115 protein-coding genes (2 of these 115 running past the window's edge) are annotated in these 112797 nt (G+C 61.9%); 64 read left to right on the top strand and 51 right to left on the bottom strand.

Features of this window, described 5'->3' with window-relative positions; translation table 11 throughout:
* Together FGD77_RS15940 and FGD77_RS15935 are read right to left on the bottom strand one after the other, a co-directional pair.
* Window positions 1–616, bottom strand: partial view of a quinone oxidoreductase gene (locus tag FGD77_RS15940; protein WP_255011144.1) — the 5' portion only. Its footprint begins 356 nt before the window's first position; the window shows 616 of its 972 coding nt (coding positions 1–616); it begins with the start codon at window positions 614–616; the stop codon falls past the left edge of the window.
* A gap of 144 nt (window positions 617–760) precedes the next feature.
* Entirely contained in the window at window positions 761–1456 is a 696-nt protein-coding gene (locus tag FGD77_RS15935; RefSeq protein WP_255011143.1) for a GntR family transcriptional regulator, read from the bottom strand.
* Between the two features lie 124 nt (window positions 1457–1580).
* Between FGD77_RS15935 and FGD77_RS15930 the strand changes: the two genes are divergently transcribed.
* Both FGD77_RS15930 and FGD77_RS15925 read left to right on the top strand, forming a co-directional pair.
* Window positions 1581–2930, top strand: coding sequence for a glutamine synthetase family protein (locus FGD77_RS15930; protein ID WP_255011142.1), 1350 nt, complete (start codon window positions 1581–1583; stop codon window positions 2928–2930).
* Window positions 2930–4237 (top strand): FAD-binding oxidoreductase, encoded by a 1308-nt coding sequence (locus FGD77_RS15925; protein WP_255011141.1) that lies wholly within the window; start codon window positions 2930–2932, stop codon window positions 4235–4237. Before FGD77_RS15930 ends, FGD77_RS15925 begins: the two co-directional genes overlap by 1 nt.
* Window positions 4238–4449: 212 nt before the next feature.
* On the opposite strand, the gene FGD77_RS15920 is transcribed toward FGD77_RS15925, so the two are convergent.
* Window positions 4450–4842: a cytochrome c family protein gene (locus FGD77_RS15920; protein WP_255011140.1), complete on the bottom strand. Its 393-nt coding sequence runs from the start codon at window positions 4840–4842 to the stop codon at window positions 4450–4452.
* A 392-nt stretch (window positions 4843–5234) separates the two neighbouring features.
* Between FGD77_RS15920 and FGD77_RS15915 the strand changes: the two genes are divergently transcribed.
* Window positions 5235–6269 (top strand): quinoprotein relay system zinc metallohydrolase 2, encoded by a 1035-nt coding sequence (locus FGD77_RS15915; protein WP_255011139.1) that lies wholly within the window; start codon window positions 5235–5237, stop codon window positions 6267–6269.
* Between the two features lie 70 nt (window positions 6270–6339).
* On the opposite strand, the gene FGD77_RS15910 is transcribed toward FGD77_RS15915, so the two are convergent.
* Window positions 6340–6954 carry a hypothetical protein gene (locus FGD77_RS15910; protein WP_255011138.1) on the bottom strand — a complete coding sequence of 205 codons (615 nt, stop codon included), beginning with the start codon at window positions 6952–6954 and terminating at the stop codon, window positions 6340–6342.
* Between the two features lie 198 nt (window positions 6955–7152).
* Between FGD77_RS15910 and fghA the strand changes: the two genes are divergently transcribed.
* The 5 genes from fghA to FGD77_RS15885 all read left to right on the top strand — a co-directional run bounded on the left by fghA (window position 7153) and on the right by FGD77_RS15885 (window position 11893).
* Window positions 7153–7998: an S-formylglutathione hydrolase gene (gene fghA / locus FGD77_RS15905; RefSeq protein WP_255011137.1), complete on the top strand. Its 846-nt coding sequence runs from the start codon at window positions 7153–7155 to the stop codon at window positions 7996–7998.
* 183 nt (window positions 7999–8181) lie between these two features.
* Window positions 8182–9933 (top strand): methanol/ethanol family PQQ-dependent dehydrogenase, encoded by a 1752-nt coding sequence (locus FGD77_RS15900; RefSeq protein ID WP_303626502.1) that lies wholly within the window; start codon window positions 8182–8184, stop codon window positions 9931–9933.
* A 79-nt stretch (window positions 9934–10012) separates the two neighbouring features.
* Complete coding sequence (locus FGD77_RS15895) at window positions 10013–10540, top strand: c-type cytochrome, methanol metabolism-related (RefSeq protein WP_255011135.1); 528 nt, start codon at window positions 10013–10015, stop codon at window positions 10538–10540.
* Window position 10541: 1 nt separating this feature from the next.
* Entirely contained in the window at window positions 10542–11360 is an 819-nt protein-coding gene (locus FGD77_RS15890; protein ID WP_255014275.1) for a substrate-binding domain-containing protein, read from the top strand.
* A complete protein-coding gene (locus FGD77_RS15885) occupies window positions 11357–11893 on the top strand; it encodes a PQQ-dependent catabolism-associated CXXCW motif protein (protein WP_255011134.1) in 537 nt (178 codons plus the stop codon). The genes FGD77_RS15890 and FGD77_RS15885 overlap by 4 nt, the downstream gene beginning before the upstream one ends.
* A gap of 4 nt (window positions 11894–11897) precedes the next feature.
* On the opposite strand, the gene FGD77_RS15880 is transcribed toward FGD77_RS15885, so the two are convergent.
* The gene (locus FGD77_RS15880; protein ID WP_255011133.1) at window positions 11898–12398 is read right to left on the bottom strand and encodes a DUF3280 domain-containing protein; all 501 of its coding nucleotides are present in this window, start codon (window positions 12396–12398) and stop codon (window positions 11898–11900) included.
* Between the two features lie 166 nt (window positions 12399–12564).
* On the opposite strand from FGD77_RS15880, the gene FGD77_RS15875 reads away from it, so the two are divergent.
* The 17 genes from FGD77_RS15875 to FGD77_RS15795 all read left to right on the top strand — a co-directional run bounded on the left by FGD77_RS15875 (window position 12565) and on the right by FGD77_RS15795 (window position 28150).
* Window positions 12565–13698, top strand: coding sequence for an ABC transporter substrate-binding protein (locus tag FGD77_RS15875; protein WP_255014272.1), 1134 nt, complete (start codon window positions 12565–12567; stop codon window positions 13696–13698).
* An 8-nt stretch (window positions 13699–13706) separates the two neighbouring features.
* Complete coding sequence (locus FGD77_RS15870; protein ID WP_255011132.1) at window positions 13707–14681, top strand: YVTN family beta-propeller repeat protein; 975 nt, start codon at window positions 13707–13709, stop codon at window positions 14679–14681.
* A gap of 18 nt (window positions 14682–14699) precedes the next feature.
* On the top strand, window positions 14700–15674 hold the full coding sequence (locus FGD77_RS15865; RefSeq protein WP_255011131.1) for an ABC transporter substrate-binding protein: 975 nt from the start codon (window positions 14700–14702) through the stop codon (window positions 15672–15674).
* 12 nt (window positions 15675–15686) lie between these two features.
* Window positions 15687–16439, top strand: a complete 753-nt coding sequence (locus tag FGD77_RS15860; RefSeq protein WP_255014269.1) for an ABC transporter permease — start codon at window positions 15687–15689, stop codon at window positions 16437–16439.
* Window positions 16436–17053, top strand: coding sequence for an ABC transporter ATP-binding protein (locus FGD77_RS15855; RefSeq protein ID WP_255011130.1), 618 nt, complete (start codon window positions 16436–16438; stop codon window positions 17051–17053). The genes FGD77_RS15860 and FGD77_RS15855 overlap by 4 nt, the downstream gene beginning before the upstream one ends.
* A complete protein-coding gene (locus FGD77_RS15850) occupies window positions 17050–17481 on the top strand; it encodes a hypothetical protein (RefSeq protein ID WP_255011129.1) in 432 nt (143 codons plus the stop codon). Before FGD77_RS15855 ends, FGD77_RS15850 begins: the two co-directional genes overlap by 4 nt.
* A gap of 6 nt (window positions 17482–17487) precedes the next feature.
* Window positions 17488–18210, top strand: coding sequence for an ABC transporter ATP-binding protein (locus FGD77_RS15845; protein WP_255011128.1), 723 nt, complete (start codon window positions 17488–17490; stop codon window positions 18208–18210).
* A complete protein-coding gene (locus tag FGD77_RS15840; protein WP_255011126.1) occupies window positions 18207–18992 on the top strand; it encodes an ABC transporter permease in 786 nt (261 codons plus the stop codon). Before FGD77_RS15845 ends, FGD77_RS15840 begins: the two co-directional genes overlap by 4 nt.
* 96 nt (window positions 18993–19088) lie before the next feature.
* Window positions 19089–20114, top strand: coding sequence for a LysR family transcriptional regulator (locus FGD77_RS15835; protein WP_255011124.1), 1026 nt, complete (start codon window positions 19089–19091; stop codon window positions 20112–20114).
* A gap of 97 nt (window positions 20115–20211) precedes the next feature.
* Complete coding sequence (pqqA, locus tag FGD77_RS15830; RefSeq protein ID WP_255014267.1) at window positions 20212–20292, top strand: pyrroloquinoline quinone precursor peptide PqqA; 81 nt, start codon at window positions 20212–20214, stop codon at window positions 20290–20292.
* A 41-nt stretch (window positions 20293–20333) separates the two neighbouring features.
* Window positions 20334–21254 carry a pyrroloquinoline quinone biosynthesis protein PqqB gene (pqqB, locus tag FGD77_RS15825; RefSeq protein ID WP_255011123.1) on the top strand — a complete coding sequence of 307 codons (921 nt, stop codon included), beginning with the start codon at window positions 20334–20336 and terminating at the stop codon, window positions 21252–21254.
* Between the two features lie 2 nt (window positions 21255–21256).
* On the top strand, window positions 21257–22018 hold the full coding sequence (gene pqqC / locus FGD77_RS15820; protein WP_255011121.1) for a pyrroloquinoline-quinone synthase PqqC: 762 nt from the start codon (window positions 21257–21259) through the stop codon (window positions 22016–22018).
* Window positions 22015–22323, top strand: a complete 309-nt coding sequence (gene pqqD, locus FGD77_RS15815; RefSeq protein ID WP_255011120.1) for a pyrroloquinoline quinone biosynthesis peptide chaperone PqqD — start codon at window positions 22015–22017, stop codon at window positions 22321–22323. The genes pqqC and pqqD overlap by 4 nt, the downstream gene beginning before the upstream one ends.
* Window positions 22320–23483, top strand: a complete 1164-nt coding sequence (pqqE, locus tag FGD77_RS15810) for a pyrroloquinoline quinone biosynthesis protein PqqE (protein WP_255011118.1) — start codon at window positions 22320–22322, stop codon at window positions 23481–23483. Before pqqD ends, pqqE begins: the two co-directional genes overlap by 4 nt.
* Window positions 23473–24444 carry a prolyl aminopeptidase gene (gene pip / locus FGD77_RS15805; RefSeq protein ID WP_255011117.1) on the top strand — a complete coding sequence of 324 codons (972 nt, stop codon included), beginning with the start codon at window positions 23473–23475 and terminating at the stop codon, window positions 24442–24444. Before pqqE ends, pip begins: the two co-directional genes overlap by 11 nt.
* The gene (locus FGD77_RS15800; protein WP_255011116.1) at window positions 24444–27254 is read left to right on the top strand and encodes an insulinase family protein; all 2811 of its coding nucleotides are present in this window, start codon (window positions 24444–24446) and stop codon (window positions 27252–27254) included. The genes pip and FGD77_RS15800 overlap by 1 nt, the downstream gene beginning before the upstream one ends.
* A 53-nt stretch (window positions 27255–27307) precedes the next feature.
* Entirely contained in the window at window positions 27308–28150 is an 843-nt protein-coding gene (locus FGD77_RS15795) for a quinoprotein dehydrogenase-associated SoxYZ-like carrier (protein WP_255011115.1), read from the top strand.
* Window positions 28151–28159: 9 nt separating this feature from the next.
* On the opposite strand, the gene FGD77_RS15790 is transcribed toward FGD77_RS15795, so the two are convergent.
* The 9 genes from FGD77_RS15790 to FGD77_RS15750 form a co-directional block, all read right to left on the bottom strand.
* Entirely contained in the window at window positions 28160–28510 is a 351-nt protein-coding gene (locus FGD77_RS15790) for a hypothetical protein (protein WP_255011114.1), read from the bottom strand.
* Window positions 28507–29157 (bottom strand): hypothetical protein, encoded by a 651-nt coding sequence (locus FGD77_RS15785; protein ID WP_255011113.1) that lies wholly within the window; start codon window positions 29155–29157, stop codon window positions 28507–28509. Before FGD77_RS15785 ends, FGD77_RS15790 begins: the two co-directional genes overlap by 4 nt.
* A 58-nt stretch (window positions 29158–29215) precedes the next feature.
* Window positions 29216–31477: a hybrid sensor histidine kinase/response regulator gene (locus FGD77_RS15780; protein WP_255011112.1), complete on the bottom strand. Its 2262-nt coding sequence runs from the start codon at window positions 31475–31477 to the stop codon at window positions 29216–29218.
* Window positions 31471–32640, bottom strand: a complete 1170-nt coding sequence (locus FGD77_RS15775) for an FIST N-terminal domain-containing protein (protein ID WP_255011111.1) — start codon at window positions 32638–32640, stop codon at window positions 31471–31473. The genes FGD77_RS15780 and FGD77_RS15775 overlap by 7 nt, the downstream gene beginning before the upstream one ends.
* Window positions 32641–32646: 6 nt before the next feature.
* On the bottom strand, window positions 32647–33369 hold the full coding sequence (locus FGD77_RS15770) for a response regulator transcription factor (protein ID WP_255011110.1): 723 nt from the start codon (window positions 33367–33369) through the stop codon (window positions 32647–32649).
* A gap of 192 nt (window positions 33370–33561) precedes the next feature.
* Window positions 33562–33807, bottom strand: coding sequence for a MoaD/ThiS family protein (locus tag FGD77_RS15765; protein ID WP_255011108.1), 246 nt, complete (start codon window positions 33805–33807; stop codon window positions 33562–33564).
* Window positions 33808–33811: 4 nt separating this feature from the next.
* Window positions 33812–36055, bottom strand: coding sequence for a xanthine dehydrogenase family protein molybdopterin-binding subunit (locus tag FGD77_RS15760; protein WP_255011106.1), 2244 nt, complete (start codon window positions 36053–36055; stop codon window positions 33812–33814).
* 1 nt (window position 36056) lies between these two features.
* Window positions 36057–36533, bottom strand: a complete 477-nt coding sequence (locus FGD77_RS15755) for a (2Fe-2S)-binding protein (RefSeq protein ID WP_255011105.1) — start codon at window positions 36531–36533, stop codon at window positions 36057–36059.
* The gene (locus FGD77_RS15750) at window positions 36530–37393 is read right to left on the bottom strand and encodes a xanthine dehydrogenase family protein subunit M (protein WP_255011104.1); all 864 of its coding nucleotides are present in this window, start codon (window positions 37391–37393) and stop codon (window positions 36530–36532) included. The genes FGD77_RS15755 and FGD77_RS15750 overlap by 4 nt, the downstream gene beginning before the upstream one ends.
* 282 nt (window positions 37394–37675) lie before the next feature.
* Here FGD77_RS15750 and FGD77_RS15745 point away from each other — a divergent pair, with 282 nt between their 5' ends.
* Genes FGD77_RS15745 through FGD77_RS15735 form a run of 3 tightly spaced genes read left to right on the top strand, consistent with a single transcriptional unit; the run spans window position 37676 to window position 39949 of the window.
* Window positions 37676–38380: an ABC transporter permease gene (locus FGD77_RS15745; RefSeq protein ID WP_255011102.1), complete on the top strand. Its 705-nt coding sequence runs from the start codon at window positions 37676–37678 to the stop codon at window positions 38378–38380.
* Window positions 38381–38394: 14 nt separating this feature from the next.
* Window positions 38395–39090 carry an ATP-binding cassette domain-containing protein gene (locus FGD77_RS15740; protein WP_255014263.1) on the top strand — a complete coding sequence of 232 codons (696 nt, stop codon included), beginning with the start codon at window positions 38395–38397 and terminating at the stop codon, window positions 39088–39090.
* Between the two features lie 34 nt (window positions 39091–39124).
* Entirely contained in the window at window positions 39125–39949 is an 825-nt protein-coding gene (locus FGD77_RS15735) for a substrate-binding domain-containing protein (protein ID WP_255011101.1), read from the top strand.
* Between the two features lie 64 nt (window positions 39950–40013).
* On the opposite strand, the gene FGD77_RS15730 is transcribed toward FGD77_RS15735, so the two are convergent.
* The 5 genes from FGD77_RS15730 to FGD77_RS15710 all read right to left on the bottom strand — a co-directional run bounded on the left by FGD77_RS15730 (window position 40014) and on the right by FGD77_RS15710 (window position 44432).
* Window positions 40014–40949, bottom strand: a complete 936-nt coding sequence (locus FGD77_RS15730; protein WP_255011099.1) for a 3-hydroxyacyl-CoA dehydrogenase NAD-binding domain-containing protein — start codon at window positions 40947–40949, stop codon at window positions 40014–40016.
* Window positions 40949–41695 carry an SDR family oxidoreductase gene (locus FGD77_RS15725; RefSeq protein WP_255011098.1) on the bottom strand — a complete coding sequence of 249 codons (747 nt, stop codon included), beginning with the start codon at window positions 41693–41695 and terminating at the stop codon, window positions 40949–40951. The genes FGD77_RS15730 and FGD77_RS15725 overlap by 1 nt, the downstream gene beginning before the upstream one ends.
* Complete coding sequence (locus FGD77_RS15720; protein WP_255011097.1) at window positions 41692–42483, bottom strand: SDR family NAD(P)-dependent oxidoreductase; 792 nt, start codon at window positions 42481–42483, stop codon at window positions 41692–41694. The genes FGD77_RS15725 and FGD77_RS15720 overlap by 4 nt, the downstream gene beginning before the upstream one ends.
* Entirely contained in the window at window positions 42480–43628 is a 1149-nt protein-coding gene (locus FGD77_RS15715) for an SRPBCC family protein (protein ID WP_255011096.1), read from the bottom strand. The genes FGD77_RS15720 and FGD77_RS15715 overlap by 4 nt, the downstream gene beginning before the upstream one ends.
* A 165-nt stretch (window positions 43629–43793) precedes the next feature.
* Entirely contained in the window at window positions 43794–44432 is a 639-nt protein-coding gene (locus FGD77_RS15710; protein WP_255011095.1) for a sulfotransferase family protein, read from the bottom strand.
* A 180-nt stretch (window positions 44433–44612) separates the two neighbouring features.
* Between FGD77_RS15710 and recA the strand changes: the two genes are divergently transcribed.
* The 3 genes from recA to FGD77_RS15695 all read left to right on the top strand — a co-directional run bounded on the left by recA (window position 44613) and on the right by FGD77_RS15695 (window position 48785).
* Complete coding sequence (gene recA / locus FGD77_RS15705; protein WP_255011094.1) at window positions 44613–45695, top strand: recombinase RecA; 1083 nt, start codon at window positions 44613–44615, stop codon at window positions 45693–45695.
* A gap of 135 nt (window positions 45696–45830) precedes the next feature.
* Complete coding sequence (gene alaS, locus FGD77_RS15700; RefSeq protein ID WP_255011092.1) at window positions 45831–48494, top strand: alanine--tRNA ligase; 2664 nt, start codon at window positions 45831–45833, stop codon at window positions 48492–48494.
* Window positions 48495–48497: 3 nt separating this feature from the next.
* Complete coding sequence (locus FGD77_RS15695; protein ID WP_255011091.1) at window positions 48498–48785, top strand: DUF1330 domain-containing protein; 288 nt, start codon at window positions 48498–48500, stop codon at window positions 48783–48785.
* Window positions 48786–49240: 455 nt separating this feature from the next.
* Here the strand turns inward: FGD77_RS15695 and typA are convergent, their stop codons facing one another.
* From typA to FGD77_RS15680, 3 genes are all read right to left on the bottom strand, one after another.
* Entirely contained in the window at window positions 49241–51061 is a 1821-nt protein-coding gene (typA, locus tag FGD77_RS15690; protein WP_255011089.1) for a translational GTPase TypA, read from the bottom strand.
* 97 nt (window positions 51062–51158) lie between these two features.
* Window positions 51159–52037, bottom strand: a complete 879-nt coding sequence (locus tag FGD77_RS15685; protein WP_255011088.1) for a GNAT family N-acetyltransferase — start codon at window positions 52035–52037, stop codon at window positions 51159–51161.
* Window positions 52038–52084: 47 nt separating this feature from the next.
* Window positions 52085–52594, bottom strand: coding sequence for a single-stranded DNA-binding protein (locus tag FGD77_RS15680; RefSeq protein WP_255011087.1), 510 nt, complete (start codon window positions 52592–52594; stop codon window positions 52085–52087).
* 188 nt (window positions 52595–52782) lie between these two features.
* On the opposite strand from FGD77_RS15680, the gene FGD77_RS15675 reads away from it, so the two are divergent.
* A complete protein-coding gene (locus tag FGD77_RS15675) occupies window positions 52783–53376 on the top strand; it encodes a lytic transglycosylase domain-containing protein (RefSeq protein WP_255011086.1) in 594 nt (197 codons plus the stop codon).
* Between the two features lie 7 nt (window positions 53377–53383).
* Here FGD77_RS15675 and FGD77_RS15670 read toward each other — a convergent pair whose 3' ends face one another.
* The gene (locus FGD77_RS15670) at window positions 53384–54172 is read right to left on the bottom strand and encodes a helix-turn-helix transcriptional regulator (protein ID WP_255011085.1); all 789 of its coding nucleotides are present in this window, start codon (window positions 54170–54172) and stop codon (window positions 53384–53386) included.
* A 93-nt stretch (window positions 54173–54265) separates the two neighbouring features.
* Window positions 54266–55141: a tRNA (adenosine(37)-N6)-dimethylallyltransferase MiaA gene (gene miaA / locus FGD77_RS15665; protein ID WP_255011084.1), complete on the bottom strand. Its 876-nt coding sequence runs from the start codon at window positions 55139–55141 to the stop codon at window positions 54266–54268.
* Between the two features lie 156 nt (window positions 55142–55297).
* Here miaA and pyrH point away from each other — a divergent pair, with 156 nt between their 5' ends.
* The 12 genes from pyrH to lpxB all read left to right on the top strand — a co-directional run bounded on the left by pyrH (window position 55298) and on the right by lpxB (window position 67438).
* Window positions 55298–56029, top strand: coding sequence for a UMP kinase (gene pyrH / locus FGD77_RS15660; protein WP_255011083.1), 732 nt, complete (start codon window positions 55298–55300; stop codon window positions 56027–56029).
* Window positions 56030–56080: 51 nt separating this feature from the next.
* Window positions 56081–56644 carry a ribosome recycling factor gene (gene frr / locus FGD77_RS15655; RefSeq protein WP_255011082.1) on the top strand — a complete coding sequence of 188 codons (564 nt, stop codon included), beginning with the start codon at window positions 56081–56083 and terminating at the stop codon, window positions 56642–56644.
* A gap of 1 nt (window position 56645) precedes the next feature.
* The gene (gene uppS, locus FGD77_RS15650; RefSeq protein ID WP_255011081.1) at window positions 56646–57407 is read left to right on the top strand and encodes a polyprenyl diphosphate synthase; all 762 of its coding nucleotides are present in this window, start codon (window positions 56646–56648) and stop codon (window positions 57405–57407) included.
* Entirely contained in the window at window positions 57404–58186 is a 783-nt protein-coding gene (locus FGD77_RS15645) for a phosphatidate cytidylyltransferase (protein ID WP_255011080.1), read from the top strand. Before uppS ends, FGD77_RS15645 begins: the two co-directional genes overlap by 4 nt.
* The gene (dxr, locus tag FGD77_RS15640; RefSeq protein ID WP_255011079.1) at window positions 58183–59340 is read left to right on the top strand and encodes a 1-deoxy-D-xylulose-5-phosphate reductoisomerase; all 1158 of its coding nucleotides are present in this window, start codon (window positions 58183–58185) and stop codon (window positions 59338–59340) included. Before FGD77_RS15645 ends, dxr begins: the two co-directional genes overlap by 4 nt.
* Before the next feature lie 41 nt (window positions 59341–59381).
* Window positions 59382–60728, top strand: a complete 1347-nt coding sequence (gene rseP / locus FGD77_RS15635) for an RIP metalloprotease RseP (protein ID WP_255011078.1) — start codon at window positions 59382–59384, stop codon at window positions 60726–60728.
* 428 nt (window positions 60729–61156) lie between these two features.
* Window positions 61157–63379 carry an outer membrane protein assembly factor BamA gene (gene bamA, locus FGD77_RS15630; RefSeq protein ID WP_255014261.1) on the top strand — a complete coding sequence of 741 codons (2223 nt, stop codon included), beginning with the start codon at window positions 61157–61159 and terminating at the stop codon, window positions 63377–63379.
* The gene (locus FGD77_RS15625; RefSeq protein WP_255011077.1) at window positions 63379–64077 is read left to right on the top strand and encodes an OmpH family outer membrane protein; all 699 of its coding nucleotides are present in this window, start codon (window positions 63379–63381) and stop codon (window positions 64075–64077) included. Before bamA ends, FGD77_RS15625 begins: the two co-directional genes overlap by 1 nt.
* Window positions 64078–64209: 132 nt before the next feature.
* Window positions 64210–64683 carry a 3-hydroxyacyl-ACP dehydratase FabZ gene (gene fabZ / locus FGD77_RS15620; protein WP_255011076.1) on the top strand — a complete coding sequence of 158 codons (474 nt, stop codon included), beginning with the start codon at window positions 64210–64212 and terminating at the stop codon, window positions 64681–64683.
* Window positions 64680–65474 (top strand): acyl-ACP--UDP-N-acetylglucosamine O-acyltransferase, encoded by a 795-nt coding sequence (gene lpxA / locus FGD77_RS15615; protein WP_255011075.1) that lies wholly within the window; start codon window positions 64680–64682, stop codon window positions 65472–65474. The genes fabZ and lpxA overlap by 4 nt, the downstream gene beginning before the upstream one ends.
* Before the next feature lie 3 nt (window positions 65475–65477).
* A complete protein-coding gene (locus FGD77_RS15610) occupies window positions 65478–66287 on the top strand; it encodes a UDP-2,3-diacylglucosamine diphosphatase LpxI (RefSeq protein ID WP_255011074.1) in 810 nt (269 codons plus the stop codon).
* Window positions 66284–67438, top strand: a complete 1155-nt coding sequence (lpxB, locus tag FGD77_RS15605; RefSeq protein ID WP_255011073.1) for a lipid-A-disaccharide synthase — start codon at window positions 66284–66286, stop codon at window positions 67436–67438. The genes FGD77_RS15610 and lpxB overlap by 4 nt, the downstream gene beginning before the upstream one ends.
* Before the next feature lie 8 nt (window positions 67439–67446).
* Here the strand turns inward: lpxB and mnmA are convergent, their stop codons facing one another.
* Window positions 67447–68592 (bottom strand): tRNA 2-thiouridine(34) synthase MnmA, encoded by a 1146-nt coding sequence (mnmA, locus tag FGD77_RS15600; RefSeq protein ID WP_255011072.1) that lies wholly within the window; start codon window positions 68590–68592, stop codon window positions 67447–67449.
* 159 nt (window positions 68593–68751) lie between these two features.
* Between mnmA and FGD77_RS15595 the strand changes: the two genes are divergently transcribed.
* The 5 genes from FGD77_RS15595 (at window position 68752) to FGD77_RS15575 (ending at window position 74598) form a co-directional block, all read left to right on the top strand.
* Window positions 68752–69030, top strand: a complete 279-nt coding sequence (locus tag FGD77_RS15595; protein ID WP_255014259.1) for a DUF1153 domain-containing protein — start codon at window positions 68752–68754, stop codon at window positions 69028–69030.
* A gap of 94 nt (window positions 69031–69124) precedes the next feature.
* Window positions 69125–69841, top strand: coding sequence for a response regulator transcription factor CtrA (gene ctrA, locus FGD77_RS15590; RefSeq protein WP_255011071.1), 717 nt, complete (start codon window positions 69125–69127; stop codon window positions 69839–69841).
* A 174-nt stretch (window positions 69842–70015) separates the two neighbouring features.
* Complete coding sequence (ligA, locus tag FGD77_RS15585; RefSeq protein ID WP_255011070.1) at window positions 70016–72265, top strand: NAD-dependent DNA ligase LigA; 2250 nt, start codon at window positions 70016–70018, stop codon at window positions 72263–72265.
* Entirely contained in the window at window positions 72262–74364 is a 2103-nt protein-coding gene (gene recG, locus FGD77_RS15580) for an ATP-dependent DNA helicase RecG (protein WP_255011069.1), read from the top strand. The genes ligA and recG overlap by 4 nt, the downstream gene beginning before the upstream one ends.
* Window positions 74365–74466: 102 nt before the next feature.
* Window positions 74467–74598 (top strand): hypothetical protein, encoded by a 132-nt coding sequence (locus FGD77_RS15575; RefSeq protein WP_255011068.1) that lies wholly within the window; start codon window positions 74467–74469, stop codon window positions 74596–74598.
* A gap of 214 nt (window positions 74599–74812) precedes the next feature.
* On the opposite strand, the gene FGD77_RS15570 is transcribed toward FGD77_RS15575, so the two are convergent.
* Window positions 74813–75250 carry an iron-sulfur cluster assembly scaffold protein gene (locus FGD77_RS15570; RefSeq protein ID WP_255011067.1) on the bottom strand — a complete coding sequence of 146 codons (438 nt, stop codon included), beginning with the start codon at window positions 75248–75250 and terminating at the stop codon, window positions 74813–74815.
* 67 nt (window positions 75251–75317) lie between these two features.
* Between FGD77_RS15570 and hisI the strand changes: the two genes are divergently transcribed.
* Entirely contained in the window at window positions 75318–75680 is a 363-nt protein-coding gene (gene hisI / locus FGD77_RS15565) for a phosphoribosyl-AMP cyclohydrolase (protein ID WP_255011066.1), read from the top strand.
* A 32-nt stretch (window positions 75681–75712) separates the two neighbouring features.
* Here hisI and gluQRS read toward each other — a convergent pair whose 3' ends face one another.
* Together gluQRS and trmFO are read right to left on the bottom strand one after the other, a co-directional pair.
* Window positions 75713–76591, bottom strand: coding sequence for a tRNA glutamyl-Q(34) synthetase GluQRS (gene gluQRS, locus FGD77_RS15560; RefSeq protein WP_255011065.1), 879 nt, complete (start codon window positions 76589–76591; stop codon window positions 75713–75715).
* A 40-nt stretch (window positions 76592–76631) separates the two neighbouring features.
* Window positions 76632–77978 carry a methylenetetrahydrofolate--tRNA-(uracil(54)-C(5))-methyltransferase (FADH(2)-oxidizing) TrmFO gene (gene trmFO, locus FGD77_RS15555; protein ID WP_255011064.1) on the bottom strand — a complete coding sequence of 449 codons (1347 nt, stop codon included), beginning with the start codon at window positions 77976–77978 and terminating at the stop codon, window positions 76632–76634.
* 172 nt (window positions 77979–78150) lie between these two features.
* Between trmFO and FGD77_RS15550 the strand changes: the two genes are divergently transcribed.
* From FGD77_RS15550 to FGD77_RS15535, 4 genes are all read left to right on the top strand, one after another.
* Window positions 78151–78579 (top strand): PaaI family thioesterase, encoded by a 429-nt coding sequence (locus FGD77_RS15550; RefSeq protein WP_255011063.1) that lies wholly within the window; start codon window positions 78151–78153, stop codon window positions 78577–78579.
* A 207-nt stretch (window positions 78580–78786) separates the two neighbouring features.
* Window positions 78787–79251: a 50S ribosomal protein L13 gene (gene rplM / locus FGD77_RS15545; protein ID WP_255011062.1), complete on the top strand. Its 465-nt coding sequence runs from the start codon at window positions 78787–78789 to the stop codon at window positions 79249–79251.
* Entirely contained in the window at window positions 79251–79736 is a 486-nt protein-coding gene (rpsI, locus tag FGD77_RS15540; protein WP_255011061.1) for a 30S ribosomal protein S9, read from the top strand. Before rplM ends, rpsI begins: the two co-directional genes overlap by 1 nt.
* Window positions 79737–79850: 114 nt before the next feature.
* Window positions 79851–81845 carry an acyltransferase family protein gene (locus FGD77_RS15535; RefSeq protein WP_255011060.1) on the top strand — a complete coding sequence of 665 codons (1995 nt, stop codon included), beginning with the start codon at window positions 79851–79853 and terminating at the stop codon, window positions 81843–81845.
* Here the strand turns inward: FGD77_RS15535 and FGD77_RS15530 are convergent, their stop codons facing one another.
* The 6 genes from FGD77_RS15530 to guaA form a co-directional block, all read right to left on the bottom strand.
* Window positions 81846–82463, bottom strand: a complete 618-nt coding sequence (locus FGD77_RS15530; protein WP_255011059.1) for a TetR/AcrR family transcriptional regulator — start codon at window positions 82461–82463, stop codon at window positions 81846–81848.
* Entirely contained in the window at window positions 82456–83343 is an 888-nt protein-coding gene (gene ppk2 / locus FGD77_RS15525; RefSeq protein WP_255011058.1) for a polyphosphate kinase 2, read from the bottom strand. Before ppk2 ends, FGD77_RS15530 begins: the two co-directional genes overlap by 8 nt.
* A 72-nt stretch (window positions 83344–83415) precedes the next feature.
* On the bottom strand, window positions 83416–84351 hold the full coding sequence (locus FGD77_RS15520; RefSeq protein WP_255011057.1) for an alpha/beta fold hydrolase: 936 nt from the start codon (window positions 84349–84351) through the stop codon (window positions 83416–83418).
* A gap of 16 nt (window positions 84352–84367) precedes the next feature.
* Complete coding sequence (gene metA, locus FGD77_RS15515; protein ID WP_255011056.1) at window positions 84368–85291, bottom strand: homoserine O-succinyltransferase; 924 nt, start codon at window positions 85289–85291, stop codon at window positions 84368–84370.
* Window positions 85292–85321: 30 nt separating this feature from the next.
* Window positions 85322–86194, bottom strand: coding sequence for an ATPase (locus tag FGD77_RS15510; protein ID WP_255011055.1), 873 nt, complete (start codon window positions 86192–86194; stop codon window positions 85322–85324).
* Window positions 86195–86253: 59 nt separating this feature from the next.
* Entirely contained in the window at window positions 86254–87816 is a 1563-nt protein-coding gene (gene guaA, locus FGD77_RS15505; RefSeq protein WP_255011054.1) for a glutamine-hydrolyzing GMP synthase, read from the bottom strand.
* 163 nt (window positions 87817–87979) lie between these two features.
* Between guaA and FGD77_RS15500 the strand changes: the two genes are divergently transcribed.
* The gene (locus FGD77_RS15500; protein ID WP_255011053.1) at window positions 87980–89524 is read left to right on the top strand and encodes a trimethylamine methyltransferase family protein; all 1545 of its coding nucleotides are present in this window, start codon (window positions 87980–87982) and stop codon (window positions 89522–89524) included.
* Between the two features lie 124 nt (window positions 89525–89648).
* Here the strand turns inward: FGD77_RS15500 and FGD77_RS15495 are convergent, their stop codons facing one another.
* On the bottom strand, window positions 89649–89939 hold the full coding sequence (locus FGD77_RS15495) for a DUF6477 family protein (RefSeq protein ID WP_255011052.1): 291 nt from the start codon (window positions 89937–89939) through the stop codon (window positions 89649–89651).
* A 534-nt stretch (window positions 89940–90473) separates the two neighbouring features.
* Here FGD77_RS15495 and FGD77_RS15490 point away from each other — a divergent pair.
* The 6 genes from FGD77_RS15490 to FGD77_RS15465 all read left to right on the top strand — a co-directional run bounded on the left by FGD77_RS15490 (window position 90474) and on the right by FGD77_RS15465 (window position 96276).
* Window positions 90474–91307: a DUF6456 domain-containing protein gene (locus FGD77_RS15490; RefSeq protein WP_369682728.1), complete on the top strand. Its 834-nt coding sequence runs from the start codon at window positions 90474–90476 to the stop codon at window positions 91305–91307.
* Between the two features lie 305 nt (window positions 91308–91612).
* Window positions 91613–91798, top strand: a complete 186-nt coding sequence (locus FGD77_RS15485; protein WP_255011050.1) for a hypothetical protein — start codon at window positions 91613–91615, stop codon at window positions 91796–91798.
* A gap of 222 nt (window positions 91799–92020) precedes the next feature.
* Window positions 92021–93148, top strand: coding sequence for an ABC transporter permease (locus FGD77_RS15480; RefSeq protein WP_255011049.1), 1128 nt, complete (start codon window positions 92021–92023; stop codon window positions 93146–93148).
* Window positions 93145–93945, top strand: a complete 801-nt coding sequence (locus tag FGD77_RS15475; RefSeq protein ID WP_255011048.1) for an ABC transporter ATP-binding protein — start codon at window positions 93145–93147, stop codon at window positions 93943–93945. Before FGD77_RS15480 ends, FGD77_RS15475 begins: the two co-directional genes overlap by 4 nt.
* Window positions 93945–95660 (top strand): MlaD family protein, encoded by a 1716-nt coding sequence (locus FGD77_RS15470; protein WP_255011047.1) that lies wholly within the window; start codon window positions 93945–93947, stop codon window positions 95658–95660. The genes FGD77_RS15475 and FGD77_RS15470 overlap by 1 nt, the downstream gene beginning before the upstream one ends.
* A 4-nt stretch (window positions 95661–95664) precedes the next feature.
* Window positions 95665–96276 (top strand): ABC-type transport auxiliary lipoprotein family protein, encoded by a 612-nt coding sequence (locus FGD77_RS15465; RefSeq protein WP_255011046.1) that lies wholly within the window; start codon window positions 95665–95667, stop codon window positions 96274–96276.
* A 12-nt stretch (window positions 96277–96288) separates the two neighbouring features.
* On the opposite strand, the gene FGD77_RS15460 is transcribed toward FGD77_RS15465, so the two are convergent.
* From FGD77_RS15460 to FGD77_RS15425, 8 genes are all read right to left on the bottom strand, one after another.
* Window positions 96289–97737, bottom strand: coding sequence for a cobyric acid synthase (locus FGD77_RS15460; RefSeq protein WP_255011045.1), 1449 nt, complete (start codon window positions 97735–97737; stop codon window positions 96289–96291).
* 4 nt (window positions 97738–97741) lie between these two features.
* The gene (gene cobO, locus FGD77_RS15455) at window positions 97742–98353 is read right to left on the bottom strand and encodes a cob(I)yrinic acid a,c-diamide adenosyltransferase (RefSeq protein ID WP_255011044.1); all 612 of its coding nucleotides are present in this window, start codon (window positions 98351–98353) and stop codon (window positions 97742–97744) included.
* 84 nt (window positions 98354–98437) lie between these two features.
* Window positions 98438–99304 carry a ferredoxin--NADP reductase gene (locus tag FGD77_RS15450; protein WP_255011043.1) on the bottom strand — a complete coding sequence of 289 codons (867 nt, stop codon included), beginning with the start codon at window positions 99302–99304 and terminating at the stop codon, window positions 98438–98440.
* 73 nt (window positions 99305–99377) lie between these two features.
* A complete protein-coding gene (locus FGD77_RS15445) occupies window positions 99378–99782 on the bottom strand; it encodes a DUF934 domain-containing protein (protein WP_255011042.1) in 405 nt (134 codons plus the stop codon).
* The gene (locus FGD77_RS15440) at window positions 99779–100543 is read right to left on the bottom strand and encodes a phosphoadenylyl-sulfate reductase (protein WP_255011041.1); all 765 of its coding nucleotides are present in this window, start codon (window positions 100541–100543) and stop codon (window positions 99779–99781) included. Before FGD77_RS15440 ends, FGD77_RS15445 begins: the two co-directional genes overlap by 4 nt.
* Entirely contained in the window at window positions 100530–102227 is a 1698-nt protein-coding gene (locus tag FGD77_RS15435; protein ID WP_255011040.1) for a nitrite/sulfite reductase, read from the bottom strand. Before FGD77_RS15435 ends, FGD77_RS15440 begins: the two co-directional genes overlap by 14 nt.
* Window positions 102227–102529, bottom strand: coding sequence for a DUF2849 domain-containing protein (locus tag FGD77_RS15430; RefSeq protein WP_255011039.1), 303 nt, complete (start codon window positions 102527–102529; stop codon window positions 102227–102229). Before FGD77_RS15430 ends, FGD77_RS15435 begins: the two co-directional genes overlap by 1 nt.
* Entirely contained in the window at window positions 102529–103515 is a 987-nt protein-coding gene (locus FGD77_RS15425) for an NAD(P)-dependent oxidoreductase (RefSeq protein WP_369682727.1), read from the bottom strand. Before FGD77_RS15425 ends, FGD77_RS15430 begins: the two co-directional genes overlap by 1 nt.
* Window positions 103516–103653: 138 nt before the next feature.
* On the opposite strand from FGD77_RS15425, the gene FGD77_RS15420 reads away from it, so the two are divergent.
* Window positions 103654–104115, top strand: coding sequence for an Lrp/AsnC family transcriptional regulator (locus FGD77_RS15420; RefSeq protein WP_255011038.1), 462 nt, complete (start codon window positions 103654–103656; stop codon window positions 104113–104115).
* Here FGD77_RS15420 and tpiA read toward each other — a convergent pair.
* The 8 genes from tpiA to FGD77_RS15380 form a co-directional block, all read right to left on the bottom strand.
* A complete protein-coding gene (gene tpiA, locus FGD77_RS15415; RefSeq protein ID WP_255011037.1) occupies window positions 104110–104871 on the bottom strand; it encodes a triose-phosphate isomerase in 762 nt (253 codons plus the stop codon). The two genes, FGD77_RS15420 and tpiA, sit on opposite strands and share 6 nt — an antisense overlap.
* A 128-nt stretch (window positions 104872–104999) precedes the next feature.
* Window positions 105000–105350, bottom strand: a complete 351-nt coding sequence (locus tag FGD77_RS15410; RefSeq protein ID WP_255011036.1) for an iron-sulfur cluster assembly accessory protein — start codon at window positions 105348–105350, stop codon at window positions 105000–105002.
* A 30-nt stretch (window positions 105351–105380) separates the two neighbouring features.
* Window positions 105381–106100: a DUF3307 domain-containing protein gene (locus tag FGD77_RS15405; protein ID WP_255011035.1), complete on the bottom strand. Its 720-nt coding sequence runs from the start codon at window positions 106098–106100 to the stop codon at window positions 105381–105383.
* A complete protein-coding gene (locus tag FGD77_RS15400; protein WP_255011034.1) occupies window positions 106097–106693 on the bottom strand; it encodes a MarR family transcriptional regulator in 597 nt (198 codons plus the stop codon). The genes FGD77_RS15405 and FGD77_RS15400 overlap by 4 nt, the downstream gene beginning before the upstream one ends.
* 77 nt (window positions 106694–106770) lie before the next feature.
* Window positions 106771–107133 (bottom strand): SUF system Fe-S cluster assembly protein, encoded by a 363-nt coding sequence (locus FGD77_RS15395; RefSeq protein ID WP_255011033.1) that lies wholly within the window; start codon window positions 107131–107133, stop codon window positions 106771–106773.
* Window positions 107134–107254: 121 nt separating this feature from the next.
* A complete protein-coding gene (gene rimK, locus FGD77_RS15390) occupies window positions 107255–108655 on the bottom strand; it encodes a 30S ribosomal protein S6--L-glutamate ligase (RefSeq protein ID WP_255011032.1) in 1401 nt (466 codons plus the stop codon).
* A gap of 134 nt (window positions 108656–108789) precedes the next feature.
* Window positions 108790–109077 carry an NfeD family protein gene (locus FGD77_RS15385; RefSeq protein WP_255014256.1) on the bottom strand — a complete coding sequence of 96 codons (288 nt, stop codon included), beginning with the start codon at window positions 109075–109077 and terminating at the stop codon, window positions 108790–108792.
* 5 nt (window positions 109078–109082) lie between these two features.
* Complete coding sequence (locus FGD77_RS15380; protein ID WP_255011031.1) at window positions 109083–109973, bottom strand: SPFH domain-containing protein; 891 nt, start codon at window positions 109971–109973, stop codon at window positions 109083–109085.
* Between the two features lie 102 nt (window positions 109974–110075).
* On the opposite strand from FGD77_RS15380, the gene tgt reads away from it, so the two are divergent.
* Window positions 110076–111206, top strand: a complete 1131-nt coding sequence (gene tgt, locus FGD77_RS15375; RefSeq protein ID WP_255011030.1) for a tRNA guanosine(34) transglycosylase Tgt — start codon at window positions 110076–110078, stop codon at window positions 111204–111206.
* 275 nt (window positions 111207–111481) lie between these two features.
* A protein-coding gene (gene lon / locus FGD77_RS15370; protein ID WP_255011029.1) for an endopeptidase La crosses the window boundary here: on the top strand, window positions 111482–112797 show its 5' portion. It continues 1096 nt past the right edge of the window; 1316 of the gene's 2412 nt are visible here — the first part of the coding sequence; it begins with the start codon at window positions 111482–111484; its stop codon lies off the right edge, out of view.

The raw sequence follows: 112797 nt of genomic DNA, 5'->3' as shown, positions 1-112797 counted from the left end.
TGCCATCCGTCAGCGCGCGGACCCGCTCTGCCACGTTTTCTTCGGTGTAATTTATCACCTCGTCACAGCCGAAGGATTTGGCCAGCGCGGCCTTTTCCGGTGAACTGGTCGTGCCGATGACGCGGGCGCCCAGATGTTTCGCCCACTGAACGGCAATCAGGCCAACGCCACCGGCAACCGCGTGCCACAGAATCGTATCGCCCGCTTTGACCTTGTAGGTTTCCCGCAACAAATAGCGCACCGTCATGCCCTTGAGCATCATGGCGGCCGCAGTTTCATCCGCGATTGTGTCCGGCATTTTGCTAAGCCTGTTCGCTGGCATGTTGCGCGCTTGCGAATAGGACCCCAGCGGCCCCGCGCCATAGGCAACCCTGTCGCCGTCTTTGAGATGTGTGACACCATCGCCAACTGCTTCGACAACGCCGGCTCCCTCAAAACCCAAACCGCTGGGCAAGGGCAGGGGATAGGCACCAGACCGATAATAGGTATCGAGGTAGTTGAGTCCGATGGCAGTATGGCGCAACCGTACCTGACCGGGCCCCGGAGCATCCAGGGTAACGTCTTCATATTGCATGACGTCCGGGCTGCCGGTTTTGTAAAACTTGATCGCCTTCATATGCTTGATTTCCCGACTGTGGCCATTGGTACTGCTTCCAAGAGAAACCGTATCACATTCACAAGTTAGTCCAAGTCGTCAATCGAACCTCTCATCTTTCAGATTACAAAGTGACCCATTACCCGATTTTTGCTTGCAAGCGCCTCATGCCGCGTCGGTCAAAGCAAGCAGATTTTGGCCGGATTGCAATACGCCATCCTTGATGTCGTTGGCGATGGCGTCGTGCAGAGCGGTTGCGTCGCGGGTCGTCAGCGCGGCCAGAATCTCCTTGTGGCGATCAATCTCGTAATATTCCGTGACCCGCGTGATGACCTGACGCTGGAACGGACCCAGCTGTAGCCAGATGCTTTCAATGATGGGCATCGAGGCTTGGGCCGGGTTGACCGTGTACAGCGTGCGGTGAAAGGCCTGGTTCAGCAAGGTCAGTTGGTCCAGATCTCTTTCGGACACGAACCTGTCCATTCTGTTATCAATCTCCGTCAGTTTTTCGATGATGATATCCGACACATAGGGCAGCGCGCGGTTGGCGGCATGGACCTCGACCGCGACGCGCAGCGCGACCAGTTCTTCAAAGCGATCAGGTGTCATCAAGGGCACCGTCATGCGGCGGTTATCCTTGATCTGGATCGCATGTTCCGAGCTGAGCCGCCGCACCGCCTCGCGAACCGGGGTCGGGCTAAGGCCCAGACGTTCGGCCAGCCCACGCATCGTCAGCGATGTGCCTGGCTCGATCGCACCCAGCATGATTGCGTTGCGCAGGCGCTCGTACACGTGTTCCTGTGTCGTCGCACCGGATGTTTCGGGGATATCCGGGATATTGAGTTCGCCGTTGCTGGTCATGAGGCTGCCCTTGGTAATGCCGAGTGTGGTTATATTCCGTAAAACGATTGACACAATGCGGTTAACGATATTACGAGCTATACAACGATATCACAATTTATCCAACAGTATCGAAAGGTGACGCATGTCTGACAACAAGGCCGAAGCGTGGCTGGCGCAGCACCCGGAGATTGATTCCATCTTTGCCTGCGTATGCGATCTGAACGGCACAATGCGGGGCAAGCGTGTTCCGGTCGATCAGGTTTCCAAGGTGGTGGAGGGTGGTCTACGGATGCCGCTCTCGATCGTTGGCATGGATGTCTGGGGCGAGGATGTTGAAAACAGCGAACTGGTCTTTGAGACGGGCGATTCCGATGGGTTGTGCGATTTCACCGGTCGCCCGTTGATGCCGATCACCTGGACCAGCCGCCCGACGGCGCTGGCGATGCTGTGGATGCGGCAAGAGAACGGCGCGCCGTTTCCGGGCGATCCGCGACGGGCCCTGGCGCGCGTGGCCGAGCAGTACAAGGAGCGCGGGCTGACGCCAGTGGTGGCGACCGAACTGGAATTCTATCTGGTCGATCCCACGGAGGATCACCCGCAAGCGCCACAATCACCGGTCACCGGAAAGCGTCTGGATTCCGACGGGGCGCTGTCGCTTGACGACTTGCAACATTTTGATGAATTTCTGAACGATGTTTACGACGCCTGCGAATTGCAGGGCATTCCGGCGGATGCGGCGATCTCGGAAAACGGGGCAGGGCAGTTCGAAATCAACATGAGGCATGTCGCCGATCCCTTGCGTGCCGCTGATGATGCGGTTCTGTTCAAGCGGCTGGTGCGCGGCATCGCCCGCAAACACGATTTTGCCGCGACCTTCATGGCCAAACCCTATGGCGATCTGTCGGGTAGCGGCTTTCACGTGCATTTCTCGCTGGTCGATGAAAATGGGGTGAACGTGTTCGACAATGGCGGCGATGAGGGAACCCCGCTGTTGCTGAACGCCGTGGCCGGATTGCTGGCGACGATGCAGCAAAATACCCTTACATTTGCGCCGCACGAAAATTCCTATCGCCGTCTGCTGCCCGGTGCCCATGCGCCCACCAACGTCGCGTGGGGCTATGAGAATCGCACCGCCGCGATCCGTATTCCCGGCGGAGATCCAAGGGCGCGTCGCATCGAACATCGCGTCGCCGGGGCCGATGCCAACCCCTATCTGGTGCTGGCCAGCATTCTGGGCGGGGCGCTGCTGGGCATCGAAAACGACATGCAGCCAACCGCACCGATTGCGGGCGACGCATATGCGATGAAGCTGGACAATCTGCCGCTGGACTGGGCGACAGCCATCGACGCCTTTCGCAAGGGCGGCGATGTGCCGACCATCTTCTCGCGGCGTTTGCAGACGATGCTGGTCGAATGCAAGATGCAGGAACTGCGTAAATTTGCCCGCCATGTGACCAATCTTGAATATGACAGCTATCTGGAGGTCGTGTGATGACGTTGCAGAAATCCTATGCCGGCGACGGCAGCCACACCGCCAGCTACTACGCGGCCTCGGCCAACCCCGCGCCGGAGCGGCCCGAACTGTCCGGCGATCATCAGATCGACATCTGTATCGTCGGCGCCGGATATAGCGGCCTCTCGACAGGTTTGCACCTTGCGGAAAAGGGCTACAAGGTCGCCATCATCGAGGGCGCACGGGTCGGCTGGGGTGCCTCGGGGCGCAATGGCGGGCAGATCGTCAACGGGCTGAACGCCAGCTTGCAGACGATCAGGAAACGCTATGGTCAGGATACGGCCACGTTCGTCGCCGGTCTGGTGCAGGAGGGCGGCGAGATCATTCGCGAGCGGATCAGCACCTATGACATCAAGTGCGATTTGAAGGAAAAGAACATCTTTACCGGCCTGACCAGCGCCCATATGGGCGAGCTGGAGGACCGGATGAAGCTGTGGGCCAGCTACGGCATCAAGAACCAAGAGATGCTGGACAAGACCGAGCTGCGCAAACACGTCAATTCCGACCTCTACGCGGGCGGGCTGATCGACCATTCCGGCGGCCATATGCACCCCTTGAATCTGGCTTTGGGCGAGGCGGCGGCGTTCGAGAAGAACGGCGGCACGATCTATGAAATGTCGCCGGTCATCGACGTGGATCACGCGGCGGCCCGACCCGTGGTCAGAACCGCCAAGGGGTCAATGACCTGCAAGACGCTGGTTCTGTGCGGCAATGCCTATCTGGGCCATGTGGTGCCGACGCTGACCGCGCGGGTGATGCCGGTCTCGACGCAGGTGATGGCGACCGAACCCTTGGGCGAGGCGCGCGCGCAGGAATTGCTGCCGACGGATACCTGCATCGAGGATATCCGCTATATTCTTGATTACTATCGTTTGTCCGGCGACAATCGCATGCTGTTTGGCGGCGGCACGGTTTACGGTGGTGCAGATCCCAGCGATATCAAAGCCAAGTTGCAGCGCAACATGGACAAGGTGTTCCCGCAACTGAAGGGCGTCAAAATCGACTACGCCTGGAGCGGTAATTTCGCCCTGTCGTTCAGCCGCGTGCCGCAGATGGGCCGTATCGGCGACAACACCTATTTCGCGCATGGCTACAGCGGCCATGGCGTTACCGGATCACACACCTTCGGACGCATCCTGTCAGAGGCGATTGACGGCGACCTGACAAGGTTCGACGTGTTCGCCAAGGTGCCGTGGTATCCATTCCCCGGCGGGCGCATGTTCCGCGTTCCCTATTCGGCGATGGGCTCGTGGTGGTATGGGCTGCGCGACAAATTCGGGATTTGATCAGGTTTTGATGCGGATACCGGCGTCACGCCAGTTCGGCAGATCCTTCTGGGCGCACCAGATGCGCGATCATGCCCGAAGTCAAATCGTCTGCAACTATGAACGCATTGCGTTCATAGTTGAGATGGCTCCAGATAAATGGCTCCAGATAAGAAGAGTCTCCGCTACCACCGCGTGGGGGTCAGCTAGACGATGCGCATGGATTTGGCGGCTTACTCTTCGTTGGCCGGAAAAGTTTCGAGATAGGCGATTACGTTCTCAATATCGTCTTCCTTGCGCAAACCGGGAAAGGTCATCTTGTTGCCAGGAATAAAATCCCGAGGCTTTTTGAGATATTCGGCGATGTTTTCATGGGTCCAGGTCAATCCATCTTCACCTGCCGCGACCATGGCAGTGGAATACTTGAAATCCTCGACAGCCGCCGCATGACGATCGACAACACCGTTCAGGATCGGCCCCACGCCGTTCTTGGCATCGTCGCCCACCTTATGGCAGGCCTTACATTTCTTGAATACTTTTTCGCCCTTCTCGGCGTCGCCAGCGGCAAACGCGGCAGTTGAAAGCATCGCGATCGCGGCGGCACTTGCGAAAATATGTTTGATCATTGTTCGCTCCTTGGGGTCAGATAAGTCAGTTACGGAATGGTTTGGCGGGTCAGGGTCCGAATATACTAGCTGATTGGTGACTAATTTCAGATAGATGATAGGTTTGAATATGACGTTGCGCAACATCAAACCACTCCCTGCTTGGCTCAGCGATAATCCACCAATCTCCAATAGATGGACTGTTATCTCAGTTGACTAATGGAACGCCGATAGATGGTACATGTCGCCCTGCGAGAGTGCACAGAGCACTCACATCAACCTCCAATTTCTACAGTATTCGCGCCACAATCACAAGGAAACTGGTATCATAGGCAAAGGGCTGCCGTTGACGGTCGCGCGGTTTGACCGTGCCGTTGGCAGGCCAATCGCGTTGCTGAAATGGAGGAAGATCCATGTTTGAGGCAGTGGTTACGCTGTGCCTGATCGGGACGCCGCAGATGTGCCGTGACGTTCTCTTGCCCGGTTTCGAAGCCAGCACCCCCGAGGCCTGCATGCAGGCACTGGCGACCGCCGATCTGCCGCAGTTCCCGGACCTTCGCGGCGCCGCGGCGGTGTGTCGGCCTCTGGGCGCCGGGGCCGCATTCACGCAGATCGCGCCGGGTGTGTTCGCCCATCGGGGGATCGTCAGCGATGCCGCGCAGGACAATCTGGGCGATGTGGCGAATATCGGGTTCGTGGTCGGGTCACGCGCGGTCGCGGTGATCGATACCGGCGGCTCGCGCATGGTGGGAGAGTCGGTCTATCGCTCGATCCGGCGCGAAACTGATCTGCCGATAAGACATGTGGTCCTGACGCATATGCATCCTGATCATGTGCTTGGGGCGTCGGTCTTTGCCGATGCGGGGGCCGAGATTGTCGGACATGCGCGGCTGGCCGACGCATTGAGAGACCGCGCGCCAAACTATCTGGACACGTTCGCCGAGAGGATCGGCAAAGCGGCGTTCATCGGCACCACGGTCGCCCTGCCGACAACCGAGTTCAGTGAGAGCCTGACGATCGACCTTGGCGGGCGCGCGCTGGAATTGCGCGCATGGCCGACGGCGCATTCGACCACGGATATCACGGTGCATGACAGCCACAGCGGCGTCCTGTTTACCGGGGATCTGGTGGTTGATGTGCAGACACCGTCGCTTGACGGATCGTTGACGGGTTGGCAGGCGGTCCTGGCAGAGATGGCCGCACTTGATCTGTCACAGATCGTACCGGGTCATGGCGGGCCGCTGCTGGACTGGCCCGAGGCGTCGGTTCCGATGCTGCGCTACCTCGATGTTCTGGGCGACGATACCCGTGCGGCCATCGCGGCGGGCAGCAGCCTTGGCGAAGCGGTTGAGACCATCGGGCAGAGCGAAGCGGCGAACTGGCAGTTGTTCGACCTTTTCAACCCGCGCAACGCGACCGTGGCGTTTACCGAATTGGAATGGGAATAGGCGCGGATAGCTTGTCTTCAAGCACCAGCCATATGTAACGCATTGCAATTCAAGACATACCCGAAGCGTTCTACTGCGGCACCTCGCTAAGCAGCAGCTGCGCAATGGCATACAGCCGCTGTTCCAACAGCACGGGCGTTTCACAGACATAGGTGAGCGAGCGGGATCGATCCTGAAAGACCCGCTCGTCCCACGCGATCTGCTGCTGCAAGCTGTTTATCGCGTCCCGATCGGGCGGGGTCGCCGCTGTCAGGTCGTTCATACTGATACGGGCCTCGTCGATCCGATCGGACAGTGCGATCTGTTTCTGTGCATATTTCCCGATACCCGCGATCAGCGCACGGCGGTCACGGTTGATCCTGTCGAAGATGTGCAGGAACATCTGCCCCATCTCGGCCTGCGTCACGTCGGGATGCTCGGTGACGAATTGCGCGATCAGGGTCTTTGCCTCGTCCAGATCGACGCGGCGCTGTTCCAATTTTGCCGCCAGATCCGCAGCGTCGGCTGCGATCGCCTCACGCAGCGGTGCCTCATTTATGGGATGGGGCCACATCAGACCCGGCGACAATGTTTCGACCTTGCGCTGGACGCAGGGCCAGGTCGGATCGCCGGGATTGGCGGCATAGGCCGGGGCAGGGGCGGTCAGGGCCACCAGACAGAGGCTGAAAATACGTGATCGGATCATCTCTGCAAACTCCTTTGACAGATGAGATCAGTTGACAGATGAGATCAGTGTTCCGTGATCATTCTTTGCGCCGACGCGCTGCGGGGAAACATACACCAAGGTCGCAATTGCGTGAAATCCGTCGGGATTTATAGTTTTGCACATGCAGGGGGTGAGCCTGCCGTCCATCTATGCGGTCGTGACCTACCGGGGAGCATGATGAAGATCGTTTCGCAGAACAAATGTTTCGGAGGTGAATTGACCGTGTTCCGGCACGACTCCGACAGTTGTGGAACCGAAATGAACTTTGGCATCTACCTGCCACCACAGGCGCAGTCCGGGCCGGTGCCGTTGCTGTGGTATCTGTCAGGGCTGACCTGCACCCACGAAAACGCCATGACGAAGGGCGGGATGCAACAGCATGCGGCGCACCACGGCATCGCGCTGATCTTTCCCGACACCTCGCCGCGCGGCGAGGGGGTGGCGGACGACGACTCGTACGATCTGGGGATGGGTGCGGGGTTTTACGTGAATGCGACGCAAGCGCCGTGGAAGGCGCATTTCCAGATGTATGACTACATCGTCAAGGATCTGCGTGCGGCGGTTCAGGCCGAGCTTCCGATCAGCGCAAACCACGGGATCACCGGGCACTCGATGGGCGGGCACGGGGCGCTGACGATCGCGATACGCAATCCGGATCTGTTCCAATCGGTGTCTGCGTTTGCGCCTATCGCGAACCCGACCCGATCCGATTGGGGAAGAAAGCAGTTGAGTTCCTATCTGGGCGACGACGAATCGACCTGGGCCGATTACGACGCGTCGATCCTGCTGCAAGAACGGGGCTGGCAAGGCGATATCCTGATCGATCAGGGCACCAATGACCAGTTTCTGGACCTGCTGTGTCCGCAGGCCCTTTCGGACGTGATCTCAAGGCGCCGTCAGCCTGCCGTGCTGCGGATGCAGGAGGGCTACGATCACAGCTATTTTTTCGTATCGACATTCGCCGCCGATCACGTCGCCTGGCACGCCGAGCGTCTGAATGGGGCGGCAAACGGGGGAGCATGACAAGACGACGCGCATAGATAGGTGGGGCGCGCACCGAGCATCAGAACGACCGATCTGCTGACAAACCTGCGGCGAAGTAACAAGCCGATTGTGGATCATCACGTTAAGATTTAACGAAATAGGGAGGTTAAAATGCATAAGTTTCTGACTTTGACGTCTGCAATCGCGTTGTGCTCGGCCGGGATGGCCAGCGCGAACGAGGAATTGCAAAATCTGATCGATGATCCCGGCCAGTGGGCCATCCAGACCGGAGATTACCAGAATCATCGGTATTCGGTGCTGGATCAGATCACCAAGGACAACGTGGGCGACCTTCAGGTGGACTGGACGTTCTCGACCGGGGTTCTGCGTGGGCACGAAGGGGCGCCGCTGGTGATTGGCGACGTGATGTATGTGCATACGCCGTTTCCAAACATCGTCTATGCGCTCGATCTCAAGGATGACGGGCGGATTATCTGGAAATACGAACCCAAGCAGGACCCTGCGGTCATTCCGGTAATGTGCTGTGACACGGTCAACCGCGGCGTCGCCTATGCCGACGGCAAGATCTTCCTGCATCAGGCTGATACCACACTGGTGGCGCTGAACGCCGAGACCGGAGAAGTCGACTGGAGCGTGCAGAACGGCGACGCGTCCATTGGCGAAACCAACACCGCGACGGTGATGCCGGTCAAGGACAAGGTGCTGGTCGGCATTTCGGGCGGTGAGTTCGGCGTGCGCGGGCACCTGACCGCGTACAACATCGCCGACGGGACGATGGCGTGGCGCGCCTATTCGCTGGGCCCTGACGAGGACATGCTGATCGATCCGGAAAACACCACGCATCTGGGCAAGCCGATCGGCGAGAATTCCTCGCTCGATAGCTGGGAGGGCGATCAGTGGAAGATCGGCGGCGGCACGACCTGGGGCTGGTACAGCTACGATCCCGAACTGGATCTGGTCTATTACGGCACCGCCAACCCCTCGACTTGGAACCCTGCACAGCGCCCCGGCGACAACAAGTGGACGATGACCATCATGGCACGCAATCCCGATGACGGGATGGCGAAATGGTTCTATCAGAAGACCCCGCATGATGAGTGGGATTATGACGGCGTGAACGAAAACATCCTCGTCGATCAGGAGATCGACGGTGAGATGCGCAAGCTGTTGGTTAACTTCGACCGCAACGGCTTTGGCTACACGCTGGACCGTGAAACGGGCGAGTTGCTGGTGGCGGAAAAGTTCGATCCCGCCGTCAATTGGGCGTCCGAAGTGGTGGTGGACAAGGAGTCGGACCAGCACGGTCGTCCTCAGGTCGTGGCCGAATTCTCGACCGAACAGAACGGCGAGGACGTGAACACGACCGGGATCTGTCCGGCGGCGCTGGGGTCCAAGGACCAGCAGCCGGCGGCATTCTCGCCCGAGACCGGGCTGTTCTACGTGCCGACCAACCATGTCTGCATGGATTACGAACCGTTCCGGGTCAACTACACCGCCGGGCAGCCTTATGTCGGGGCAACGCTGTCGATGTATCCGCCCAAGGAAAGCCATGGCGGCATGGGCAACTTCATCGCCTGGGACGCCACGAAAGGCGAGATCAAGTGGTCGCTGCCCGAGAAATTCTCGGTCTGGTCCGGCGCGCTTGCAACGGCGGGCAACGTGGTCTTCTACGGCACCCTCGAAGGCTATCTGAAAGCGGTCGATGCCGAGACCGGGGATGAACTGTACAAGTTCAAAACTCCGTCGGGCATCATCGGCAACGTCATGACTTACACGGTGGATGACAGGCAGTATGTCGCCGTCCTGTCAGGCGTGGGCGGCTGGGCCGGTATCGGCCTTGCCGCAGGTCTGACCAACCCGACCGATGGTCTGGGGGCGGTGGGGGGCTATGCCTCGCTCAGCGATTACACCGCGCTCGGAGGGCAGCTGACGGTCTTCTCCGTGCCGGAGTAACCTGTTTTGCCCAAACGTTCGGCCGACACGGAGTAACCTCGTGTCGGCCGCCACGATGACCTAACCGAGGACACTGTATATGCGACATCTTCAGTTTCTGCTGCTGTGCGGCATGGCATTCGCTCCGGGCCAGGCTGCCCTTGCACAGGACGACGCGGCGGCGAAGGCCAAAAATATCACCGTGGCCTATAGCGAGGACGGGCGCTATTTTACCGAAGACGACATCCCGACCTACAATATCGCCGAAGATGGTACGGTGGACTGGCAGACCTATTCCGGCTTTCGCCGTTACCATTCGGAATGTCACGTCTGTCACGGGCCGGATGGCGAAGGGTCAAGCTACGCGCCGGCCCTGAAAGACTCCGCCGTCGACATGGATTACTACGATTTCTACGATGTGGTCGTGAACGGCCGCGAGAAAGTTACCGCATCGGAAACCTCGGTCATGCCCGCCTTTGGCGAGAACCGCAATGTCATGTGCTATCTTGATGACATCTACGTCTATCTCAAGGCTCGCGGGACCGACGCAGTGGCGCGCGGGCGCCCGGCCAAGAAGGAAGCCAAAAGCGATGCCATTCGCGAAGAAGAAGACGCCTGCATGGGCTAAGATGATTTGCGCCTGCGCCACAGCCATTCTGTTTGGCGCAGGCGGCGCGGCGGCGCAGGTCTCGGATCTGGTGTCGAAAACCGCGTTGCGTGTCTGCGCTGACCCCGCCAATCTGCCGATGTCCGACCAAAGCGAGCAGGGGTTCGAGAACCGTCTGGCCGATTTCGTTGCCGAAAAGCTGGGGCTGCCGATTGAATATACCTGGTACCCGATGGCGACTGGTTTTATCCGCAACACGCTGCGGGCCAATCGCTGTGATGTGGTCATCGGCTATGCGCAGGGCCATGAACTGGTGCAGAACACAAATCACTACATGACATCGGCCTATTCGCTGATCACCAAGGCAGGCGGGCCGCTGGCAGATGTCGACCACCTCGCCGATCCCCGGCTGAAGGGGGCCGTGATCGGGGTTGTCGCCGGGTCGCCGCCGGCCAGCCATATGGCGCGCAATGGGCTTATGTCGAACGTGCATGGCTACGACCTTATGGTCGATCGTCGTTATGAATCGCCCGTCGACGACATGCTGGCCGATCTTGAGGCCGGGCGGCTGGACGCCGCCGCTGTCTGGGGGCCGATCGGCGGGCCGCTGGTCAAACAGGGCTTTCCCGATCTCAAAGTGACGCCGCTGCTGAAGGAAACCCTGCCGCCACGGCTGTTTTTTCGCATCACGATGGGCGTGCGCCTTGGCGAGAAAGTCTGGGAGCATGAGCTGAACGCGCTGATCCGGCGCAACCAGACTGAAATCAGCACGATCCTGAAAGACGCGGGCGTGCCGCTGATCAACGATATGGGCACCGCCGCACTGGAGGTTTCACCATGATCCGTGCGTTGCTATTTGCGCTGTTGATCCCGTTCGCCGCGTTCGCGCAGGAGGTTCCCGAGCCTGCGGATTACCGGATGGAAGCGTATCTCGCTCCGATCCCGTTGACCCTGAAAGGGGCCACCGCCGTCGATGCCAAGGCGGCATTCGCGCTGTGGAAAACGGATCGCGTCGCCTTTGTCGACGTGCTGCCGCGCCAGCCCAAGCCCAAAAACCTGCCCGAAGACACGCTGTGGCACGATCAACCGCGGATCTCGGTGCCCGGCGCGATCTGGCTGCCCAATGTCGGCTATGGTGCCATCGCGGCGGAAACGGCAGATTATTTCAAAGCCGGGCTGGACGAGGCGACGGGTGGCGACCCCGCCATGCCGATTGTGGTGTTCTGCCGCGACGATTGCTGGATGTCCTGGAACGCGGCCAAGCGGGTGCAGGAGTGGGGCTACAACCACGTTTTCTGGTTTCGCGGTGGCACTGACGATTGGGCGGCGCATGAATACCCGATGGAGGAGGTGGAGGCCAAACCCGAGCCGTGAGGCTTCACGGTTTGAAAAAGGCGGTTTTCAGGATGTAGCGTATGCCGCGCAGCCACGAGTCGTCCGTGTTCGAGCGGATTTCAACCACGCGATACGCGACGACTTCTTCGGTCTCGACATCGCGCATGACCAGATTCATAGCCAGAATGAGGTTGGACACTTTCTGCACGACGCCGACCAGAACGTAATCCGCGCCCAGTTCCCGCGCCATGCGGATCTCGCAGCCGTAACAGTTGGCAGGGTTCGTGGTGCTTTCCAGGTTCTCGGCAATCGGGGCGAGGTCGAGCAGCGTCAACCCGTGATCGGTGAACTGCGTGCGCACTTCGCCCTCTAGCAGAGCGAGGCGATCAGCCTCGTCTTGTCGCGGGCCGCTATAGGCCCCCTCGGTCGAAGTATCTAGAAATGTTATGCCCAGAAATGCAACGCTCGCGTCCTCGCGAATTTGACCCGTCGCTGCCGTGACGACAGCACATATCAGAGCAATTGAGACGAGCGCTGCTTTCATGCGGCATATGTTACCGTCTGCCGCCAATCTGGCAATCAGCCAAAGGTATAGGTTTCGTTTGCGCGCACTCCTGTCGCAAACTCGATTTTACCGTATCTTGGGAGGGGGTTACTTGAGGCTGATCACTGCAATTTGTGCTAGTGTTCTGGCGTGTCTTCTGGCCACTATGCCCCTGTCGGCGCTGGAAATCCGCACAGCGGTGTTGCGCGTCGATTACCCGAGCCTTGCGCCCATCTCGCGGTTTGACATGATTCCGGGCGACATGGGCTTTGCCGGTGCGATCCTTGGCAACGAGGATAACGCCACGACGGGGTCCTTTCTGGGGATGGAGTTCAGCGCCGAATATGTGGCGACACCGCCAGACATGGCGGGCGAGGCGCTGGAATTGCTGCTGGCCGACGGGATCAGGCTGATCGTGGTGCTGGCCGGCGATGATGATCTGCTGAAACTCGCGGATGCCGCCGGGGAGGATGCGCTGATCCTGAATGCCATGGCCCGTGGCACCGCGCTGCGCGATGATCAATGCCGCGCCAACGTTCTGCATGTCGCGCCCAGCCAGGCGATGATGGCCGATGCGGTGGCGCAGTTCGCCATGTGGAAGAAATGGCCGCGCTGGTTTCTGATCGAGGGGTCGAACGACGCTGATCGTGCCCTTGGCGAGGAATATCGCCGCGCTGCGCAGAAATTCGGTGCCAAGCTTGTCGAAGAGCGCACCTTCGAAGACACGGGTGGATCGCGCCGCGCCGATACCGGGCATGTCCTTGTGCAGCGCCAGATCCCGGTGTTCACCCAAGGCGCGCGAGAACATGATCTGGTAATTGCAGCAGATGCGTCGGACGTCTTTGCGCTCTACCTGCCGTTTCACACGTGGTCAGCGCGCCCGGTGATGGGCTCGGCGGGGCTGCGCCCTGTTACCTTCCATGCGGCCCATGAATCCTGGGGTGCGACGCAATTCCAAAACCGGTTTGAAAAGCTTGCGACGCGCTATGTCAGGGACGAGGATTATCAGGCCTGGCTGGCGGTGCGCGTGATCGGTGAGGCGGTGATCCGCACCAACAGCGCCGATCCGGCGACTCTAAGGGGCTATGCCTTGGGTGACAATTTCGAACTGGCGGCGTTCAAGGGGCAGGCGGTCACCTTTCGCAACTGGAACGGTCAACTGCGCCAGCCAATCCTGTTGACCGACAGCAAGGTGACGGTCAGCGTCTCGCCGCAAGAGGGCTATCTGCATCAGCGAACTGCGCTGGATACGCTGGGTCTGGACGCGCCGGAATCCGCCTGCACGGCTTTTGAAAAATGAGGTGCGCGATGAAATCTGTCTTTCTTTTGCTCGGCTGTCTGGGCGCGTTTGCCCCCCCTGCGTTTGCCAACAAGGTGTTCGTCAGCAATGAAAAGGGGAACAGCATCACCGTTCTGGACAGCGACACTTGGGAGGTGCTGACGGAGTTCGACGCCGGCAACCGCCCGCGCGGTATCGGGATCAGCCCGGACGGAAAGCACGTCTATGTCTGCGCATCCGACGACGATACCATCCGGGTCTTCGATGCCGACACCTACGAGGAACTTTGGACCCTGCCGTCCGGTCCCGACCCCGAGTTGTTCACCCTGCACCCCTCGGGCAATCCGATCTATGTTGCCAATGAGGATGACAACATCGTCACGGTGATCGACACGGAAAAGCGCAGGGTCATCGCCGAAATCCCCGTCGGGGTCGAACCCGAAGGCATGGCGATCAGCCCCGATGCAGCTTTTGTCGTTAACACATCCGAAACCACCAACATGGCGCATTTCATCGACACCGGTGATTATCAGATCAAGCACAACGTGCTGGTCGATCAGCGCCCCCGCTATGCGGTCTATACCGATGATGGCACCCGGCTGTTCGTCAGCGCCGAGATCGGCGGAACGGTCAGCGTGATCGACCCCAACGCCGAGGGCGGCCCGGAGCTGCTGAAGAAAATCGAGTTTGCCGTGCCCGGTGTCGAGCCGGAATGGCTGCAACCCGTGGGTATGAAAGTGACGTCCGATGGCCGCTGGCTGTTCGTGGCGCTTGGCCCCGCGAACCGGGTCGCGGTCGTCGATCTCAGCGCCGACGAGGTCGCCGACTACATCCTTGTGGGTCAGCGGGTCTGGCAACTGGCGTTCACGCCGGACCAGAAATACCTGATCACGACCAACGGCAATTCCAACGACGTGACGATCATTGACGTGGCGGCGCAAAAGGCGCTGAAATCGGTGCAGGTCGGGCAGCAGCCCTGGGGCGTCGTGGTCGCACCGGATTGAACCGGGAAGGAGTGTATCATGGCAAATGCATTTGGCCGGTTGGCTTTGACGCTGGTGGCAGCGCTCTGGTTAGGTCCGGCCAGCGCCGAGGATCTGCCGCGCATTCGCGCAGCGGTGCTCCAGATCGGCACGGTGAACTGGGAGCTTGATACGATCACACGTAACGGGTTTGACACCGATAACGGATTCGAACTGTTCATTCAGTCCTTTGCCGACAATGGCGCGACGCGCGTCGCACTTGAGGGGGGCGAGGCCGATATCGCCGTCATCGACTGGATCTGGGTCGCGCGGCAGCGCGCGGCGGGCAAGGAGTATGTCTTTATCCCCTACTCCAAGGCGGTCGGCGGCTTGGTCCTGCCAGACGGCAGCCCGGCGCAGAGCCTGAAGGACATGGCCGGCAAGAAGATCGGCATTGCTGGCGGTCCGCTGGACAAAAGCTGGCTGATCCTGCGGGGGTTCGCCGCGCAGGAATACGACATGGATCTGGCCGGTGAGACCGAGCAGGTCTTTGGCGCGCCGCCGCTGATCTACAAGACCGCACTTCAGGGCGAGACGGACGGCGCCATCAACTACTGGCATTTTCTGGCGAAAATGAAGGCAGGCGGCATGCGCGAGTTGATTTCGGTCAGCGACGCGGCGCATGCGCTGGGGCTTGACCCCGACGTCCCGATTCTGGGCTATGTGATGAAGGAAAGTTTCATTGCGCAGCATCCCGGCATCGCGCAGCAGCTTTATGATGCCTCCCGCGCGGCCAAGGATCTGCTGGCCAGCGACGACGCGGCGTGGGAGCCTTTGCGCGACCGGATGAACGCTGGCAGCGATGCGGAGTTCGAGCTGCTGCGGCAGGATTTCCGCGCCGGCATCCCGCCTGCCGGCCCGGTTGACAGCGACGCGGCCGACCGGTTCCTGCGCCTCATGGCCGAGCTTGGCGGCGAGGATCTGGTAGGCGCGGCACGCACGCTGCCGGACGGCCTGTTTGCGGACGTGAAGTAAGACGTGAAATGGCTGCACCTATCCCCTGTCACAATTCCGCTGCTCTCGCTTCTGCTGCTGCTGGGTGTGTGGGTCGCTGCCGCCGCGCTGACGGCCGACCCCGAGATCCTGCCGATGCCGGGCGCGTTGGCGCAGCCATTCTGGCGGGAGCTGACCTCGGGCGCGTTACCCTACCATCTGGCGCATACCGGGCTGCGGGTACTCTGGGCCTTTGCCCTTGCGATGACCATCGGGACGGTTTTGGGCCTTGTCATGGGCAGTTATCCGGCGGTGGATCGCTGGCTGGATCCGTGGCTGGTGGTGTTCCTGAACCTGCCGGCGCTGGTGCTGATCGTGCTGTGCTATCTGTGGATCGGGCTGAACGAAACGGCCGCCATCATCGCCGTGACGCTGAACAAGATCCCGAACGTCACCACCATCCTGCGCGAGGGCGCCCGCGCGCGCGACCCAAGCCTGCGCGCGATGGCACAGGTGTTCGGGATGCGCAAGGTGACCTATCTACGCCATGTGCTGATACCGCAGCTTGCGCCATTCATCGCGGGCGCCGCGCGTTCGGGCATCGCGGTGATCTGGAAAATCGTGCTGGTGGTCGAGTTTCTGGGCCGCTCCAACGGCGTCGGGTTTCAGATTCACCTCTATTTCCAGTTGTTCAACGTCGCGCTGGTGCTGGTCTATTCGCTGTCGTTCATCGCGGTCATGCTGCTGGTCGAGTGGCTGTTACTGCAACCAATCGAACGCCGCGTCCGCCGCTGGAGGGCGCCATGATCCGCGTAGATATCCGGCGCAAGGCGTTCGGTGAAATCGAGATCCTGCGCGATATTTCCTTCGCCGTGGCACCGGGGAAAACCGTGGCCGTGCTTGGCCCCTCTGGCATCGGGAAATCAACGCTTCTGAACCTGATCGCAGGCATTGATTCGGCGTTTACCGGTCAGATCACGCGGGCCGCGCGCATGGCTATCGTCTTTCAGGAGCCTGTGCTGTTACCATGGCGCAGCGTGTTGCAGAACATCACGCTGGTGCATGCGGATTTGGCGCGGGATGCGGCACTGGCTGCGTTGGCGCGTGTCGGGATTGCTGACAAGGCCGCGCTCTTTCCCGGCCAATTGTCGCTGGGTCAGCAGCGCCGGGTGGCGCTGGCGCGGGCCTTTGCGGGGCGTCCGCAACTTCTAATTATGGACGAGCCCTTCGCCTCGCTCGATCCGGCCACCTCCGATGACATGCTGGTCCTGACCGAGGCACTGATTGCCGAAACCGGCCCCGCCACGATCTTCGTGACCCATGCGCGCAGCGAGGCGGAGCGTCTGGCCGACCAGATATTCGAACTCGGCGGATTCCCCGCCACGATTGTGACTTCGCAACCCCGAAAGGATACGTCATGAAACTTGTCAACGCCCTGGTGATTGCCGCCCTCACGATGGCCGGAACGGCCTCTGCCCAGGATCTTGGCTTTGCCGGGTTGCTGTCGAAAAGCAACAAGGAGGAGCTGGCGCCGATCACCCTTTCGGTCGGCAAACCCATCGCCGAGGCGCCGCTGATGCTGAAATCGGGCAAAGCCTACGAGATCGAGATCACCGCTGACGGCACGGGCGAACTGGGGCTGGAAGGCCCGGGGTTCTTCCGCGCGATCTGGATCAACGAGATCGTCATAAACGGTCTGGAGATCCGCCCCCTTGGTCTGGACAGCGTGGAATTCGACAAGGCGGGCACGATGGAGATCGAATTCATCGCGATCAAGCCGGGCCGTTATTTCATGCGCCAGCCCGGCTCCAGCGGCGAAAGCCAGCGCGTTGAAATCACCATCCAGTAACGCATGATGACCGCGCTCAGCGTCCGCAATGTCAGCTACAGATTCGGCGCCAGAACGGCGCTGAACGACGTGTCCTTTGACCTTGAGGCCGGGCGCTTTGCGGCGCTGCTGGGCCCGAACGGCGCGGGCAAATCGACGCTGTTCGCGCTTCTGACCCGGCTTCTTGTCACGCGGCACGGCCAGATCTTCGTGGCGGGCTTCGACGTGCGCGCCGCCCCCCGCGCGGCGCTGGCGCGGATCGGGGTGGTGTTTCAGCAGCCGACCCTCGATCTGGACATGACGGTGGCGCGCAACCTCAGCTATTTCGCCGCGCTTCAGGGATTATCAGGGCGGGAGGCGCAGGCCAGCATCGACGCCGCGCTGGACCGGCTGGACATGCGCGAACGCTCGGGCGAATTGGTGCGCGCCCTGAACGGCGGGCATCGCCGCCGGATGGAGATCGCCCGCGCGCTGATCCACGGCCCCGAGGTGCTGCTGCTGGACGAACCGACCGTCGGGCTGGACGCCGCCAGCCGCCGCGCGATCACCGCGCACGTCCATGATCTGGCCGGGGACGGTCTGACCGTGCTCTGGGCCACGCATCTTGTCGATGAAATCCGCCCCGGCGATGACGTGATCGTGCTGCACAGGGGCCGCGTTCTGGCGCATCGGCCCGCGCGCGACATCGCGCGCGGCGGCGATCTGGGCGATGCCTTCATCGCCATGACCTGGGAGGAGGCGGTGCAATGACCGCCTATCTGGTAGCCCTGCGCGCCATTGTGCTGCGCGAGATGCTGCGCTTCGTGCATCAGCGCAGCCGCTTTCTGTCGGCGCTGGTGCGCCCGCTGGTCTGGCTGGTCATCTTTGCAGCGGGGTTTCGCGCCGCGCTGGGCGTGTCGATCATTCCGCCCTATCAGACCTATATCACCTATGAGGTCTATATCGTGCCGGGGCTGTGCGGCATGATTCAGCTGTTCAACGGGATGCAATCGTCGCTGTCGCTGGTCTATGATCAGGAAATGGGGTCAATGCGGCTGCTTCTGACCAGCCGGCTGCCACGCGCGTGGCTCCTGTTCTGCAAGCTGCTGGCGGGCACGGCGGTGTCGATCCTTCAGGTCTATGTCTTTCTCGCGCTCGCCGCCGCGTTCGGGATCACCATGCCGCCATTGGGGTATCTCTATGTTTTTCCGGCGCTGGTGCTGAGCGGGCTGATGCTGGGCGCGCTGGGTCTGCTGATCTCGTCCACCATCCGGCAGTTGGAGAACTTTGCGGGAGTTATGAATTTCGTCATCTTCCCGATGTTCTTCATGTCGAGCGCGCTCTATCCGCTGTGGAAAATGGCCGAAAGCTCGCCCTTGCTGCGCGATATCTGCGCGCTGAACCCGTTCACCCACGCGGTCGAACTGATCCGCTTTGCGCTGTATGAAAGCGTCAACCTCTGGGCACTGGTCTGGGTGGCCGTCGCCTTTGCCGTATTTTTGATCGGCGCGCTGATCGGCTATGATCCGGCCCGCGGGCTGACCCGCAGATAGCGCCCGCCACGACTAAAGTTGGTGTCCCGGCGCAGCAGAGTCTTTGCCTGATTTCAGAATGACAGGCTAGACTGACCCGATAGGGAGGGCGTTCAGATGCAACGCAAACTGTCGGGCAGCACCGATGCCCCCATCGCCCAGCTAGTGAGCGCGGGTTGCGGCATCACCCTGCGACGGCTTCAGATTTTCTGGGTGGTCGCACATAGCGAAACGCTAACCAAGGCGGCCAAGCAGTTGGGGGTGGCGCAACCCTCTCTATCCCAGCAACTATCCGGGTTGGAAAGCGCGGTGGGCGCGCAGCTGTTCGATCGGCGCTCGAACCGCATGACGCTGACCGAGGAGGGCCGCAGCATCCTGCGGCTGGCCGAGCGGGTTCTGAACAGCATGCAGGCGCTGGAAGACGGGGTCGAGGCCATGGGCCAGGGCGCGCGCCAGACGATCCGGCTGGCCGGGCTCAGCTCCATCCTGCGGGTGCTTTTGCCGCGCGCGCTGAGCGCGGTCCACGCGGCGATGCCGGAGGCCGAGTTCGACATCCACGACAGCGCACCGACCGAGGTGCTGGATCTGCTTTACGGCCGACATATCAATCTGGGCCTGATCGCGTCGAATTCGATCGCATCGGCCAGTGCCGGATTTCATCAGGTGCCAATCATGGCCGATCCGCTGGTGCTGGTGGTTCCCGAGCGGCTGCGGCTGGAGGATGCGCGCAAGGGCGAAACCGACTTTGCGCCGGAAGATCGCGCCATGCTGAACCGCACCATCCAGTTTTCATTCGGCACACAATACAGTGAGAGGGTGCAGGCATGGTATGACCGGGCCCTGCCGCAAAACGCCCTGTTCGCGCGGGTCCGAAGCTATGAAAGCGCCATCGCCATGGTGCAGCAGAATCTGGGCGTCTGCCTAGCGCCAGCGCTGTCGACGCTGGTTGGCGGCAAGCCTTCCGGCAACGTGCGGCTTTACCGTGTCGATCTTGAGCCGCGCAACATCGTGGCCCTTGTGGCGCCGCAATATCTGCACAATCCGGCCTATACCACGTTGATCGAGGCGCTTCAGGCTGCCGGGGCCGAGTGTGACTTGCCGCCTGTCCACGACCTGCCGCGCTTTATGGTGAATGCCTTATAGGGTGACCCTATCATCAGCATAGATGGACGATAACCGTTGCCAGACTATGCTTAAACCAGCAGCAATGTGCTGCGCAAACACGAAAGGGAGAAGGTTTATGGCTTGGAAAGCCCCGAAGATTGAGGAAGTGCCCGTCGGCATGGAAATCAACATGTATGCCTGCGCCAAGCAGAAGTAGGTCTTGGCCCTTCGTCCGTTAACCGCCACAGCGCGCTGGCCATGCTGAAGATCATCGTCCTCGGCACGGCGGCGGGCGGGGGGGTGCCGCAGTGGAACTGCAATTGCGCGGGGTGTCGGGCTGCGCGCGCGCGCCCTGAATTGGTTAATACTCAAGCGTCCATCGCCGTCAGTGCCGACGACAAGAATTGGTTTCTGATCAACGCCTCGCCCGACATCCGCCAGCAGATCAATGCCACGAAGCAACTGCATCCAGCCGCAGGTCAGATCCGCCATAACCCCATAGCGGGTGTGATCCTGACCAATGGCGAGGTCGATGCCGTCGCGGGCCTGCTGAACCTGCGGGAAGGATCACCCTTCACCATCTACGGGCATGATCGCGTTCTGTCGGTTCTGGAGGGCAACAGCATCTTCAATGTGCTCAATCGCGATCTGGTCCCGCGCCAGCGGATCGAGATCGACGCGGCGTTTGAACCGGAACTTCAGGACGGGACGCCCTCGGGGCTGACAGTCGAGACCTTCGAGGTGCCGGGCAAACCCGCCTGGTATCTGGAAGGCACGGCGCAGGGCACGCATGGCGCGGGTGATACCATTGGCCTGCACCTTCGCGAAACGGATGGCTCCAAAGGGTTCTATTTCATCGCCGCCTGCGGTCAGATCACCGACGCATTGAAACAGCGCATCGACGGCGCGCCGCTGGTGTTTTTCGACGGAACGCTCTGGCGCGATGACGAGATGATCGCGGCGGGACTGAGCCACAAGACCGGGCAACGGATGGGCCATGTGTCGATCTCAGGCGGGGAGGGTGCGCTGGCCCGGCTTGCCGATCTGGATATCCCGCAGAAGTTGTTCATCCATATCAACAACTCCAACCCGGTCCTGCGCCCCGAAAGCGACGAACGGCGCCATGTCGAGGCGGCCGGGTGGCGCATTCCAACAATCGGTGAGGAGATCGAGCTGTGAACATGCCGGGTACATCGCATGTGCAGGATGCGCCCCTGATGGATGCCGACGCGCTGGAACAACGGCTGCGCGCCATCGGCGCTGCGCGCTATCACAACCTTCATCCATTTCACGAGATGCTGCATGGCGGTCAGTTGAACAAAGGGCAGGTGCAGGCCTGGGCGTTGAACCGCTACTATTACCAAAGCTCGATCCCGATCAAGGATGCGGTCGTCCTGTCCCGGTTCCGCGACCGCCAAACCAGGGTCGAGTGGCGTCACCGGATCGAGGATCACGACGGCGACGCAGGCAGCGAAGGCGGGATTGAACGCTGGCTGCAACTGACGACAGGGCTGGGGCTGGATGCGGCCTATGTTGAATCCACCCAAGGCATCCTGCCCGCGACCCGGTTTGCGGTCGACGCCTATGTGCATTTCGTCGGCAGGCAACCCCCGCTGGAAGCCATCGCCTCGTCGCTGACCGAACTGTTCGCGCCCAGCATTCACGAACAGCGCATCGCCGGAATGCTCAAGCATTATGACTTCATCAACCCTTCCGTCATGACCTATTTCCAGCGCCGTCTGGAGCAGGCCCCGCGCGATGCGAATTTCGCGCTGGATTACGTAAGGACGCATGCCACCACACCTGAAGCTCGCGAAGCGGTCTGTCAGGCGTTGATTTTCAAGACAAATGTGCTGTGGGTCCAGCTTGATGCCCTCTATCATGCCTATGTCACGGGCTTTCCGCCGCCGGGCGCGTTTATTCCAAGGGGAATGGAATCGTGACCGCAAGACATATCACGCTTGGACCAGAGACCCGCCCGGTACTGCCGCGCCACGTCCGGCTGAAGTTCGACAAACTGCGCGAGCGATGGCTGTTGCTGGCCCCGGAACGCATCCTTGTCCCCGACGACACCTCGGTCGAGGTGCTGCAACAATGCGATGGGGAGACGTCCATCACCGAAATGGTTACAATCCTCGCGGCAAAATATGACGCGCCCGAGGCCGAAATCTTGGGCGATGTGCTTTCGATGCTTCAGGAGTTGGCGGACAAGGGCTTTCTCGCCGAAATCAAGGAGGCGACATCATGACCGACGCGCTTGCCGACAGTATCGCACCGGCCAAATCGACCCCGTTCGGCCTGCCCCTATCGGTCCTTGCCGAGATCACCCACCGTTGCCCGTTGCAATGCCCCTATTGTTCCAACCCTGTCGAGATGGACCGCGCCACAAGCGAACTTTCGACAGAAGAATGGCAGCGGGTGTTACAGGAGCTGGCCGATCTCGGCGTGCTGCAAATCCATTTTTCGGGCGGCGAACCGACGGCGCGCAAGGACCTGCTGGAACTGGTGCAATGCGCCACGGATGTGGGGCTGTATTCCAACCTGATCACCTCGGGCGTCCTGCTGTCCAGGGACAGGCTGGCCGCGCTTTCGGATGCCGGGCTGTGCCATGTGCAGGTCAGCTTTCAGGCCAGCGACGAGACGCTTGCCAACCGCATCGGCGGCTATCGGCGCGGGCATGCAAAGAAACTGGAGGCGGCGAAATGGGTGCGCGATATTGGCCTGCCGCTGACGGTGAATGCCGTGGTCCATCGCCAGAATCTGCATGAACTGCCAGACCTCATCAACATGGCCGTCGCGCTGGACGCCGACCGGCTGGAGGTGGCCAATGTGCAATATTACGGCTGGGCGCTGAAAAACCGCGCCGCCCTGATGCCAAGCGAGGCCCAGATTGAGGAGGCGACGGCCCTTGTCGAAGCGGCGCGTGAGCGCTTCGCCGGTATCCTTGAGATCGATTATGTCGTGCCCGACTATTACGCGCAGCGCCCCAAGAAATGCATGGGCGGCTGGGGGCGGCAGTTCTTCAATATTTCGCCTGCAGGCAAGGTGCTGCCTTGTCACGCGGCTGAAAGCATAACCGGACTAGTGTTTGATTCGGTTCGGGATCACTCGCTGGCGTGGATCTGGGAACATTCCCCAGCCTTCAATCTGTATCGCGGCACCGACTGGATGCCAGAACCCTGCCGCAGTTGCGATCTGAAAGAGGAAGATTACGGCGGTTGCCGCTGCCAAGCCTTTGCGCTGACCGGGAATGCGGCCGATACCGACCCGGCCTGTGCATTGTCGCCCAGACACGAGGAGATTTTTCATACCGCCCGGCAAGAGGCCGCAGAGGGACCGACGCGCTTCATCTACCGCAATTTTGTCGGCGGCACGCCGGAACCTGAAACGCAGAGCGGTGATAGATAGGGCTGAAACAGATGCGGGGCGCCGGGCGAGCGTTCTGACAACCGGGCACGTGCCGGTCGGTGATGGGCATCAGATCTACGTCGAAACCTCCGGAGCGATCGATGGCATGCCGATCGTGTTTTTGCACGGCGGGCCGGGCAGTGGCTGCCAGACGGCGCATCGCCAGCTTTTCCCCAAAGACGCATATCTGGTGATGTTCGATCAGCGCGGCGCCGGGCGCAGTCTGCCCAAACGCAGCCGTGCGGACAACACGACCGATCATCTGATCGCCGACATGGAAAAGCTGCGCGCGCATTTCGGGATCGATAAATGGATCGTTGCCGGCGGATCGTGGGGGGCCACACTGGCGCTGGCCTATGCCCAACGGCATCCCCGGCACGTCATCGGGATGGTCATGCGGTCGGTCTTTCTAGGAACGCACGCCGAGCTTGAGACTGCATTTTGCGCCAATCTGTCGATGTTTTATCCAAATTTGCATGATGATTTTCTGGCCATGCTACCGGATGATGAACGCGCAGATCCGCTTGGCGCCTATTGGGCGCATATTTTGGACGCGGACGCGCAGCACAGCCGACGCTTTGCCCTCGCTTGGCATGATACCGAGCGTATCCTGTCGCAAATAGCGCCGGAGTGCACAACGCTGGATCCGCTGCGCTTGGACGATCCAAAGGTGGCGCTGCCCGCGTCGCCGTTCATGGAGGCGTATTATTTCAGCCATGATTGTTTCCTGAAGGACAGGCCGCTACTGGAGAACGCAACGGCGCTTGCGGGGATTCCGGGTATTATCATCCAGCCCCGCTATGACCTTCTATGTCCGCCCGCCACGTCTCACAGGCTGGCGGCGCGTTGGCCCGGCGTTGAAATCCGGGTCTCCAGCCAGGCGGGCCATTCGTTGAGAGACGGCGAAACGGTAGGTGCGATGCAGCGCGCAATTGTCGACATGATCGCCCGTGTATCGTGATGACCGGTGATGACTTCACCGGTTTCACCGAGGTCGCGGCCCGCAAAATCCCCGAAATCGCGACCCGCGCCCGTCATTTTCGCCATGACAAGACCGGCGCCGACGCGGTCTTTTTGCTGAACGCGGATGCGGCCCAAACCTTTGCCATCGCCTTTCGCACGCACCCGGCGGAGTCGACCGGTGTTGCCCATGTTCTCGAACATTGCGTGCTGTCCGGATCGCGCGCCTATCCAGCAGAGAAACCCTTTGTCGAGCTACTGAAAGGGTCGCTGCAAAGCTATCTCAATGCCTCGACATTTGCCGATTTCACGATTTTCCCGGCAGCTAGCCCGCACCCCATCGATTTTCAGAACCTTGTGGATGTCTATCTGGATGCGGTGTTCTTTCCGCTTTTGACCAAAGAGTGTTTTCGGCGCGAGGGATGGCACCTGAGCGCAGACGGCACCCAGCAAGGTGTGGTCCTGAACGAGATGAAAGGGATGTGCGCCTCGCCCGTTCACATGCTGGCTGAACATGCCCGCCGCTCGCTGTTCGCGGCTGGACCGTTCAGCCACGCCTATGGCGGTGATCCGGACCGGATCCCGGATCTGACCCATGACGGGATGAAGCGATTTCATCGGGTATCTTATCATCCCTCGAACGCATTGGCCGCCTATTCGGGGGCGGCTGACATTCAGGGGGAACTGCGCCGCCTTGACCGGATTTTCAACCAGTTCGAAAGGGGTGAACCGCACCAGACTACGACTTGGCCTGTTATCACGGTGCCACGAACTCTGGCGTTCAGCCATGCCGGGGCCGACCCATCGCGCCTTGCGCTGAACTGGATCTTTCCCGCGCCAGAGGGCCGGCTGGCCGAACTGGCCTGTGACGTGCTGTGCGAGGCGCTGGTCGGTCAACCGTTCGCGCCGCTGCGGCGTGCGTTGATTGATACTGGCCATTGCGCGGATGTCGTGGAGGGTCGGTTTTGCGACGACACATCACCGCCGCGCCTTTCTATCCAACTTGTCGGCGTGAACGTCGACAGGACCGAGGATGTGCAAGAGGTCGTGCGCGAAACGATCGGTCGGTTGCTACTGGACAGCTTTGACAGGCATAGCATCGCGGGTGCAGTCAACGCGGTGGAGTTCCGAAACCGGGACCGAAGCTCGTGGAAGCGGCCGCACGCGGTAGGCCTTTTGCTGGATGTCGCCAAGGGCTGGCGGCTGGGGCGCAATCCGGTCCATGGGCTGGGGTTTGCGCCCGAACTTGCCGAACTGCGGGCGGCGCCCGCGGGTTTTTTCGAGAGCATGCTGAAAACGCATCTTCTTGAGAACCCGTGCTTTACGATGGTTGTTTTGACGCCCGATACCGTCAAGGCAGACAACACTTGCAAAGCCCCCCCGCGCGGCCCGTCCGGCGCACTGCCCGATAGCCGCGCGCCGCGCCGAACGCCGGGGGCGACAACCGGGATCCCGCGTCTTGCGCTGCGGGATCTGTCGCCGGGCCCTGTTGAAGATCTCATGACGGTCGATCAGGTGGACAGGGTGCCCGTCCTGTTTCATCAACGCCATACCAACGGGCTTGCCTATGTTGATCTGGCGCTTGATCTTCGGGGGGTGTCAGACCTGTCATGCGCTGCGCTGTTCGCGCGGGTACTATTGCGCTCCGGCACAGCGCGGCGCAGCGCCCGCGACATGACCAACCGGATCGGCGTGGAAACTGGCGGCCTGTGCTGCGAAGTGCTTAGCGCGCCCTTAGCGACTGGCGCGGGCGAAGCGACCCACCTTATCCTGCGCGGGCGAGTACTGGCCGACCGGGTGCCATGTCTGTTCGACATTCTGGGCGAATTGCTGAGTGAATGGCAAATTCCCGAACCGCAGTATTTGTCTGAAATCGTCGGTTCCGAGATTGTCCGCGTCAGGGCACAGATCTTGCCCAAGGCGCATGAGTTTCTGGACAGGCGGTTGCGCCGTCACGTCAGCGCATCTGAGCAAACGGACGGCCTGTCCTATTTGCAATTTCTGCACGATTTTCAGTCCCTGATCCTGCATGATCCGGGTCTGGCAGTGCAGCGGCTTCGTGAGTGTCATGCTACGCTCGCATGTCGCAAGCGACTTACCATCAGTATCACGTCTGATAGGCGCCGCGCGGCGGATCTGCGGCGCAGCGCCGAAGGGCTGGTCAGCCTTCTCCCCGCCGGAAAAACGGTAGAAGCCCACGCAAACGGGGCCGGTTCAGGATGCCCTGAGGGGTTCATCCTGCCCGGCGCGGCAAATTTCGTCGGGATGGCGCTGAATCCCGAGGCGCGTGAAACTCTGCGCCAAGCCGCGCTTGTCGTTGGGTTGAAGTATCTCGAAACGGGCTGGATCTGGCAAAAACTGCGTGAAGAGGGCAGGGCGTATGGCGCGCTTTGCCGGGGCGATGCGTTGAACGGGGTCAGCACGTTCCTCTCCTATCGCGATCCACATATCCTGCGCACGCTTGAGGTGTTCGCGGCGGCGGGGCAACAACTGGGACATGGGGTGAGCCGTGACGATCTGAACCGTTCGATCATAGCCACCGTCGGCAGATTGGATCGGCCGCTGTCGCCGCCGGACAGCGCATTGAAAGCGTTGACCGATTGGCTCACGGGATCGTGCGCCGAGCGCCGCAGGGCGTTTCGCGCAGAGGTGCTGACCACCGATGCCGACGATCTGAATAATATTGGCACGGTGCTGAGCGAAGCAGGGAAATCAGCGAATATCGTCATATTCGGTAGCAAACAGGCGCTTGGTCTTGCGCTGGCGCAGCGCCCGGACCTATTCGAGATCAAAGATCTGCCCGGAGAATGACGGCGCGACCGCTCCTTTGGGAGTAGTATATTTAGCCGAAGAAAAATGCTATAATGCGCGATTGTATATTGCATGGGAGAGTCGTCATCAAAACCATCGTCCTCGCCGCACTTTTCGCACTGTCCGCCGTCGGCGCGTTTGCAGCCGATGGTCCGGTCGAGAATCCGCTGACCGAGTCGCCCAGCTGGGAGGAACTGCGCGGCGATCTCGTTGGCGACGTGGCGTTGCAGGACGGCGCGGGGCTTTTCACGGTCGATGCGCCCTATCGGGCGTTTGATGCGGCCACGGTTCCCGTCTCGATCGTCCAGACCGATGAGGACGCGGTGATCACGCAAATGGATATCGTCATCGATGAAAACCCAGCGCCGCTCGCCGCCGAGATGGTTTTCGGCCCCGCCATGTCGCCGCTGAAGTTTGAGATGCGCGTGCGGGTGAACACCTATTCCAATGTCCGTGTGATCGCGCACACCGAGCAGGGCAGCTATATGCAGGGACGGTTTGTCAAGGCGTCGGGCGGCTGTTCGGCTCCGGCGACCAAGGATCCCGAGGCCGCTCTTGTCGGCATGGGGCAGATGCGGCTCAAACCTATTGCCGCCGACTTGCCCGCTGCGGGGCATCGCCGGGAGGCGCAGATCATGATCCGCCATCCCAACTATTCGGGGTTTCAGCGCGACCAGATCACCCATTTGTTCATGAACGCGCATTTCATCGACCGTCTCGAAGTCTATCAGGGCGACGACATGCTGTTTACCATTGAGGGGGGTATTTCCATTAGTGAAAACCCCGTGTTCCGTTTCGAGTATACCGATAACGGTGCCCCGGCGCTGCGGGTCCGCGCCAAGGATACCGAGGGCAACGTGTTCGAGAACCTGCTGGACAAGGGCACATCATCGTAAACGCCGATTTCAGAAGCAGATGATATCCGCCTCGGCCTGCGCGCGCCGCAGGTCGGCCACCAGATCCTGTGCCATGCGCATGGTGCGAAAGATCGACATACGCTCCCCCCCGGTTTGCTGCATGGACAGGACGGTTTCGGCCTCGACATATTGTTCGTAGGGCAGGATCGACGCGATCCGGTCGATCGAGCACGCGCATCTGCGCAGCGTATCCCGCCCCTGACCGTTCGCCGCCATGCAGCCAAAGACGTAATCCGCCCGCGCCTCGGTCGGATAGTCGTTGATCGATTGGGCGACGGTCTGCGCGCCTGCCGGAACGGTCAACAATGTAGCACAAAGAGCAAGTACCAGCCGTGTCATTGTGATGCCTCCGGATCAGTCAAGGTCAGCGTGTTGCGATAGAGCGGCGGCGCGGTATCGCCCGAGGGCACTTCGGCCACCAAAGAGGCATACCAGCCCGGCACGTCATCCGACATTGTGAACGTCATCGCCAGATCGCCATAGAGCAGCATCCGGTCACGGTGCCTGTCGCCCTGAAACGGTCGCAAAATGATCTGGTGGGCCGTGATATTCTGCCCGCCAGCCTGTGTCTCCAGCTCCGTGATCTCTGCCGGTTCAAGCAGCGACTCCTTGATTCGGTTGCGAATATAGTAGGGGCTGCCCCCGGTATCGCGCGCTATGTCATTGATGACCGTCTCAAGGAAATACATGGCCAGTGGATTGCCCACCGTTGATGGAAACAGCCCGACTATCCGGTGACGATCGCCTTGGCGGAAATCGAGTTCGGCCATGTCGTCCGCAGCAAAACTCAGCACGATCAGACCAGTGCCTGCCTGCTCCCTCTGCGGGTTTCCGAGCAACGTCATGGCACGGGAATAGATCAGCTGATCGTCGGCGGGAACGCCTGATAGCGTACCGGTTCTGAAGATCAGATCATAAGGCTCAGCCGCGTGCAGCGCGCTGGTCCCCAATAGCAGTACCAGTAGACAGATCGGGACTCTCATCATCGGCGGCTCCTACCTTCGCGTCCAGTTTATGCGGTGCGGGCCATGTGTCACCAAAGACTTATGTCTGCGTTTGCTGGCCTTGTGGACCGGCGGGGCGTGTCTTCCAATCAATGAGCGGGCGCAGACGTGACAGATGCACGGGTTTCGTCAGAACCGAAAAATTATGGTTCTGCCCCGCCTGCAACAGCCATTCGCTGCGGTCGGCGGTAATCATGATCGCGGGGGTTTCGGATTTCACCAGATCGCGCAGCGCCGTGATGGCTTTGATCCCGTCATCCGTATCGTCCAACTGATAGTCGGCCAGGATGAGGTCGGGGGGCATGCCGATCTCGCGCACCAGTTGGATCGCTTCTTGCGTGCCGTGGGCACCCAGCACACTGGCGCCCCAGCTTTCCAGTTTTTGGGTGGTGGCGAACAGGACGTCGGGGTCGTTCTCCACCACGACGATGATCAGGTCCATGTCGAACTGCGGCGTCGACGGCATCCGCGAGCGAACGCCTTGCGCCGCGCTGCCGGATTGCGCAATCGGCAGTTCCAGCGAAAACACCGACCCCACACCGGGCTTGGAGCGCACACTGATACTGTGGCCAAGATGACGGCAGGCCCGTTCGACTATCGACAGCCCCAACCCCATGCCGGGGCCGGTGGCACTGGTATTGATACGGCTGAATTCCTTGAAGATCACCTTCTGGTCCTTGCGGGAAATCCCGATGCCCGAATCCCAAACCTCAAGCACCGCCTTGCCGCCACGCCGTCGGCAACCGACCAAAACGCGCCCTTTCGGGGTATATTCAATCGCGTTGACGACAAGGTTCTGCACGCAACGTAACAGGTAATGCTGATCGCTTTTCACGCGCAGACCGCTTGGCACGACCGACAGGCGCAGGGATTTTTCAGCGGCCAGAGGCGCGCAATCCTCGCTGACATGGTGAAGGATCTGATCGATCTCAAATTCGCTCAGCGCAATTTCGGTGCCTGTCGACTCCAGCCGGGAGATATCGAGAAGCGCGTGCAGCAAGCTCTCGATAGAATTAAATGCGCGGTCCAGCCGCTCGACGGTTTCAAGCATGCCGCTGCCGCGCGAGCCTTCGACCAGTGACGAGATCAGCAGCTTTGCCGCGTTGATCGGCTGGAGCAGATCATGGCTTGCCGCTGCCAGAAAACGCGTCTTGGAGGATACTGCCGCTTCGGCCTCTTCCTTGGCGATGCGCAACTCGTCCTCGACCCTTGCCTGCGCTTCATACTGCTGGCGCAGGCGCAGATTGGCCTGCGTGAGTTCCGCGGTTCTTTCCTGAACGCGTTTCTCCAGCGATTCCGTGGTCTGGGTTTCGGCGGTGATATCCATGATGTTCACGATAAAGCCGCCATCGGGCAGCATGCTGAAGTGAAGGTCCAGAACGCGGCCGTCGATTTGCCGAATCCGGTCCTGAAGCATGCCGTCACGGCGCATTCGTAGGATCATTTCCTCGATGTCGCGCCGGAGACCCGTGACCTGCAACAGGCGATTGCGTGTCACATGCTCAAGGATCTGGGCAAAGGCCGTTCCTTTGCGACGCAGTGGGTAGGGCAGGCCCAGAAGCCCCCCGAATGCCGCGTTCTGGATCAGAAGCGTTCCTTCTGCGGAAAACGTGCAGACCCCTTGGGTCATGTTGTCAAACGCCGCTTGCAGAAAATGCGTCTGCTCATCGATCAGCCGGTCTTTTTCCAGACGGTTCTTGCGGACAATGCCGGTAATTTCGGTTTGCAAAAGCGCTGTACTGTTGGAACTGGTGCGCCGCGAAATGACCTGAAACCACCGGTCATGCGGCAGGGCCAGCACAAAGGACGCACCTGGGCTGAGCTTCTGAGTCTGCTCCCGTGCGCCGGGCGGCGTGGCAAGGTCATGGTTGAGCGTGGCCAGCGCGCTGCCGTTCAGGAGTTCAAAATAGGCTTCCAGAGTCAGCCCGGGGACGATCCGCGCCGCGATGTCGGGGATCAGCGTTTGGAAGATGTCGTTGCAAATCTGAAGCTTGTCTGCGGTGAACAGCGCAAATCCGCCCTCCATCATGTCCAGCACATCGGCCAGATTGCGCTGCATCTGATCGCGGGCGAATTCCGCAGTTTCCAGCTCGACACTGGCCTTGCCCAGCGTGTCGAGCGCAAGTTCCAGATCCTTGGATTTCTCCCAAACTTCGTCCTGAAGCGATACCGCGGACTGAAAAAGCGCATAGGCCGAGTCGCCGAAATCATGCGCACGGTTGGCGCGCAGGATCAGGGCGTCGATGATGCGGGCCTGTTTCTCGACCTGTATCTCCAGCGGCTGATTACGGTCGATCAGCACGGATTTTCCCCTTGTGGTGCAAAAAAGGCGACGCCAACGAAGGTCTGGTTGACATGGACGCCACGGTGCTGCTCTCCGAAAGTGTTGAAGCCCAGGACACGGTGCCGACGCAACACTTCTGACGCCTGCGGCACGATCCCGTTCTGTTCGATCTCGAGCTTGCGCAGGAAACAGTCGAACCCGAGGATCAGATCCGGATGCGGGCCGTCCGGGCCAAGCACGCAAAGACCGCTTTCCAGCGTCTCCAGGATCGCCCGGCTGCGCCCCAGCGTCAGCAGCAGCCCGTCGTCGATGGCGCACAGAAACGACAGTCCGCCGTTTTCGGTCACCTGCTGGATCGCACGGACGTGCCATGCGGTGTGACTACGCACCAACATAGGGTTTTCGGCGAACACGCGGGGCGAAAGATCGCCAATCTCGCAACCGATTTGACGCGCGTATTCCTGAGCGGCAGGCGAGCCGTTGAGCTCCAGCACAACGCGCTCGTCCGGTAGGGCCTGTGTCACTACCATGCACTGCTGCGTGGGCAGGAAATGGTTGAAACCGATCCCGTTGAACGCAAGATCGGTCTCCAGCAGGATCAGCAGGGCGGCGTTGCTGTGGAAACTGTCGCCGTGCAACACGAAGGTTGAACGGAACGCCATGCCGCCCCCTGCGGACCCGCCAAAGACGGGCATGTCGTCCAGCCCCGCCTCAAGCGCGGCGACCAGAACATCCTCCTGTTTCGAAAGCCCATCGGCGAGCACAAGCGCAAACCGGTTCCAACCGGCGGTCTTTTGAAACCGGGTCGCAAGTTGGCGCGCCTTTGTCGCCGTCGCGGCGATGGATACGGGTTTCAACGGATGGATCAGCGACGAGGAACAGCGAAAATGCTCGCGCGGAAAGGTGACGATCAGCAAGGCGTCGCTTTCGTAGCCCTCGGGCGTGATCTGCCCGGCAGTGGTGCACCCGAAGGCCAGCGTCGTGGGAAGGTGGCGCGCCAGCGCGGCGGCGACGGCGTCGGGTTCCAGCCGCTCGGGGACGAACACCAAGGCAAAGCAGATTCCGGTATCCGGCAGCGCGACCACTGCTTCGCGCATGGCCTGATCCGCATTGTCGGCCCGCGATACGCCCACACCGACGATCTTGCTGGCCGGGTGACTATCAGTGGTGCTGTCCTCCATCGCGGGTTAGTTCAACAGGGCGCGCAAATCGGCGTCAGAGCTTTCGGCGCTCTGATCAAGCTGCGCACTTCGGACCAGAACTGCCGCCTGCGTGCGGTTGTGAACGCCAAGGCGCCGTAAAAGCGCGGTGATATGCGCCTTCACCGTCGCTTCGGCAAGGGACATCTCATAGGCGATCTGCTTGTTGGGTTTGCCCGCACAAATCAGTTGCATGATACGGGCCTGCTGCGGGGGCAGGTCCGCGATCTTGCGGGCGATCTCGCACGTGGAAAGCGTATCACCTGATGGCCCGGACGGCGCGGTATAGCCTGGCGGCAGGTATTTCTGTCCCTCGCGAACGATCGTCAGCGCGTTCTGCAATACCTTTGGCGAAGCGTCCTTGGGCACGAAGCCCGCCGCGCCTGCCTGCATCAGGGCATGTATCGTTTCGTCCGAAGAAATGGCGGACACGACCAGAACCGGCACGTCGGGTATCTTGTCCCTGATCTTCAGAAACCCGCTCAGCCCGGTGACATCGGGCAGTTTGAGATCCAGAACGACCAGATCCGGCATGAAGCGCGGCCCAACCAACTTCAGCGCATCACTGAGGGTTGTCGCGGTCCTGACCGTCTGAAGCTGGTAAATCCGTTTCAATGTCGACGCCAGCGCATCGCAATACAAAGGATGATCGTCGATCACGAGAACCGAACGTATCATCACCAGACTATGCGTATCGCCATGGGACTGCATTTGCAGGCTCCTCCCATCGTCGAGTTTAGCAAGTCCGGCCGCATCAGTCGCCAATAATATTCGGATTTGGCAAAACTGCGGCGGTATGGTGATCAGGCGGGTCGGGCAGAGCGTCAGGCGTGTCGCGATTTGTAAACACGGCCTGCGATCGCATATATCGACGGCGGGAAAAGACCCCACCGTCCGACAAATTCATCCGCCCTTCATATACGGCATCAACACCACTTCGCTATCCGGCTTCACCTCCGTAAACCACGAATTGCGATAGACCAGCCCATCGACCGCGAGGGATACCCCGCGGTCGATCTGTGGCTTCAGCCCCGGATACTTGGCGGCCAGGGCGTCCAGCAATTCCTTGAAATTGCTGGCCTCGACCTCAACCACCTCTTGACCCTCGGCGTGATCGCGCAATGACCCCCAGAGTTTGACAGCGACCATCGGCTCAGCCCTTTGCCGTGATCGCCTTGAGGATCTTGGGCGGCGACATCGGCAATTCGTGCAGGCGCACGCCCACCGCGCGGCTGACCGCGTTCGACAGGGCGGCGAGGGGCGGGACAATCGGTGTTTCGCCCACACCGCGCACGCCGTAGGGGTGGCCGGGGTTGGGGATCTCCAGGATTACCGTGTCGATATTGGGTAGGTCCGAGGCCACCGGAATGCGATAATCGAGAAAGCCCGCGTTTTGCAGGCGGCCATCCTCGCCATAGATATATTCCTCGTTCAGCGCCCAGCCAATGCCCTGAACCGCGCCGCCCTGCATCTGGCCTTCGACATAGTCGGGATGCACGGCCTTGCCCGCGTCCTGAAAGACGGTGTAGCGCAATACCTGCGTCGCGCCTGTCTCGGGATCGACCTCCACATCGGCCAGATGCACACCAAAGCTGACGCCCGCGCCCTCGGCGTTGACCTCGTGATGGCCCGCGATCGGCCCGCCGGTTTCAGACGCGATGGCGGCGATGTCGGCCAGTGTCATCGGCTCGAAATCGCCCGCGTTCGGGCCAGAAGGTTTGGCGGCGCCATCCTCCCAGACGACCGCATCCTCGTCGATGCCCCAGATTTTCGCCACGCGGCTGCACATCACGCGGATCGCGGCGCGCGCGGCCTCGATTGTGGCAAGGCCCACGGCAAAGGTCACGCGGCTGCCGTCGGTGACGTCGTTGTGACCAAGGCTGTTGGTGTCAGTGATGACGGTGCGGACCTTTTCGTAGGGGATGCCCATCTCTTCGGCGGCCATCATCGAGATCGACGCGCGACTGCCTCCGATATCGGGGTTGCCCTCGGTCACGCCGACTGTGCCGTCGCTGTTGACGTTCAGCGATACGCAGGTGTTGCCGCCGAAGTTGAACCAGAACCCACAGCTAAGGCCGCGGCCCTGATTTTCGCCCAGCGGCGCGTGGTAGTGCGCGTGCTCCTTGGCGGCTTCCAGCGTGGCGCGCAGGCCGATCTGGTCGAAGGTTACGCCGTAGGAGGCTTTGGTGCCCGCGTCGGCGGCGTTTTTCAGGCGCACGTCCAGCGGGTCCAGATCCAATTCCTGGCACAGTTCGTCGACCACGCTTTCCACCGCGTAGATCGCCATCGGTGCGCCGGGTGCGCGGTATGCGGCCTCCTTGGGGCGGTTGGTCAGCGCGTTCCAGCCCTGGGTGCGCACAGCCTCCATGTCGTAGGCGGCAAAGGCAGCTTGGGCGCCCATATCGACGGTGACGCAGGGAAACGCGCCGCCCTGATAGCGCAGCTTGGCCTCGCCTGCGGTGATGCGGCCATCCTTGGTCATGCCGATGCGCACATCCATCGAGGACGACACGGTGGGTCCGGTGGCGCGAAAGACGTCGACGCGGCTCATTACGATCTTGACCGGGCGGCCGGCCTTGCGGGACAGGGCCAGCGCGACAGGTTCGATGAACACCGTCGTCTTGCCGCCGAAGCCGCCACCGATTTCGGAGGCTGTCACGCGCAGTTGGCTGGCTTCCATCTCCATGATGCCGGCGCACAGCTCGCGCACAAAAAACTGACCTTGGGTGCAGCACCACAGATCGGCCTTGCCGTCATTGCCGAAGGTGGCAAGGCAGGCGTGCGGCTCGATATACCCCTGATGGGTTGCGGCTGTGGTAAAGCTGCGCTCGATGATCTTGTCGGCGCTGGCAAAACCGGCCTCCAGATCGCCATGCCCGAATTCGCAATAATGCGTGACGTTGGGGCTGCTACCCTCGGGCACGGAGTCGTCGGCGCGCGCTTCTTGGACCACGGGCGCGTCTACCTTTATAGCCTCGTCTACCTCGGTGACATGGGGCAGGGGTGTGTAGTCCACCTTGATCAGTTTCAGCGCGGCCTTGGCGGTCACCATGTCCTTGGCGGCGACGGCGGCGACGGCGTGGCCGTCATACAGCACCTTGCCGCGCGCCATGCAGTTGTCCTGCACGTCGCGCAGGCTTTCGTCCTCGGGAAGGCCCAGATCGGCGGAGGTCACGACCGCCTTGACGCCGGGCAGGGCCAGTGCGTCGGACGCGTCGATGCTGTTGATGATCGCATGGGCGTGCGGGCTGCGCAGGATCAGACCGACCTGCATCCCCGGCACCGAGAAGTCAGCGCCATAGAGCGCGCGGCCCGTCACCTTGTCCACGCCATCGGGGCGCGCAACGCGGGTGCCGACGACCTTGAAGTCCGCTTTGGTTTTGGAAACGACGTTCATATCATGCGCCTCTCATGTCGGCGGCTGCGATCTGGACAGCCTTGATGATCTTGTCATAGCCGGTGCAGCGGCACAGATTGCCGGCCAGCCAATAGCGGATTTCGGTATCACTCGGGTCGGGGTTACGCTCCAGCAGGGTTTTCGCCGCGACCAGAATGCCGGGGGTGCAGATGCCGCATTGCAGCGCCGCGTGGTCGATAAACGCCTGCTGCAAGGGGTGCAGCGCCTCGCCGATGGCCATGCCTTCGACCGTCTTGATCTGGGCATCCTGCACCTCGGCGCCAAGGACCAGACAGGAGCAGACCAGCCGCCCGTCCATTTCCACAGTGCAGGCGCCGCAATCGCCGGTGCCGCAGCCCTCCTTGGCGCCGCTCAGGCCGAGGCGGTTTCGCAATGCGTCCAGCAGGGTTTCCTCGGGCGCGCAGACAAATTCGGCGTCATCGCCGTTGATGGTGGTGGAGACGTGGATATTTTTCATGCGTTTTCTCCTGCGCGTGTCATGGCGATGCGCGCGGCGCGTTTGGCCAGCACGCCTGCGACGGTGGTGCGGAATTCGGCGGTGCCGCGCTTATCATCGATCGGGTTGCAGGCGGCTTCGCAGGCGCGCACCAGCGCGGCGATGGCGGGATCCTCCAGCTTTGATCCGATGATGGCGTCGGCGGCGTCTGGGACCAGCACCACCTTGGGGCCGACGGCGCCAAGGGCAATGCGCGCGGATTTGATCGTGCGATCCTCGGCCAGTTCGATATTTACCGCGGCCGAGGCGACGGCGATGTCCATTTCGGTGCGCGGGATGAACCGTAGATAGGCGTCTGCTGCACCCTTTGGCCGGGCGGGAAGGAAGACGGACGACACGAATTCGCCCTTGCCCAGCGATGTCTTGCCGGGGCTGACCGGGATATCCTCGACGGCGCAGTCGCGGGGGCCGTCCGGCCCCTCGATCCGCACCACAGCGCCTGCGGCGATCATCGCTGGCACGCTATCGGCGGCGGGCGATCCGTTGCACAGATTGCCGACCATGGTGCAGCGCCCCTGCACTTGGGTCGAGCCGATCAGCTCGCACGCCTCGACCACGCCGGGCCACATGGCGCAGGCGCCTTCGTGTTCGCCCAGTTTCTGGCCGGAAACGGCAGCGCCAATGCGCAGGCCGCCATCCTCGGCGGTGATGTCGGCAATGCCGCTGAGATGCTTGATGTCCACGATCGTCTCGGGCTCGATCATGCCGGAGCGCAGTTGCACCAGCAGGTCGGTGCCGCCACCGAGGATGCGCGCCGCGCCCTCGCTACGGGCGAGGATATCTGACACCTCGGCCGCGGTTTGCGGTTTCATGTATTGCATTTGTCGCTCCATGGCTTGCGCGGCGCCCAGATCCGGCGTCCTGCGCCAGAGCCGCCGGGATGCGGGCAGTTGTGCGCGAGTAAACCTGAAACCGCGCCCGCCCGCAATCGGTTCATGCGCGACCCTAGGGCCGGGGCCGTCGCGACCCACCACACAAGATGCTGCCGTCACGGCGCATTTGATGGGTTGCGGCGCGGCGCCACGTCGGCCAACTTGCGCCAATGACCGGTGCGCGCATTTGCGGCCCCCGCAATGTGATGCCAGAATGACCGAGCCTTTGCCATGAATGACCTTTTGGATGGCCTGTTGCAGGCGGCATGGCTGGTGGTCTGCCTTGATCCTGATCTTTACGAGATTGCCGGGCGCAGCCTGCGCGTGACGCTTTGCGCATTGCTGATCGCCTCGGCGATTGCGCTACCGTTGGCGGCGCTGTTGGCGGTGCAGCGGTTTCGTTTTCGCCGGGCGACCATTGCGGTGTTGAACGCGCTGATGGGGCTGCCGCCTGTCGTGGTGGGCCTTGTCGTCTATGTGCTGCTGTCGCGCAGCGGCCCGTTGGGTGTGCTTGGGTTGCTTTTCACTCCGACTGCCATGGTAATCGCGCAGGTCATCATCATCGTGCCGCTGATCGCGTCCATCGCACATCAATCCCTGCGCGAGCTATGGGCCGAATATCACGATCTGCTGATCTCGATGAATGCTGGCCGGCTTCAGCGGATCACCACGCTGCTGTGGGACGGTCGCCGTGCGCTGCTGACCGCCGCGCTGGCCGGATTCGGGCGCGGCGTGGGCGAGGTGGGCGCGATCATGGTCGTCGGTGGCAATATCGACCATCTGACGCGCGTGATGACGACTGCCATCGCGCTGGAGACGGGCAAGGGCAATTTCGCGCTGGCGTTGGGGCTGGGGTTCATCCTGATCGCACTGTCGATCATGGTGAACCTTGCGATCCACTGGCTCAGCCGGACCGAAACAGGAGGCCGGTGGTGAGCGCGCTTTTGCCCATGCGCGCCTGTGGCGCCTGCGTGCACAGGCGCGGCAAGCGCCTGATCGGGCCAATAGATCTGGTGCTGGACGGGCACGGAATCACCGCGCTGATCGGTCCCAACGGCGCGGGCAAGTCAACCCTGCTGAAGGCGCTGCACGGGCTGGAGCGGCTGAGCGCCGGGCGTATCGAATGGGGCTGCCCACAGAGCCAGGCCGAGCAGCGGCAGGCGTTTGTGTTTCAGACGCCGGTGATGCTGCGCCGATCGGTGCTGGACAATCTGACCTATCCTTTGCGTTTGGTGCGAACCCCCCGCGCCACCGCGCGCGAGGCGGCAGCCGAGTGGTGTGCGCGTATCGGCCTTGAGGGGCTGGAGGGGCGCCCCGCCACCGTCCTGTCGGGCGGCGAGAAGCAAAAGCTGGCGATGGCCCGCGCGCTGATCACCCGGCCCGAAGTGTTGTTCCTGGACGAGCCGTCCGCATCACTGGACGGACGCGCCACGCGCGAGATCGAGGCGATTTTGCGCCTTGCAACGGGTGCTGGAACCCGTATCGTCATGGCCACGCACGACATGGGGCAGGCAAGGCGCCTGGCCCGCGAGGTCGTATTCCTGCGCAGGGGCGAAGTGCATGAAATCGCTGCCGCCGCCACGTTTTTTGATGCACCCGCCACGGACGCTGCCACCGCGTTTCTGGCAGGCGACATCGTAGATTGAACCCCCCAAACTCTAAGTAACAGGAGCTATTCAAATGCGTAGACTGACACTTGCCATGGCCGTCGCCCTGACCGGCGCAGCCGCCAATGCCGAAGAGATGAAGATGGCCGTGACGACCAGCTTTCACAATTCGGGCCTGGCCGAGGTTCTGCTGCCGGAAATCAAGAAGGACACGAATATCGACGTGCAGTTGCTGGTCGTTGGCACAGGTCAAGCGATCAAGCTGGGCGAGGCAGGCGATGTCGATGCGGTGCTCGTCCATGCCAAGGCTGCCGAGGAAAAATTCGTGACCGCCGGGCACGGCACCCACCGGCGCGAGATTATGTATAATGATTTCGTCATCATCGGCCCGAACGGTGATCCCGCAGGCGTCGGCAGTGCCGATAGCGCCGCCGCCGCCCTCAGCGCCATCGCGGCTGCCGAGGCGCCGTTTGTCAGCCGCGGCGATGACAGCGGCACAAATAAAAAGGAACTTAGCCTGTGGAAAGTCGCCGATATCGACGTCGCGGCGCAGGGTGACTGGTACAAGGCCGTCGGCGCTGGCATGGGCGCATCGCTGAACACCGCCGCCGGTATGGATGCCTATATCATGTCGGATCGCGCCAGCTGGCTGAATTTCGGCAACAAGGGCGATCTGGCACTGCTATATGCCGGGGATCCGGCGCTGTTCAACCAATACGCCTATCTGCCCGTAAACCCGGACAAGGGTGATCATGTCAAAAGCGATCTGGCCGAAGAGTTGGAAGTCTGGCTGACCAGCGCCCGCGCCAAGGAGCTGATCGACGGCTACCGCATCAACGGCGAGCAGCTTTTCACCTTCAACGCCACGATGACCGACATGTCGAAGGCGGCTGAGTAGGCACGGCTTTTGTCGAAGATTGACGCGGCGCACCCATCCGGGTGCGCCGCGTTTCCTTGCGAGGCTATCTGCCCTTGCGATGCGGGCGCAGGGCCTCTTGCATGACGGTGATCATCGCATCGCGGCGCGCCAGCATCTCGTCGTGGCTTATGCCATCCGCCGCGTCGTCGGCGCCGTCGACCAGCATCGTGATCGTGTCGTCATCCAGATAGGGGCGCCCCATGTCATCCCACCAGCCGTTGAACGTATCACGAAAATGATTGCAGAACGCCTGCAATCCGCCCGCCCCGGCGCCTAGGCTGAAACACGCCGTCGGCCCCATCGCCGCCCACCGCAGGCCGGGACCGGCCCACATCGCCTTGTCTATGTCGCCGACGCTGGCGACGCCTTCCTTGGCCAGATGGATCGCCTCGCGCCAGACGGCGGCTTGGAGGCGGTTGGCGACATGGCCGGGCACTTCCTTGGTGACGCGAATCGTCACCTTGCCGATGCTCTCATAAAATGCGGCGGTGGCATCGGCCACACCGGGGCCTGTGCGCGCGTTTCCCATCACCTCGACCAGCGGCACCAGATGCGGCGGATTGAACGGATGTCCCAGCACCAGCGGCGCCGGATCGGCCCAGCCGTCCTGCATCTGGCCCAGCGTCAGCCCCGACGCGGAACTGGCGACAATGGCGCCGGGCGCCAGCGCCGGTTCGATCTCGGCAAAGACGGCATGCTTGATCGCCAGTCGTTCGGGCACGTTTTCCTGTACGAAAGTTGCGCCCTCTACCGCAGCGGCGGCGCTGGTGTGAAAGGAGAGCGCGTCCGGGGTGCCATGCACGGTCAGGCCCAGCCGGGTCAGGGTCGGCCATGCGGTTTCGACATAGGCGCGGGTCTGAGCCTCGGCCTCGGGCGAAGGGTCGTAAACGGCGACCGAGCGGCCAGAGGCCAGAAACAGCGCCGCCCAGCTGGCGCCGATGACACCAGCGCCAAGGCAGGCGGTACGTGCATGATCCATCAGAACAATCCCGGATTGAGCGGGGAGGCGGCGGTCATGCCGCCATCCACGGTAAAGCTGGCACCGCTGATATAGGCCGCCTGATCGGAGGCCAGCCAAGACACCATATTGGCGATATCCTCGGGCGTCCCCATGCGGCCCACGGGGTGGCGGGCGAGGGCGTCGCGCTTGGCCGCCTCGGGGTCATTTGCCAGTGCGAAGGCGTCATCGGCCATCTCCGTCAGGATCCAGCCGGGCGCGATGGCGTTGCAGCGCACATTCGGCCCGTGATCGATGGCGATGGAGCGAGTGAGGCCATGTACGAAGGCCTTCGAGGCGTTGTAAAGCGCCATGGACGGGTCCGCCGCCGTGGCCGAGATCGAGCCGATATTGACGATAACGCCGCCCGATTGCTCCATCATCGGCAGAACGGCGCGACACATGTTGAACACACCCCGGCAATTGGCGCCGATTACCAGATCCCAGTCGGCATCGGTGCTGTCCATGGTCGTTTTTTCAACCTGCACGCCGGCATTGTTGACGAGAAGGGCGATGCGGCCCAAGGCCTGCGCCGCGGCTGAAATCTTGTCAACGCCCGATGTCTCGGCCACGCTGGCCTGTGTCCATTCCGCGCCCTCGGGGAAATCACCGCCGCGCGCGCTGCGCCCGCATCCAAGCACGGTGTAGCCATCCGCCATCAACCGCACCGCAATGGCGCGGCCAATGCCGCGTCCGGCGCCGGTGACGATTGCGACGCGCGCGCTCACAGCTTCATCTGCTGGACTTGCGCGCTGAGCCCGCCATCCAGGACCCACAGCTGACCGGACGCATAGCGCGCCTCGTCGCTGGCCAACCAATTGACCAGATTGGCGACATCCTCGGGCGTGCCATAGTTACGCATGGGATGCACATCGCGCACAGCCTGTTGCAGTTCGCCGATGTCCTTGCCGCCCGCGCCCGAACCATCTCCGGTAAAGAAGCTTTGCAGCATTGGCGTATCTATATAGCCGGGGCAGATCGCGTTGACGCGGATACCCTCTGGACCATGATCGCAGGCCATCGCGCGGGTCAGCGCATGCACCGCGCCCTTGGTCGCGCAATAGACTGCCAGGCCCGGATCGGCGATGAACCCGTCATAGGAGCCGAAGTTGATCAGCGATGCGGTGGTACCGTTCGTTGCTGCCTTGCGCATCAGGGGCAGGGCGTATTTGGACGTCAGGAACGTGCCAGTGACGTTGACGGCAAAGCTGCGGTTCCATTCGTCGAGCGTGGTATCCTCGATGGTTTTCTCGATCTCGATACCGGCGGCGTTCACCAGAATGTCCAGCTTGCCTGCCTCATCTGCGATGCGGTCCATCGCTTCGCGCACCTCATCCTCGCTGCTGACATCCAAGCGGATAAATTCAGCGGCGCCGCCGGGCGCGTCCAGCGATCCACCTTCGCTGAGATCCGCCGCATAGACGCGCGCGCCTTCGGCCAGAAGCCGCGCACAGATGGCGCGCCCGATACCGCCGCGCCCGCCGGTGACGAGGGCGGTCTTGCCTTGCAGCTTCATGCGGCCTCCTCGGCGGCCTTGGCGTAGGCGTCCAGCACCAGCCCGTGGAAGTGATGCACCGCATGTTCCGATTTGCCCGAGCCTGAGGGGTCGTTGACGATGCGCCCTTGGGTAAAGGCGGGCGTGCTCATGCCGCGCTGGACGCTTTCGACCAGTCCGATATCCTCGGGTTGCAGAACCTCGTCGATATAGCGCATCGCGTCGACCTCCATCGGGTCGGGGTCGGGCGTCTCGAGGTAGAAATCATACGTTTCCAGCGTGCGATCAGGCCCCATCGGGATCACGTTCAGCACGATCATGCTGGAGCGGCCCGGATAGCGCATCAGGCAGGTCGTCGGCCACAGCCACCAGACGGCGTGGGTTTTCACCGTGGCGTTGGACACATCATAGGCGCTGTTGGGTGACGTCCCGGCCTCGGCCATGTGCGACGAATAGATGCCATAGGTCGTGACCTTGTAGGTGTCCATGTCGACCAGATCGCAGAAATCCTTGTGCGCTGTCGGGCAGTGATAACATTCGAGGAAGTTGTCCACGACATTCTTCCAGTTCGATTTGATATCATAGGTCAGACGGCGGCCAAAGGTCAGGTTCTCGATATCGGGCGCCCAGTGGCGGATCTCGGTCTCCAGATCGCCGGTTTGTTTGGCCAGCGATGTCGCCTGCGGGTCGAGATTGACATAGATAAACCCGCAAAATTCTTCGACCTGCACCTCGTCAAGGCAGATATCGGATGGGGTGAAATCCTCCAGATGTTCTGTTTCGGGGGCGCGCACCAACTGGCCGTCCAGCTTGTAGACCCACGCATGATAGGGGCACATGATGCGGCTGGTCACACCTTCGCCGCTCAGCAACTCATGCGCGCGGTGCTTGCAGACGTTGTAGAAGGCGCGCAGAATCCCGTCGCGGTCGCGCACGATGGCTATCGGCTGGCCCGCGACCTGAAGCGCAATGTAGTTGCCCGGCGCGCGCAGTTTTTCAACGTGACAGACCCATTGCCAGTGCATTGCCATGATGGCGCGCAGGTCGGCGTCAAACCATTTGGCCTCGGTATAGGCGTCGCTGCGCAGCGACAGAGAGCGGTTGCTGTCAGCGTCATAGCCGCGCCGAATGTCGGCAAATTCGCCTGCTGATGGAAACTGGGTCATGGCATCGCTCCAAATATCAAAGAGGCACGGGGGGGGGGGGCAGAGATGGTCGCGCCGCCCCCGATCATCGCAGATCATGGCGTGAATATTGCAAATAATATATGCGTGGATCGCCGCCAGTTTAGCCTGGCTGGACACATTGGGCACCTCGCCCTGGGCCCGACCTTACTCCACGGGCGAGGGAACAGGTTCGGGCGTGTAGCGGCCATCGTCGCCAATACTGTCATATAGCCGGAAGTCGGGCGCATATTTTCGTCGCAGTTGCGCCTCGGTTTCGCGGGTCAGCGGCAGGGCGGCTACGGGCGACGTGTTTTTCCTGTCGGCCTTGACCGCAAAGCCCATGCGCCCCTCCAGATACCGCTCCAGCGTCGGCTGATCTTCGTAGCGAAAGAGGTGCGTCGCCGCCGTCCCGTTGCGCTGTGGCTCGAGAAATTTCGATTGCGAACCTACGTTGGCATGGCGTGGCTGTTTGTCTTGCAGATAATCCAGCACGAATGCGTCAAAGCTGAGGCCCGCCGTGCTGGTTGGCTTGCCGTGCAAAAATGGGCGCTGGCGGTAGCGATACCAACTGCCCAGCCAATCGATGGGATGACGCATTACCGCGATGACGTGCAGATCATCGCCGATGAATTTCTCCAGCGCAGGGCGGAAAAACCGATTGTAGCGGAAAATCGGCGCATGTTTCAGCTCGGGCGGGTCGGTAATGATCATTGACGCGTGCGGCCCCAGCGCCGCCTGCCACGCCGTCGTGCCGGTCTTGGGGACCGATAGAAATACCAGTTTATGCTTGGAAAACACCAACATGACTTACTCCGCCCCCGCCGGGATATGCGTAACCCTTCTTTAACACTTCTGCGTAAAAGTGAAGATGTGAACAATTATCTTGAAATGTTCTCGCTTTGTCTTCATGTGTAGTGGGAACAAGTGGCGAACAAACGCAGCAATTGCCGCTAGAGGCAGGGTGTGGAATAAGGACGAAACGCAATGGCAACGGCAGATCTTTTGAGCATGGACAATAAAAAAAGCGCAGACAAGCAGAAGGCCCTCGATAGCGCGCTTGCGCAGATCGAACGGCAGTTCGGCAAGGGCTCGATCATGAAGCTGGGCGATAACCCGATTCAGGATATCGAGTCGACCTCGACCGGATCGCTGGGCCTCGATATTGCCCTTGGCATCGGCGGCATTCCCAAGGGCCGCGTTGTCGAGATTTACGGCCCCGAAAGCTCAGGCAAGACCACGCTGACGCTGCATTGCGTCGCGGAAGAGCAGAAAAAAGGCGGCGTTTGCGCCTTTGTCGATGCCGAGCACGCGCTGGATCCGCAATATGCGCGCAGGCTGGGTGTCGATCTGGACGAATTGCTGATTTCGCAGCCCGACACGGGCGAACAGGCGCTGGAGATTGTCGACACGCTGGTGCGTTCGGGCGCGGTCAGCATGATCGTGGTCGATTCGGTTGCTGCCCTGACGCCCAAATCCGAGCTTGAAGGGGACATGGGCGACAGCAGCGTCGGCGTACATGCCCGCCTGATGAGTCAGGCAATGCGCAAGCTGACCGGCTCGATCAGCCGTACGAAATGCACCGTGATCTTCATTAACCAGATCCGCATGAAAATCGGCGTCATGTTCGGTAGCCCCGAAACGACGACGGGTGGTAACGCATTGAAATTCTACAGCTCTGTGCGTCTGGATATTCGCCGTATCGGCGCGCTCAAGGACCGCGACGAAATCGTCGGTAACGCGACCCGCGTCAAGGTGGTCAAGAACAAGGTTGCGCCGCCCTTCAAGCAGGTGGAATTCGACATCATGTATGGCGAAGGCATTTCCAAGATGGGCGAGATTCTGGATCTGGGCGTCAAGGCGGGCGTGGTCGAGAAATCCGGCAGTTGGTTCAGCTATGGCGACGAGCGGATCGGTCAGGGGCGTGAGAACGCCAAGACCTTCCTGAAGGAAAACAGCAAGATGGCGCTGGAGATCGAAGACAAGATCCGCGCGGCGCATGGTTTGGATTTCGATATGAGCGGCCCCGAGGGCAGTAGCGGCGGCGATGACGACCTGATGGAGGCGTGAGGGTGCGCGCATGAAGATGACAGGCCCGGCCGCCACGCGCGCCGGGCCTTTTTCTTGCGGTAGACAGGGGCGGCAGGGGCGGATAATCACTAGAGCGCCCGAGTATCCTGAAAATCCCGCGAAAAGAGACCTAACATGGCGACGCTGAACGACATCCGCTCGACTTTCCTGAGCTATTTCGACCGTAACGATCACCGGGTTGTCGACAGCTCGCCGCTGGTGCCGCGCAACGACCCGACGCTGATGTTCACCAATTCCGGCATGGTTCAGTTCAAGAACCTGTTTACCGGGCTGGAAAAGCGCGACTACGTGCGCGCCACCTCCAGCCAGAAATGCGTGCGCGCGGGCGGCAAACACAACGATCTGGACAATGTCGGTTACACCGCACGCCATCACACGTTTTTCGAGATGATGGGCAATTTCAGCTTTGGCGACTATTTCAAGGACGATGCGATCCGCTTTGCTTGGGAACTGCTGACGCGCGATTTCGGGCTGGATAAATCCAAGCTGCTGGTCACCGTTTACCATACCGACGAAGAAGCCGCAGACCTCTGGAAGAAGGTGGCGGGCCTGCCGGACGAGCGGATTATCCGCATCGCCACGGACGATAACTTCTGGTCGATGGGCGCCACTGGTCCTTGCGGGCCCTGCTCGGAAATTTTCTACGATCACGGGCCCGAAATCTGGGGTGGCCCTCCGGGCAGCCCGGAGGAGGATGGCGACCGCTTTATCGAAATCTGGAACCTTGTTTTCATGCAGAACGAGCGGTTCGAGGACGGCACACAGCGCGATCTGGACATGCAGTCGATCGACACCGGCATGGGGCTGGAACGGATCGGCGCGCTGCTACAGGGCAAGCACGATAATTACGACACCGACGTCATGCGCGCCCTGATCGAGGCCAGCGCGCATGCCACCAGCACTGATGCGGACGGGCCGGGCAATGTGCATCACCGCGTGATCGCGGATCATCTGCGCTCGACCTCGTTCCTGATGGCCGATGGCGTGATGCCGTCGAATGAGGGGCGCGGCTATGTGCTGCGCCGAATCATGCGGCGCGCCATGCGTCATGCGCATCTGCTGGGCGCCAAGGACCCGGTGATGTACCGCCTTGTGCCGTCGCTGGTCACTCAGATGGGGCAGGCGTTCCCTGAACTGGGCCGCGCGCAGGGCATGATCGAGGAAACTCTGCGGCTGGAGGAGACACGCTTTAAGCAGACGCTGGACCGGGGGCTGGGCCTTCTGGACGACGCGCTGAATGAACTGGACGACGGCGCCGACCTGCCCGGCGAGACGGCGTTCAAGCTGTATGACACCTTCGGTTTTCCGCTGGACCTGACGCAGGATGCGCTGCGCGAAAAGGGCCGCGGTGTTGACACCGCCGGGTTCGACGCGGCCATGGCTGCGCAGAAGGCCAAGGCCCGCGCGGCATGGTCCGGCAGTGGCGAGGCGGCGGATGCGGATGTCTGGTACGACATTGCCGAGACGAGCGGCGTCACCGACTTTCTGGGGTATGACACCGAGATCGCCGAGGCGCAGATCGTCGCACTGGTACGGAACGGCGAGGTGACCGGCAGCGCGGCGGAGGGTGAGACGGTGCAGATTGTGCTGAACCAGACGCCATTTTATGCCGAATCAGGTGGTCAGGTGGGCGATTCCGGCACGTTGACCTGTGACGGTGGCGCCGCGCGCATCACGGACACGCGCAAGGTGGCGGGCGTTTTCATCCATTTCGCCGAAGTGACGCAAGGCGCATTGGCCAAGGGCGCCGCCGTCCAGATGGCTGTCGATCACGACCGCCGCAGCGCAATCCGCGCGAACCATTCTGCGACGCACCTCCTGCACGAGGCGCTGCGCGAGGCGCTGGGGGATCACGTGGCGCAGCGCGGCAGCCTGAATGCGGATGACCGCCTGCGCTTCGACTTCAGCCATACCAAGGCATTGACGACAGACGAACTGGCCCGCGTCGAGGCGGATGTAAACGCCTATATCCGCCAGAACACTCCGGTCGAGACGCGTATCATGACGCCGGACGAGGCGCGTGATCTTGGCGCGCAGGCGCTGTTCGGTGAAAAATACGGCGACGAGGTGCGCGTCGTGTCGATGGGTTGGCAGGATGGCTCGGGCAAGGGCACGGATCAGCGCACCTATTCGATCGAACTGTGCGGCGGCACGCATGTGGCGGGCACAGGCGATATTGGTTTGTTCGTGTTGCTGGGCGATGCTGCCTCCAGCGCCGGGGTGCGCCGGATCGAAGCGCTGACCGGTGAGGCCGCGCTGCGCCATCTGGGTGGTCACTCCAAGACCCTGACCGAGATTGCCGGCGCGCTCAAGGTGCGCCCGGATGATGCGCAGGCGCGGGTACGTGCGCTGATTGACGAACGTCGCGGATTGGTAAACGAGGTGGCGCAGCTAAGGCGCGAGCTGGCCATGGGCGGCGGCGCGGGGCAGGGCGCTGATGCCGAGACCGAGGAGATCGGCGGCACGAAGTTTTTTGCGCAGGTGCTGAGCGGCGTATCGGGCAAGGAGCTGCCCGCCCTTGTCGACGAACACAAGGCGCGCATCGGCAGCGGTGCGGTCGTGCTGATCGCGGACACGGGCGGCAAGGCTGCCGTTGCCGCAGGCGTGACCGAGGACAAGACCGGAACCATCTCGGCGGTGGATCTGGTACGCGCGGCTGTCGCGCAGCTGGGCGGCAAGGGCGGCGGTGGCCGCCCTGACATGGCGCAGGGCGGCGGCGCCGATGCGTCCAAGGCCGAAGCCGCCATCGATGCCGCAAGAAATCTGTTGAAAGGATAAATCATGCCCGCACTTTGGATCGCCCATGTCACCGTCACCGACGAGGACGCCTACGGAAAATATGCCACGCTGGCCGGCCCGGCCATCGCCAAACACGGCGGCAGTTTTATCGCGCGCGGTGGCCGTTTTGTTCAGCTGGAAGGGCGCGAGCGTCCTCGCAATGTGGTCGCGCGGTTCGACAGTGTCGAGGCGGCCGAGGCCTGCTACCACTCGCCGGAATACCAAGAGGCGCTGAACCATGCGCGTGGCGCGTCAGAGCGCGAGTTACTGATCGTCGAAACGACCGAATGATATACCCAAACGGTGGCAGAATTTGTGCGGCGCTCTTGGGCTGTCCGGCAGAACTTTGCCCCTGGCGTCGGGTGGATTATGCCTCCTTCGAGGCGGCGTTCAATACCTGACGACTTGCCATGATTGCTTGCCGCTGTGCCGCGAGATGATCGGATGGGCAGCCCTGCGGTTATGGTCTTGCCTAATCCGCAGGGCGCAGTGTCTGTATCATCGATATATCCCCGCCCATTTATGTCGTAATCGACGCAACCTCTGCCCCTCAAGGGCAGAGGTTTGAACAGTGTCTGAATCAGGATTGCCGCCTATCTCGCGCTGCTTGGCAGTACGCTGGGGCTTAGGCAGGCAAGGTACCCCGCCATTCGCAAGACTGCGCCCCAGAAGAAAATAGTGCCCGAGTTTCCTATCCCGGACACCATTGAAGTAGCGGATGAAGATCGGTTGATAACGATCAGAAATCAGTTCGCTTTTGTCGCACGCTTGCGTTCGTGCGGATCAAGATGGCGCTTGCGCAGCCGGATTGCGTTCGGCGTGACCTCGACCAACTCATCATCGTCGATATAGGCGATGGCCTGTTCCAGGCTCATCTCGATGGGCGTGGTCAGGCGCACCGCCTCGTCCGTGCCGGAGGCGCGCACGTTGGTCAGCTTCTTGCCTTTGAGCGGGTTCACTTCCAGATCGTTTTCGCGGCTGTGCTCGCCGATGATCATGCCGGTGTAGATCTTGGCCTGCGGGCCAATGAACATACGGCCGCGATCCTCAAGGTTCCACAGGGCATAGGCGACCGACTCGCCGTTTTCCATCGAAATCAGCACACCTGCGCGGCGACCTGGAATCGACCCCTTGTGAGGAGCCCAGCTGTGGAAAACGCGGTTCAACACACCGGTGCCGCGTGTGTCGGTCAGGAATTCGCCGTGATAGCCGATCAGACCGCGCGACGGGATATGCGCGATTATACGGGTCTTGCCCGCGCCGGCCGGCTTCATTTCGGTCATCTCACCCTTGCGGACGCCGGTAAGTTTCTCGATGACCGCGCCCGAGTACTCGTCGTCGACGTCGATCGTGACCTCTTCGATCGGCTCCAGCCGTTCGCCATTCTCGCCCTCGCGCATGACGACCTGAGGGCGGCTGATGCTCAACTCGAAACCCTCGCGGCGCATGTTCTCGATCAGAACGCCCATCTGCAATTCGCCGCGCCCGGCCACCTCGAAGGCCTCGCCGCCGGGAGTGTCGGAGATCTTGATGGCGACGTTCGATTCGGCCTCTTTCATCAGGCGATCGCGGATGACACGGCTTTGCACTTTCTTGCCGTCGCGCCCGGCAAGGGGGCTGTCGTTGATGCCGAAGGTGACTGTGATGGTGGGCGGATCAATCGGGCGGGCTTCCAGCGGTTCATCCACGGCCAGCGCGCAGATCGTGTCGGCCACAGTCGCCTTGGACATGCCGGCAAGGCTGACGATATCGCCGGCCTGGGCTTCTTCGATGTCCTGACTTGCAAGGCCACGGAAGGCCTGGATACGGGTGACGCGGAACTGCTCGATCTTCTGGCCGATGCGACTGAGGGCCTGCACGGTCGCGCCGACCTTCAGTTTGCCCGATTCCACGCGGCCTGTCAGCAGACGGCCGACGAAGGGATCGGCGCCAAGCGTCGTGGCCAGCATGCGGAAATCTTCGCCCTGCCGTTTGACCTGCTTGGGGGCGGGGACGTGGTCGACGATCAACTGATAGAGTGCGCTCAGATCCTTGCGCGGTCCGTCCAGCTTGTGATCGGCCCAGCCTGATCGACCGGAGGCGTACATATGCGGGAAATCCAGCTGATCGTCGTCAGCGCCGAGGCTGGCGAACAGATCAAAACATTCGTTCAGTGCGCGGTCGGGTTCGGCGTCAGCCTTGTCGACCTTGTTCAGCACCACGATTGGGCGCAGACCGAGGGCCAGAGCCTTGGACGTCACGAATTTGGTCTGTGGCATCGGGCCTTCGGCGGCGTCGACCAGCAGAACGACACCGTCGACCATGCTCAGGATACGCTCGACCTCGCCGCCGAAATCGGCGTGGCCGGGGGTGTCTACGATGTTGATGCGCTTGCCCTTCCACTCGACCGAAGTCGGCTTGGCAAAGATCGTGATACCGCGTTCGCGCTCCAGATCGTTGCTGTCCATCGCACGCTCGTCCACGGCCTGATTGGCGCGGAAGGCGCCCGATTGTTTCAGTAGCTCGTCCACAAGCGTCGTCTTGCCGTGGTCAACGTGGGCGATGATCGCGATATTGCGAAGGTCCATTCGGGTCAATCCTTGGGGTTTTTTCTGGCGCCCTACAGGCTGCGCGCGCATTTTACCAGAGGCAAATGGGCGCGCAAGCGGGATTGGGTGGCTGATGTCACAGGCAAAGCGTGGTCGGCCCCACCGCACGCGGCGCGGCGCCGGTCCCCATTTTGAACCGCGCAATACCCGGCGTGCGCGCCGTATCCGTGCGACCCAGATCCAGCCGTGTATAACCGCGCGCGGCCAGGTCCTGAGACGCGCGCCACAGCAGCAGGTTGTGCACGTTCAGCGCCCGGCCGCGCGGTCCGCTCCAGCCGATGTGATAGGTCGCGACCGGCGCGTGCAGCAGCATCAGCATGAAGCCGACCGGCGTGCCGTTTTCCCTTGCTGTCAGCAGCAGGGTGCTGTCGGGTGCAAGTTTGGTCCATTTTTCGGTAAATGCATGGGGCAGGGCTGCATAACCGCGCCTGCGCCGCTGAGCGGTTTCCTGCGCCAGCAGCGGGGCGTCTTGCGGCAGCAGCAGGGGGCGTGCGGTGACGTTAAGGTCGGAGGCTTCAGCGCGCTTCAGCCGGTTGCGCCATTTCCCATGTTGGGCCGCGCGGCGAGCAGTGGCGCATGGCGCGAGGTCGAGTTCGGCCATTTCAAGGCCTTTTGCCGCCTGTAGGCCGCGCCGGATACCGGCACTATCGCAGCCTATCGCCCATAGTGCACGCCATGGCGCGGCGCGGGGCAGCGCCGCGAGTGCGCGATGTTGCAGGATAGGTGTCGCGGCATCCGTCCAGACAGGTCCACGCGGCAGCCATGCCATGCGCAGCGGGCCGACGCGGCGTACATGGACGCGCGCGCGGCCAAGCAACACGCTGCCATCGTGGATATCGGCCAATACGGGATTACAGCCGAACGCCGCCATGACAGCCGCATAGGTGCCGCATTGCTGTAGCGGGGTGCCGGGCAGATCGCCATGCCTGTCCGGCGGGCCAAAGTCGATATCCATGCGCGCCAGTGAACAGCGCGCATGGCTAAGGTATCGTTAATTTCCGATCAGAACGGGATTTCGTCGTCGAAATCGCGCGAGGGCGCGCTGCCGCCACCAGAAGATCCGCCCGAGGACGGTCCGCCGCGATCATCCGGACCGCCGTAGCCGCCACCGCCACCGCCGCCGGAATATCCGCCGCCGCCACCACTACCGCCGCCTTCGCTGCGGCCGTCAAGCATGGTGAGCGTGCCGTTGAAACCTTGAAGGACCACCTCAGTTGAATAGCGGTCCTGACCGGACTGGTCCTGCCATTTGCGGGTTTGCAGCTGGCCTTCGATATAGACCTTGGAGCCCTTGCGCAGGTATTGCTCGGCGATGCGCACCAGCCCTTCCTGAAAGATGGCGATGGAATGCCATTCGGTCTTTTCGCGCCGCTCGCCGGTGCTTTTGTCCTTCCACGTCTCGGAAGTGGCGATGCGCAGGTTGCACACCTTACCGCCGTTCTGGAACGTGCGCACCTCGGGATCGCGGCCCAGATTACCGATGATGATGACTTTGTTAACCGACCCGGCCATGCGCGTCCTCCTGATAGGGCTTGGAATTTGACTTCGTGTTACATCATCTGAACAGCGTTAATGCCAGCCCAAAATGGTTGGACGGAGGCGCTGAATGGCAAGATCCGGCGCGGGATGCGCGCGCAAAGCTGGAAATCGTGGACGGAATCGGGTAACCGGGTTCTATTGGGACAGGACCGGGTATTCATATGAAGCGATTTTTCAGCGCGGTACTGACGTTTGCAACGACAGTTATCGTGGCGCAGGCTGCCCATGCCGAGGTTCTGTCAACCAAGAATCGCGGTCATTTGTTCAAGTCGCAGACCGGCGTTCTGGATAACCGCGCGTCGTCGCAATACAAGGCATCCGTGCGCCTGCAACCCGAACGCATCAATACGCCCACCAAATGGGGCAGCGCCAAGGCCTATCGCGGCGCCTATCGCGGCCAATTCCTGAAATTGGCCAAGGCGGCGGCGCGCAAGTATTCGGTGCCCGAGGATCTTTTTTTGCGCCTCATCCAGCAGGAAAGCGGTTGGAAGGCGGCGGCGCGGTCGCACAAGGGCGCGATTGGCCTAGCGCAGCTGATGCCGGGCACAGCGGCGGTGCTGCGGGTCGACCCGCACGATCCCCGACAGAATCTGGAAGGCGGCGCGCGCTATCTGGCGATGCAATACCGCGAATTCGGATCGTGGCGGCTGGCGCTGGCGGCCTATAATGCCGGTCCCGCAGCGGTCAAGAAATACGGCGACGTGCCGCCCTATAAGGAAACCACCAATTACGTCCGCGTGATCTGGGGCAACTAGGCGCACCTTACGCCGCCTGTGCCTTGCGGCGCAATGTCGACGGGCTGGCGCCGGTATGGGCCTGTATGAAGCGCGAAAAATAGGCCGCGCTGCCGAACCCCAGCTGCGCCGCGACGTGGCGGATCGCGTCATCTCCATCCTCCAGTAACACGCGCGCGGCATGCAGCGTGCGTTGCACCAGAAGATCGGCAGCGGTTAGCCCGCAGCAGGCCTTGCAACTGCGCCCCAGATGCGTGGGCGTCACCCCCAGATCGCGGGCATAGGCGGCCATCGGCTGTCCTGATGCATGGCTTTGCTCGACCAGGGCCGCATAGGCGACGACCAGACGCTGCGCCGCTGTCAGGCGCGGTACGGGGTCCTGACCGATCAACGCGCGGCGCAACCAGACAGAGATCATGATCGCCAGTGCCTGCGCCGATTCGTCCGCGAAGGGCCGGGCCTGTGAGGTCTCGCGCATCATCGCCTCAAGCAGCGCCGTCAGTTCGCCCTGCGCCTGCGCCTCGCGGATGCGCAGATGCTCCGGCTCGTCTTGCATCAGGGCAGGGCCGCCCGGTGGGATCAGGCAGACCTGGCCATAACAGCCCGGACCTATATCCAATGAAAACAGCGTGCCGGCCGGCACTACCAGCGCATTATGCGCCCCGATGCCCCGGCGCAGCCCGCCAACCGCCGCGCGCGCCTGTCCGCGTGTGATCCAGATCAGCGCGTGACGTGTCTGGCTGTGCGGCAGGGTCAGGCGCCACGGGGCGCCATGCGCCCATTGTGCAATCGTCAGGATTTCGGGCGCGGTTGTCACGGCTTACGTCCCTCTGGTGCTATTGCGGCAAGGTACTGCGACTGTGCAGCCAGTTGAAACCGCTAAATGTTGCGAAAGTGAAAATCAGCCAGCTTAGGGCAGTGCAATGCGCTGCCAGCCGCTCATCCGGGCCCGAAACCATGTGCGCTGCCGCTTGGCAAACTGGCGTGTGGCGATGGTGGCCGCCTCCTGCGCCGCGGTCAGGCTGATTTCGCCGCGCAGATGCGCAGCAAGCTCGGGCGCGCCGATCGCCCTTGCGCTGGGGCGCGCGGCCGCCAGATGGGCCATGTTTGCGCGCACCTCGCCCAGTGCGCCGGCCTCCAGCATCGCGCCCAGCCTGCCTGCGATCCGCGCGTTCAGCCAAGCCGGGTCCGCATCCAGCAGCAGCGCATGGGCATCTGCGCGGGGCAGCAACGGCGGCGGCGTCGCGTCCTGCCAGTCGGCCAGTCCGCGCCCGGTGGTGCGCTGCACCTCCCACGCGCGCTGCACGCGCATGGGATTGCGCAGATCTATGCGCGCGCGGGTTGCTTCGTCCAATGCATCAATCATCCGCTGCAATGCGCCGCTGGTGCGCAGGCTGTCCGCCTCGGCCCGGATTGCGGCGGGGGTCGGCGGAATCTCGGCCAGACCTTCGGTCAGGGCACTGAAATACAGGCCGGTGCCGCCGACGATGATGGGCCGCGCGCCGCCCTCCAGCAACGGGGCGACGTCGCGCAGCCAATGACCGACGGAATACGCGGCCTCCTGTGCCACATGGCCGTACAGCATATGCGGCGCACGCGCCTCATCCTCGGGCGAGGGGCGCGCGGTCAGGACGCGCCAGCCCTCGTAGACCTGCATGGAATCGGCGTTGATGATCACGCCGCCCAAACGCTGTGCAATCTCCAGCGCCAGCGCGGATTTTCCCGACGCAGTCGGTCCGGCAATCAGCACAGGTGCGCCCGTCGATATGTTCAAATGCTCCAGCATGGCGGCGTTCTAACGCGGTGCGGCGGCAGGCGCGAGGCCTCGCGCGGCGCTTTCGTGCCGTCTTGGCAGCGTGGGCGCGGTTTAAGCGATTGAACTTTGCCGCCGTTTGCGACATTTTGCGCGCCAGACAGCCCCAGCGCCAGGACGGAGCCAGCCATGACGGACAGCGACACCCCCAAGACGACCTTTCAGCGCGTGATGCTGAAAATCTCGGGGGAGGCGCTGATGGGCGACACCGCCTACGGCCTGCACCCCCCGACAGTTGAACGGATCGCCCGTGAAGTGAAGGTCGTTCACGATCTGGGCGTCGAGATCTGCATGGTGATCGGCGGCGGCAACATTTTCCGCGGGCTTCAGGGCAGCGCGCAGGGGATGGAGCGCACGACAGCGGATTACATGGGCATGCTGGCCACCGTGATGAACGCGCTGGCAATGCAGAGCGCACTGGAAAAGCTGGGCGTGTTCTGCCGGGTGATTTCCGCCATCCGCATGGACGAGGTGGCCGAGCCCTACATTCGCCGCCGCGCCGTGCGTCATTTGGAGAAAAAACGCGTCTGCATCTTTGCCGCCGGCACGGGCAACCCCTATTTCACCACCGATACCGCCGCGACGCTGCGCGCCAATGAAATGGCCTGCGAGGCGATCCTGAAAGGCACCAAGGTCGACGGCGTCTACGACAAAGACCCGATGACGAATACCGACGCCGTGCGCTATGATCGCATCAGCTATGACGATGTGCTGGCCAAGCACCTGAAGGTGATGGATGCCAGCGCCATTGCACTGGCGCGCGACAACAGCCTGCCGATCATCGTCTTTAGTCTGGACGAGCCGGGAGGCTTTCGCGGTATCCTGGCCGGGGAAGGCACCTATACAATCGTGCACGCCTGACGCTAATAGAATGCGCAGCGCCGGGCGACAGACCGCAGAGGAAGTATGACTATGGCCGACGATATCGAAATCGACACCGCCGATCTGGAACGGCGGATGGAAGGGGCGATTGCCTCGCTCAGGACCGAATTCGCGTCTTTGCGCACGGGCCGCGCCAGCGCGTCGATCCTCGAGCCGGTGATGGTCGACGCCTATGGCCAGATGACCCCGATCAATCAGGTCGGCACCGTCAACGTGCCCGAGCCGCGGATGGTCACGATCAACGTCTGGGATAAGGGCCTTGTGAACAAGGTTGAAAAGGCCATCCGCAATAGCGGTCTGGGCATCAATCCGCAGATGAACGGCACCATCATCATGCTGCCCATCCCCGAATTGAACGAAGAGCGCCGCCGCGATCTGACCAAGGTCGCCTCGCAATACGCCGAACATGCGCGCGTCGCAGTGCGCAACGTGCGCCGCGACGGCATGGACCAGATCAAGAAGGCCAAGAATGACGGTATGTCCGAGGATGATCAGAAGTTCTGGGAAACTGAAGTTCAGGATCTGACCGACCGCTTCATCACACGCGTCGACGAGTCGCTTGAGACCAAGCAGGCAGAAATCATGCAGGTCTGATATGTTTCGGCGCAAGGGCAAAGACAGCGCGGGGGCGGCCACGCCGGCCCCCGAGGCGCATCAGGGTCCGCGCCATGTGGCCGTGATCATGGACGGCAATGGCCGTTGGGCACAGGCGCGTGGTCGCCCGCGCCTTTTTGGCCATCACGCAGGTGCCAAACGGGTGCGCGAGATCGTCAATGCCTGCCCTGATCTGGGGGTCAAGTATCTGACGGTGTTTGCCTTTTCTACCGAGAACTGGAAGCGCACCCAGTCCGAAGTGGCCGGCCTGATGAGCCTGTTTCGCCGCTACATTTCGAAAGAGGCACGCGCGCTACGGGATGAGGGCGTGCGCGTGCGTTTCATCGGGGACCGCGTGCGTCTGGATGCCAAGTTGATCGGCCTGATGGACGAGCTGGAGAGCATTACCGAAGGCAATGACCGCATCCATCTGACCATCGCGTTGAACTATGGCAGCCGCGACGAGGTGAGCCGCGCGATCAAACATCTGGCCGAGGATGTCGCTTCGGGCGAGCTTAGCCCGACAGATGTGGATGAGGAAACGCTGACAAGGTACTTGGATACAAGGGTTTTGCCAGATCCTGATCTGGTCATCCGCACCTCGGGCGAGGCGCGGATTTCCAACTTTTTGCTGTGGCAGTCGGCCTATGCGGAATACGAGTTTGTCGAAACGCTCTGGCCCGATTTCACCAAGCAGATCTTTGCCGGTATCGTATCGGGATATGGCGGACGCGACCGCCGATATGGAGGAGCCAAGCCATGAGCCTGCCTGCACGCTGGAGCGATCTGAATGCTCGGATGATCTCGGCCGTGGTGATGGTCGTTGCCGGGGCCTTGCTGCTTTGGGCGGGGGGGGTGATCTTTGCCGCCACGCTGTGGGTGATTGGCGGCGCGTTGGTATGGGAGCTTTCGCGCATGCTGGGCGGGCGCGCATGGGCGCCGGGCATGGGTGTGATTGCGGGGCTTGCGCTGGCCGCGGCGTGGGCGTTGCCGGTGTGGCTGGCGCTGCCGGGGCTGGTGTTCGTCGCGGGCTTTGGTGCGTGGCAATTGCCGGAGCGACGGGTTCTGTTTGGCATCTACGCAGCAGGCATTCTGTTGGCTTGCTACACGGCGACATTGCTGCGCGTCGATGCTGGTCTGACGTGGATTCTTTGGGTGATCTGTGTCGTCGTATCGGTTGATGCTGCGGGATATTTTGCGGGCCGCGCCATGGGCGGGCCGAAATTATGGCCTGCGATCAGCCCCAAGAAGACATGGTCGGGTACCCTTGCAGGCTGGCTGGCCGGCGCTGTCATGGGGCTTGCCTTTGGTCTATACCTGAATGTCGGCGCGCAGCTGATGGTTCTGTCCGTACTGATCGCGATCACCGGGCAAGCCGGCGACATCTGGGAAAGCTGGATCAAGCGGAGCGTCGGGGTCAAGGACAGCTCGAATCTGATCCCGGGCCATGGGGGCGTGATGGACCGGTTCGATGCGATGCTGGGCGCGATGCTGCTGGTCGGGGCGCTGTGGCTCTTCAGGATGCTGCCGGGGATCCTATGAGGCGTGTCAGTATTCTGGGCGCGACAGGTTCTATCGGGCAGAATACGCTGGATCTGATCCGACGGGCGCCGGGCGAATTTCAGGTGGTGGCGCTGACCGGGGGCCACAATATCGCGCAGCTGGCCGAGGATGCACGGCAATCTCGCGCAGAATTCGCCGCGACGGCCTATCCTGAACTGCTGGAAGATTTGCAAGCGGCGCTTGCCGGTAGCGGTATCCAAGTGGCGGCGGGCAAAGCCGCGCTGATCGAGGCAGCGCAGCGCCCGGCGGATTGGATCATGTCGGCCATCGTCGGGGTGGCGGGCCTTGCCCCCGGGCTGGCGGCGCTCGAGCAGGGTGGTACGCTGGCATTGGCCAACAAGGAATCGCTGGTCACGGCCGGCCCCTTGCTGCTAGCCACGGCAGCGCGCCATGGCGCGCGCATCCTGCCGGTAGACAGCGAACATTCAGCCATCTTTCAAGCGCTGATCGGTGAGGATCGCGCGGCGGTCGAGCGGGTGATCATCACTGCCTCGGGCGGTGCCTTCCGCGACCGGCCCTTAGGTGATCTGGCGCATGCCGGCGTCGCCGAGGCGTCGACCCACCCCAACTGGGACATGGGCCAGCGTATCACCATCGACAGCGCCTCTATGTTTAACAAGGCGCTGGAAGTCATTGAGGCCAAGGAATTCTTCGCTCTTGATCCTGACCAAATCGAGGTGTTGGTGCATCCGCAAAGTACTGTGCATGCGCTGGTAGGGTTTCGTGACGGCGCGCTGATGGCGCATGTCGGCCCACCAGATATGCGCCACGCCATCGGGTATGCGCTGAATTGGCCGGATCGCCGAGATCTGCCGGTAGCGCGGCTGGACCTTGCCGCCATCGGTCGGCTGGATTTCGCGTTGCCGGACCCGGCGCGCTATCCCGCGCTGGCGCTGGCGTGGCAGGTGATGCATGTCGGTGGACATGCCGGTGCCATCTTCAACGCGGCCAAGGAGCGCGCGCTGGACCATTTCATCGCCGGGCACATCGGATTCCTTGAGATGAGCGCGCTGGTCGCCCGCACTCTGGATAACGGCCTGCGCGATGCGCAGACAGGTGAGATCACGCTTGAAAGCGTGCGCCGCTGCGACCACCTTACACGGCAACAGATGGATCGCCTGATCGCCGCCTGAGGCGGTTCAGCGGTGCCATATTCGACAGAATAGGACGGTTTTTGGATATTTCAGCGCTCCTCCCGCAATTCGGCAGTGCCTTGGGCACGATTGCCGCCTTTGTCGTTGCCTTGTCGGTCATCGTCGCAATCCATGAATACGGGCATTACATCGTCGGGCGCTGGTCCGGCATCAAGGCCGAGGTCTTCTCGCTCGGGTTCGGCCCGGTGCTGTATTCGCGCGTCGACCGGCATGGCACGCGCTGGCAGGTCGCGGCGCTGCCGTTTGGTGGGTATGTCAAGTTTCTGGGCGACGCGGACCCCGCCAGTGGCAAGGATAGCGCGGCCATGGCCGCTACCCCGCCCGAACGGCTGCGCCAGACAATGCATGGCGCACCGCTCTGGGCGCGCACGGCGACGGTGGCGGCGGGACCGGTGTTCAATTTCATCCTGTCGATCGCGATTTTTGCCGGCGTGATCCTGGCGCAGGGCAAGATGGCCGAGCCGCTTCAGGTGGGGTCGCTTAAACCCCTGCCAGCGCAAGGGATTGCGTTGCAACCCGGCGATACCGTGCTGGATATCGCAGGCACCGATATGCCGGGCTATGAGGATCGCGGCGCGTTCGATGCGTTCACCTCTGCGCTGCCGGACCAGCAGGTCATGGACTACCGCGTGCTGCGCGATGGCCAGCAGATGACCGTGCCCGGCCCGCATCCCTTGCCGCCGATCGTGACGGCGCTGGCGCCGCAATCGGCAGCATACCGCGCCGGAATGAAGGCGGGGGATGTCATTTCTGCGGTGAATGGCACACCTATCTCGTCCTTTACCCAGCTCAAGAATTTCGTCGAGGCCTCGGACGGGGCCACGCTGCAACTGGATGTCTGGCGCGGCGGCGCCCAAGAACAACTGAGCCTGACACCGCGCCGCATGGACGAGCCGCAGGCGGATGGCGGCTTTGCCACCCAGTGGCGGATCGGAATCGCCGGCGGCTGGGCTTTTGAGCCGGGCACAGAGCGCGTCGGTCCGCTGAGCGCGCTCGGCGATGGCGTGCGGCAGACCTATGCGGTCGCGGCCAGCTCGGTCTCGGGGCTGTATTACATGATCACGGGTGCAATCAGCAGCTGCAACATGTCAGGGCCTTTGGGCATAGCGCAGACATCGGGTGCGATGGCCAGCCAAGGGGCGGAAAATTTCATCTGGTTCATCGCGGTGCTATCGACGGCGGTCGGCCTGCTGAATCTGTTCCCGATCCCTGTTCTGGATGGCGGGCATCTGGTGTTCTACGCCTACGAGGCGGTGTTCCGCAAACCGCCCAGCGACGGCGCGTTGCGGGTGATGATGACCATCGGCCTGACGCTGATACTGGGTCTGATGCTGTTCGCACTGTTCAACGATATCTGGTGCCCGTGATTCGCGTGGCGGCCACTGGCCCCCAGATATAGGGGAGGTGCCCATCGTCCAAAAATGAGGGCAGGGATGGGGGCTGCACTGATCCTGCCGCAATAGCGCGCTGATCGACGTCCATCTGGAGAGCGTGTTGTTTTCAGGTGCAATCGTTCCGGCGCTTTTTAGGGGCAGCTTTCACCGCATCGTTTCAGGGCGGGCGGGTCGGTAAGTGTGCGCCCTTTAACACAGGCACGATGCGTCTCGATTTGGCGAAACAGGCGTTTTGACAAGGCCCCCTCGACCCGTTACTGAACATGCATATTGGCTTGTCAGACTGGGTTGGATTTATGAATCATCCGAAATTCCTGCGCGCTCCGCGCATTCGCACTTCGGCATACCAGCGGGCCAAGGCCAGTTTTGGCACTGCCTGTCTGGTTTCCCTCGCGTTTTCCATGGCACCGCTGCCTGCGCAGGCCCAGTCCTATCGCTTTACCGATGTGGCCATTGCGGGCAACCAGCGGATTGAGGCGGGCACGATCCTGACATACGCGGGCATCGGGCGCGGGCAGACCGTATCGGCAGCCGAATTGAACGATGCCTATCAGCGAATCCTCGCCAGCGGCCTGTTCGAGGAAGTTTCGATCAATCCGCGCGGTAACACGCTGGAAATCAAGGTCACGGAATACCCGACCATTTCCAAGATTTCCTTCGAGGGCAATTCCAAAATCAAGGACGAGGCTCTGTTCGGCATCGTCGAGAGCGCTTCGCGCAAGGTGTTCAACCCTGCCACGGCCGAGCGTGACGCGGCCAACATCGTCGCCGCCTACGCCGAAACCGGCCGCAGCGCCGCGCGCGTCAGCGCCAAGGTCATCCGCCGCAGCGACAATCGCGTGGATCTGGTGTTCGAAATTTTCGAAGGCAAGAAGATCGAGGTGCAGCGCGTCAGCTTTGTTGGCAACCGTGCCTATTCAGACAGTCGCCTGCGCCGCGTCGTCGGCTCCAAACAGGCCGGTCTTTTCCGGGCACTGGTCAACCGCGACACGTTTGTCGAGGACCGTATCGAGTTTGACAAGCAGGTGCTGGCCGATTTCTATTCAGCGCGCGGCTATGTCGATTTCCGCGTGACCGGCGTCAACGCCGAATTGGCGCGAGAGCGGGACACCTATTTCATCACCTTCAATGTACAGGAAGGTCAGCAATTCCGAGTTGGCCGCGTCACCACGGTCAGCGAATTGACGGGCGTGAATGCGGCCGAATATCAGGCCGCGCTCAAAATCAAGCCGGGCGAGATTTATTCGCCGATGAAGATCGAGAATTCGATTGCCCGGATGGAGCGGCTGGGCGTGCGCAACGGCGTCGATTTCCTGCGGGTAGAGCCGCGTATCACCCGCAACGACCGCAATCTGTCGCTGGATGTGGAATTCGCGTTGGTGCGCGGGCCGCGGATTTTCGTCGAGCGGATCGACATCGAGGGCAACACCACAACGCTGGATCGGGTTATTCGCCGCCAGTTCGACACGGTCGAGGGTGATCCGTTCAACCCGCGCGAGATCCGCGAGTCGGCCGAGCGTATCCGCGCGCTGGATTTCTTTGAAACCGCCGAGGTTGAAGCGCGTGAAGGATCACGCCCCGATCAGGTGGTCGTCGACGTGGATGTCGTAGAGAAAAGCACCGGCTCGCTTTCCTTCGGGGCGTCCTACTCGACCAGCGCCGGCATCGGATTCGCCATCGGTTTTTCCGAGCGTAACTTCTTGGGCCGGGGGCAAAGGCTGTCCGCACAAATCGCGGCCAGCGCCGATCGCGCCAACTACAACATCAGCTTTGTCGAACCTGCCTTTCTCAGTCGCGATGTGGCCTTCGGGCTGGACTTCGCTCTGATCGAGACGACCGATGATTTCTCGCTCTACGACACCACGATTGGCAAGTTCCGGCCCAGCCTGACCTTCCCGATCAGCGAGAATGGCCGTCTGGCGGTGCTCTACAGCGCTGGCTACAAGGATATGAGAAACTATACGGGCACCAGCGGCATATTGGCGAGCGAAACGGCTCGTGGTGGCGAATACGAAAGCGGAGTAGGGTACAACTATACCTATGATACGCGCCGTACCGGCCTGAATCCCAATGCCGGCGTTCTTCTGTCATTTGGGCAGGATTTTTACGGTCTTGGCGGCGATCAGGAATACATTCAGACCACGGCACGCGCTATTGCACAGACCAGAATCCTGAATGAGGAAGTGACGCTGCGCGCCACGTTAGAGGGTGGCGCGGTAAACTTCACAGGCAGCCAGGACAGCCGCGCGGTTGATCGGTACTCCGGCCAGATCATCCGTGGCTTCGAGCCGAACGGCATGGGCCCCTTGGAGGGAACCGAGCAGCTGGGCGGTAACTATTTTGCCGCGCTCAAGCTGGACGCGGAGTTTCCGCTGGGCCTGCCCGAGGAATACGGTATCACCGGCGGCGCTTTTCTGGACTTCGGCAGCATCTGGAATGTGGATACTTCTGCCGCGACCCAGCCAGTATCGTCCATCGGGTTTGAGCCGCGCTCGGCGGTCGGTGTGTCAGTTATCTGGACATCGCCTTTTGGCCCGCTGCGCTTCAACTTTTCGCACGCCCTCATGAAAGAGCCGGGCGACAAGACCCAATCCTTCGACCTGTCCATCGCCTCGACCTTCTGATGCGGGACGCTACGGCAGGAAATTCATGGGCCAGCGTACTGATGGGTGCGCTGGCTCTTTTTGCTGGCCCCGGCGTTATCGCGTCCGGCGGTGCCGCAGAGGCGCAGGTGCAGGATGTCGGCACTGTCCAGAGCGAGATTCTGACGCTGGATCCCGACCGCCTGTTTGCCAACACTATGGTTGGCCAGCGCCTGACCACGCAATACGAGGCCGAGCGTGACCGCCTGATTGCCAGCAACCGCGAACTGGAAGCAGAGCTGCGCGCAGAAGAACAGGCCCTGACCGACGCGCGCGAGGATATGACGCCGAAACAGTTTCGCACCAAGGCGGATGCGTTTGACGCCAAGGTCCGCTCGATCCGGCAGGAGAATGATAGCAAGGCCCGCGACCTGGAACGGGGCCGCGAGATCGCGCCGCTGTCGCTGATGCGCATGGCCGAGCCGATTCTGGTGCAGCTGATGCGCGAGACCGGGGGCAAGATCATTCTGGACAACCGGCAGGTGCTGCTGCGCGCAGATACGATAGACATTACCGATTTGGCCGTCGCGCGTGTCGATGCAACCATTGGCGACGGATCGGGCCTGACTGTCGAAGATGGCGCCGCCGCGCTGCCCGAGGCCGCCGTGCCGGGCAGCGATGAGGAAAGCCCCGCAGATAACGCGCCAGTGCCCTCTGGCGATACGCAGACGGCAGAATAGCGGCGCCGCCTTGCTCCGCGCGGGCTGAATTGCTACAGATTTGCACGACTTGGCCTCGGCCGTGGCTGCCTGCATGTTTCCAGCGCGGTGCCCGGAACGAACAGCGCCCCTGCGGCGCCTGAAAGGATAAAGATGACTCAGCCGCTGCAAACCGCCGACATTCATATGATCCAGCGGTTGATCCCGCATCGCTACCCCTTTTTGCTGATCGACAAGGTGCGTGATATCGACAGCTATCACACCGCCACGGGCATCAAGAACGTGACCATGAACGAGCCGCATTTTCAGGGCCATTTTCCGGGCAAGCCGATAATGCCCGGCGTCACCATCATCGAGGCGATGGCCCAGACCGCTGCCGTCATGGTCGGCACGGCGCTGGAGATGCAGGACAAAAACATGCTGGTCTATTTCATGGCCATTGAGATCTGCAAGTTTCGCCGCATGGTCGTACCCGGCGATGTGCTGGAAATGCGGCTGACGACCCAGCGCGGCAAGCCGGGCGGCAAGGTCTGGAAATTTTCGGGGGTGGCCACGGTGGATGGCGAGATGGCCTGCGAGGCCGCGTTTACCGCGATGATGGATCTGGGCGGAGCCACGGCGGGATGAGCAGCAGCGGCATCCATCCCGGCGCCGTCATCGAGGAGGGCGCGCAGATCGGTGCGGACTGCGTGATCGGTCCGTTCTGTCATGTCGGTCCCGACGTGCGGCTGGGCGACGGCGTGACACTGAAAAGCCATGTTGTTGTTACTGGCGATACGACCATAGGGGCGGACAGCACGATCTATTCCTTTGCCTGCATTGGGGAAATTCCGCAGGATCTGAAATTTCAAGGCGAAAAGACCCGACTCGAGATTGGCGCACGCGCACGGATCCGCGAACATGTGACGATCAATACCGGCACGGCGGGCGGTGGTGGCCTGACGCAGGTGGGCGATGATTGCCTGCTGATGGCGGGCTGCCATATCGCGCATGACGTGCATGTGGGCAACCGTGTGATCGTGGTTAACAACGCAGCATTGGCCGGGCATTGCGTTGTCGAGGATGACGTGATCATCGGCGGATTGTCGGGCGTTCATCAATTTGTGCGAATCGGTCAGGGTGCCATCATCGGCGCTGTGACGATGGTCACGAACGACGTCATTCCCTACGGTCTGGTACAGGCGCCGCGCGGGGTGCTGGATGGGCTGAACCTGGTTGGGCTGAAACGCCGCGGCGTGGGCCGGGCGGATATTACCGCTCTGCGAGCGGCGTTCCAGATGCTGGCGCAGGGTGAGGGCACCTTTCAGGAGCGCGCCCGGCGCATGGGCGGCGAAACCGACAGCGTCTATGTCGCGCAAATCGTGGAGTTTGTCACCGGCGCCAGCGACCGGTCCTTCCTGACACCGGGGCAGGGATAGGCCGTGGCGGGGCGTCTGGCCATCCTCGCCTGCGGCGGCGCCTTGCCCGTCATGCTGGCGCGCGCGCACCCGGATGCGTTGCACTTTACGTTGCGCGGCGTGCCAAGTGAACTGTCAGCAACGGCCCAGGAATACCCGCTGGAGCGGATCGGTGCGCTGTTCGCAGCGATGAAGGACGCTGGTGTCACCCGCATGGTATTCGCGGGGACATTGACGCGACCGGCGTTGAACCCGGCCGATTTTGATACCGAGATGATGCGCCTTGCGCCCGGCCTGATGGCCTCGATCCCGCAAGGCGACGATGCACTGCTACGCTTCGTGATTACCATGTTCGAAGAGCAGGGATTCGCTGTGCTGGGCGCGCATGACCTGTTGCCGGGCCTGACCGCCGAGGCGGGGCTGGCTGCCGGACCGCCACCGTCCGAGGCCGATCTGGCTGATGCCGCACGCGCCGCACATATACTGACTGAAATATCGCTGCTCGATATCGGGCAGGGCTGCGTCGTGGCGGGCGGACAATGTCTGGGGATTGAGACGGTGCAGGGCACCGATGCGCTGCTGGCCTATGTGGCGCAGGCGCCCGGCGCGTTGCGGCGGGGCCAGCGCGGCGTTTATGTCAAGACGCCGAAGGTGGGGCAGGATCTGCGCATCGACATGCCGACTGTCGGGCCGAACACCGTCACGGCAGTGGCCGACGCGGGGCTGGCGGGACTGATGATCGCTGCAGGCAAGGTGGTATTGATGCAGCGTGACGAGACGATTTCCTTGGCCCGGAAGCGCGGGGTATTTCTGATATCTCAGGCATTTGAATGAAGGTCTTCATCCTCGCAGGTGAGGCATCTGGCGACCGGCTCGGCGCGGCGCTGATGGCGGGTCTCACGCAGTTGACTGATGTACAGTTCGAAGGCATCGGTGGTCCCTTGATGCAGGCCGAGGGGCTGGACAGCCTGTTCCCGATGGACGAACTCAGCGTCATGGGCATCACCGAAGTGCTGCCGAAATACCGTCATCTGAAACGCCGCATTCGCCAGACCGCCGAGGCGGTTCTGGTCAGTGGCGCGGATGTTCTGATTACCATCGACAGCCCTGATTTTTCGCTACGCGTGGCGGGATTGGTCAAGGCGCGCAGCGATATCCGGACGGTGCATTACGTCGCGCCGTCGGTCTGGGCGTGGCGCGCGGGGCGCGCGGCGAAAATGGCCAAGGTGATCAATCACGTTCTGGCCCTCCTGCCATTCGAGCCACCCTATATGCGGGCCACCGGGATGGAGTGTGATTTTGTCGGTCACCCCGTGGTGGCCGAGCCGCAGGCGAGCGCTGCCGAGATCGCCGATTTCCGGGCCCGCCATGATCTGGGCGATGCGCCGATCCTCATGGTTCTGCCCGGATCGCGCAAGGGCGAGGTCGCGAGGCTTGGCCCGATCTTTGGCAAGGCGCTGACGCCTGTGCTGGTGCGGCACCCGGATTTGAGGCTGGTCGTGCCGACGACCGCCCATGTCGCACCGGTGCTGCGCGGCGTCGTGGCGGACTGGCCCGCGCCGCCGATCATCATTGACCCAAAGAACATGAAGAGCGGCGCATATAAGCATGAAAAAATGTGTTCTTTTGGCGCGGCGTCCAGCGCGCTGGCGGCCTCGGGCACGGTCTCGTTGGAGTTGGCGGCCAGCGAAACACCCATGGTCATCGCCTATGATGTCAGTTGGATCAGCCGCCAGATTATCGCGGCCTTGCTGAAGATCGACACTCTGACGTTGGTTAACCTCGTCAGCGAAACCCGCGCCATCCCCGAGTGCAACGGCAAGCATTGCAATCCGCCCGAAATCAGCGCGGCGCTTTTGAAGATGCTGGCGGCGCCAGAGGCGCAGTTGGAGGCAATGCAGGTGACGATGCAGCGTCTGGGCAAGGGCGGCGACGCGCCGGGGCTACGTGCCGCGCGTGCTGTCTTGGCCGGGATAAACGGCTGAATCTCTCGTCAGTATCCGCGCCAGATCCAGCCGCCACCCAAGATGCGGGTGCCGTCGTTTTCGTAAAATACGCAGGCCTGACCGGGCGAAACGCCCTCCTCGGGTGTCAATAGCTCAACCTCGGCCGTGGTGGCTGACAACGGCCGGATCACCGCCTGGCGCGGCGGGCGGGTAGAGCGGACCTTGACCGAAACATGCCGCTCGGGGACGGCGTCGAAGGCGTCATCACCCAGCCAGTTGATCTCGCGTACTGGGACAATGGCGGTGCTGAGCATTTCCTTGGGCCCGACGATAACCTGCCGCGCATCGACGTCCAGTTTCACGACATATAAGGGTGTCTCAAGTCCGCCGATACCAAGGCCGCGGCGCTGGCCAACGGTGTAGTGCAGCACGCCATTGTGCTGGCCCAGAACGCGGCCCTCAGGATCGACGATCTCGCCCGGCTCGGCCGCGCCGGGGCGCAGTTTTTCGATGACGGACGCGTAATTCCCGTTGGGAACAAAGCAGATGTCCTGACTGTCGGGCTTGTCTGCCACGCTCAGCCCGTATTTCGCGGCCAGCGCGCGGGTGGCGTCCTTTGACGGCAGGTGCCCCAGGGGGAACCGCAGATAATCCAGCTGCTCGGGCGTGGTGGAAAAGAGGAAATAGGATTGGTCCCGGTTCGCATCCGCCGCTGAATGCAATTCCGGCCCGTGGTCGCCCACCTTGCGCTGGATATAGTGTCCGGTGGCCATGCAATCTGCGTCCAAATCGCGGGCGGTTTGCAGCAGGTCCTTGAATTTGACCCGCTCATTGCAGCGGATGCAGGGCACGGGCGTAGCGCCGGCCAGATAGCTGTCGGCAAATTCGTCGATCACCGCCTCCTTAAAGACGTTCTCGTAGTCCAGCACATAATGCGGGAAGCCCATCTCTTCGGCTACGCGGCGCGCGTCATGGATATCAAGCCCCGCGCAGCAGGCGCCCTTTTTCGCCAGCGCCGCGCCGTGATCATAAAGTTGCAGGGTGACGCCGACGACGTCATAGCCTTCCTCGGCCAGTTGGGCGGCCACGACCGAACTGTCGACGCCGCCCGACATGGCAACCACGACGCGCGTCTGCGCTTCCGGCTTGGCAAAGCCGAGCGAATTGATCCGGGGGGCAGTGTCAAGGGCCATGAGAGCATCCGTTTGCCAAGGTGTGATCGTGATATAGGGGCGCGACGTGGAAAACGCAAAACGGTTTAGGTAAATCCAAGGTATTTCGCCGGTGCGGTTTCAGAAGCCGTTAAGGATAACAACCGCATCCTAGCCTTCGATGTAACGAGGGTTTGGATGATGTATCTGAAAAAAATCGAGGGGGTGCGCGCTGTGACGCTGCCGGACGGGCAGGTGATGACGCAGGCCGACCTGCCGCCTGTGAACACCTCCCGATGGGTCGCGTCGCGCAAGCTGGCGGTGGTGCGCGGCGTACTCTACGGGCTGGTCACCCAGGATGAGGCCTGCGCGCGATACCAACTCAGCGAAGAGGAATTTGTCGAATGGGTGCGCGCCGTATCACTGCATGGCGAAGAGGCGCTCAAGGTGACTGCGTTGAAAAACTATAGACAACCCTGAGTTGAATTCGCTAAATGTTCGCCTACGGTAACTTGTAGTTAACCAATTTTAAGCAAGGTTGGCTCGAACAGATCTTACTTGCGGAGAAAAGCGAATGCGTATCCTTCTGGTTGAAGATGATCCGACGACATCGAAAAGCATCGAACTGATGCTGACACATGCCAATCTCAACGTCTATACGACCGCGTTTGGCGAGGAGGGTATCGATCTGGCCAAGCTGTATGATTATGATCTGATCCTGCTGGATATCGGACTGCCAGATATGACCGGGCACGATGTGCTGCGCCAACTGCGCCTTGAGCGGATCGAGACGCCCATTCTGATCCTGTCGGGGGCCGACGATACCGAAAGCAAGATCAAAGGCTTCGGGTTCGGCGCCGATGACTACCTGACCAAGCCCTTCCACCGCGAGGAATTGGTTGCGCGAATTCACGCCATCATCCGGCGGTCCAAGGGTCACTCGCAGTCGATCATTCGCACAGGGCTGATCAACGTCAACCTCGACGCCAAAACGGTCGAAGTCGGCGGCAAGACCGTGCATCTGACGGGCAAGGAATACCAGATGCTGGAATTGCTGAGCTTGCGCAAGGGCACGACCCTGACCAAGGAGATGTTCCTGAATCATCTCTATGGCGGCATGGACGAACCCGAGCTGAAGATCATCGACGTCTTTATCTGCAAGCTGCGCAAGAAGTTGAGCGTGGCGACGGGCGGCGAAAGCCATATCGAAACTGTCTGGGGCCGTGGCTATGTCTTGCGCGATCCCGAGCCGTCCGAACTGGACGAACAACGACTGGCAGTCGGCGCCTGAGACGACGCGTACCGGCCTTGCAGGGGCTGCGCCGCGTGAGCGGTGCGGTGCTTGTTCTTGCGACGGATCGATGCGCGTATCGGCGCCCTGCCTCTGGACCTCGGCGGGGACGCGCCCTATCACTTGTGCCAGATGTCAGGCTGCAGGCCTGAAGGGCAACGCCAGGGGGCATCAATGCAGGACGCGCGCAAGGTAAGCACGCTGACCGAGGACGAGGCGCAAGCCGAACTGGCCCGGCTGGCCGAAATACTGCTGCGTGCAAATGCGGACTATCACGGCGAAGACGCGCCGCAGATAAGCGATGCCGATTATGACAGGTTGAAATCGCGCAACGCCGAGATCGAGGCGCGCTTTGCTCATCTCAAACGCGCCGACAGCCCCAGCGATGTGATCGGCTCTGCCCCGTCGGAGCGTTTTGCCAAGGTAATACATGCCCAGCGGATGATGTCGTTGGGAAACGCCTTTGATGCCACCGAGATAGCGGAATTCGACGCGCGTCTACGTAAATATCTGGGCCTACCGAAGGATGCCCCCCTGCGCTACACCGCAGAGCCTAAAATTGACGGACTCAGCCTGAGCCTGCGGTATGAGGTCGGCCGTCTGGTACAGGCTGCGACACGCGGTGATGGAGCGGTAGGCGAAAACGTTACGGCCAACGCGCGGATGGTCAAGGATATCCCCCAAAGTCTGCTGGATGCCCCCGATATTCTGGAGATACGTGGCGAGGTTTACATGAGCCACGCCGATTTCGCAGCGCTCAACACGCGTCAGGCCGAGGCGGGCGCCAAGACCTTCGCCAATCCGCGAAACGCCGCCGCTGGATCGCTGCGCCAGCTCGATGCTGAGGTCACGCGCGCCCGTCCACTCAAATTCTTCGCCTATGCGTGGGGCGAGCTGAGCGCGCCGTTGGCAGATACGCAATTCGACGCCATTGCCAGGCTGGAATCCTTGGGGTTTTCGACGAATCCGCTGACCACGCTTTGCGATGGCCCGGACGACCTGATCGCCCATTACGCGCAGATCGAACAGCAGCGCGCCAGCCTTGGGTATGATATCGACGGGGTCGTCTACAAGGTTGACGATCTGGATCTGCAACGGCGCCTCGGCTATCGCAGCACCACGCCTCGCTGGGCCATCGCGCATAAATTCCCGGCCGAGCTGGCATGGACGCGGCTGGAGGCGATCGAGATCAATGTCGGCCGTACAGGCGCGCTTAGCCCCGTCGCGCGGCTGGCTCCGGTGACGGTGGGCGGCGTGGTGGTCAGCAATGCAACGCTGCATAACGAGGATTACATCGCCGGACGCGGCAGCGATGGAGATCAAATTCGCGGTGGCAAGGATATTCGCGTCGGCGATTGGGTGCAGGTCTACCGCGCCGGCGACGTGATTCCGAAAATTGCCGATCTGGACTTGGATAGGCGGCCCGAAGGCGCGGCGGCGTTCGTATTCCCGAAGACTTGCCCCGAATGCGGATCAGACGCCATCCGCGAGGACGGTGACGCAGTGCGCCGCTGCTCTGGTGGGCTGATCTGCCCGGCCCAAGCAGTTGAGAAGCTGAAGCATTTTGTCAGCCGGGCCGCGTTCGACATTGAAGGTCTGGGCGCAAAGCAGGTCGAGATGTTTCATGGCGACGATCAGCTGCCGATCCGCACCCCTGCTGATATCTTTACGCTGGAGGCCCGCGATAAGGCAAATCTGACGAAACTGGCCAACCGCGAGGGCTGGGGCGAGGTAAGTGCGCGCAATCTTTTTGACGCCATTGACAAGCGCCGGACCGTGCCTCTGGCGCGTCTGATCTTTGCCTTGGGAATCCGCCACGTGGGCGAGGTTGCGGCCCGCGATCTGGCGCGTCACTTTGGTCGTTGGCAGGCACTGGTCGATGCGGTTGATGCAGCGGCCCCTGCGGCGGGTTGCCAGTTGCTGGCCGATGCGGCAGAGGTCGCAGAGCGGCAGCTGGCCGCCGAAGAAGGCCGCCGGGCCAGAATCAAACCTGCGCGCGATGCGGTTTGGGCAGATATAGATGGCGCGGCGCAGACGGCATGGAACGACTTGATCGGGATTGACGGTATCGGGGCCACGGTCGCGGTGTCCTTGGTCACCAGCTTTCAGCAAAAGGCCGAGCGGGCCTCGATCGACCAGCTTGTCGCGGAACTGACTGTCGAGGATGTTGTTACCGACGATGTCGGAGCCAGCCCCGTTGCGGGCAAAACGGTGGTGTTTACCGGCACGCTGGAAAAAATGACCCGCGCCGAGGCCAAGGCGCGCGCCGAGGCGCTTGGCGCCAAGGTGTCGGGCAGCGTGTCGGCACGCACTGACATTCTGGTGGCGGGGCCGGGCGCCGGATCCAAGGCGACCAAGGCTGCGGATCTGGGCGTGGAAACGATGGACGAGGACGCCTGGCTGGCGCTGATCGGCGGCGCATGAGCAGTCCGCAGAAAGGCCGACCAGAGGCGCTGTTTCCGCTGTTTGCCGAGATCGAGACGCTGCCGGGGGTCGGCCCCAAAACCGCCAGGATGCTGGCGACGCTGCATATCGAAAAGCCTGCCGATTTGGTTTTTACTTTGCCGCAGTCGGGTATTGACCGGCGCAAGCGTGCCAGCATTCTGGGCGCCGATCTGCCCGGCGTGGTCACGGTCGAGGTGACGGTGGGCCAGCATCGCGCTCCGGCGGGGCGTACCGGTGCGTATCGCGTGACGGTGGAGGACGCGCAAACCACGTTTCAGATCGTGTTTTTCCGCGCGCATGACGACTATCTGCGCCGGGCGCTGCCGACGGGCGCGCGGCGTATCGTGTCAGGCAAGGTCGAGCTGTTCGACGGCGCCGCTCAAATGGTGCATCCGGACTACATGCTGCCCACCGATGAGGCGCAGGAGATTCCTGATTTTGAGCCGATCTACCCGCTGACCGCTGGCCTCACCCAGGGGGCGATGCGCAAGGCTGTGGTGGGTGCGCTGACGCGGTTGCCGGATCTGGGCGAATGGATCGATCCGGGGCAGAGGCAGCAGGAGAACTGGCCGGACTGGGCGGATGCTGTGCACGCCGCGCATACGCCCCAGCTGATGGCCGATCTGGGCGCAACCCATCCCGCACGCGCGCGTCTGGCCTACGACGAATTGATGGCGCATCAGATCACATTGGCGCTGGCACGCTCGCAGATGAAACGGTCCAAGGGGCGTGCGACGATGGGCACGGGGCGGTTGCAGGCGCGGGTCATGGCCGCCTTGGCGTATCGCGCGACCGGCGCGCAGACCCGCGCAATTACCGAAATTGCCGCAGATATGGGGCGCCAGATACGCATGAATCGTCTGCTTCAGGGCGATGTCGGGTCGGGCAAGACGCTGGTTGCGCTCAACGCTCTGTTGGTTGCCGTCGAGGCGGGCGGGCAGGGCGTGATGATGGCGCCGACTGAAATCCTTGCGCGGCAGCATCTGGAGGGGCTGCGCCCACTCGCCGAAGCTGCAGGCGTAGTGCTGGAGATCCTGACCGGACGCGACAAGGGCGCGGAGCGACGCGCCAAGCTGGCGGCGCTGGCGGCAGGCGATATCCAGATTCTCGTCGGCACGCATGCTGTGTTTCAAAAGGATGTCGAGTTTGCAGATCTGCGCCTTGCCATCGTGGATGAACAGCATCGCTTTGGCGTGCGCCAACGGCTGGAACTGGGGCGCAAGGGCGCCGCTGTCGACGTGCTGGTGATGACGGCAACGCCGATCCCGCGTAGCCTGAGTCTGGCGCAATATGGTGACATGGATATCAGCGTGCTGGACGAGAAGCCGCCGGGGCGCAAACCCATCGCTACCGCGCTGGTGAACATGGGGCGCCTTGACGAGGTGGTCGAAAAGCTGCGCCATGCCATTGGCGAGGGGCGGCAGGCCTATTGGGTCTGTCCGCTGGTGGACGAAAGCGAAGTCAGCGATCTGAGCAGCGCCGAAGAGCGGTTTCGCCGCCTGCGCGCGGCCCTTGGCGAGGGTCGGGTCGGGTTGGTCCACGGCCAGATGCCACCCGAAGACAAGGACGCGGCCATGTCCGCCTTTCAGCGGGGCGAGACATCGGTGCTGGTCGCGACGACAGTGATCGAGGTGGGTGTGGATGTGCCCAATGCCTCGATCATGGTGATCGAGCGCGCCGAGAGTTTTGGCCTTGCGCAATTGCACCAGTTGCGGGGGCGTGTCGGGCGCGGTACTGCGGCATCCACCTGTTTGCTGATGTACCAATCGCCGCTGAGTGAGGGGGGCGAGCGGCGGCTGACCACGATGCGCGATACAGAGGACGGGTTTCGCATCGCCGAGGTTGATCTGGCGATGCGCGGCGCGGGTGATGTGATCGGCACAGCGCAATCGGGCCTGCCACGGTTCCGCATTGCGGACCTTGAAGGGCAGACGGGGCTGATGGCTGTCGCGCAAAGTGATGCGCGCAAATTGCTGACGGACGACCCGGATCTGACAAGCCCGCGCGGGCAGGCGGCGCGCGTGTTGCTGTGGCTGATGGAGCGCGATCAGGCGATCCGTTTGATTTCAGTCGGTTAGTTGTTTGTTCCCACATTCAGCCCAAGTGTTCTCATAAAGTTCTTTACAAACCCTTTGTAAAATAAGAACAAAGAGGCAACAAGTAGCCCGAAGGGAGCCGAGATGATACACCAGATCAAAACCGCCGCCGCCCGCTCGCATGAAACTCTGCTTGGCGATGCGGTCGGCGCTGCAGCGCTGATGGTGATCCTGATGGGCTGCCTATACTTGCCCGGACTTGCTCAGGGTTTTTGACGAACCGTTTCTGCCTGCGATATTCCGTGCCTGTTCGCGCGTCGCATCAACCGACCCCAAACATGATGCTTGGCGAATGATATTGCCTGTCACAGTTCGCGCCCGGGTTTGATCTCAAACCTGCGGTTGGCGCACACAGGGTCCTTCACGGGAATACGCAACCTTCCGCCGCCATCCATACCGGATGTGCGGCGGTTTTTTATGGGGTTATCACTTAGCAGGCGGCGTCCATCGCCTCGACCGCAGCATCGAGCGCCAGCATGATCGACGCGTGCCGGTTCTTGTAATCCTGTGCGGGGCGTAACACTTCGAGCCCGTCAAAGGGTGCGGGCGGGGTCGGCCCGTCCTCGGTCAGCATCAACTTCAGCGCATCGCGCCCCGCGCGCACCTGATCGCCGGTGCAGCCGACGATGTGCGCGCCAACCACGCTGGCCGCCGCCTGGCCCAATGCGCAGGCCTTCACGTCTTGGCCGTAGTCGGCCACTTTGCCGCCCTCGCAGGTTAGATCCACCGTTACGGTCGACCCGCAAAGCGGCGCGCGCCGCCGGACCGTGGCGCCGGGAGATTCGAGCCGCTGGAGCCGGGGGATATCGGCGGCAAGCGCCAATATGCGCGATGAGTAAAGTTTGATCATGTCGGTATTGGCGGTCATGGCTGGTCCTTCGGTCGCTCTGCCCCTAGATAAGGCGCGAATTGCCAGATGCAAAAGGAAAAGCCCGATGCGCTTCGATCCCGCCAGTTTGACATATAATGAGGCAGGCCTCATCCCCGCGATCGCACAGGACGCCATATCGGGCGAGGTGCTGATGATGGCATGGATGAACGCCGAGGCCGTTGCGCGCACGCTGGAAACGGGACGCGTCACCTATTGGTCCCGCTCGCGCCGGGCATTCTGGATCAAGGGCGAGACATCGGGCCATGTGCAGTCTCTGGTGGAGTTCCGCGTCGATTGTGACCGCGACTGCGTGCTGCTGAGGATCGAGCAGACAGGCCCGGCCTGCCACACCAACCGGCGCAGCTGTTTTTATACCGTTGTCGAGGATGGCATGGAAAATATCGTGATGGCGCCCATGGCAGAGTAAGGGATTCCGGGTATTTTCACCAAGAAAAAACACTAGGTTAAAGCCAGCAACCGGCGAATATCCTGCGGGGTTGCGCCGTCTTCGCGGTACTTGGCGATGGCGCGGGCGTCGTCGCGTTTGGCCAGACGCTTACCTGTGTCGTCGCGGATCAGGCGGTGGTGGTGGTAGGTCGGCGTGGGCAGATTCAGCAGGTGCTGCAGGATGACATGAATCACGGTTGCATCGAACAGATCGGCGCCGCGCGGAACCAATGTGATGTGCTGATCCGCATCATCCAGGACGACAGACAGATGATAGGAGGTGCCCATCGCCGGGCGCGCAAGGACGATGTCGCCGATATTTGTCTGGACCTCGCTCCATGTCGTGCTGATCGTCCCCGTGCGGCCGTCGATTGCGGCGCCGGTTTCGAGGAATGTCAGCGGCACGTTGTCCAGAGCATGCTGCGCGGCGCGTATATCTAGGCGCAGGGCGGTCCCGACTGGCGGGCTGGGCGTAATTGGTTCTAGCGGCTTATCGGGGCGGCATGTTCCGGGGTAGATCGTGCCATCCGGGCCCGTCAGTGGGGCCCCTTCTTGCGGCGCGGCGGCGGCGGCGGCGATGTCGCGGCGGGTGCAGGTGCAGGGATAGAGCAGGCCGTGGCGCCAGAGGGCACTAAGGGCAGCTTGGTATATCGGCATCCTGTCCGACTGGCGCATTACCGGCTGAGGCCAGGAAAGGCCGAGCCACGTGAGGTCACTGAGAATCTGTGCCTCCCATTCGGGGCGGCTGCGAGATTGGTCGATATCCTCAATGCGCAGCAAGAACTGGCCGTTTTCCGCCGCGGCCATATCATGCGCCAGCATCGCTGAATAGGCATGGCCCAGATGTAGGGGGCCGGTTGGCGAGGGAGCGAAGCGTGTAGTGAAAGTCATATTTTATCAATGCGATGCGACTTGACCTTCATGCGGAAAGTCAAGTGGGGCATTGATCTAGCCAGTCCTGCCATGCCGTCTTGGCCCGATCCGTATAGGCTTTGTAGCGCTCCGTGCGGCCACGGCGCCCGCCCTTGAGGCCTTCGACCGCGCGAAAAAGGCCGAAATTGATGTTCATCGGCTGGAATGTCTTGGCCTCGGCGCCCCCGGTAATATGGTGGATCAACGCCCCCATGGCGCTGTCTTGCGGGGGGCTGGGCAGGGGGTGGCCCAGGAGGTTGGATGCGGCAAACCGGCCGGCCAGAAGGCCCATCGCGGCGGATTCAACGTAGCCCTCGACGCCGGTGATCTGACCGGCAAAGCGGATGTGGGGGTGCGCGCGCCAGCGCATCTGGTCGTCCAGCAAGGTAGGTGAATTCAGGAAGGTGTTGCGGTGAATGCCGCCCAATCTCGCGAAGCGTGCATTTTCCAGACCGGGGATCATACGCAGGACGTCGGCTTGTGCACCGTATTTCATTTTTGTCTGAAATCCGACGATGTTATAGAGTGTTCCTAATGCATTATCACGGCGCAGTTGGACGACGGCCCATGGCTTTACTTCAGGCTGGTGGGGGTTGGTCAGGCCGACCGGCTTCATCGGGCCGTGGCGCAGGGTTTCGCGGCCCCGTTCGGCCATGACTTCGATCGGTAGGCAGCCGTCGAAGTACCCGGCGGTTTCACCCTCATGAAACTCGGTCTTGTCGGCGGCGAGCAGCGCGTCAATGAAAGCGTCGTAGGTCTCGCGGTCCATCGGGCAGTTCAGATAGGCGGTGCGCTCATCCTCTGTCTCGCCCTTGTCATATCGGGACTGCATCCAGGCGCGCGACATGTCGATGCTGTCGTGGTGGATAATGGGCGCGATGGCATCGAAGAAGGCCAGCGCGTCACTGCCCGTCTCGGCCGCGATGGCCTGACCAAGCGCGGCGGAGGTCAGCGGGCCGGTGGCGATGATCCAATGGCCATCCTTGGGCAGTTCGGTGATCTCGGCGCCGGAAACCGTTATGTTGGGGTGCGCACAGAGGGCGGCTGTGACGGACGCGGCAAAGGGATCCCGGTCGACCGCCAGCGCACCGCCGGCGGGCAGGCGATGCTTGTGCGCCGTTTGCATGATCAGGCCATTCGCGGCGCGCATTTCCCAATGCAGCAGACCGACGGCGTTTTGTTCATCATCATCCGAGCGAAAGGAATTGGAGCAGACCATTTCCGCCAGATCACCCGTGCGATGCGCAAAGGTGCCGACCTGCGGGCGCATTTCGTGGATGACGACTTGGACGCCCATATGGGCGGCTTGCCATGCGGCTTCGGCCCCGGCCATGCCGCCGCCTACGATGTTGAGTACATGTGTCATTGTGCGGCAGATAGTGCATCCCCAGCGCTTTGGAAAGGGATGGGGTGATGGGGGATAGGAGCCAAGCCCTAGGCGTGGAAGTTGTGCCGCAGCACCGGCCCGCGGATATCACCATCTTGCCACTCCCGCCCTGATCGGATCATCTGTAACGGCAGCGAAGTGAGGAGCGAGTATGTCGTTGAAGATGTCGGTCGCCGATCTGGAGGCTTTCATGGCAGCCGAATTTGCACAGGTCGCGCGGGATTTCACAGTGGTTTCGGCGGCGCCGATGCAATTGACCTTGCGTTTAAACGTGACGGACCGCCACCTGCGCCCCGGCGGGACGGTGGCCGGGCCGGCGATTTTCGCGCTGGCCGATGTCGGGGTCTATCTGGCCGTGCTCAGCATGATCGGCCCGCAGGCGCTGGCGGTGACGACGAATTGCAGCCTTGATTTCATGCGCAAGCCCGCAGCGGATGCGGACCTGATCGCACAGGTGCGCCTGCTCAAGCTGGGGCGCGTTCTGGCGGTGGGCGACGTCCTGATATATTCACACGGATCGCCCGCGCCTGTGGCCCGCGCCAACATGACCTATTCGATTCCGCCTGCGCGGCAGTCCTGACACGCCTAGCGACATCTGGGCCGAACGTGCCGATTTCGGCTTGTATTTTGTGGGGTATCTATATACCTAATTTTTAACCACATGTAATTGCAGGGAAAACTTGAAAAAACGCGGATTGACGCGGCGCAACCAGCCTATATAACCCGCCCATCACCACCGGGCTGGCCATTGCGCCGTCCCAATGCGGCAAAATAGGGTTCTCCTCACATGAAGACATTCTCTGCGACACCGGCAGATATCGACAAGAAATGGATCATGATCGACGCCGAAGGCGTCGTTCTTGGCCGTCTTGCGTCGATCATCGCCATGCGCCTGCGCGGCAAGCACAAGGCCAGCTTTACCCCTCACATGGACATGGGTGACAACGTCATCGTGATCAATGCCGACAAGGTCCAGTTGACCGGCAAGAAGCGTGACAAGCCGAACTATTGGCACACCGGCCATCCGGGCGGCATCAAGTCCCGCACAACAGGCGAGATCCTCGAGGGCAAATACCCCGAGCGCGTCGTCATGCAAGCGGTCAAGCGCATGCTGCCGGGCAACCGCCTGAGCCGCACGCAGATGACCAATCTGCGCGTCTACGCCGGCACCGAGCACCCCCACGAGGCCCAGAGCCCCGAGGTGCTGGATGTCAAGAACATGAACTCCAAGAATACGCGGGTGGCTCACTGATGGCTGACGAAATCAACTCCCTCGAAGATCTCGAGGCGATCACATCGGGCACGACCAACGTCGAAGCCGCCGCCCCGCGCGAGCCGGTCCGCGATGCACTGGGCCGCTCCTACGCCACAGGCAAGCGCAAAGACGCGGTCGCCCGCGTCTGGATCAAGCCGGGTTCGGGCAAGGTCGTCGTGAATGGCAAGGAAATGAGCGTGTATTTCGCACGTCCGGTCCTACAGATGATTCTGCGCCAGCCCTTCACCATTTCGGGCACCGAAGACCAATTTGACGTGATGGCGACAGTCGTCGGCGGGGGCCTTTCGGGTCAGGCCGGCGCGGTCAAGCACGGCATCTCGAAGGCATTGCAGCTGTATGATCCCAGCCTGCGCGGTGCGCTGAAAGCGGCAGGTTTCCTGACCCGCGACAGCCGCGTCGTCGAGCGCAAGAAATACGGTCGTGCCAAGGCGCGTAAGAGCTTCCAGTTCTCCAAGCGCTAAGCCGCCTCTGGACAACCACGATACAGAAGGGCGCGGCGGCATATCCGTCGCGCCCTTTGTCCGTCCGGCAGCGGTGGCACTGTACGGGCAGGCTCTTCCCAGTAGCCGAGAAAAATGATGCACTATCGGCCTGAAATTGATGGATTGCGCGCGGTCGCGGTTGTTCCGGTCATTTTGTTTCACGCCGGATTCTCGGCGTTCGCAGGCGGGTATGTCGGCGTTGATGTCTTTTTCGTCATCAGCGGCTACCTGATCACGACCATCCTCATCGGAGAGCGCGAGGCCGGCACTTATTCATTGCTGGGCTTTTATGAACGCCGCGCGCGCCGCATCCTGCCGGCGCTGTTTCTGGTACTGCTCTGCACCATTCCTTTTGCCTGGCGGTGGCTGGCGCCCGATCCGTTTGAGGATTACGCGCGCAGTCAGGCCTTTGCCGCGCTTTTCCTGTCCAATTTCCATTTCCTCGAAAAATCGTCCTATTACGATATAGGTTCGGCGTTGCGCCCTTTGCTGCACACATGGAGCCTGGCCGTGGAGGAACAGTTCTACCTGCTGTTCCCGCTGGTCCTGCTTCCCTTGGGCCTTTTCGCGCGCCGCAAGTTTCTGGTCACGTTCCTGATCCTGTCGGCGCTATCGCTGGCGCTGGCTGAATGGGGGTGGCGCACCTATCCGGGCGAAAATTTCTATTTCACCTTCTCGCGCCTCTGGGAGCTGCTGGCAGGATCTATCTGCGCGGTCATCCTGTTCGGCCGCAAGCAGATGCGCAGCGATATCATGGGCCTGACCGGTCTCGCGCTGATCATCTACAGCATATTTTTCTACAACGAAGCGGTGCCGTTCCCGTCGGTCTACACGCTGGTGCCTGTCGTCGGTTCCATGCTGATCATCCTTTTTGCCGATCGTGGCACGTGGACAGCACGCGCCCTCAGCGCACCGCCTATAGTGTGGATCGGGCTCATCAGCTACAGCGCCTACTTGTGGCATCAACCGCTGTTCGCCTTTGCACGTATTCGCAGCATCGGGGAACCGTCGCTATGGCTGATGTCGGCGCTGTCCGTTGCAACCCTCGTGCTGGCCTATCTGACGATGCGCTATGTCGAGACGCCATTCCGGCGCCGCACCATGTTGCCAGGGCGGAACGGGCTGCTGACGGTAAGCGCGGCTGGCATAGCGGCGGTTGCGGCCTTCGGTTTTGTCGGGGATGCGACCGGCGGCTTTCCCTCGCGACTCCAGCTGCAGACTCCCGGTATGCTGACCGACCTACGCGATCAGCTATTCAAGGCCGCGCCCGTATCCGGATGCATCGATGGTGCCAAAAGCGGTGAGGAACGTCTCTGCACCGTTTACCGCGGCGATCCGCCATCGCCCAAGATCGCCGTTCTGGGGGACAGTCACGGTCAGGCGATGATGCCGGGCTTTGCCATGCTGTCCAATGTGCACGGCGTCGAGGTTCTGACGGCGGCGCGTGGGGCGTGCCCGCCGCTGTTGGGGGTTTATCTGGCCAAGGGCGGCGACTATGCGCGCGAGTGTCACGATTTCGTGCAAGGCGCGGCGCAGGATATCGTCGATCAGGGCATCGGTACGGTCTACCTCGTCGCCCGGTGGAGCCTCTATACCACTGGCGAATACGCCGACGACAAGGCGACATACGCGCTGAGCGACAGCTTTGGTGCGCGGCATGTCCGCAGCCGCGAACGGATTGCCACCTTCGAGTCGGCGCTGAGCCGAACGCTGGAGTTCTATCAAAAGGCGGGCGTGCGGGTCGTGCTGGTCGGGCAGGTGCCGCTGCAACTGGTAATGGCCCAAACCATGATCGAGCAAGCCATGTTGATGGGTTTGGATCCAGGTCAGAGCGGTGACAAGTTCACAAACAGCTATGTGCCACGATCGATGAATGACGCGCTGGTCGAAGGCGCCGATGACATCTTGCGCCGGATCGCCGCGCAGCATGGCGCCGACGTGCTGATGCTGGCCGATCACTTTGCCGAGGCGGATCGCTATGTTTGGATCCGCGATGGCAAGGTTCTATACCGTGACACCAATCACCTGTCGGTGGGCGGCGCGCTGGATCTTGCGCCGCGCTTTGCGCAGAGCTATGCGCCGCGCTGATCAGTCGTCCGGGGGGATCAGGCCGAGACCGCGCAGATAGATCCCGATCCCGCTCTCCAACAGATCCTCGGGGGCAAAGGGGCTGGCGGCGCCGGGTGCGCCGCGCGCAAACAGCTCGACCACCCCGTGGCTCATCGCCCAGATATGGGCCGAGAACATTGCGGCCGGCGGACGTTTGTCCTGCGGGATATGTTCGGAGAGTTGCGCCGCAGCCTGCTCTAGCACCCGGCGCGCGGCGAGGGCGGCGGCGGACAACTCGGGCGTGCGATTGACTGAGATGCCGCTTTCGAACATGGCGATATAATGGCCCGGATGCTTGCGCGCGAAGGCAAGATAGGCGCGCCCCGTCGCCTCGAACGCCGCCAGCGCCGAGGGCTGACCCGAGCGATATGCGAAATCCATCAGCGCGCCGAACATCTCATAGCCTTGCAGGGCGGCTTCGGCGATCAAATCCTCGCGACCGGCAAAATGGCGGTAGACAGCGGCGGGCGTGACGCCGGCCTGCTTGGCCGCCTCAGACAGCGTAAATCCTGTCGGACCTTTGGCCTCGATAAGTTCCAGCGCCGCCTCGACCAGAGCTTGTCGCAGATTGCCGTGGTGATAGCCGCGTTTAGTCATCCGTGCCCTCGGCAGGCGACCAGATTTCGAGACCGGCGCTGACCAGCGGATCGACATCGCCGATGGCGTCTACGTCCTTGTTGTCATAGGGGACGGCGCTCAGCACCCGGCGGATCGCGGCGAGGCGCGCGCGCCGCTTGTCGTCAGAGCGGATGATCGTCCAGGGCGCATGATCACTGTGCGTGCGCTCCAGCATGCGGGTGATGGCGGCGGAATATTCATCCCATTTCTTCAGGCCCTCGACGTCGATCCAGCTTAGCTTCCACTGTTTCAGCGGATCGCCCTCGCGCCCCAGCATGCGGCGCAATTGTTCCGCGCGCCCGACGTTCAACCAGATCTTGATGAGGATGATCCCGTCCTGCACCAGCATCTTTTCGAATGCAGGGGCCTGATCGAAGAACAGCGCGCGCTCGGCATCCGTGCAAAAGCCGAACACTGTTTCGACCACGCCGCGATTGTACCAGCTGCGATCATAGCAGACGATTTCGCCAGCCGCAGGCAGATGCCGAATGTAGCGCTGAAAATACCACTGGGTGCGCTCGATTTCCGAGGGCTTGGGCAGGGCGACGACATGCGCGCCGCGCGGGTTAAGGTGTTCGCGCAAGCGTTTGATAGTGCCGCCTTTTCCAGCAGCATCCCGACCTTCGAATACGACGGCGATCCGCACGCCCGACGCCTTGGCCCAGGATTGCATCTTGACCAGTTCGATCTGCATGGCGGTCAAACTGGCCTCGTACTTCTTGCGCCCCATGCGTTTGGAATAGGGGTAATCATCGCCCAGAATATTGTCCTTTCCCGCGGCGCGGATCGCCTCGCGGATCGCGTCCGGCGCGCCGTGCTGAAAGAATGCGCTGATCGCGCCATCGAAGGGGAGGTTCATTTGCCGCATTTCCTTCTGCGCCTGCTCGTCAGCACAGTATGGGGCGCTATGCCGCCGGGTGCAATCGCAGTGCTATAGCCCGGCGCGCCTCGCAGCGCGGTCAATGGCAGCGACGACCGCATCCTGCGCGGCATGGTGGGTCATGTGCCCGATTCCGGGCAGGCGGGTCAGAGTAGCGCCATCTATCTGGTCCACCAGGTTGGCGGAGTGAATCTGGAGGCCCACAGTGGTATCGGCAATGCCATGCACGATTTCGGTTGGGGCGATGATGTTTTTGTAGAGCGGTATCAATTCCCTGATTTCATTCAGGATATTTGCTCTTTGATTTGCATTGGCGCGCAATGACACGCGGCGTAGCGTCAGCGGCGCCCCGACGTGGTCTGCGTAACCCTCGGGCGCGTTCTGGGGTTCAAAGACAGCCTCGACCGCGTCCTTGACCACCGAATTCGGTACAAAGGCGGTGATGAGCGGCACGACCAATGCCTGACCCAGTCGCGATGAGGTGACGCTGTAAAAGGTGCTCAGCGGCGCATCCCATGAGTTGGATGCTGCCGCGACCGGAACAAGCGCCGCGACATCGCCGGGGTAATGCGCCGCCCATGCCAGCGCGACTGCGCCGCCATAGCTTTGGCCCATCACGATCGGTCGCTTGGCGCCCAACTGCCGCGCGGCGGCGCGCAGCAACCGGGCCTGCTGTTGCAGCGTTGCGCCAGTGCTGTTCAGCCGCTCGGTATAGCCCAGCCCGGGCCGGTCGAAAACGATCACCCGGTACCGCTCTGCCAGCCGCGGGGCCAGCGAAAAGGTCATGTCGCGCGTGTTGCCGCTGGCGCCGTGGATCAGCACCAGATCGGGGCCGGAACCCATGACCACCACGTGAACCTGCGTGCCGTCTACGTCCAGAAACTGACCCTCGGGGGGGAAGTCTCGCACTGCTTGCGCCTCGCGCATCGATGCCGCGATTTGCACAACGGCGACAAAGACGGCGATGGCGAAAGCGATGTATATCAATGCTTTGCGCACCCGATCACGTGCCGATTGCGGTGATGTCGTAAGGCGTCGTCTGGTAGATTTGCGATATCCAGTTGCCATAGAGCAGATGCGCGTGGCTGCGCCAGCGGTTGCGCGGGGCCTGCGATGGATCGTTGCCGGGATAGTAGTTGCCGGGCACGTTGATCGGCGTTCCGGCCGCGATATCGCGGTCATATTCCTGTTTCAATGTGTCACTGTCATATTCGAAGTGGTTGAAGACATAGAGCGCACGGTGCGGCGCGTCCTCGACCAGGCAGGGCCCGACGTCGGAGCTGTGCAGCAGCGTTTGCAGCCCCGGAGCGGCGTCGATTTCAGCCTTGCGCATTTCGGTCCAGCGACTGACCGGCACCACCATATCGTCGGAAAATCCGCGCAGGTAGGGTGACGCGGGGTCCATGTTGTCGTGGCGAAAACAGCCAAAAGCCTTGGCGTCCAGAATATGCTTCTGCACGCCGTGAAAATGGTTGATCATCGCCATACCGCCCCAGCAGACCCCGAACGTGGAGTGGACGTGGCTTTGCGTCCAGTCAAACACGCTGCGCATCTCGTCCCAGTAGGTGACGTCCGCAAAATCCAGGTGTTCGATAGGCGCGCCGGTAATGATGAGACCGTCGAATTTCTCATCGGTTTCATAGACTTCGGCGAAGGACCGATAAAAGCTCTCCATGTGGTCGGCCGCCGTGTTGCGCGCCTGATGTTCGGTCATGCGAATGAGGCTCAGCTCAATCTGGAGCGGGGTGGCTCCGATCAGCCGGGCAAACTGGTTTTCGGTCTGGATCTTTTTCGGCATCAGGTTCAGCAGGCCGATGCGCAGTGGGCGGATGTCCTGACGCGACGCCTGATCCTCGTCCATGACCATGACGCCCTCATGCGTTAGCACGTCATAGGCGGGTAGGTCGGAGGGGATCTTGATGGGCATGAAGATTAGGTCCGTGGATTGAGAAAACTCTTAGATAGTCGTCTGGCGGGGGCGCTCAATAGCCTCGGCGATCACGTCTTCGAAACTGATGGCGTCGGTGATACGCTCGACATCGCGCGGCGATAGGGTCACGCCCCAAGGGGCCATGGCCTCGTACCGCGGTTTGCGGTGCGCCAGCGCGCGCGCATACGTCCAGCGGATGAAGCTGTCAGGATTAACATCGGCCTCTATGTAATTGTTTTCACGCAAATACCCAAGCCATGCGGCAGTCAGGAATTCGGGCTGGTAGGCCATCGGTTTCGGCGCGCGGTCAAAGCGACGGATCAATTCGGCAGTGTGTGTCTCGCTACCCTCCAGCCGGACCAGCAGGCACTGGCGTGACAATTCGGTCAGCAGCGGATCGTTCGGGTCGGTGCCGTCCACCCATTCGCAGATCGACCCGCCAGTGTCGCAAATGAAATTGGGATAGTTATAGAGGCGCCGCGCACGGTCGATGAAATATCCGGTGTCCTCCAGCGCGGCGATCTCGGCGCGGCGAAACTGGTCCTGCCGGGTACGGTAGTCGTCGATGGGCATCCCGCCGCGGGCCACATCGCCCGGTTTTCCCAGATAGGTCGACACAGGGGCGAGGTTGTTGAAGGTGATGTTGGAGCCGATATAGATCGAATCCGACAACAGAAGATCGCGCAGGAAGGGCACCTGCATCGCATGCATCTTGGCGTTGTCGGCAATCAGCTCGCCCATATAACGCGTGCCGATACGGTAATCGATCGAGTAGTGAAACCAGCCACCGGAGGCACGCAGCATGTTCGACAGATGCGTCTTGCCCAGCCCTGACATGCCGTAAAACAGCACATGTTTTTCGGGCGCGGCGCGCCAAGTGTCAGCGTCGGAGTAAAGCATGGTAGGCCTCGAACATTGCCTCGGATGCCTGGCCGGCGGGCGGCGTCAAACGCTAACGCTCACTCCCACTCGATGGTGCCCGGCGGTTTGCTGGTGATGTCATAGGTTACGCGGTTGATGCCGCGCACCTCGTTGATGATACGCGTCGCCGTTTCGCCAAGGAAATCATGGGTGAAGGGGTAGTAATCGGCGGTCATCCCGTCGACCGACGTCACCGCGCGCAGGGCGCAGGCGAAATCATAGGTGCGGCTGTCGCCCATGACGCCAACCGTGCGGACGGGCAGAATTGCGACGAAGGCCTGCCAGATATCGTCATACAGGCCATGTTTGCGGATCTGGTCAATGTAGACGGCATCGGCCTTGCGCAGAATATCCAGTTTCTCGCGGGTGATCTCGCCGGGGCAGCGGATGGCGAGGCCGGGACCGGGGAAGGGGTGACGCCCGATGAAGCTGGCGGGCAGGCCCAGCTCTATTCCGAGAGCGCGGACCTCGTCCTTGAACAACTCGCGCAGCGGCTCGATCAGTTTGAGCCCCATTTTCTCGGGCAGGCCGCCGACATTGTGGTGCGACTTGATCGTAACGGACGGTCCGCCAGAGAAGCTGACAGATTCGATGACATCGGGGTAGAGCGTACCCTGAGCCAAAAATTCAGCGCCGTCGATTTCGTTCGCGTATTTCTGGAACACATCGATGAACAGGCGACCAATTATTTTTCTTTTGGTTTCCGGGTCACTTACGCCGTCAAGCTCACCCAGGAACAGATCCGCCTCATCCGCATGGATCAGCGGGATGTTGTAATGGTCGCGGAACATGGTGACGACCTCGTCGGCCTCGCCCTGACGCAGCAGGCCGTGGTCGACAAAGACGCATGTCAGTTGGTCGCCGATGGCCTCGTGGATGAGCACGGCGGCAACGGAACTATCGACGCCGCCTGACAGGCCGCAAATCACCTGCTTGTCGCCGACTTGGTCACGAATCTGGCGCACGGCCTCTTCGCGGTAGGCGGCCATCGTCCAGTCGCCGGTGAATCCGGCGTCCTGAATGAAATTCTGATACAATGTCTTGCCGTTCGGGGTGTGATGCACTTCGGGGTGGAACTGAACCGCGTAGAACCGACGCTCCAGATCTGCCGTCACGGCAAAGGGCGCGCCGGGGGAGGTGCCGTAGATCTCGAATCCGGGGGCGATGGCGGCGACGTGGTCGCCATGACTCATCCAGACCTGCTCGCGCTGCTCAAGGAACCAGCCGTTCAGCAGGTCTATCCGCTCTTCGGTTGGCGTCACGTAGGCACGCCCGAATTCGGCGGTGCCGTCGCCGCGCTCCACGCGACCGCCCAGCATGTGCATCATCACCTGCTGGCCGTAGCAGATGCCAAGGACGGGCACGCCCATTTCAAACACGCGTTTCGGCGGGCGGGGCGATCCGTCGTCGATAACGCTGGCCGGGCCGCCTGACAGGATGATGGCGCGCGGGCACATATCGTCCAGAAAGGCGTCTGTTACCTTTTGAAACGGGTGGATTTCGCAATAGACATCCAACTCGCGCAGGCGACGCGCAATAAGCTGCGTTACCTGACTGCCGAAGTCGATGATAAGAAGGCGTTCGTGATGTATCTCGGTCATGAACGCCTAGTAGGACGGACCGCGCATTTGCGCAAGAGGGCGCGCGCGTGTCGCTTTCCCCCCTCAAGTGGCGCAAACTGGCGCCGACACGAATAAGCGCTGCGATATGAATATTCTATCCATTGGTCCCGAAGGGACCCACAGAATTCCAAAGGGGTACATCATGGCAGAAGTTGGGGCGCCAAGGCGCGCACGGGGTGGCGGCGGCGCAGCGCGGCGGGCCGAACGCACGGCTGTGAGCATCGAAACAGCCAAGTATATTGAGCGCAATATCCCTATTTATAACATGCTGAGCGATGAGGCGCTGGAGATCATCGAGGAAAACGCCGAAACGGTGTTGGCCGAGATCGGCGTGAATGTCGTCGACAACCCCAAGGCGCTGGAGCGCTGGCGCGACGCCGGCGCCGAGATCGATGGCGAGCGTGTGCGCATCCCCCGCGGCCTTGCCCGCAAGCTTTGCGCGACCGCGCCCAGCCGCTATACTCAACACGCGCGCAACCCGGCCCGCAACGTCGAGATTGGCGGAAACACTCTGGTCACGGCACCGGTCTACGGCCCGCCCTTCGTGCGCGACATGGAGGGTGGACGGCGCTATGCAACGATGGACGATTTCCGCAAATTCGTGAAGCTGGGCTATATGTCCAAATGGCTGCACATGTCGGGCGGCACGGTTTGCGAGCCGACAGATGTTCCGGTGAACAAGCGGCATCTGGACATGCTCCACGCCCACATGACCCTGTCGGACAAGCCCTTCATGGGGTCCGTCACCGATCCCAGCCGCGCGCAGGACAGCGTGGACATGTGCGGGATTCTCTTTGGTGAGCAATTCGTGCAGGATAACACGGTGATGACCTCACTGATCAACGTCAACTCGCCGCTGACCTTCGACGATGTGATGATGGGCGCGCTGGAGGTTTACGCCACCAACAATCAGGCCTGCGTCATCTCTCCCTTCATCGTCGGCGGTGCAATGGCGCCGGTATCGGTGATCGGCACACTGACGCAAGTTCTGGCCGAGGTGCTGGCCGGCGTCGCCTATAGCCAGCTGATCCGCCCCGGCGCCCCGGTGATCTTTGGTGCGTTTGTGACGTCCATCGATATGAACTCGGGCGCTCCGACCTTCGGCACGCCCGAGGCAAGCCATATCCTGTACGGCGCGGGGCAACTGGCGCGGCGAATGAACCTGCCATTCCGCTCGGGCGGGGCGCTGTGCGGATCGAAGCTGCCCGATGCTCAGGCGGCCTACGAATCCGCGCATACGCTGAACGCGGTGCTGATGGGCGGCGTCAACTTCATGCTGCATAGCTGTGGCTGGCTGGAGGGCGGGCTTGTCGCTGGCTTCGAGAAGTTCGTGATGGATGCCGATCAGCTGGGCGTTCTGCACAACATGGCGCGCGGCGTCAGCCATGACGAGAACGGGCAGGCGATGGACGCCATCCGCGAGGTCGGTCCGGGTGGGCATTATCTGGGCTGCGCCCATACGCAGGCCAATTTCAAGGATGCGTTCTGGCGCACCGAACTGCTGGATTACAAGCCGTTCGAGACCTGGGACGAGGAGGGCGCGCGCGATACCATGACGCTGGCGAACCTGCGCATGCACCGGATGCTGGACACCTATCAGCGCCCGGCGCTGGATCAGGGTATCAGAGATGCTCTGGATGAATATATCGCAAAGAAGAAGGCGTCGATGCCCGACGCCTTCGTTTAAACTACCTGCTCACGCGGCCTGCTACCGCTGCCATCGCCACCAGAGTCATAGTTGGCTTGATGCGCGATGATATAGCGGCGTTCCGCGAAAACCTGCACCGCAGGTCTTTCGTGAAACTCTGAATTCAGGCCGCGTGGGCGCTGCGCAGGATCCGCGCCTCGCCCATCATGGCGATCAGGATTTCGACATGGCGCGTCGCGGAATACCGCGTGCGATCGCTTTGCCTTTGCTGATTCAGCTCTTCCTCCATTTCGACCAGTCGAGCCAGCGCCGCGGCGCTGCGTGGCAGCGCGCCATAGCCCAGGTGGCGGCGCAGATGCGCATCGCGCCGATATTCGGTGGCGCCGATCCGCGCGGCCCGGATCAAAAGGTGGGGTCGGCGCAGGCCGTCGAGGGCTTTCAGGATATCTTTCATTGTGGTCTCCGAACTGAATTACGGCCTTGTCATGCCACAACTATGGCGAGTGTTGCGCAATTGGCGGAGTCACCGGACGTTGGTATTTGTCTTTGTTTACAGTTTGGCAACGATTGTTGACGACACGTTGACAATTAACGAGCCGGTAACTTTTTCTCACATAGGTTGCATCTCAAAGACAGGGATAAGTCTGTGGATAACCAGCAGCGGCCAGAGGTCTTGCCTCGGATCAACCGCTGCGCTCAAGGCAAAAGAAGGGTCTATATGTTGGATCGGGGAACAGACGCCAGCGGCGCGCGCAATATGCCGTCCTGGGTGCCGCAGGGCGCGAAATTATACCTCGCCCATACCGAACAGGGCTCATCTATACGGGCGCTGGCACGGGCCAGCGGCTGTCATGCCTCAACGGTGCTGCGCCGTATCCGAGCATATGAGGCCCGACGCGACGATCCCATGGTGGACGAGGCATTGCGCCGTCTGGGATGCCGCGTTGCCCCACGAGAAAAGGCCGGTTCTCTGCATCAGGAGACTGCCATGACGTCTGAAACCTTAACGGCGAACGTTGCCGAAGTAACCGAGGCGCAACTGCGCGTCGAGGCACTGCGTATCTTGCGCCGCCTGTGCGAGGCGGGCGCTGTCCTGGCCGTCGCGGCGCAGATGGAAAAGGCCGTTGTCGTACGCGACGGCGATCAGGGCGATCCCACGCGCACCGCCGTCGTGGATAGGCCTGTCGCCGAGGCGATGGCGCTGAAGGGCTGGATCGCCTGCGACGAGCCGGGGCGCATTGCGCGCTATCACATCACCAAAGCGGGGCGCGTGATGCTGTCCACGATGCTGGCCGAGGCCGAGAATCGCGCGTCGGGCTTTGGCGATGCGCAGGCAGCTTTTTCTGCCGTCGGTGATGAGGCGGACGCGCAGGACGTGCCGCGCCGCATGCGCTACAATGTGGCCGAAAGCCCGCTGATTGCATTGGCGCGACGCAAGGGCCGCGATGGGGCGCAGTTCATCCCCAACGATCTGGTGCGCGCGGGCGAGCGTCTGCGCGAGGATTTCGAACTGTCCCAGATGGGCCCGCGCGTCACCCAGGACTGGAGCCGCTTTCTGACTGCCCCCGGTGGTGGCGGCACTGGTGGCCATGCGCGGGGTTTTGAGGCGGCCCGCCGCCGGGTCGAGGGCGCGCTGCACGATCTGGGCCCGGGTCTCGGGGACATCGCGCTGCGTTGCTGCTGTCATCTGGAAGGTCTGGAGCGTGCCGAGAAACGCATGGGCTGGTCCGCGCGCTCTGGGAAGATTGTGCTGCGCATCGCGTTGCAGCGGCTCAAGCGGCATTATGACGGCCTGGGCGAGGCCGGCGGTATGATGGGATAACACGCAACCGCGACAAACACCCGCGTCCAGCCCTGCCATGCGGGCTGGACGCAAGGCGGGTTTGCCGCATGCCAATGATTGGGATCAGGCTGGACAGCATCCCTTACGCCATTCCCGCCTATGTCAGCGTTGTCTCGCCCGACCCGCCGCCTTGGCGATTTCATGCGCTGTGCACGATGTCAGTTTCGAGATCAAAAGCAGCGAAATTTTCGGCTCTCTAAGCCCCAACGATTGCAGCAAGACGCCGGCGATGAAGATGCTGACCGGCCTTCTGGCCCCCCCAGCGAGGGCGAGGCTGTTTTGATATGGCCAGCGATGAGCTTCCGGACCGCATCGCCCAGTTGCTCGCCGATGTCGACCTTGACCGCCATGCCGATGCGGTCGCGTCCGATCTGCCGCTGGCCTGCGCGATCATCCACCGCCCCGACATGCTGATTCCGGACGCGCTGACGTCGGAAGCCGATCCAGTGGCACGCGATGAATTCCGGTAGATTCTGGCGCGCCCATCGCGGTTCCCGGCGGGTTTGCCATAGCTGTGGCTCTTCGATGCAAAGAGTGAAAGAATACAGGATCGCCGTTACTGCTCAACCTATGCGATTACGGGATCATTGTGCGACTCAGAGCGGGCCGTCGGCGGCTTTCGGCCTGCCAAGCGGCTTGAATTTGTTGCGTAAAAAGGTTTAGAGCGGCAGAGGGATCACAGGAATGTTATGATGACTGGCACTCGGAACGGCAACATGAGCGAAAGGCGGCTGCCTGCAGCGGCGGTTACGGACGGCTGCCTGATGCTGTCGGGTAGCCTTCTGATTGAAAATATCGCCGGTCTGGCACGGACATTCGACAATGCGCGCGCCATCGACATCGCGCAGGTGCGCCACATGGATACGGCGGGCGCGTGGTATATCGTCGATATCCAGACCCGTCTGGCGCATGGCGCGGACGATGTGCCGATCACCGGCGCGGATGAGGCCCAGCACCAGTTGCTGGAGACCGTGCGCCGCAACATGCCACCTCAGGACGCAGCCGCGGACAAACGCCGCACGCTGGCCGATCGGCTGGAGGGGCTGGGACGCAAGACGGCGGCGACCGGCCATACCGCGGTCGAACTGACCAGCTTTCTGGGGCAGGTGATTGCGGCGCTGGGGTACATGCTGCTGCATCCGCGGCGCTTGCGACTGACGTCGCTGGTGCATCACATGCAGGAGGTCGGCTGGAACGCGATCCCCATCGTGGCGCTGATGTCATTCCTGATTGGCGTGGTGCTGGCGTTTCAGGGCTCCGTGCAGCTGCGTCAATTCGGGGCCGAAGTGTTTGTCGTCGATCTGATCGCGATTGCCGTCCTGCGCGAATTGGGCATCCTGCTGACGTCCATCGTCGTCGCGGGGCGATCCGGGTCGGCCTATACCGCCGCCATCGGGTCAATGAAAATGCGCGAAGAAGTGGACGCGATGCGCACCCTTGGCCTTGATCCTATCGATATTCTTGTGGTGCCGCGGGTTCTGGCCCTTGTCATCATGTTGCCGGTGCTGGGATTGATCTCGGACATAGCAGGGCTGGTTGGCGGCGCTATGATGTCGTGGATTGAATTGGGCGTCTCGCCCGCCGTGTTCCAGTCGCGGCTGGTCAGCAACACGGATGTCTGGCATTTTCTGGTCGGTATGATCAAGGCGCCTTTCTTTGCGCTGATTATCGGGATCATCGGCTGCTATGAGGGGTTAAAAGTGGGCGGCAATGCGGAATCGCTGGGGCGGCTGACCTCGACCTCGGTGGTGTTGTCGATCTTCATGGTGATCGTGGCGGATGCGCTGTTTTCGGTCGTATTTGCGTTGGTGGGAATATGAGGGACGATATGGTTCAGACCGAAGAGCCGCCCATCATCCGGGTGCGCGGGCTGGTCAAATCCTTCGGCAGCCACAGCGTCCATGACGGGCTGGATCTGGATGTGCGCCGGGGCGAGATCATCGGCATCGTTGGCGGATCGGGCACCGGAAAATCGGTGCTGTTGCAACAGATCGTCGGTCTGCTGACGCCCGACGCGGGCAGTATCGAAGTGTTCGGCGAAAGCGTTCAGGGCACCGCGCCCGATGAATACCGCCAACTGCGCCGCCGCTGGGGCGTGATGTTTCAGGATGGTGCGCTGTTTTCGTCGCTGACCGTGCGCCAGAATGTCGAGGCACCCATGCGCGAGCAGCTAGACCTGCCCGACGACCTGCGCGAGACGCTGGCAGGGATCAAAGTCCGCATGGTCGGGCTGCAAGAGGTCGCGCAGACCAAATTCCCGTCCGAGCTGTCCGGCGGCATGCGCAAGCGGGCAGGGTTCGCCCGCGCTATCGCACTGGACCCGGAAATCGTGTTTCTGGACGAGCCGACAGCCGGGCTGGACCCGATCGGGGCGGCGGCGTTCGATACGTTGATCCGGCAATTGCAGGCAGCGTTGGGGCTGACGGTGTTTCTGGTCACGCATGATCTGGATTCGCTGCATGCAATCTGTGACCGTATTGCCGTGCTGGCCGAGAAAAAGGTGCTGGCCGTTGGCACCATGCAGGAAATGCTGAAGGTGGATCACCCATGGGTCCATGAATATTTTCACGGCCCGCGCGCCCGCGCGGCGCTGGATAGTGATGAAAAGGTGCAGTGATGGAAACCCGTGCAAACTTTATCCTGATCGGCGCATTTACCCTGTTGGGGATCATCGGCAGTCTTGGCTTTGCCGTGTGGTTGTCCAGCGTGCAGTTGGATCGCCAATACGCCTATTACGGCATCCTTTTCGATGATGTTTCGGGCCTCGCGTCTTCGGGCGATGTGGTGTTCAACGGCATCAACGTAGGCCGCGTGATCGAATTGCACATCTACGATCCGGACCCGTCGAAGGTCTATGTCGGCATCGAAGTGGACGCTGAAACGCCCGTGCGCGAAAATACGGTGGCGCAGCTCAGTTCGTCGGGTGTGACCGGGGTCGCCTATATCTCGCTGACCAGCAAAGGGGGCGATGCCGCGCCGCTGACATCGCCCGACGACACGCCGCCCATCATCCCCTCGCGTCGGTCGACCGTGCAGCAGCTGGTCGAGGACGCGCCGGACCTGATCGCCGAGGCGACAGATCTGCTCAAGCGCTTTCAGAAGATCGCCGGCCCGGAAAATCAGGCTTTGGTCCAGAATATCCTGACCAACCTCAGCGACGCCTCTGGCGGGCTGGAGCAGGCGCTGACGGATTTTTCCACCATTACCAATACCGTCTCTCAGGCGACGACGCAGATCTCAGGCATTGGCAAGCGGCTGGAAATGCTGGGCGCCGCCGCAGAGGTGACGCTGACCAATGCGGACCAGACGCTGACCTCCGCAACCGGCGCGTTCGGCACCGCCAAAGAGGTTATCGATAAGTCCAGCACCGCCATCGACAGCGCCGGCGCCGCCTTTGCCGAGGCCGAGACGCTGATGCGCGAACAAGTGCCCGGCATCGTGACGCAAATCTCGGATATGATCGCTGCGTTGAATACCGCCGTCGCCGATATCTCCGCCCATTCGGTCGGTACGCTCGACGGGTTTGATAAGACCGCAGCCCTGCTGAACGCTCGCCTGACTGAGTTGGAAAAGACACTGGCCGACGCAAGCACCAGCTTTGATGCGGTGACGACCGCCTCGGACAGCGTTTATACGCTGGTCGCGGGTGACGGCACTCAAATGGTGACTGATGCGCGCGGCGTGCTGGCTACAGCCAGCAGTGCCATAGCCAAAATCGAGACGGTCATCGACGACGATGTGCCGACTGTCGTTAGCGATATTCGCGGCGCCGTGACGGCTGCATCGCAGGCGGTGGACAAGGTCGCAAGCGATCTGGCCGGGTTCACCGACCGGCTGGACCCGCTGGCCAACGATACACGTACTGCCGTCAATGCGGCAACGGATCTGTTTACGCGTGCCACAGTGACGCTGGACGGTATCGACGGATCGCTTGTCGTGGCGGATCGCGCGCTTGGCTCTGCCGAACGGGCGTTCAACAGCGCGGATGACGCGCTATCGACCGATCTGGGGCCGGTCCTGGCCGATATTCGCACGGCGACCGACCGGATCGGTGGCGCGGCGCAGCAGGTATCGGACGATCTGCCGCAGATCACCACAGACCTGCGTGGCCTGATCGCCCGCGCCGACAAGGTCGTGGCCCAGGTTCAAGGCATCACAAGCGATGCCGCCCCCGGCCTGCGCAATTTCACCGGCAATGGCCTGAACGAGTTGGGCCGCCTCAGCGCCGAGGCACGGACCCTGGTGCAATCACTGGAGCGTCTGGTGCGCCGCATCGGAAAAGACCCTGCACGTTTCCTGCTGGATGACCGCGTGCCCGAATATCGGAGATGATAAAATGCAAGACCTGTACCTGACCCGTCGATTTGCAATGCTGGGCGCCGCGGCCAGCCTTGGGGGATGCAGCGCGCTGTCGTCCCTCAACGCGGCGGCGACGCCGCTGGACACCTACGATCTGACGCCGACCCCCGGATCGACCTCCGGGCGGCGATCTGGCCGCACCCTGCTGGTCGCCCGCGCCGACGCGCCAGCCGGCATAAACACCGACCGCATCATGGTCAAACCGAGCGGCGCCGCGATTGCCTATCTGCCCGACGCCCGCTGGACCGACGAGCTACCCAGCGTCGTGCAGTCGCTGCTGATACGGTCCATCGCGGGGACAGGCCGGATGGGATATGTCGGCATCAGCGAGGGCGGACCGGTGCCCGATTACGCATTGCTGACGCGTATCGATAGTTTTCAGGTCGATGTGGCGGGCACGGCGGTAACCGCAAGGGTGGATATCAGCCTGACCTTGCTGCGCGACCGCGATCAATCTGTCATCAAGACACGCGTTTTCCGCAATCAGGTGACCGCCGCCAATGACGAACCTACTGCGATCGTCGCGGCGTTTCAGGCCATCCTGGACAGGCTTTTGCCGGAAATGGCCGACTGGGTCGCCGCCTCCTGACACCACCCGCTTTTAACCGGCCAGCGTCAGCAGGCCCGGCACGTCCAGATGTGCCTCCACATGGTCGGCAAGCGCATCCAGCGTTTGTTCGACCCGCGCGCCATAGCTCAGGCGCGAGGGCGCGGCGCCCAGCCCCACCAGCCAGGCGCGGCGAAAATTGTCATCCGCGAACATGCCGTGCAGATAACTGCCGGCAACCCGCCCGTCGCCCGATACCGCGCCTTCGGCGCGCATGCCCACATGGGCAAAGGGACGGGCGCAATCGGGCCCGTCCGAGCGGCCGATATGAATCTCGTAGCCGGTGAAGGGCACGGACAGCCCGGCATGGACTGCCTGCACCTGTGTCAGGCTTTTGTCGCCACCCATGATGGTGGAGATGTCCAGCAGGCCCAAACCGGGGCTGCTGCCCGGCGGCCCCTCGATCCCTTGGGGGTCCGATATGGAGTGGCCCAGCATCTGATAGCCGCCACAAATCCCCAGAATGCGCCCACCACGCCGATGATGGGCCAGCAGGTCGATATCCCACCCCTCGGCGCGCAAAAATGCCAGATCGGCGCGCGTCGCTTTCGTGCCGGGCAGAATAACCAGCCCGGCATCCGCCGGGATGGGCTGGCCCGGTTCCAGCATGGTGACCCGCAGGCCGGACTCTTGCTTTAGCGGGTCCAGATCGTCGAAATTGGCAATGCGCGGCAGGCGCAGGCAAACGATATGCAGCCCACCATTGCCGGGCGCGTCCGCGATATCCAGTGCATCCTCTGCCGGCAGGCGCCAGGCATCCTGAAACCACGGGACGACGCCATAACCGCGCCAGCCGGTTAACTGTTCGATGGCGGCGTACCCTTCATTGAAAAGCTTGGGGTCACCGCGAAACTTATTGATGATAAATCCTTTTATAGCTTCTGCATCTTCGGCAGATATCACCGCTTGCGTGCCCTTGATCTGCGCGATCACACCGCCCCGGTCAATGTCGCCGCATAAAACCACCGGCACGCCAGCCGCCCGCGCAAAGCCCATATTCGCGATATCACGCGCGCGCAGATTAATTTCCGCCGGGCTGCCAGCGCCTTCGACGATCAACAGATCGTGCTGCGCCGACAGGCGCGCAAAACTATCCATAACCGGCGGCAGCAATGTGGCCTTCTGCGCGCCGTAATCGCGCGCGCGGGTGGTGCCGATGCGCTGGCCCTGCACGATCACCTGCGCGCCGGTCTCGCTTTCGGGTTTCAGCAGGACAGGGTTCATGTCGGTATGCGCCACCAGCCCGCAGGCCATCGCCTGCAAGGCCTGGGCGCGACCGATCTCGCCGCCATCCGCGGTGACGGCGGCGTTGTTCGACATGTTCTGCGGCTTGAACGGCGCCACTGACAGGCCGCGCCGCAGCGCCGCCCGGCACAGGCCCGCCACCAGCATCGACTTGCCCACATTCGAGCCTGTCCCCTGAATCATCAGCGCGCGCGGCATGGCGCTACATCTCGACGCCATTTTGCGCCATGATACCATCGCGGAAAGGGTGCTTGATCAGCTTCATTTCCGTCACCAGATCGGCGATTTCCAGCAATTCAGGCTTGGCGTTGCGGCCCGTCAGGCAGACATGCGTCATATGCGGCTTCTGCTCCAGCAGGAAGCGCGTGACTTCGTCGATATCAAGATAATCATAGCGCAGGGCGATGTTGATTTCGTCCAGCAGAACAAACTGGATCTCGGGGTCGAGTATCTGCTCTTGCGCGATTTTCCAGCCGTTTTCGGCGGCGGCAATATCGGCGGCGCGATCTTGCGTTTCCCACGTAAAGCCTTCACCGGATACGAAAAAACGGCATTCTTCGGCAAAATGTTCGCGCAGCAGCGTCTTTTCACCGGTCTCCCAGTTGCCCTTGATGAATTGCACGACAGCGCAGGGCATGCTGCGGCCAATGCAGCGCATTATCATGCCGAAACCCGACGAGGATTTACCCTTGCCGTCGCCGGTATGGACCATGATCAGGCCCTTTTCCTGCGTCTTGTGCGTCATCAGCACGTCGCGCTGCGCCTTGAGCCTGCGCATCTTTTCATTGTGCTGGGCGTTGATATCGTCGGTCATGGGCGGCTCCTTTGTTCGGCATCAGGCATGCCACCCCGTTCTAGACCGGGGCGGCGCCAATGTGCAGCCGCAAATGCGCGCCCTTCAGTCCAGAAACGCCTTTTCCACCACATATTCGCGCGGCGCTGAATTTGCGCCCTCGCGCAGGCCGTATTCCTCGAACAATGCCTTGAGATCGAGGTTGAACGCCAGGTTGCCGCAGATCATCGCCCGGTCATATTCCGGCGACAGCGGCGGCACGCCCAGATCCTCGAACATCTCGCCCGACCGCATGAGATCGGTGATGCGCCCCATCTTGGGGCTCTCTTCGCGGGTGGTGGTGGGGTAGTAGCGCAGCTTTTCCGCGAACCCCTCGCCGATCAACTCCTCCAGCATCTCATCCTGGCGAATGCTGTCGATCAGATCCGCGCCGTATTTCAGTTCGCCCGCCGTGCGGCAGGTATGGGTGACGATGACTTCGTTGTAGTCCTCATAGGTCTGCGGATCGCGCAGGAGCGACGCGAAGGGGGCAAAGCCGGTGCCGGTGGCGAACAGCCACAGCCGTTTGCCCGGCAAAAGCGCGTCATGCACCAGCGTACCCACGGGTTTTGGGCGCAGGATGATCTCATCCCCTGGCTGGATATGTTGCAGTTTCGACGTCAGCGGACCATCCTCGACCTTGATCGAGTAAAACTCCAGTTCGTCATCCCAGGACGGCGAGGCGATGGAATAGGCCCGCAAAAGCGGCTTTTGCTTGCCGGTTTTGGGATCGGGATCGCCCATCAGGCCGATCATCACGAACTCGCCCGAGCGAAAGCGCAACGACACGGGCCGCGTCACCCGAAAGGAAAACAGGCGGTCGGTCCAATGCGTCACCTGCGTCACTCTCTGCGCGTCGGGCAGGGTGGGTTTGGCGCGCTGGGGGGCGGCGGCGTTGGTCGAGGCGTCGGTCACTTGGGTCATCTCGTTCATATGGGGCATCCGCCGGGAGTTTACACCAGCGCCTCTGTCATAGTCTTTGCGTTAGGTCAGTTGAAGGGGACGATTAGCCGCGCAGGCGCGACTGATAGTCATGCGCCTGCCAATTGGCCCGGAACATCCACTGGTCCTGTGTCTGCCGTTCTGCCAGCTCGTGCGAGATCTCGACCTCGTCGAATCCGCAGCGCCGCGCCATCGCGTATTGATCGGCCAGCACATGACCCCGTGCGCGCAGGCGACCCTTGTACCCCATCAGCCGAAGCTGACGCGCGACGGAGAAGCCCCGCCCATCGGCTGAACTGGGAAAGTCCACGCGTATCATGGTGATATCCGGCAGTCGTCCGGCCAATTCAGCCGGATCAATGCTGGAGGGCAGGTCAATACCGACACCGCTACGCGCATCCTCCAGCGCGACGATGGGGTGTGTCCAGTCATCGGGTGCAAAGCCCGCGTCGGTCACGATAACGTTCATGCGTTCACTCCTTGTCGTACTGGTTTGCCATCCACGAAATGGATGCCACATTCTGTCTTTTCCTGGCCTTTCCAACGGCCTGCGCGCTCGTCTTCACCCGGTTTGACCGGCGAGGTGCAGGGCATGCAGCCGATGGAGGGGTAGCCCTGGGCGACTAGCGGGTGACGCGGCAGGCGGTTTTCTTCGATATAGGTGCGCGCGTCACCTTGCTGCCAATGGGCCAGCGGATTGACCTTCAGCCGGTTGGTGCCTTCCTCGACCTCGAAGAATTCCAGCGATGCGCGGGTGCCGCCCTGATAGCGCTTGCGCCCGGTGATCCATCCGTCGAACCCCGCCAGCGCGCCTTGCAGCGGAAGTGTCTTGCGCAGGGCGCAGCAGGCGTCGGGATCGGTCTGGTGCAGCATTGCCGCCGGGTCCTGCGCTCTGGCGGCCGCGCGGTCCGGGCGGATCAGGCGCATGTCGCGCAGGCCCAGCCGCTCTGCCAGTTCCTGCTGGTAGACCAGCGTTTCCGTGAACAACATGCCCGTCTCAAGGAAAATCACCGGCGTGTCACGCCGCGCGAGCGCGACCATATGCAGTAGCACGACCGACTCGGCCCCGAAACTGGAGACAAGGGCAAGCTGCCCCACATCGGGATCATGCAGCGCCCGCGCCAGCACCGCGATGGCCGAATGATGCCGGTAGGCCGCGTTCAGCGCAGCGGCCTTTTCATGCAGATCGGGCACACGCAGATCGCGGGCGTGCGGTTCAGGCAGCAACATGAGCGTCGGCTTTCCTTTTGGCGGCCTTGGCCGCTTCAGCTTCGCCGTAGAGAGCCGATTTGAAAGGGTTCATCCCGACGCGGCGATAGGCGGCCAGAAACGTCTCGGAGGGGCTGGTGCGCAGGGCCAGATAGGCCAGCATGATCGTTTCGATCGCCGACACGATATCCTCGGCAGCAAAGCCGGGCCCGGTGCGATCGCCCAGCTGCGCATCGGGGCCGCCGTCACCACCAATGGTGATCTGGTAGCTTTCCACCCCGGCCCGGTCGAGCCCGAGAATGCCGATATGGCCCACGTGGTGATGCCCGCAGGCGTTGATGCAACCCGAGATCTTGATCTTCATCTCGCCAATCTCATGCTCCAGCTTGAGCGCGTCGAAACGGGTCGCGATCTCCTGCGCGATGGGAATCGAGCGGGCAGTCGCCAGTGCGCAGTAATCCATTCCGGGGCAGGCGATGATGTCACTGATCAGCCCGATATTGGCCGTGGCCAGCCGGACCTCGCGCAGGGCCGCATGAACTGCTGGCAGATCGGATTTATGGACATGCGGCAGGATGACGTTCTGCTCGTGGCTGATGCGCAGCTCGTCATGGCCGTAGCGTTCGGCCAGATCGGCCATCACGCGCATCTGTTCTGCGGACGCGTCGCCGGGCGTTTCGCCATGCGCCTTGAGACTGATCGACACGATGGCATAGCCGGGCGCGCGATGCTCGGACAAATTGGTATCAGCCCAGGCGCGAAACACCGGATCGCCCGCGCGCGCGGCTTCATAGGCATCCCACGGCGCCGTGCGGAATTCGGGCGCGGCAAAATCGGCGCGGATAGCGCCCAGCATCTGTTGATCGACGCCGGTGAACAGCGGCCTGATCAACGCGTAGCGCGCCTCGACGCGGGCGCGAATGTCTTCGATACCATGCTCATGCACGGTGATCTTGATGCGTGACTTGAACTTGTTATCGCGCCGACCGATCGTGTTCCAAACGCTGACGACCGCCTCCAGATAGGGCAGAAGATCCTCTTCGGGCAGGAAATCATGCAGCACCTTGCCAATCATCGGGGTGCGGCCCAGACCGCCGCCGACCAGGACCTGATACCCGATCTGGTTGCCCTGCCGGACGATGCGCAGACCGATATCATGCGCCAAGGTCACGGCGCGATCCATCGGGCTGCCGGTGACGGCCACCTTGAACTTGCGCGGCAGTGCCTGAAATTCCGGGTGGTCAGTCGACCATTGGCGGATCAGCTCGGCGATCGGACGTGGATCTGCCACCTCGTCGGCGGCGGCACCGGCAAAATGGTCCGCCGTCACGTTGCGAATCGTGTTACCGCTGGTCTGGATCGCGTGCATCTGCACCTCGCCAAGCGCATCCAGAATATCCGGCACATCTGCCAGTTTCGGCCAGTTATACTGAATGTTCTGGCGCGTGGTGAAATGGCCATAGCCCTTGTCCCACCGCTGGGCGATCATCGCCAGTTGGCGCATCTGATGGCTGCCCAGCGTGCCGTAAGGGATCGCGACGCGCAGCATATAGGCGTGCAATTGAAGGTACAGCCCGTTCATCAGGCGCAGTGGCTTGAATTCGTCCTCGGTCAGGCTGCCGTCGACGCGGCGCGCAACCTGCGCGCGAAACTGGCGATTGCGCTCGGCCACAAAACCGGCGTCGAATTCGGTGTAGGTATACATCAGAGCACCTCTGCCTGCTTGCCGTGAAAATAGTTGGAGGGGCCGGTGCGGCGAAATTCCTCGCGGAAATGGGTGGGCGTGGGACTGCCATCGGCTGCCGAGACATCCGCCAGATAAGCACCGACGACCTGAGACGCACGGCTCTGCGCGACCAGCAGGCGCAGGTCGGCGTCGGCCTCATCGGTCAGGATTGCGGCCTTGGCCAGATGCCGGGTCCAACTGTCATCCTCGGCCAGATAGACTACGTCGCCCTCCAGCAGGGCGTTGGCGGTGATGACCTTGGGGGTGAATTCGCGGGGCATCAGGCAGTTTCCTTGAGCGGATAGAGATTGGGCGCGGGCGCAATACCCGGAATGATTTGCGGCGGCAGGCCGGCCTGCAGGCAGGCTGCAACCAGCCAGGACTCCGGCGGGGCCGGTGTCAGACAGATCACGTGATCGCCGCGCATGGCAGCATCGATCAGAGCCCGGGCAGTGGCGGGCAGGGCGCCGAACGCCGCCTCGCGCCGGGCCAGTTCCAGCACTTCGGGGGCAATCTGTCCACCGTGCAGAACCAGATCCGCCTCGTGCAGGACACGTCGGGTCTTTTGCGGCAAAAGCTCGGCGTCGGGGCTGGCGACGATGGCAAAGGTGATGCGGCCAGCTGTAGCGCCTGCGCCCAGATGCTGCGCCAGTTCGCCCGACAGGACGGCGTGCAAATCGGCGCGCGGATCCTGTTCCAGTGCGGCGGGACCGGCGCGAAAGAAGAAGCTGCTCCAGAATGCGCGGCGCACGCGGCCCATCGGAAGGGCATCGGCCATGCTGCGAAAGCCCCGTGCGGCGCGCGCCAAGGGCCCCAGCGCGCGGGGCAGCATCGCCTCGATATCGGCCTTGATCGCGCGGGCGAGGACGGGCGCCGCGCCTTCGGTGCCGATGGCCACGGTCACTGGATCGCGGTCGACGATGGCGGGGGTGATGAACTGGCTGTCGATCAGGTTATCAACGATATTCGTCAGCGCGCCGTCGTTACGCGCCAGCGCCGCGGTCCGCGCGTCTTCGGACGCATCCTCATCGGCGGCATAGAACAATACGGCGCCCCGCGCATCGCCCGATACCATGGGGCGGCGCACCAGCGCCAGACGTCCCTCGGCTGCCCATGCTTCAATTTCGGGCGCGGGGGCCCGTGCTAACACCGTCAAATGCGCCTCTGTCTTCATCAGCAGGCGCAGCTTGGCCAGCGCCGCATCGCCGCCGCCTGACAGCACGACGCGCCGACCCTCCAGGGCGATAAAGATGGGGAAATGTTTCAAGGCTTGTCCATTCCGTTTGACTTGCCCCCTTATAGAAAATATTCCCGTTCCTGCGCCATAGGTGCCGGGTAATAAGGAAATTCGTTCTGGATAGCCCGCCACATCACGGCATAATTCCAAGAAGTGGGGAAAACAGGAATGGCTGTTCGGCTGGACGATCTGGATCGGAAGATCCTCGGGGAATTACAGGCCGATGGTGGCCAATCTCTGGACGATATTGCCAAGTCTGTGGGCAGTTCCAAGACGCCGGTATGGAATCGAATCCGCAAGATGCGCGAGGCCGGCGTGATCCGGCATCAGACCTATCTGCTGGATGCCGAAAAGCTGGGGTTCGAGGCGTGCTTCTTTGTTCTGATCCGCACGTCCGAGCATGACGCGGCATGGCAGCAGGCCTTTTTGCGCGCCCTCCAAGGGCGCCCCGAAGTACAGGAGGCGCACCGTCTGGCTGGCGATATCGACTATATCCTGAAGGTGCGGGTGGAGAATGCGCGCGCCTATGACACGTTTTATCAGGCGCTGATTTCCGAGGTAAAGGTGCATAACGTCACGGCGCTGCTGTCGATGGAAGAGATCAAATCGACCACCATCCTGCCGCTATGACGCCTTGGCAGCTGCCTCTAACGCGCTGATAATTGGCGAGAAGTCATCACATTTCAGGCTGGCACCGCCGACCAGCGCGCCATCGACATTGGACACGGCAAATATCTCGGCGGCGTTTCCCGTCTTGACCGAGCCACCATAGAGCAGACGAACAGACCGGCCCACACCGGCGCCAAAGCGTTTCTCCAGACGGGCGCGGATGAAATCGTGTACCTCGCCGATCTGATCGGGGGTCGCGGTCAGGCCGGTGCCGATGGCCCAGCACGGCTCGTACGCGATGACAGTATTCTCGCCCGTGGCGGTGTCGGGGATGGAGGACGACAGCTGACCGCCGATGATATCCAGCGTATTCTGCGCCTCGCGTTCTGCCAGGCTTTCGCCGACGCAGATGATCGCCAGCAGACCCGCCTCATGCGCGGCGCGCGCCTTATTGCGGACGTCATCGCTGATTTCCGCGTGATCCGCGCGGCGTTCGGAATGGCCAAGGATGACGGCGTCGGCACCGGCATCTTTCAGCATGGCGGCCGAAATATCGCCGGTATGCGCGCCCGCAGCCGCAGCGTGGCAATCCTGCCCGCCGATGCGCAGCGCATGGCTTGCACAGATATCGACGGCAGCGGCGATCAGGGTGAAGGGCGGGCAGATCAGCAGATCGACGGTTGCGCCATCATGTGCCGCGCACAGCGCCTGAAGCTGCGTCAGATCGGCGCGCGCGCCGTTCATCTTCCAATTACCTGCCGCCAATTTCCGCCGCATATCGCCCCCTGAGTAAACCCGTACCATTGCCGTATAAGATAGCGCGTCTTATTCCCGACTACACTTGATAACGCAAGCACAGTAGATTTATCTTATTTAAGTGAAATCAGCCATTTGCGTGGCATAGTTTACATGCCGGCGAACTTGATCGACTCGCCGCATCCGCAGGCTTCGCTCACGTTCGGATTGTTGAAGCGGAACCCCGATTCCAGCAGGCTGACCTCATAGTCGATCTCGGTCCCGAAAAGGAACATCTGCGCCATCGGGGCGATCATCACGCGCGCGCCATCCTCCTCGACGACCTCATCGTTGGGGTCAACTTCGGTCACATAATTCATGGTGTATTCCATGCCTGCGCAACCGCCTTTCTTGACGCCGATGCGCAGGCCCTGATGACCGTCCTTGGCCATCAACCGAGAGATCTGCGCCGCCGCGCGGTCCGTTATGGTGACGGCCTGTTTGCCTGGAATGCCGAACATGGATTTGATCCTTTAACCTTTGTGGTCAATCTAGGGCGTAAGGCCCGCAATCTCAAGCGGTGGCAGGTAGACTAACAGCGCGCGAACGGCCTGTGCCGTCAGGATCGCCCACCCGAATGAGGCGAGCGTGCCGATGATAACATATTCTGCCGTGCGTTGATCACGGGTTGCGGTGCCGAAGCGCAGAATTGATTTGGATCCGATCAGAAACCCGACGCCCAGTGGCTGGTTCAGCAGGATCAGCGCAAAGATCAGCCCGCGCTCCAGCAGGCCGATCTGGCGACCGCCATCGCGCAGGCCGTTGTTGCGGATGCGTACTCCATGTGGGCGCATCAGCAGCGCAATTGCGTATTGCCCGGCGGTCAGCGAGATGACGAGGCCCGCAGCCAGCGCCATCTGTGGCAATAGCGCCGGCTGCTCCGCCCACATGCCCGCCGCCCACAGGGTAGGCGCCAGCACCGCGACAGCGGCAATCGTGACCATATGTGCTGCCTGATCGGCGATAAAGCCGCGGAAATGATGCAGACCTTTCCAGATCTTGATCGCATCGATTGTGACATGCGCTACCGCCAATGCCAGCAACCAAGGGCTGGCCCATTGGCCCATCGCCACCTGCGCGCACAGCAATACCAGCGCACCGTGCAGCAGCATGACAGGCGCGCGCCGCTTTTGCGTGTTGATCCACGCGGTTTGCAGGACAAAATCGGCCAGAACATGGGCAAAGAGAAGGACGGTGAACGTTTCGATCATGGGGCGCCCTCGATAAGATCCAGCGCGTCGGAAAGCGCGGGGAAACCAGCTGACCACAATGCCTGATCCACCGCTTGGCGCGTGATGCCCAGCGCGGCGGCAGCGTCAGCGCGGATGCGTCCCTTGGGCCATAGTATCAAGCGGACCGACCGGGCCTGCGCGGGCGTCCAGCCGGTGCTGATATGATCGGCAAGCCGCGTGGCCGCATCCAGCACACCGCCTGCCGCGTGGGCCATACCGACATGCGCAGGCAATGCGTCCAGCAGGCGGCCCGAGGCGACAAAGGCGGGCCCGTGGGCCGCGTTGACACCGCCGCTGGCGGGCAGGGTGCCTGCTCCTGCGGCAATGGCGATGCGGGTGGCATGATCCTTGCCTAAACTGCGCAGTGCGGCGCGCAGGATCAGCGCATAACGGAGGGCGTTGCCCGGCCTTGGCGCCGCACACTGCCAGCCATCGCCGCCGCGCCGGGCAAAGACGCCACCGAATTCCAAGGCAGCGTCGCCCAAACTGCCCAGCGCCGCATCCAATGCAGCGGGGGTAAGGTCGGTCGAGTTCATTAAATCGCCGGTCAGAACGGCATATGAATCTGACATGGCGTCACCTGCGCGGCAAAAGGTCGGAAGGCAAGTGTATTGGCTTTCTTTTGTACAAAGCAAGCCATTTCGCCTGCCTACATGAAGCCAAGTTCCAGCCGCGCCTCGTCCGACATCATATCCATGCCCCAAGGCGGCTCCCACACGAGGGTGACGTCGACCTGCTTGATCCCGTCGAGCGGCTCGATCGCGTCGGCGACCCAGCCGGGCATCTCGCCTGCGACGGGACAGCCCGGCGCGGTGAGGGTCATGGTGACCTTGACCGCGTTCTCATCATCAATATCAATGGTGTAGATAAGCCCCAGATCATAGATGTTGACCGGAATTTCCGGATCGAACACGCTGCGGCATGCCTCGACGATCTCAGTGTATCTGGGGTGATCCGTCGATGATGGCGCGATGAGCGGGATGCCCTCGAAAGGCTGGGGATTTTGGGTCATATGCTATCCTGCAACTTTGCCTGAGTGATTATATAGGGAATAACTGGCGCAGCGTCCAGTGCGGGCGACCATGTATGCGCGTGGCGCCCGCACCAAAACCGGATCACAGGGCCCGCGCCTCTCAGTCGCCCTTGCGCTTGCGGATCGGGGCCGGGCGTACGCGGGCCTCGATCGTGTCATATAGCTTGCCGACAATATTCTTGCCGGTGGAACCTTCGATACCCTCGAAGCCGGGGCTGGAATTGACCTCCAGCACTTTCGGCCCCTTTTCAGCGCGCAAAAGATCGACCCCGGCCATGTTCAGATCGAACGCACGCGCCGCGCGCAGGGCTGTGTCGCGCTCTTCCTTGGTGATGCGCACGGATTCGGCGCTGCCGCCCCGATGCAGGTTCGAGCGGAAATCGCCATCGGCCCCGGTACGTTTCATCGATGCGACAACCTTGCCGCCGATGACGAGACAGCGAATATCCTCTCCTGCGGCCTCTTTGACGAAATCCTGCACAAGAAAGTTCGCCTTGAGGCCACGAAAGGCGTCGATGACACTCTCGGCGGCCTTTCTGGTTTCAGCCAGGACCACGCCCTTGCCCTGGGTCGATTCCAGCAGTTTGACAATCAGCGGCGCAGTGCCGACCAGTCCGATTATGTTGCCGGTATCACGCGGGCTGGCGGCAAAGGCGGTGTTGGGCATACCGATCTTGGCGCGCGCCATGATCTGGTGCGCGTGCAGCTTGTCCCGGCTGGCGACAATACCGGCACTGCCGTTGACGCAATAGGTGCCGATCGTCTCAAACTGGCGCAGGACTGCGGCGCCGTAGGGGGTGATTGACGCGCCAATGCGCGGGATGACAGCATCAAAGCGGGGCAGGCGCTTGCCATCGTAATGCACTTCGGGCGCCATCGCATTGATTGCCATGTAGCATCGGGTCGTATTGACGACCTCGACGGTATGACCGCGCTTTTCGCCCTCTTCCACCAGGCGGCGGGTGCTGTAATTGTCCTCGCGGCTGAGCACGGCAATACGCAGGGACCGGTCGGGGGCGTCGCTGCGCATCCGCGACGTCGAATAAACGTCATAGCTGAGTTCGGGCTGAAGGAAGCGGTCCGTCGCGACGATCGAAATGTGATCTTTCAGCGCCTGCCGACCCAGCAGCATCCGGCTCGCCATGCTGACGCGATTGGTCAGCGTGATCTCGATGGGCCAGCTGTCGCCATTCACCGCCAACTGCGTTTCGATAACAAAACGCGACTCGCTTTCGCCATTGGACGATGTCACTTCGCGCCGGTCCAGGATCAGGGCAGAGCAGGGGATGACCAGATCGTCACGCCCGGGAATCGGATGCACGGTAAACCGCACCTTGGGGGCCTTTGCCGGGCCGAATGTTTCGATGTCGAAGGCGTGCAGCGCCGAGGTGCGCGCGCCGGTGTCGACCTTGGCCTTGATTGCCGGAACGCCCAGCTTTGGCAGACCGATCCATTCCTCCCACCCGAATTGCAGGGACTCGAGCGGCTCGGACGGGGACATGGGCAGGATCCTTTCGTGCGGGTAAAGATGGCGGAACTGGGAGTTGTACCCTGTTTCGCGTCCAGATCAAAGAGATTGCTGACACCGCGCCCCGACCTAGCGCAAGCGGATCAAAACCTGCGGGCCGGACTGCGTTAGCCGTCGTTCACGTCGTCATGCACCCGGCGGACCTGACCGTGTCTGAAGCTGAACAGGCGCCGCAGCACCGCCCAGGCGATCAGCGACAGCGCCGCAAACAGCGCCAGCAGCACCGGCAAGCCGAACGGGAGCGGCGCCGCAATCAGAATGAGGCCGACCAGCGCCGCGCCGATGGCAAAGCCGAGGAACAGAAAACCGGGCAGCACGATTTCCACCATGGCCAGCAGCAGCGCGGCGGCCATCCAAACCCACCACAGCGCCCAAAGCGGAATGATTTCGGCCATGTCGATCATGTCCTGCCCTTGAGCATCGAAAAGGCGTTGCCGAAGGCCTCCAGCGCGTTGGCAGGCACGAGAATCGTTGACGAGGACGGGCTGGCGCCCAGCGCATTCAGCGCCTCGACCTGTTTCAGGGCCACCTGATACTGCGCCGCCTCCAGCCCGTTATCGGCGATGGCCTGCGCAACCACGGAGGTGGCATAGGCTTCGGCATCGGCGGAGATGCGGCGTGCCTTGGCGGTCTGTTCAGCCGCGTACAGCTCGGCGTCGGCGTTCAGTTCGACGGCGCGCTTGCGGCCCTCGGCCTCGGTCACATGGGCGCGGCGGGCACGCTCGGCGTTCAGTTGTTGCAGCATCGCATCGCGCGTCGCCTGATCCAGATTGACGTCCAGAATCTCGGCGCGGGTCACTTCGATCCCCCAGTTATCGACGGCATCCTCGACCGTTTCCTTGATCGTGCCGATCAGTTGCGAGCGATTCGACTGTACCTCGTCCAGATCCATCTTGCCCATTTCGGCGCGCACGATGCCGGCGACGGTGGTGGCGATGGCGCCGTCAATGTCGCGGATGCGGTAGACCGTCTTTTCCGGCTGCACGATGCGGTAGAAAACCGAGCTGTCGACCTGCACCAGCACGTTATCCTTGGTGATCGCGTCCTGACTGGCGGTGGGCAGCTGACGCTCCAGAATCGAAATGCGATGCGCGATCTTGTCCAGAAATGGCACGATCATGTTGATCCCCGGCGCCAGCACCGAATGCAGCTTGCCAAAGCGTTCAACGACGTGCTGTTCGGATTGCGGCACGATCTTGACCGCCTTGAAAACGACCAGCACCAGCAACAGCGCCAGCAGGACATACAGCAGGTTGGACGACAAAAAATCCATGAGGGCGTCTTCGGTCATGTGTAGGGTCCTGAAAATGGCAAGGTCTGGCGGCGCGGTCGGTTTTGCAACTTACTCTACTAGGGTTTAAGGCAACGCTAAAGCGATTAAAGGCAGGTGGCGATGACGGTGAATTTCAGCTTTGAGGTGGCGGCGACGGACGGGCGCGCCCGCACGGGACATATCACGACGCCGCGGGGCGAGATCCGCACACCGGCCTTCATGCCGGTCGGGACAGCCGCAACGGTCAAGGCGATGATGCCCGAAAGCGTCGCCGCCACGGGCGCCGACATCCTGCTGGGCAACACCTATCATCTGATGCTGCGCCCCACGGCGGAACGGATCGCGGCGCTCGGTGGGTTACACAAGTTCATGAATTGGCAGGGGCCGATCCTGACCGATAGCGGCGGATTTCAGGTCATGAGCCTTGCCGATCTGCGCAAACTGACCGAGGAGGGGGTGGCCTTTCGCAGCCATATCGACGGGTCGAAACACATGCTGACGCCCGAGCGATCCATGGAGATCCAGGCGCTGCTGGGTAGCGATATCGTGATGTGTTTCGATGAATGTCCGGCGCTGCCTGCAACCGACAAGGCCGTGGCGGACAGCATGGAGTTGTCGATGCGATGGGCGCGCCGCTCCAAGGAGGCGTTCGGCGACCGCCCCGGCCACGCGCTGTTCGGGATCCAGCAGGGCGGCGTGACGCCTGAGCTTCGCGGTGCAAGCGCAGAAAAACTCAAGGAAATCGGATTTGACGGATATGCTATCGGTGGCCTCGCCGTGGGCGAGGGACAGGACGCGATGTTTGGCGTGCTGGACTATGCACCCGATATGCTGCCCGAGGACAAGCCGCGCTATCTGATGGGCGTGGGAAAGCCCGACGATATCGTCGGCGCCGTCGCGCGCGGGGTCGATATGATGGATTGCGTACTGCCCAGCCGGTCAGGCCGCACCGGGCAGGCGTGGACGCGGCGCGGGCAGGTCAACATCAAGAATGCACGCCATGCGGACGATTCTCGCCCCTTGGACGAAGAGTGCACTTGCCCCGCATGCCGCAACTATTCGCGCGCCTATCTGCACCATGTATTCCGCGCGCGGGAAATGATCAGCGGCATGTTGCTGACCTGGCATAATCTGCATTACTATCAGCAGCTTATGTCTGGTATGCGCCGGGCGATCGCGGACCGGACGTTCGACGTGTGGCAGGTCCGGTTTCACGCAGAGCGCCTTGATGGGGATATCGAGGCGCTATGAGGCAGGCGGCGGATTTCGGTATTTTCGCCAAGAAAAGCCGTGTGGGAAATGGCCACCGGCCCGCTGAGTGCATTTTTAGATGAATATTGCGGGTAACCTACTTGCCCACGTGGCGGCGGCGCGTCATTCTGCACGCCGCGAGGTTGAAAGCGGTGCATGCTTGCCCCAAATTAACCTGAGATAACGGAGAGGGCATGGCCGCCGCCGGGCGGGGCCGGGCCCTCTTGCCAATAAAGGGCCGGGAAGAATCCCGGACCGATGTATAAGGAAAGAGCATGCAAGAGCCTCTTAACTCCTCCTATCCGGTGCTGCCACTGCGCGACATCGTCGTATTTCCGCATATGATCGTGCCGCTTTTCGTGGGCCGCGAGAAATCGGTGCGCGCGCTGGAAGAGGTCATGGCCGACGACAAGCAAATCCTGCTGTCCAGCCAGATCGACCCCAGCGTCGACGATCCGGACGCCAAGGGCATCTATCAGGCGGGTGTTCTGGCCAATGTCCTGCAACTGCTGAAGCTGCCCGATGGCACCGTCAAGGTGCTGGTCGAGGGCGTGGCGAGGGTGCGGATTACCGAATATCTGGATAACGAAGATTTCTTTGAAGCCCGCGCCGAGTATCTGACCGAGATGCCGGGCGACGCAACGACGATCGAGGCGCTGCTGCGCAGTGTTTCGACCGAGTTCGAGCGCTATGCAAAGGTCAAGAAAAACATCCCCGAGGAGGCCCTGGCCGCTGTGTCTGATTCCGAGGAGCCAGCGCGCCTTGCCGATCTGGTCGCCGGGCATCTGGGGATCGAGGTCGAGCAAAAGCAGGAACTGCTGGAAACGCTGTCTATCAGCGAGCGTCTGGAGAAGGTTTACGGCCTGATGCAAGGCGAAATGAGCGTTCTGCAGGTCGAGAAAAAGATCAAGACGCGCGTCAAATCGCAGATGGAACGCACTCAGCGCGAATATTACCTGAATGAGCAGATGAAAGCCATTCAGAAGGAACTGGGTGATGGCGAAGAGGGCGAGGGCGAAGTCGCCGAGTTGGAGGCGCGCATAGCCGCCACCAAGCTGAGCGGCGAGGCCAGGGAAAAGGCCGAGGCCGAGCTGAAAAAGCTGAAAAACATGAGCCCGATGAGCGCCGAGGCGACTGTCGTGCGCAACTATCTGGACTGGATGCTTTCGATCCCATGGGGTGTGAAAAGCCGCGTGAAGAAGGATCTGGCGCGGGCCGAGAAAGTATTGGACGACGATCACTACGGGCTTGAGAAGGTCAAGGAGCGGATCGTCGAGTATCTAGCGGTTCAGCAACGCTCGAAAAAGCTGAAGGGACCCATCATGTGCCTCGTCGGCCCTCCGGGCGTGGGCAAGACGTCTTTGGGCAAATCCGTGGCACGGGCCACGGGCCGCGAATTCATCCGTATCAGCCTCGGCGGTGTGCGTGACGAATCCGAGATCCGCGGTCACCGGCGGACCTATATCGGCTCGATGCCCGGCAAGATCGTTCAGGCCTTGAAAAAGGCCAAAACGACCAACCCTCTGATCCTGCTGGATGAAATCGACAAGATGGGTCAGGATTTCCGGGGCGATCCCGCTTCGGCCATGCT

Source organism: Roseovarius sp. M141 (assembly GCF_024355225.1).
GTDB lineage: Bacteria > Pseudomonadota > Alphaproteobacteria > Rhodobacterales > Rhodobacteraceae > Roseovarius.
Note: the sequence above shows the minus strand (reverse complement) of the source record. Positions and strands in the feature narration are given on the sequence as shown.

What these genes read in the sequence shown, in the direction of transcription:
- pqqA (WP_255014267.1), top strand. Translation starts at nt 20,212, where the DNA reads ATGGCTTGGAAAGCCCCGAAGATTGAGGAAGTGCCCGTCGGCATGGAA.
- FGD77_RS15835 (WP_255011124.1), top strand. Translation starts at nt 19,089, where the DNA reads ATGCAACGCAAACTGTCGGGCAGCACCGATGCCCCCATCGCCCAGCTA.
- FGD77_RS15460 (WP_255011045.1), bottom strand. Translation starts at nt 97,737, where the DNA reads ATGCCGCGCGCGCTGATGATTCAGGGGACAGGCTCGAATGTGGGCAAG.
- FGD77_RS15385 (WP_255014256.1), bottom strand. Translation starts at nt 109,077, where the DNA reads ATGGCCGAAATCATTCCGCTTTGGGCGCTGTGGTGGGTTTGGATGGCC.
- pqqB (WP_255011123.1), top strand. Translation starts at nt 20,334, where the DNA reads ATGCTGAAGATCATCGTCCTCGGCACGGCGGCGGGCGGGGGGGTGCCG.
- FGD77_RS15870 (WP_255011132.1), top strand. Translation starts at nt 13,707, where the DNA reads ATGAAATCTGTCTTTCTTTTGCTCGGCTGTCTGGGCGCGTTTGCCCCC.
- frr (WP_255011082.1), top strand. Translation starts at nt 56,081, where the DNA reads ATGGCCGACGATATCGAAATCGACACCGCCGATCTGGAACGGCGGATG.
- hisI (WP_255011066.1), top strand. Translation starts at nt 75,318, where the DNA reads ATGCGCTTCGATCCCGCCAGTTTGACATATAATGAGGCAGGCCTCATC.
- FGD77_RS15845 (WP_255011128.1), top strand. Translation starts at nt 17,488, where the DNA reads ATGACCGCGCTCAGCGTCCGCAATGTCAGCTACAGATTCGGCGCCAGA.
- guaA (WP_255011054.1), bottom strand. Translation starts at nt 87,816, where the DNA reads ATGACCGAGATACATCACGAACGCCTTCTTATCATCGACTTCGGCAGT.
- gluQRS (WP_255011065.1), bottom strand. Translation starts at nt 76,591, where the DNA reads ATGACTTTCACTACACGCTTCGCTCCCTCGCCAACCGGCCCCCTACAT.
- FGD77_RS15430 (WP_255011039.1), bottom strand. Translation starts at nt 102,529, where the DNA reads ATGCCCCGCGAATTCACCCCCAAGGTCATCACCGCCAACGCCCTGCTG.
- FGD77_RS15450 (WP_255011043.1), bottom strand. Translation starts at nt 99,304, where the DNA reads ATGAACGAGATGACCCAAGTGACCGACGCCTCGACCAACGCCGCCGCC.
- FGD77_RS15420 (WP_255011038.1), top strand. Translation starts at nt 103,654, where the DNA reads ATGGCTGTTCGGCTGGACGATCTGGATCGGAAGATCCTCGGGGAATTA.
- FGD77_RS15720 (WP_255011097.1), bottom strand. Translation starts at nt 42,483, where the DNA reads ATGAAGCTGCAAGGCAAGACCGCCCTCGTCACCGGCGGGCGCGGCGGT.
- FGD77_RS15500 (WP_255011053.1), top strand. Translation starts at nt 87,980, where the DNA reads ATGGCAGAAGTTGGGGCGCCAAGGCGCGCACGGGGTGGCGGCGGCGCA.
- FGD77_RS15405 (WP_255011035.1), bottom strand. Translation starts at nt 106,100, where the DNA reads ATGATCGAAACGTTCACCGTCCTTCTCTTTGCCCATGTTCTGGCCGAT.
- FGD77_RS15755 (WP_255011105.1), bottom strand. Translation starts at nt 36,533, where the DNA reads ATGAAAAATATCCACGTCTCCACCACCATCAACGGCGATGACGCCGAA.
- FGD77_RS15535 (WP_255011060.1), top strand. Translation starts at nt 79,851, where the DNA reads ATGATGCACTATCGGCCTGAAATTGATGGATTGCGCGCGGTCGCGGTT.
- FGD77_RS15730 (WP_255011099.1), bottom strand. Translation starts at nt 40,949, where the DNA reads ATGGATCATGCACGTACCGCCTGCCTTGGCGCTGGTGTCATCGGCGCC.
- recA (WP_255011094.1), top strand. Translation starts at nt 44,613, where the DNA reads ATGGCAACGGCAGATCTTTTGAGCATGGACAATAAAAAAAGCGCAGAC.
- FGD77_RS15495 (WP_255011052.1), bottom strand. Translation starts at nt 89,939, where the DNA reads ATGAAAGATATCCTGAAAGCCCTCGACGGCCTGCGCCGACCCCACCTT.
- FGD77_RS15400 (WP_255011034.1), bottom strand. Translation starts at nt 106,693, where the DNA reads ATGTCAGATTCATATGCCGTTCTGACCGGCGATTTAATGAACTCGACC.
- FGD77_RS15475 (WP_255011048.1), top strand. Translation starts at nt 93,145, where the DNA reads ATGAGGGACGATATGGTTCAGACCGAAGAGCCGCCCATCATCCGGGTG.
- FGD77_RS15685 (WP_255011088.1), bottom strand. Translation starts at nt 52,037, where the DNA reads ATGGATATCGACTTTGGCCCGCCGGACAGGCATGGCGATCTGCCCGGC.
- FGD77_RS15445 (WP_255011042.1), bottom strand. Translation starts at nt 99,782, where the DNA reads ATGAACGTTATCGTGACCGACGCGGGCTTTGCACCCGATGACTGGACA.
- FGD77_RS15925 (WP_255011141.1), top strand. Translation starts at nt 2,930, where the DNA reads ATGACGTTGCAGAAATCCTATGCCGGCGACGGCAGCCACACCGCCAGC.
- tpiA (WP_255011037.1), bottom strand. Translation starts at nt 104,871, where the DNA reads ATGCGGCGGAAATTGGCGGCAGGTAATTGGAAGATGAACGGCGCGCGC.
- FGD77_RS15480 (WP_255011049.1), top strand. Translation starts at nt 92,021, where the DNA reads ATGACTGGCACTCGGAACGGCAACATGAGCGAAAGGCGGCTGCCTGCA.
- FGD77_RS15875 (WP_255014272.1), top strand. Translation starts at nt 12,565, where the DNA reads ATGCCCCTGTCGGCGCTGGAAATCCGCACAGCGGTGTTGCGCGTCGAT.
- mnmA (WP_255011072.1), bottom strand. Translation starts at nt 68,592, where the DNA reads ATGGCCCTTGACACTGCCCCCCGGATCAATTCGCTCGGCTTTGCCAAG.
- FGD77_RS15470 (WP_255011047.1), top strand. Translation starts at nt 93,945, where the DNA reads ATGGAAACCCGTGCAAACTTTATCCTGATCGGCGCATTTACCCTGTTG.
- FGD77_RS15885 (WP_255011134.1), top strand. Translation starts at nt 11,357, where the DNA reads ATGATCCGTGCGTTGCTATTTGCGCTGTTGATCCCGTTCGCCGCGTTC.
- FGD77_RS15380 (WP_255011031.1), bottom strand. Translation starts at nt 109,973, where the DNA reads ATGACCGAAGACGCCCTCATGGATTTTTTGTCGTCCAACCTGCTGTAT.
- FGD77_RS15735 (WP_255011101.1), top strand. Translation starts at nt 39,125, where the DNA reads ATGCGTAGACTGACACTTGCCATGGCCGTCGCCCTGACCGGCGCAGCC.
- FGD77_RS15625 (WP_255011077.1), top strand. Translation starts at nt 63,379, where the DNA reads ATGCGGGACGCTACGGCAGGAAATTCATGGGCCAGCGTACTGATGGGT.
- recG (WP_255011069.1), top strand. Translation starts at nt 72,262, where the DNA reads ATGAGCAGTCCGCAGAAAGGCCGACCAGAGGCGCTGTTTCCGCTGTTT.
- rimK (WP_255011032.1), bottom strand. Translation starts at nt 108,655, where the DNA reads ATGTCCCCGTCCGAGCCGCTCGAGTCCCTGCAATTCGGGTGGGAGGAA.
- lpxB (WP_255011073.1), top strand. Translation starts at nt 66,284, where the DNA reads ATGAAGGTCTTCATCCTCGCAGGTGAGGCATCTGGCGACCGGCTCGGC.
- FGD77_RS15745 (WP_255011102.1), top strand. Translation starts at nt 37,676, where the DNA reads ATGAATGACCTTTTGGATGGCCTGTTGCAGGCGGCATGGCTGGTGGTC.
- FGD77_RS15900 (WP_303626502.1), top strand. Translation starts at nt 8,182, where the DNA reads ATGGCCAGCGCGAACGAGGAATTGCAAAATCTGATCGATGATCCCGGC.
- ctrA (WP_255011071.1), top strand. Translation starts at nt 69,125, where the DNA reads ATGCGTATCCTTCTGGTTGAAGATGATCCGACGACATCGAAAAGCATC.
- rpsI (WP_255011061.1), top strand. Translation starts at nt 79,251, where the DNA reads ATGGCTGACGAAATCAACTCCCTCGAAGATCTCGAGGCGATCACATCG.
- FGD77_RS15465 (WP_255011046.1), top strand. Translation starts at nt 95,665, where the DNA reads ATGCAAGACCTGTACCTGACCCGTCGATTTGCAATGCTGGGCGCCGCG.
- FGD77_RS15750 (WP_255011104.1), bottom strand. Translation starts at nt 37,393, where the DNA reads ATGCAATACATGAAACCGCAAACCGCGGCCGAGGTGTCAGATATCCTC.
- FGD77_RS15910 (WP_255011138.1), bottom strand. Translation starts at nt 6,954, where the DNA reads ATGATCCGATCACGTATTTTCAGCCTCTGTCTGGTGGCCCTGACCGCC.
- FGD77_RS15930 (WP_255011142.1), top strand. Translation starts at nt 1,581, where the DNA reads ATGTCTGACAACAAGGCCGAAGCGTGGCTGGCGCAGCACCCGGAGATT.
- FGD77_RS15785 (WP_255011113.1), bottom strand. Translation starts at nt 29,157, where the DNA reads ATGATGAGAGTCCCGATCTGTCTACTGGTACTGCTATTGGGGACCAGC.
- FGD77_RS15530 (WP_255011059.1), bottom strand. Translation starts at nt 82,463, where the DNA reads ATGACTAAACGCGGCTATCACCACGGCAATCTGCGACAAGCTCTGGTC.
- FGD77_RS15840 (WP_255011126.1), top strand. Translation starts at nt 18,207, where the DNA reads ATGACCGCCTATCTGGTAGCCCTGCGCGCCATTGTGCTGCGCGAGATG.
- FGD77_RS15410 (WP_255011036.1), bottom strand. Translation starts at nt 105,350, where the DNA reads ATGTTCGGCATTCCAGGCAAACAGGCCGTCACCATAACGGACCGCGCG.
- FGD77_RS15795 (WP_255011115.1), top strand. Translation starts at nt 27,308, where the DNA reads ATGCGCGATTGTATATTGCATGGGAGAGTCGTCATCAAAACCATCGTC.
- pqqE (WP_255011118.1), top strand. Translation starts at nt 22,320, where the DNA reads ATGACCGACGCGCTTGCCGACAGTATCGCACCGGCCAAATCGACCCCG.
- FGD77_RS15695 (WP_255011091.1), top strand. Translation starts at nt 48,498, where the DNA reads ATGCCCGCACTTTGGATCGCCCATGTCACCGTCACCGACGAGGACGCC.
- trmFO (WP_255011064.1), bottom strand. Translation starts at nt 77,978, where the DNA reads ATGACACATGTACTCAACATCGTAGGCGGCGGCATGGCCGGGGCCGAA.
- FGD77_RS15710 (WP_255011095.1), bottom strand. Translation starts at nt 44,432, where the DNA reads ATGTTGGTGTTTTCCAAGCATAAACTGGTATTTCTATCGGTCCCCAAG.
- FGD77_RS15855 (WP_255011130.1), top strand. Translation starts at nt 16,436, where the DNA reads ATGATCCGCGTAGATATCCGGCGCAAGGCGTTCGGTGAAATCGAGATC.
- fabZ (WP_255011076.1), top strand. Translation starts at nt 64,210, where the DNA reads ATGACTCAGCCGCTGCAAACCGCCGACATTCATATGATCCAGCGGTTG.
- alaS (WP_255011092.1), top strand. Translation starts at nt 45,831, where the DNA reads ATGGCGACGCTGAACGACATCCGCTCGACTTTCCTGAGCTATTTCGAC.
- FGD77_RS15770 (WP_255011110.1), bottom strand. Translation starts at nt 33,369, where the DNA reads ATGCAGTCCCATGGCGATACGCATAGTCTGGTGATGATACGTTCGGTT.
- miaA (WP_255011084.1), bottom strand. Translation starts at nt 55,141, where the DNA reads ATGCTGGAGCATTTGAACATATCGACGGGCGCACCTGTGCTGATTGCC.
- FGD77_RS15575 (WP_255011068.1), top strand. Translation starts at nt 74,467, where the DNA reads ATGATACACCAGATCAAAACCGCCGCCGCCCGCTCGCATGAAACTCTG.
- pyrH (WP_255011083.1), top strand. Translation starts at nt 55,298, where the DNA reads ATGACGGACAGCGACACCCCCAAGACGACCTTTCAGCGCGTGATGCTG.
- FGD77_RS15680 (WP_255011087.1), bottom strand. Translation starts at nt 52,594, where the DNA reads ATGGCCGGGTCGGTTAACAAAGTCATCATCATCGGTAATCTGGGCCGC.
- FGD77_RS15865 (WP_255011131.1), top strand. Translation starts at nt 14,700, where the DNA reads ATGGCAAATGCATTTGGCCGGTTGGCTTTGACGCTGGTGGCAGCGCTC.
- fghA (WP_255011137.1), top strand. Translation starts at nt 7,153, where the DNA reads ATGAAGATCGTTTCGCAGAACAAATGTTTCGGAGGTGAATTGACCGTG.
- FGD77_RS15645 (WP_255011080.1), top strand. Translation starts at nt 57,404, where the DNA reads ATGAGCCTGCCTGCACGCTGGAGCGATCTGAATGCTCGGATGATCTCG.
- tgt (WP_255011030.1), top strand. Translation starts at nt 110,076, where the DNA reads ATGACGGTGAATTTCAGCTTTGAGGTGGCGGCGACGGACGGGCGCGCC.
- FGD77_RS15760 (WP_255011106.1), bottom strand. Translation starts at nt 36,055, where the DNA reads ATGAACGTCGTTTCCAAAACCAAAGCGGACTTCAAGGTCGTCGGCACC.
- ppk2 (WP_255011058.1), bottom strand. Translation starts at nt 83,343, where the DNA reads ATGAACCTCCCCTTCGATGGCGCGATCAGCGCATTCTTTCAGCACGGC.
- FGD77_RS15490 (WP_369682728.1), top strand. Translation starts at nt 90,474, where the DNA reads ATGACGTCTGAAACCTTAACGGCGAACGTTGCCGAAGTAACCGAGGCG.
- FGD77_RS15800 (WP_255011116.1), top strand. Translation starts at nt 24,444, where the DNA reads ATGACCGGTGATGACTTCACCGGTTTCACCGAGGTCGCGGCCCGCAAA.
- FGD77_RS15440 (WP_255011041.1), bottom strand. Translation starts at nt 100,543, where the DNA reads ATGTTGCTGCCTGAACCGCACGCCCGCGATCTGCGTGTGCCCGATCTG.
- FGD77_RS15890 (WP_255014275.1), top strand. Translation starts at nt 10,542, where the DNA reads ATGATTTGCGCCTGCGCCACAGCCATTCTGTTTGGCGCAGGCGGCGCG.
- metA (WP_255011056.1), bottom strand. Translation starts at nt 85,291, where the DNA reads ATGCCCATCAAGATCCCCTCCGACCTACCCGCCTATGACGTGCTAACG.
- FGD77_RS15935 (WP_255011143.1), bottom strand. Translation starts at nt 1,456, where the DNA reads ATGACCAGCAACGGCGAACTCAATATCCCGGATATCCCCGAAACATCC.
- FGD77_RS15765 (WP_255011108.1), bottom strand. Translation starts at nt 33,807, where the DNA reads ATGGTCGCTGTCAAACTCTGGGGGTCATTGCGCGATCACGCCGAGGGT.
- lpxA (WP_255011075.1), top strand. Translation starts at nt 64,680, where the DNA reads ATGAGCAGCAGCGGCATCCATCCCGGCGCCGTCATCGAGGAGGGCGCG.
- bamA (WP_255014261.1), top strand. Translation starts at nt 61,157, where the DNA reads ATGGCACCGCTGCCTGCGCAGGCCCAGTCCTATCGCTTTACCGATGTG.
- FGD77_RS15715 (WP_255011096.1), bottom strand. Translation starts at nt 43,628, where the DNA reads ATGACCCAGTTTCCATCAGCAGGCGAATTTGCCGACATTCGGCGCGGC.
- rplM (WP_255011062.1), top strand. Translation starts at nt 78,787, where the DNA reads ATGAAGACATTCTCTGCGACACCGGCAGATATCGACAAGAAATGGATC.
- cobO (WP_255011044.1), bottom strand. Translation starts at nt 98,353, where the DNA reads ATGACCGACGATATCAACGCCCAGCACAATGAAAAGATGCGCAGGCTC.
- typA (WP_255011089.1), bottom strand. Translation starts at nt 51,061, where the DNA reads ATGGACCTTCGCAATATCGCGATCATCGCCCACGTTGACCACGGCAAG.
- FGD77_RS15915 (WP_255011139.1), top strand. Translation starts at nt 5,235, where the DNA reads ATGTTTGAGGCAGTGGTTACGCTGTGCCTGATCGGGACGCCGCAGATG.
- FGD77_RS15775 (WP_255011111.1), bottom strand. Translation starts at nt 32,640, where the DNA reads ATGGAGGACAGCACCACTGATAGTCACCCGGCCAGCAAGATCGTCGGT.
- FGD77_RS15790 (WP_255011114.1), bottom strand. Translation starts at nt 28,510, where the DNA reads ATGACACGGCTGGTACTTGCTCTTTGTGCTACATTGTTGACCGTTCCG.
- dxr (WP_255011079.1), top strand. Translation starts at nt 58,183, where the DNA reads ATGAGGCGTGTCAGTATTCTGGGCGCGACAGGTTCTATCGGGCAGAAT.
- FGD77_RS15395 (WP_255011033.1), bottom strand. Translation starts at nt 107,133, where the DNA reads ATGACCCAAAATCCCCAGCCTTTCGAGGGCATCCCGCTCATCGCGCCA.
- FGD77_RS15595 (WP_255014259.1), top strand. Translation starts at nt 68,752, where the DNA reads ATGTATCTGAAAAAAATCGAGGGGGTGCGCGCTGTGACGCTGCCGGAC.
- FGD77_RS15850 (WP_255011129.1), top strand. Translation starts at nt 17,050, where the DNA reads ATGAAACTTGTCAACGCCCTGGTGATTGCCGCCCTCACGATGGCCGGA.
- FGD77_RS15895 (WP_255011135.1), top strand. Translation starts at nt 10,013, where the DNA reads ATGCGACATCTTCAGTTTCTGCTGCTGTGCGGCATGGCATTCGCTCCG.
- FGD77_RS15920 (WP_255011140.1), bottom strand. Translation starts at nt 4,842, where the DNA reads ATGATCAAACATATTTTCGCAAGTGCCGCCGCGATCGCGATGCTTTCA.
- FGD77_RS15740 (WP_255014263.1), top strand. Translation starts at nt 38,395, where the DNA reads ATGCGCGCCTGTGGCGCCTGCGTGCACAGGCGCGGCAAGCGCCTGATC.
- FGD77_RS15570 (WP_255011067.1), bottom strand. Translation starts at nt 75,250, where the DNA reads ATGACCGCCAATACCGACATGATCAAACTTTACTCATCGCGCATATTG.
- FGD77_RS15435 (WP_255011040.1), bottom strand. Translation starts at nt 102,227, where the DNA reads ATGTATACCTACACCGAATTCGACGCCGGTTTTGTGGCCGAGCGCAAT.
- ligA (WP_255011070.1), top strand. Translation starts at nt 70,016, where the DNA reads ATGCAGGACGCGCGCAAGGTAAGCACGCTGACCGAGGACGAGGCGCAA.
- uppS (WP_255011081.1), top strand. Translation starts at nt 56,646, where the DNA reads ATGTTTCGGCGCAAGGGCAAAGACAGCGCGGGGGCGGCCACGCCGGCC.
- FGD77_RS15880 (WP_255011133.1), bottom strand. Translation starts at nt 12,398, where the DNA reads ATGAAAGCAGCGCTCGTCTCAATTGCTCTGATATGTGCTGTCGTCACG.
- FGD77_RS15485 (WP_255011050.1), top strand. Translation starts at nt 91,613, where the DNA reads ATGGCCAGCGATGAGCTTCCGGACCGCATCGCCCAGTTGCTCGCCGAT.
- FGD77_RS15675 (WP_255011086.1), top strand. Translation starts at nt 52,783, where the DNA reads ATGAAGCGATTTTTCAGCGCGGTACTGACGTTTGCAACGACAGTTATC.
- FGD77_RS15510 (WP_255011055.1), bottom strand. Translation starts at nt 86,194, where the DNA reads ATGCTTTACTCCGACGCTGACACTTGGCGCGCCGCGCCCGAAAAACAT.
- pqqC (WP_255011121.1), top strand. Translation starts at nt 21,257, where the DNA reads ATGCCGGGTACATCGCATGTGCAGGATGCGCCCCTGATGGATGCCGAC.
- FGD77_RS15550 (WP_255011063.1), top strand. Translation starts at nt 78,151, where the DNA reads ATGTCGTTGAAGATGTCGGTCGCCGATCTGGAGGCTTTCATGGCAGCC.